Raw genomic sequence first — 106,015 nt, 5'->3', positions numbered from 1 at the left:
CAGTCGAGCGCCGCCAGCACCAGCAGCAGCCAGCCGAACACGGCGCCGGTGACGCCGACCACCCCCGGCGCCACCCAGCCGGCAGCGGCGCCGATCGCCAGCGCGGCAAGCTCGATGATCCAGTGCAACGGCGCGATGGTCGCGCCGCAGCTCCGGCACCGCCCGCGCAGCCACAAGGCGCTCAGCAGCGGGACCAGCTCGAGGCTGCTCAACGTCCGCCCGCAGCCGTCGCAGGCCGATCGCCCGCGCATCACCGATCGCCCGTCGGGCCAGCGGCTCACCAGCGCGGCGATGAAGCTGCCGAGGATCGCCCCCAGCCCGCCCAGCATCGCCGCCCACAGCGCCGCGCCGGCAAGCGACCCATCAGCCATCGGCATCGCGCACCAGATAGCGATAGACGCCGAGCAGATCGATCATCAGCAGCACCACATTCTGGGTGCCGAGCGCCCAATCCTTGGCGATCACCGCGCCGGTGATCCACGCCACCGCCGAGAGGCAGAACAGCACCATCGCCCAGCCCGTGTCGCGCCGCCCCCAGTCGAGCGACACGACGCCGGCAGCGATCATGCCGCTGATCGAGGCAAACCAGCGGATCGCGGTGATATAATCTTCCATGGCCTCGCCCTAGCCGATGATCGGCGCCGGCCAAACCATGGCGAGACGATGCACGACCTATTCAGCCAGCTTCCGCTTTGCCTTGGGCGTCTCTACATAGCCGCCAAAGCATAAACCCGGAGAGCCTGTCATGTCCGCCGCCGACCCTGTCGTCATCCTCAGCTATGCGCGCACCCCCATGGGGTCGTTCCAGGGCAGCCTCGCCGGCGCCAGCGCCACTCAATTGGGCGCAGCGGCGGTCAAGGCCGCGGTCGAGCGTGGCGGCGTCGACGCAGCGGCGGTGCAGAGCATCTACATGGGCTGCGTGCTCTCCGCCGGTCTCGGCCAGGCGCCGGCGCGCCAGGCGGCGATCCTCGCCGGGCTCGGCAGCCATGTCGAGGCGACCACCGTCAACAAGATGTGCGGCTCGGGGATGCAGGCCGCGATCCTCGCCGCCAACGCGCTTGGCGCGGGGGCGGTCGACCTGCTCGTCGCCGGCGGCATGGAGAGCATGACCAAAGCGCCCTATCTGTCGCGCAAGCACCGCGGCGGCGCGCGCATCGGCCACGACACATTCTACGATCACATGTACCTCGACGGGCTCGAGGATGCCTATGAGCCCGGCAAGCTGATGGGCAATTTCGCCGAGGAGACCGCCGAGGAGTATCAGTTCACGAGGCGGGCGATGGACGATTATGCGATCGAGTCGCTCCACCGTGCCCAGGCGGCGCAGGCGAGCGGCGCGTTCGACCGCGAGATCGTCGCGGTCGAGGTTGCCGGCCGCAAGGGCAGCACCACCGTCGCGGTCGACGAGCAGCCCGCGCGCGGTGACGTCGCCAAGATCCCGACGCTCAAACCCGCCTTCTCCACCGACGGCACCATCACCGCCGCCAATGCCTCGTCGATCTCCGACGGCGCCGCCGCCTTGGTGATGACCCGCGCCAGCGTCGCCGAGCGGCTCGGCCTCACCCCGATCGCGCGGGTCGTCTCCTACGCCGCCCACGCCCATGAGCCGGCGAAGTTCACCACCGCGCCGGTGTCGGCGATCCGCAAGACGCTCGCCAAGGCCGGCTGGGACGCGCGCGACGTCGATCTCTACGAGGTCAACGAAGCGTTCGCCGCGGTCTCGATGATCGCGATGCACGATCTCGGGCTCGATCATGCCCGGGTCAACATCCACGGCGGCGCCTGCGCGCTCGGCCACCCGATCGGCGCCAGCGGCGCGCGCATCCTCGCCACCCTGCTCTCGGCGCTGGAGACCACCGGCCAGCGCCGCGGCCTTGCCTCGCTGTGCATCGGCGGCGGCGAGGCCACCGCAATGGCGGTGGAACTGATCAACTAAGCAGCGCCGCCCTTGCCCCCCCTCCATCATGCTGAACTCGTTTCAGCATGATGGAGGAAAGGGCGGTGGTGCGCCCTCGGTCAGCTCACGGCAGCCGCTCGCCGGCATCGACGCCCCACAGACCACCGACCTCGACGAACCCGGCCTGCCCCTTGACATCGAGCCGGCACCAGCCGTCCGCGCAGGCGCTGAGCCGGCCGACCACGCCCGGCGCCGCACGCCACAGCAGCCGTGCGCCCACCGACGGTCGGTCGCGCATCTCGAGCGGCACCGCGCCGCGCACGATCGCGGTGCGACGCTCGCTCAGCAGCCCGGCCAGCATCCAGCCCTGGGTGCCGCCCGGATCCTCCACCTTGCGCCATTCCTTGAACACCGCGAGCACCCGCACCGGCAGGTCGGCGCGGCGGTACAGCCAGCTTGCCGGATAGTTCTTCGCCGGCCCGGTCCGCATCCGCGCCTGCCCCGCGGTGATCGACGCGAAATAGGGCGGCTGCTTCTTGGCGTCGGCGGCGAGCGCACTGCCGGCAGTGGCCAGCGTCGCGACGGCGGCAGCGGCGATCACCAGCGGGCGGAAAGGGGCGAAGCGGAGCAAGGGCTTGTGGTTCACCCTGCCTGTGTAGCGAGCGCATCGCCGGCATCAACCGCGTTGACGCCCGCGCCGCACTCCGCCACGTCATCAGCCATGCCGGATATGCGCCATGCTTCGTCCAGGATCAGCACGCCGCGGGTGATCGTGACGCGCGAACTGGCCAATCCGGTGATGGACCGGCTCGAGGCGCTGTTCGACACCGTCAACAACCGCGAAGACGGGCAGATGAGCCGCGACGCGCTCGCCGCCGCGATGGCGAGCTGCGACGTCCTCGTCCCCACCGTCACCGACGAGATCGATGCGGCGCTCATCGCCGGCGCCGGCGACCGGCTGAAGCTCATCGCCAATTATGGCGCGGGGGTGAACCATATCGCGCTGAAGGCAGCCCGCGCTCGCGGCATCATCGTCACCAACACGCCTGGGGTTCTCACCCAGGATACCGCCGACATGGCGATGGCGCTGATCGTGTCGGTGCCGCGGCGGCTGGCCGAGGGCGAGAAACTGGTGCGCTCGGGCGAATGGCACGGCTGGAGCCCGGGCGGCATGCTCGGCCACCGCATCGGCGGCAAGGCGCTCGGCATCGTCGGCATGGGCCGGATCGGCCAGGCGGTCGCGCAGCGCGCGCGCGTGTTCGGCCTGTCGATTCATTATCACAACCGCCGCCGGCTGCCCGCGGTGCTCGAAGCGGAGCTCGGCGCGACCTTCCACGCGGACTTGGACGATCTGCTCGCCGCCACCGACATCGTCACCGTCCACACCCCGCTCAACGACGACAGCCGCAATCTGATCGACCGCCGCCGCATCGCGCTGATGCGCCGCCACGTCTATCTGATCAACACCTCGCGCGGCGGCATCGTCGACGAGGCCGCGCTGGTCGACGCGCTGGAACTCGGCGCGCTCGCCGGCGCCGGGCTCGACGTGTGGCAGCACGAGCCGCGCATCGACCCGCGGCTGCTCGCGCTGCCCAACGTCGTCATGACCCCGCACATGGGCTCGGCCACCGTCGAGGGCCGGCTCGCGTCTGGCGACCGGGTGATCCAGAACATCCGGGCCTGGGCCGATGGCCACCGCCCGCCAGACCAGGTGCTCGAAGGATGGATGTAGCCGGCACGCTCGATCGGATCTTCACCCGCATTGCCAGCGGCATCGCCGCCTTCGCCGGCCAGCCCGGCGCGTTCGTGCTGGCGGTCGCCTCGATCGTCATCTGGGGCGTCACCGGCCCGATCTTCGGCTATTCCGACACGTGGCAATTGGTGGTCAACACCGCGACCACCATCATCACCTTCCTGATGGTGTTCCTGATCCAGAATTCGAGCAACCGCGATGGCGCGGCGATGCAGGCCAAGCTCGACGAGTTGATCCGCGCGGTCGAGGGCGCCCGCTCCGGCTTCATCGGCATCGAGCACATGACCGATCATCAGATCGAGGAGCTGCGCAGCGCGCTGGAGCGCGAATGCAGCGATCGCGACCAGAGCGCCGAACGCACCGTGGCGAGCCTTGCCGAACGGCTGTAGCCCGGATCAACGTCGCGCTTGGCAGCGCCGCCAACCAAGATCGTTACAGTAAGATTACGTTGCTGATCGGAACCCATGCTGCGTTGCAGCATTCACCCGGCCTCAGATTAACCGGGAGAATAACCATGACTATCAAGCTCGTCAGCACCGCCGCCCTTCTGCTCGCCGCCGGCACCAGCCTGTCTGCCTGCTCGACGCTCAAGGGTGCCGGCATCGGTGCAGCCGGCGGTGCGGGCATCGCCGCAGCGACCGGCGGCAGCGTCGAAAAGGGTGCAGCGGTCGGCGGTACCGGCGGCGCCGTGGTCGGCACCGTCGCCGACTGATCGATCAGTGGCGCCCGCGTCATCCGCGCGTGGCGCCCCCACTCCCATCGCCGTGCCGGATCACGTCCGGAACGGCGATGGGATGGAGACACCGCGCAGGATCAGTCCCCGGTCAGGATCCGATCGACCAATTGCTTTACGCTCGGCACGAAGCCGTTCGAATAGAACGGGTCCTGCTTGAAGTTGTACGCGGCATGACCGGCGAACATCAAATTCTGCTCGACATCGCCGCCATGGGCGATGTCCTGCAGCGTCTTCTGGATGCAGAAGCTGCGCGGGTCGGCGAGCCGCCCGGTCGAGTTGGTCTCGGTGTCCGCCCAGCTCGAGAAAGAGCATTGCGACAGGCAGCCCATGCAGTCCGCCTGGTCCTTGCGGATGATCCCCTTCTCGGTCGGCGAGACGAACACGAGCGTATTGTCGGGCGTCTTCAGCGCGTCGGTGAAGCCGGCGCCGAACCATTCGCGCGCGCGCAGCAGGTCGTTGCGCGTCACCCAGAAGTTCTTGCCCTTCACGCCGACGTCGAGCTGGAAGACATGGTCGCCCGCTTCCTGCGTCGAGAAGGCGATCTGCCGGTCGGAGCGCGCCTCGAGCGCGCGCAGGAACGGGTTGCGCACCGCCGACGAATAAAAGCCGGTCGGCGAGAAGCGGTGGAGCAGCACGTCGCCCTCGTCGAGCGTCGTCAGCCGGTCCTTCCAGTCCTGCGGAATCGGGCTTTCGCGGGTGAGCAGCGGCCGGGTGCCATATTGGAAGGCGATGGTGCCGAGCTCGGGATTGTCGATCCAGTCGTTCCAGTCGCGCAGGTACCAGACGCCGCCGGCCATCACGATCGGCGTGCTGTCGGGGATGCCGCCCTCGCGCATCGTCTCGCGCAGTTCCTTGACGCGTGGATAGGGATCCTGCGGCTTCAGCGGGTCCTCGGCGTTGGACAGGCCATTGTGCCCGCCGGCGAGCCAAGGATCCTCATAGACCACCGCTGCCAGCCATTCCGAGGCCTTGGAGTAAGCGCGCTTCCACAAGGCGCGGAAGGCGCGGCCCGAGCTCACGATCGGCAGGTAGCTGACGCCATAGGAGGCGGTGATCTCGGACAATTTGTACGGCATGCCCGCGCCGCAGGTCACGCCGGCAACCAGCCCGCGGGTGCGCTCGAGCACGCCGTGGAGGATGCGCTGCGCACCGCCCATTTCCCACAGCACGTTGATGTTGATCGCGCCCTTGCCGCCGGCGATGTCGAACGCGCGACGCACCTGCTGCACGGCGCCCTCGATCGCATACTCGATCAGCTCCTCGTGCCGCTCGCGGCGGGTGAGCGCGTGATAGATTTGCGGGATGATCTTGCCATCGGGGTCGTAGCTGTCGGCGTTGACCGCCGACACCGTGCCGATCCCGCCCGCCGCCGCCCAGGCACCGGCCGAGGCATGATTGGTCGCGGCAACGCCCTTGCCGCCCTCGACGAGCGGCCAGACCTCGCGGCCATTGTAGTTGATCGGCGACAGGCCTTTGAACACGGTCGGTTGCACCTCTGTTGCGGCTAAACGCGCCGCCCATAACAAATGATGCCAGCGATGCGAAGAAATTGCGACCGGCGCGGATCAACCGCCGAGCACGCCTGGTCGTTGCATCGCGCGCTCGTACAGCGCGCGATAGGCGGCGATCATCCGCGCCTCGTCGAACTCGGTTCGCGCCTTGGCCTGATTGGCCGCCCCCACCCGGCGGCGCAGGTCGGGATCGGCCACCAGCGCCTGCAGCGCATCGCGCAATTTCACCTCGCCGGGCTTGGCGGTGACGAACGGCGCATTCTCCGCCGCCACCATTCGCGCGACATCGCCCACCGGCGGGCTGACGATCGGCAGCCCCGCCGCCATCCCCTCGACCACCGAGATCGGGAATTGCTCGCTCTTCGACGACAGCGCGACCACGTCGAACAGCCCCATGAACCGGTGCGGCCGGTCGAGGAACCCGGGCATCACCAGCCGGTCGGCGATCCCCAGCGCCGCCGCCGCGGCCTTGATCCGGTCGCGCTCCGGCCCTTCGCCGACGATCACCAGCCTGAACTTGCCTGCCAGTCCGCCGCACGCGCGCACCAGCACCGGCAGGTCCTTGACCTCGCGCAGGCCGGCGAGCGCGCCGATCACCACCTCCTGGCGGTTGCGCACCAGCCCGGGAATCGCCTTCAGCTCGGGCTTGCCCGCATAGAGCGCGGTGGCGATGCCGTTGGGAATGCGGTGGACCCGCGCCCGCGGCTGCTTCCAGGTGTCGAGCGCGATGTCCTCGAGCACGTCGGAGGGCACCACCAGCGCGTCCGCCGCGCCGAGCGCCATCCGCCGGTAGATGTTGCGCTCGATCTTGAGGCCCGATGCCTCGTCGGCGTTGAAGCCGTCCTCGTGATGGATCAGCGGCGGCGCGCCCTTGGCGAACACCCGCCGCGCCATCACCCCGTCGATCGCGCCCCAATTATAGGTCAGCACCAGATCGAACCGGCGCATGTAGCGCGCCAGCGCCTCGTAGCGCGCCACCGACGGCCGCCCGGTCAGCGCCGGCGGGTCCTGCGCGATCTCATAGTTGATCCCCCGGGCGATCGCCGCCCGCGCGCCGAGCGCGTCCGGCACGCCGGAGACGATGGTGTGGCGCGCGCGCGACCCCCATGCGTTCATCAGCCGCACCGCGCGCGCCTCCTTGCCGCCCAGGCTGAAGCTCGAATGGAGGTGGAGGATGTGGACCGGCTGCGACATGGCGCCGGGCTACAGCATCGCCGCGCCTATCCGCTATCCCGAAATGCGCGCCAGCCAGCGCGCGATCGGCGCCTCGAGCTCGGGCTCGGTGAGCAATGGCGAATGACCGACGCCGGCCACCGTCACCAGCTCGGCATCGTCGAGCGCCGAGACCATCCGCGCCGCGGTGGCCTCGCTGAGCACGTCCGAGCGCGCCCCGCGCGCGATCAGCACCGGCACGGTGCGCAACGTGGCCAGCGCCCCCCACATGTCGGCGCCGGTTTCCTGTCCCGGCACGCGGAACGCCTCGCCGATCTTGAGGTCGTAATCGAGCACGATCCGCCCGGCGCTGTTGAGCCGGTACAATCGCTTGGCCATCGCCAGCCATTGCTCGATCCGCCAGCCGGGATGCGCATCGCCATTGGTCTCGGCAACCGCACGCGCCGCATGCATCCAGGTCGGGAACACGCTCGCCCGGCCGACATAGCCGCGGATCCGCGCGATCCCCACTGGGTCCAGCTCGGGCCCGACGTCGTTGAGCAGCAGGCCGCGGACCGGCGCCCCCGCCGCCGCGAGCAGCATCGCGACGATCCCGCCGAGCGAGGTGCCGATCGCGGCGAACGGCCCGATCTCGCGCTCGGCGAGCAGCGCCTGGATGTCGGCCACATAGGTCGCGGGCACATAGCTCGACGCCTCCTTGGCATGATCGCTCTTGCCGCGCCCGCGCAGATCGATCGCGAGCACGCGCCGTCCACCTGACTGATGCCCGGCGAGCCGCGCTGCCAGCGCCTCGAAGTCGCGCGCGTTGCGGGTCAGCCCGGGAAAGCACAGGATCGGCGCCAGCGTCTCGTCGCCGGAATACTCGCGGTAATGCAGCCTCAGGCCATCCGGCGACGTCCAGTAGCAGTGTTGCCACGCGTGATTTTGATGGCCGGCCATGGTTGCGTCTCCGGGTAAGCGACCTCCATATCCACAGATGCCCTTCAGCCCGCAAGCATACCGCCCCGCCACCGCGCTCCTCGACCTCGGTGGCGACTTCTATGATCCGGTGCAGGCGGCCGTTTTTCCCGAGACGCGGCTGCGCTTCCGCAACGATGCCGCCGCTGCCGAGATCGGCGTCGACACGCTCGACGACGATGAATGGATCGCGCATTTCGGCCGCTTCCATCCCCTGCCCGGCACCCTCCCCCAGCCGCTCGCGCTGCGCTACCACGGTCATCAGTTCCGCTCCTACAATCCCGAGATCGGCGACGGCCGCGGCTTCACCTTCGCACAGGCGCGCGACACCGCCGGCCGGCTGATGGACCTCGGCACCAAGGGATCGGGGCAGACCCCCTACAGCCGCTTCGGCGACGGCCGGCTGACGTTGAAGGGCGGGGTCCGCGAGATCCTCGCCACCGAGATGCTCGAGGCGCTCAACGTGCCCACCTCGCGCACCCTGTCGCTGATCGAGACCGGCGAGGAGCTGGTCCGCGGCGACGAACCCTCCCCCACCCGCGCCGCCGTGCTGGTCCGGCTCAGCCACAGCCATGTTCGCATCGGCAGCTTCCAGCGCCTCGCCTATGAGCAGGACGAGGCCGCGATGCGCCGGCTGGTCAGCTACACGCTGCGCAACCTCTACGGCGAGGAGTCCGACGATCCGGTCGCGCTGCTCGACCATGTCGTCAGCCGCACCGCCACCCTGGCTGCGCGCTACATGGCAGCAGGCTTCGTCCACGGCGTGCTCAACACCGACAACATCAATATCACCGGCGAAAGCTTCGACTATGGCCCGTGGCGCTTCGCGCCGACCTGGGACCCGCAGTTCACCGCCGCTTATTTCGACCATGCCGGCCTCTACGCGTTCGGCCGCCAGCCCGAGGCGATCCACTGGGACGTGATGCAGCTCGCCGCGTCGCTGCGCCTCGTTGCCGACAGCGACCCGCTGATCGCGCTGATCGAGCAGTTCGGCGCGCGCTACCAGCCCGCGATCACCGATGCATTGCTGTGGCGGCTCGGCCTCCTCCCCAACGACCCCGCCACCGATCGCGCGCTGGTCCAGGCGCTCGAACGCGCGCTCCGCACCACCGCGGTGCCGCTCGACCGCTTCTTCTTCGACGCGTTCGGCGGCACGCTGCCCGACGGCTATGGCGAGCCCTGGGCCGAGCTGCGCATCGCGCTCGCCGCCTATCACCCGCGCAAGCCACGCAATCACGCTTACTGGTCGGGCGAGCCCTGCTCGATGCTGATCGACGAGGTCGAATCGATCTGGAGCGCCATCGCCGATGGTGACGATTGGTCGCCGCTCCACGCCAAGGTCGCCGCGATCCGGGCGATGGGCGAGGCCCTCGCCTAGCGGGAACGCGCCACCTCCCACCGTCATCCTGAACTCGTTTCAGGATCCATGGCCCGTCGCTCACCGCGGGCACCCGGGCAGCGCAGGCCATGGAGGCTGAACCACGTTCAGCATGACAGCGGAAAGGGAAGCAGCGTCACCGCCCGTCGTGTTGTCCCACGTTGATCCCACCCCTCCCTTGCGGCCACCCGGCCGAGCGTGGATAGGAAAGCATGGCCGACGAGCTCCTGTCCTACGAACCTGCCACCGGTGCCCTGTTGTGGCGCGCGCCCATCGGCGATGTCGATCACGAGGTAGCCGCCGCCTGCGCAGGCTGGGCGGCCTGGGCGGCGCAGCCACTCACCGTCCGCATCGAGACCCTGCGCCGCTTCGCCAACGTCATCCGCCAGCGCCACGAGCCGTTTGCCGATCTGATCGCGCGCGAAACCGGCAAGCCCTTGTGGGAAGCGCGCACCGAGGTGGATACGGTGATCGCCAAGGTCGACATCTCGGTCAGCGCCTATGCCGATCGTACCGCGCAGCGCCGGCTCGAGTCGCCGATGGGCAGCCGCATGGCGCTGCGCCACAAGCCGCACGGCGTGCTCGCGGTGCTCGGCCCCTATAATTTTCCGGCGCACCTGCCCAACGGCCACATCGTCCCGGCGCTGCTCGCGGGCAATGCCGTCGTGTTCAAGCCGTCGGAAAAGACCCCCGCCACCGGCGCCTTCCTGGTCGATTGCTACCGCGCCGCCGGCGTCCCCGAACAATGTATCCGGGTGCTGATCGGCGGCCCGGCCGAAGGCAAGGCGCTCGCCGAGCATGCGGACATCGACGGGCTCTTGTTCACCGGCTCGGCACGCACCGGGCTCGCGCTCAACCGTGCCTTCGCCAACAAGCCCGAGAAGATCCTCGCGCTCGAAATGGGCGGCAATAACCCGATCATCGTCTGGGACACGCCCGATCTCCACTCGGCCGCGGTGCTGGTGATCCAGTCCGCCTTCACCAGCGCCGGCCAGCGCTGCACCGCCGCGCGCCGGCTGATCGTCGAGGCGCGGCTCTACGAACCGCTGATCGATACGATCAACACCATGGTCGGCCGGCTGATCGTCGGCGCGCCGCATGACGATCCGGCGCCCTTCATGGGCCCGGTGATCGACAATGACACCGCCGACCAGCTCACCGAAAGCTTCCTTGCCCTGCTGATGCGCGGCGGCCGCCCGATCCGCCACCTCGAGCGGATCGATCCGGCGCGGCCCTTCCTCACCCCCGCGCTGATGGACGTCACCGGCATCGCCGACCGGCCCGACATTGAGCTGTTCGGCCCGATCCTCCAGATCGTCCGCACCGACGATTTCGACGAGGCGATCGCCGAGGCCAACAACACCCGCTACGGCCTGTCGGCGTCGCTGATCAGCCAAACCCCCGCCCTGTACGATCGTTTCTGGGCGACGATCCGCGCCGGTATCGTCAACTGGAACCGCCCCACCAACGGCGCCTCCTCGGCCGCGCCTTTCGGCGGCATCGGCTGGTCCGGTAACCACCGCCCCAGCGCTTATTACGCCGCCGACTATTGCGCCTATCCCGTCGTCAGCAACGAAGCCGACACCGCCCGCGCCAACATCGGCATCGGCCTTCGCGACGCCTGAGCGGGCCGACGCTCTTCTTTGCTACCCAACCGCGAACGCCCCCCATCTGTCACCCCGCACTTCTCGTCACCCCCGCAAAAGCTTCCCTACCCACCCCCCAAGCAGGTTTCCGTTGCGACGCCGCGCGCTACGGCGCATCTGCGGATCATGGCCAGTCTCCTCGATCCCACCGCCCGCGGGCGGGTCATTCTCGTCGGTGCCGGCCCGGGCGATCCGGGGCTGCTCACCGTTCGCGCGGTCAAGGCGCTCGAAAGCGCCGACGTCGTCGTCCACGACGGTTTGATCGACCCGCGCGTGCTCGATATCGCGCCGGCCGCCGCGCAGCGAATCTCGGTCGCCAAGAAGCGCGCGCGCCACACCCTGCCGCAGGAAGCGATCAACGCGCTGATCGTCGCCCATGTGAAGACCGGCGCGATCGTGGTCCGGCTCAAGGGCGGCGACCCGTTCATCTTCGGCCGTGGCGGCGAGGAAGTCGAAGCGGTGCGGGCCGCCGGCTTGCCGGTCGAGGTCATCCCCGGCGTCTCCGCCGCACTTGGTTGCGCTGCCGAGGCGATGCTGCCGCTCACGCATCGCGATCATTCGAGCGCGGTCAGCTTTGTCGCCGGCCAGTGCAAAGGGCTCGCCGAGCAGGATTGGTCCGGCCTCGCCGGCCAAGGCCGCACCCTGGTGATCTATATGGGCGTCGCCACCGCCACCGATATAGCCGACAAGCTGATGGCCGATGGCGTCGCGCCGGACATGCCGGTCGCGGTGCTCGAGAAAGGCACGCTCGCCGGCCACCGCGCGCTCAAGACGCTGCTCGCCGATCTCGGCGCGATGGTGACCCGCGAGGGCGTCGAGAGCCCGGCGATCATCGTCGTCGGCGAGGTCGTCGAGCTGTCGGACGCCGAGGACAAGCTTGCGCGCTGGGCGCAGGCCGCGACCACGCTCCAGGATCTCGGCGCATGAAGCTGCTCACCGGCAATGATCTGCCCTCGGGCGACGTGGTGTGGTGGACCGGCGCGAGCTGGTCGCGCCATGTCGAGGAAGCGGTCGACGTCGGCCTCGCCGGCGAGGGCATCCTCCAGGCCGAGGAAGGCGCCCGCCGCGTCAACGTCCCCTATCTGATCGATGCCATCCCCACCCCCGACGGCCCCCGCCCCGCCCACATCAAGGACCGCATCCGCGCGCTCGGCCCGACGGTGCGACCGGACCTTACTCTGAAACCGACCGACCCCGCCGCGGGAAGCTGGGTGATATGAATGGTTCACGCGAAGGCGCGATGGCGCGACGAGGTGATTGTTCGCGCAGAGGCGCGGAGAACGCAGAGACGGCACGCCCGGCTGCTCCAGCAACCCGTCATGCCTCGGCTTCGCTGGTGGCCGACGCGCGGAAGCGCGGACCTTCTTCTCTGCGCCCTCTGCGTCTCCGCGCGACCACCCTCTTCGCGCCGTCGCGCCGTCGCGCGAACAATTTCTTTTCCGCGTCTCCGCGCCCCCGCGCGCACCAAAACATCCAGGCCACCCACTGATGTACAAGTACGACGAGTATGACCAGTCGATCGTCGACGCCCGGGTCGAGGAGTTCCGCGATCAGGTCGCCCGGCGCCTGTCCGGCCAGCTTACCGAGGACCAGTTCAAGCCGCTGCGGCTGATGAACGGCCTCTATCTCCAGCTTCACGCCTATATGCTGCGCGTCGCCATCCCCTATGGCACGCTCGACAGCCGCCAGATGCGCATGCTCGGTCATGTCGCGCGCACCTACGATCGTGGCTATGCGCATTTCACGACCCGGCAGAACCTCCAGTTCAACTGGATAAAGCTCGAGCAAACCCCTGATATCCTGGCCGAACTGGCGACGGTCGAGATGCATGCCATCCAGACCAGCGGCAATTGCATCCGCAACATCTCGTCCGACCAATATGCCGGCGCCGCGGCCGACGAGGTTGCCGATCCGCGTCCCTGGGCCGAGTTGATCCGCCAGTGGAGCACCTTCCACCCCGAATTCACCTACCTGCCGCGCAAGTTCAAGATCGCGGTGATCGCCGCCGCCGAGGATCGCTCGGCGATGCGGCTCCACGATATCGGCATCCAGCTGCTCAAGCAGGACGGCGTGCTCGGCGCACGGATCTACGTCGGTGGCGGCATGGGTCGCACCCCGATGATCAGCCACCTGATCCGCGATTTCGTCACCGCCGACGAGTTGATGAGCTATCTTGAGTCCTGCCTGCGCGTCTACAATCGCTACGGCCGGCGCGACAATATCTACAAGGCGCGGATCAAGATCCTGCTTCACGAGATCGGCCCTGACGAATACCGCCGCCAGGTCGAGGAGGAATTTGCCCTCGTCCGCGCGCTCGGCATCGATCCGCCGGTCGCCGAGCTTGAGCGGATCACCGCCATGTTCGGCAGCCCCGCGTTCGACGCCCCCGCCGCCGCGCCGCTCGACCGCAGCGACCCCGATTTCGCGGTCTGGCTCGATCACAATGTCGTCGCCCACAAGCAGCCCGGCTATGCGATCGTCAACATCAGCCTGAAGCCGATCGGCGGCATCCCCGGCGACGCCTCGGCCGACCAGATCGACGTCATGGCCGATCTAGCAGAACGCTTGTCTTTCAATGAGTTACGCGTCACCCACGCGCAGAACATCGTGCTCCCGCATGTTCATATGCGCGACCTTAGCGAAGTTTGGCACGCGCTGGTCGACGCCGGCCTCGCCGAGGCGAACCTCGATCTCATCACCGACATCATCGCCTGCCCCGGCCTTGATTACTGCAGCCTCGCCAACGCCCGCTCGATCCCGCTCGCCCAGAAGATTGCGACCCGCTTCGCCGATCCCGTTCGCCAGCGCGATCTCGGCGAGTTGAAGCTCAAGATTTCGGGCTGCATCAACGCCTGCGGCCATCACCACGCCGGTCACATCGGCATCCTCGGGGTCGATAAGAAGGGCACCGAGAACTACCAGCTCTCGCTCGGCGGCTCGGGCGCGGAGGACGTCAGCCTGGCCAAGATCACCGGCCCCGGCTTCGACGAGGACGGCGTGGTCGACGCGATCGAGCGCGTCACCGACAAGTATCTCGCGGTCCGCGATTCGGGCGAGCGCTTCCTCGACACCTATCGCCGGGTCGGCTTCGAGCCGTTCAAGGAGGCGATCTACGGCAAGTCCGTCGCCGCAGCCGGTGCGGGCGAGTGACCATGGCCGACAACTTCCTTCGCTTCCGCGACGACGAGCCGCATGACGAGCCCGCCGTCACCCTCGACGCCTTCCTCGGCCAGTCCAACGCCACCGCGGTGCGGCTGGAGGCGGGCGAGGACGCCCGCGCGCTGCTGCCGCAGATCGGCCAGCTCGCGCTCGTCGAGGTCAGCTTCCCCACCTTCCGCGACGGCCGCGGCTATTCCGCCGCCCGGGTGCTGCGTGAGGCTGGTTATACCGGCGAACTGCGTGCGGCCGGCGACGTGCTGGTCGATCAGCTGCCGCTGATGCGCCGCTGCGGCTTCGACAGCTTCGCCCCCGAGGCGCCGATCGACGAGGCCACGCTCGCGCGCAGCCTCGCGCGCTATCCCACGCCCTATCAGCCCGCCGCCGACGGCCTCACCCCGGTCTGGAAGCGGCGGCATGGCTGAGGCCGCCCGCCGCCTCGACACGATCGTTGTCGCCCCCGCCTTCACCCCCGCGGACGCGGCGGCGCTGCAAGCCCGGTTCAAGGGCGTGCCGGCTCAGGCGATGCTGCGCGAGCTGCTCACCGGCCTGCTCCACGGCCGCACCGCCGCGGTGTCCTCGTTCGGCGCCGAGTCGGCAGTGCTGCTGCACATGATCGCGGCCATCGATCCCGATCTCCCGGTGATCTTCACCAACACCCAGAAGATGTTCGGCGAGACCCTCGCCTATCGCGACGCCCTCGCCGAGCGGCTCGGCCTCACCGATCTGCGGGTGTACCGCCCCGATCCGGCAATGCTCAAGAGCCGCGATCGGCTCGGCGAGCGCCACGCCTACGATCCCGATGGTTGCTGCGCGATCCGCAAGGTCGAGCCGCTCGCCCGCGCGCTGAGGCCGTTCGATGCGTGGATCTCGGGCCGCAAGGGCTTCCAGTCCGGCACCCGCACCGCGCTGCCGCGGATCGAGGAGGATCACGGTCGCCTCAAGCTCAACCCGCTCGCCGACTGGACCAAGGCGGCGCTCGACGGCTATTTCGACGAGCATGATCTGCCGCGCCATCCGCTCGAGGCGCAAGGCTATCTGTCGATCGGCTGCGCGCCCTGCACCACCCAGGTGAAGCCCGGCGAGGACCCCCGCGCCGGTCGCTGGCGCAACTTCGCCAAGGTCGAATGCGGCATCCACGCGCCAACTAGCTATGATCCGGCGATCTGATCCGATCGACACCACCGCTTACCGTTCATGCTGAGCCTGTCGCATCACTGTGGGTCTCACATGCCCTTCGACAAGCTCAAAGCGAACGGAAGCGAGCAGGTCAGCTGACGGCTAGGCTTGCGGTCAGGCCGCCAGCTTGGCCAACCAGCCTTCCGCATGCGCAAAGGCCGGCGCGTCATCGACATCCAGCCACGACAGGTCGCTGCAATCCACCGTCCGCGCGCGTCCCTCGGCCGCGAGCACGCGCACGCCCTCGGTCAGCGACGGGCTCGCCAGTCCTGCGAGCGCATCGAAGAACCGCGGCCCTACGGCGAACACGCCGGTATCGTAGCAGTCGTGTGGCTCCAGCCCCTTGCCGATCGCGACGATCGCCTCGCCGCGCGTCGCGACGCAGGTGACGTCGAGCGGATCCACCCAGGGGTGGCCGAGCCGCCGGTCGATCCCCAGTCGCAGCCCGTCGCCGGCGCCGGCGCGCGCCAGCCGCCGGTAGTGGCGCGGCTGGACGAGGTGATCGCACATCGCCATCACCGCGCCTTCGGGGCAGATCAGCGCACGCGCCGCCAGCGCCGAGACGCCGTTGGGCTGACGATAGTCGGTCAGCACCGTCGCCACCTCGAGCGGCCAGGCGCGGGTGGCGAGATGGTCGGCGATCGCCTCGGCGCCATAGCCGAGCGAGACGATCGCGCGGGTCAGGCCGGCTGCCGCCATGCCCTCCAGCGCGCGATCGATCAGCGGCAGCCCCGCCACCGGGCAGAGCGGCTTGTACGGGGTGACGTCACGCAACCGGCTGCCCTCACCGGCAGCGAGGAGCAGGCCGGTGGTGATCATCAGGCCGCCTTGATGAACTCTTCGACCGCGATCTGCGCGAGGTCGTCGGTCATCTGGTGGCGCGGATGCTTGCAGAAATAGGCCGAGGCGGGGTCGATCACGCCCGAGATGCCGCGGTCGCGTGCGATCTTGGCGCAACGGATCATGTCGATCGCGACCCCGGCCGAATTGGGGCTGTCCTCCACCGACAGGCGCAGTTCCAGGTTCATCGGCACGCCGCCGAACAGCTGGCCTTCCATGCGCAGGAAGCAGACCTTGTTGTCATTCTGCCACGGCACATAGTCCGACGGGCCGATGTGGACGTTGTCGTCGTCCATCCGCTCCGCCGCGACCGACTGCACCGCTTCGGTCTTCGAGATCTTCTTCGATTCCAGCCGGCGATGGTTGGACATATTGAGGAAGTCGGTGTTGCCGCCGGTGTTGAGCTGGTAGGTGCGATCGAGCTTGACGCCGCGCTTGGCGAACAGGTCGGTCAGCACACGGTGGACGATGGTTGCGCCGAGCTGTGCTTTGATGTCGTCACCGATGATCGCGACGCCGGCATCCTCGAACTTCTTCGCCCACACCGGGTTGGAGGCGATGAACACCGGGATGTTGTTGACGAAGGCAACGCCCGCCTCGATCGCGCATTCGGCGTAGAATTCGGTGGCTTCCTGGCTGCCGACCGGCAGATAGTTCATCAGCACGTCGGCGCCGCTCTCGCGGAGCTGGCGGACGATGTCCTCCTTGCTCGGCTGCGCGTCATTGGCGACGACGAAGGTGCGCTCTTCCTTGTAGTCGGCCATATGCTCGGCGACGCCGTCCAGCACCGCGCCCATGCGCACGATCGTGCCGGTCGCGGCAACGTTCGGCGCGAACACCGCGGTGCAATTGGGCTTGGCGAAGATTGCCTCGGCGACGTCCTTACCCACCTTGCGCGTATCGACGTCCCAGGCGGCGACGACCTTGATGTCGCTGGGTTTATAGCCCGCGACTTCCCAATGCATCAGCCCGACCTGGTCGTTGCGACCTTCGCTGTAATATTCGAGACCCTGGACGAGCGAGCTCGCGCAATTACCGATGCCGACAATGGCGACATTGATGCTCTTCATGAATGACCCTGTTCGCTTGAAAAGAAGATGGAGGTGCGGGCGTCGGCGTGCACGAAGCTGCGTTCGACGGCGCGATGTCTGCTGATGCCGATCGCCGCGACGGCGGTCAGCGGGAGGATCTCGAACCACCAGAACAGGCGGGGATTGCCGATCAGGCATGACAGGCAGATCACCCACACCCGCATGTTGGCGGTGAGGAGATATTGGAAACGCATCACCGGCACCGCACGCTCGGCGTACAGACGGCCGGTCTCGACCGGATCGGCGCTGGCGGCAAGGCGGCGCTCGAACGGGATGGCGACGCGATCGAGGCTGCCGGCGACGCTGTCGTAGAGCCTCACCAGCCACGGGCCATTTGGCTGTGGCGGCACCACCAGCGCCTGGCCACGGACGCGACGGTGGAAGCGCGCACGCTCGCCCTCGTAGAGGCTCGACTGCACGGCATGGGCGATGCCGGCGAGGATCGTCAGCACCCAGGCCTCGAGCGTCCCGATCGAGGCGGCCAGCGAGATATAGATCAGCGCGAACACGCCATGGTCGCACAGCCCGTCGAGCGCGCGGCCGAGCGCGCTGGCGGTCTTGGTCGCGCGCGCGATCATCCCGTCCAGCCCGTCGGCGACCAGCCAAGCGACCGAACACACCAGCCCGACCAGCGCCAGCGCCGGGTGCGCCTGCCAGTTCGCATAAGCGATCGCCGCGGCGACGCCGCAGCAAAGCCCGATCACCGACACCGTATTGGCCGAGATGCCACGCGCCAATGCAAGCGGCAGCAGTGCGTGCGACGCGGGGTGGATCAGATACAGATTAGATGGGTCCTCGATCCGGCGATCGCGTGAGCCATCCCGGGGAGGCGGTGTCATCAGAGCTTCACAATGCGCTCCGCCGCGCGCCAGCGCAAGACGTTACGGTACGGTCCACCGCAACTCGTCGAGCCACGCCGCCGCGGTGCCATCCGACGGCGCCCGCCAGTCGCCGCGCGGGCTGAGCGCCCCGCCCGCCGAGACCTTGGGGCCATTGGGGATCGCCGAGCGCTTGAACTGGCTGAGCTGGAAGAAGCGGGTGAGGAACCGCTCCAGCCAGTGCTTGATCGTCGGCAGGTCGTAGGCGACGCGGGCATCGGCGGGAAAATCGGCCGGCCAGGCGCCCGCCGCCACGTCGCGCCAGGCGTGCCATGCCAGGAAGGCGATCGCCGACGGCGCCATGCCGTGGCGAATCACATAATGGGCAAAGAAGTCGTTGAGCGCATAGGGGCCGATCATCGATTCGGTGCTCTGCAGCGCGCCGCTGGCATCCGCCGGTACCAGCTCGGGCGAGATCTCCGTCGAGAGGATGCCATCCAGCACCCGGTTGGTCTCGTCGTCATACTGGCGCGTGCGGATGCACCAGCGGATCAGGAACTGGATCAGCGTCTTGGGCACGCCGGCGTTGACCGCATAATGGCTCATCTGGTCGCCCACGCCATAGGTGCACCAGCCCAGCGCCAGCTCGGAAAGATCGCCGGTGCCGAGCACGATGCCGCCGCGCTGATTGGCGAGGCGGAACAGATAATCGGTGCGCAGCCCCGCCTGCACATTTTCGAAGGTGACGTCATACACCGGCTCGCCGCGCCCGAACGGGTGATCCATGTCCTCGAGCATCCGCTGCGCCGCCGGGCGGATGTCGATCTCCTCGGCCGTGCAGCCGAGCGCGCGCATCAGCGCCCAGGCGTTGCCCTTGGTGGTGTCGCCGGTGGCGAACCCCGGCATGGTGAAGCCGAGGATGTCCCCGCGCGGCCGCCCCAGCCGGTCCATCGCCTTGGCGGCGATGATCAACGCATGGGTCGAATCGAGCCCGCCGGAGACGCCGATCACGATCGTCTGCGCCCGTGTTGCCGCCAATCGCTTGGCGAGCGCCTCCACCTGGATGTTGAACGCCTCGTAACAGTCCGCGTCGCGCTTGGCGGGATCGTTGGGCACGAACGGGAAGCGCCGGATCGCCCGCTCGAGCCCGATATCGCCGAAACCCGGCTGATGCGCGAAACCGATCCGGCGGAACCGCGTCTCCGGATCGCCGGCGGCCCGCGCGGCATCGTTGAAGGTGCCGGTGCGCAGCCGCTCCTGGACCAGCCGGCCGACATCGACGTCGGCGATCGCCAGCTCGGGCTCCTGCACGAACCGCCGCGACTCGACGAGCAGCTCGCCGAGTTCGTGGACGAAGCCCTGCCCGTCCCAGGCGAGATCGGTGGTGCTCTCTCCCGGCCCCGCCGCCGAATAGACATAGGCGCACATCGCCCGCGCCGATTGCGACGCCGCGAGCATCATCCGCTCGCGCGCCTTGCCGATCACGATGTTGGATGCCGACAGGTTGCAGCAGATCGTCGCCCCGGCGAGCGCACCGGCGGTCGACGGCGGTGTCGGCGCCCAATAATCCTCGCAAATCTCGGCGTGGAACACGAAGCCCGGCAGGTCGCTCGCGGCAAACACCAGGTCGGTGCCGAACGGCACGGTCTGCCCGGCGATCTCGATCTCGAGCCCGGTCAGCCCCACCCCGGCGGCGAACCAGCGCTTCTCGTAGAATTCGCGATAATTGGGCAGGAAACTCTTGGGGACGGCGCCGAGGATTCGCCCGCGTGCGATCGCGACGGCGCAATTGTACAGCCGCCCGTTGCGCACCAGCGCCGCGCCGACCAGCAACACCGTCGCCAGCGTCTCGCTCGCCGCCGCCACCGCCGCCAGCGCCGCCTCGGTCGCCGCCTGCTGCGCCGCCTGCAGGTGCAGGTCGTCGAGCGCATAGGAGGTGAGGTTGAGCTCGGGGAACACCATCAGGTCGACACCACGCTCGGCACCGCGCTGCGCCAGCGCGATTGTCGCCGCGGCATTGGCCGCGGTATCGCCGACGCTCGCGAGCGGCGTCGCCGCCGCGACGCGGACCAGGCCATGGGCGTGGATCGAATGGAAAGGATGGCTCGTCATGTGACGCTGGTAATCCCGTTCCCGGCGTCACGCCACCACCCGATCGCCGGCGCGGCTTGACTCAATTCGTCGTTTTGCTAATTATCGAATCATGAGCCAGGTGTTCAAGGCCTTGTCCGATCCGACCCGCCGCCGGGTGCTGCAGCTGCTGCGCCAGGGACCGTTGAGCGCGGGAGCGCTGAGCGATCAATTCGACGTTTCCAAGCCTACCATGTCGGCGCACTTCGCGCTGCTCAAGGAGGCCGATCTGGTGCACGCCGAGAAGGTCGGCAAATCGGTGCTCTATCATCTGAAGCTGTCGGTGCTCGAGGAAGCGCTGCTCGGCTTCATCGGGTCGTTCGGGTCCGGCGTCGAGACGTCGGCGCCCGCCAAGGAGGCGGTACGATGAACAGGGAAATCGTCGGAAGTTTGGCCTGGGCCGGTGGCATCGTCGCGACGGCGCTGGCCGCGAGTCTCGCGCGCCACCTCGGCTATGTCGATGGCGACACGGTGACGCGGCTGGTGATCGGCCTCAATGGCCTGATGATCGCCTGGATGGGCAATCGCATGCCCAAAAGGTTCGTCCCGAGCGCCTGCGCGCGGCAGTTGCGCCGGGTGACGGGCTGGTCACTGGTGTTGAGCGGGCTCGTCTATGCCGGGCTCTGGGCGTTCGCTCCCATTCCGGTCGCCGTGACCGGCGGCTGCGCCGCGGTTGGCGGCGGCCTGATCGTGACGCTAGGCTATTGCCTGTCGTTGCGCAGCCGGGCCCGCGCAGGCTGAGGCCACTGTTCCATCGATCAACGGGAGAGACGTGCCGATGACCATGACCATGTACGGCATCAGGAATTGCAACACGATCAAGAAGGCCCGCGGCTGGCTGGACGGCCGCGGCCTTGGCTATGACTTTCACGACTATAAGACTGCCGGGATCGATCCTGCGCGCCTCGCCGGCTGGGCAGACCGGCTCGGCTGGGAGGCGCTGCTCAACCGCGCCGGCACCACCTTCCGCAAGCTGCCCGACGCCGACAAGACCGCGATCGACCGCGACAAGGCGATCGCGCTGATGCTCGCCAACCCGTCGATGATCAAACGCCCGGTGCTCGAACACGGCGAGACGCTGCTCGTCGGCTTCAAGCCGGACGGCTATGAAGCCGCGCTGGGCTGATCGCTCCCTGCTCGTGCTCCTGCTCGTGCTCCCGCCACCGCAGGAGCACGGGCCCGCTCAATATTCCGCCAGATCCGAAAAGCGCGTGATCGTCGGATCGAACTTCATCCGCACCTTGCCCGTCGCGCCGTGGCGCTGCTTGGCGACGATCAGCTCGGCGAGGCCGTAGACCCGCTCCATCTCGGTCGCCCAAGCGGCATGATCCTCGAAGATCTTGGCGCTGTCGCCCTCGGTCGGCCGCTTGGGCTCCTTCGACGCGACGTAATAATCCTCGCGGTACACGAACCACACCATGTCGGCGTCCTGCTCGATCGACCCCGATTCGCGCAGATCGGAGAGCATCGGCGTCTTGTCCTCGCGCTGCTCGACCGCACGGCTGAGCTGCGACAGTGCCAGCACCGGCACGTTCATGTCCTTGGCCAGCGTCTTCAAACCGCGGCTGATCTCGGAGATCTCCTGCACGCGATTCTCGTTGCCGCCCTTGCCGCTGCCCGAGAGCAGCTGCAGGTAATCGACCACCACCAGCCCGATCTCGTTGTTGTGGCGCCGCTGCAGCCGGCGAACGCGGGTGTGTAGCGCACTGATCGAGAGGCCGCCGGTGTCGTCGATGAACAGCGGCAAATTCTCGAGCTCGGCCGCGGCGGCGGCAAGCTGGCCGAACTCGGCCTTGCTGATCTTGCCCATGCGCAGTGATTCGGAGCTGATCCGCGCCTGCTCGGCGAGGATACGCGTCGCCAGCTGGTCGGCGCTCATCTCGAGGCTGAAGAAAGCGACTTTGGCACCCACCGAGTCTTTGGGCGCGATGCCGTCGGCCATGTCACGCATCCAGCGCCGCGCGGCGTTGAACGCGATGTTGGTGGCGAGCGACGTCTTGCCCATGCCCGGGCGGCCGGCAAGGATCATCAGATCCGAATGGTGCATGCCGCCGATCTTGGCGTTGATGCTGTCGAGCCCGGTGGTGACGCCCGACAGATTGCCGCCCGAGTTGAGCGCCCGCTCGGCCATCTTCACCGCCGCGGTGGTCGCCTGGGCAAAGGTCTTGGTCTGGCTCTCGGTCGCGCCGTCGCCGGCGACCTTGTACAATTCCTCCTCGGCCTGCTCGATCTGGCTGCGCGGATTGACCTCCTCCGAGGTGTCCATCGCGCGCTCCACCAGCGTGCGCCCGACAGTGACGAGCGCGCGCAGCATGGCGAGATCGTAGATCTGCTGCGCGAACTGGCGCGCGCCGATCAGCCCGGCGCCAGAGCCCGTCAGGCTGGCGAGGTAGCCGGGCCCGCCCAGCTCCCTCATCGCCTCGTCGGCCTCGAACATCGGCCGCAGCGTCACCGGCGTCGCCAGCATGTCGTTGGCGCGCAGCGTCTTGATCGCGGCGAAGACGCGGCCGTGCAGCGGCTCGAAGAAATGCACCGGCTCCAGCCGGTCGACGAGATCGTCGGCAAGGCGGTTGTCGATCATCATGGCGCCGAGCATCGCGGCCTCCGCCTCGACGTTGCGGGGCAATTGAGGTGCTTCGGCGGGAGCCGCCGGCGTGGGGAATGCAAGTGTGGCCATGTCCCGGGTCTTACGCGCGGGCGGCCGGTTCGCTCAACCCGCGCTGCGGTGGAATGATGGGGATAAGTGACAGTCTCGTGGCGGCTCGCTATCGACCGGCGATGGCCGATCCGCGGATCATCGACGTCGAACTGGACGAACACAGCCTCGGCTGGCGCTCGGCCGACATCGAGCAGGAGCGCCGGATCGCGATCTTCGACTTGATCGAGGGCAATCACTTCGCGCCGCAGCGCCCCACCCCCGATGCCTATGCCGGTCCGTACCGGATCAAGCTTGAATCGGAGGAAGGCCGGCTCGGCATCCACATGTACCGCGAGGACCGCACGCACATCGAGACGCTGGTGCTCGCGCTCGGGCGTTTCCGCCGCCCGATCAAGGATTATTTCGCGATATGCGACAGCTACTATCAGGCGATCCGCGCCGCCTCCCCCCAACAGATCGAGACGATCGACATGGCCCGCCGCGCCGTCCACAACGAGGCGGCCGAATTGCTCCAGGCGCGGCTCGCCGGCAAGATCGAGGTCGATTTCGATACCGCGCGGCGCCTGTTTACGCTGCTGTGCGTGCTGCACCTGCGCGGCTGAGGGGCTGACCATGGCTTATGGCATCCTCAAGGCGGCGGGCATCCTCGGCGGCCTCGGCCTGCTCGGCATCGCCGGCTGGAGCGTCGCGATTGACTGGCACCCCGCCACCAAGCAATATCCGCTCCAGGGCATCGACCTTGGCGAGAATCCGGGCGAGATTGAGTGGGGCACGGTGCGCGCCCGCGGCGCCGACTTCGCCTATTTGGTCGCGACCTCGGGCGCCGACCGCCGCGATCCCGGCTTCGAGACCAACTGGGCGGCGCTGCCCGACGCCGGGCTGCGGCGCGGCGCGGTCCACATCTATTCGCTCTGCCAGGCGGCGAGCGACCAGGCCAACGCCTTCAACGCCTTCGTGCCGCGTAGCGCCGATGCGCTGCCCACCGCGGTCGACGTCAGCTTCCACGATGATTGCACCGCGCGCCCGGACCGCGCCGTGCTGGTCGGCGAGCTGCAGCGCTTCGTGCGGATGGTGGAAACCCACACCCGCAAGCCGGTGATGCTGCGCATCGCCAAGACCGTGGAGTCCGCCTACCAGCTCTCCGCCGCGATCGACCGCCCGACCTGGGCAATCGCCAATGTGTTCGCGCCGACCTATGCAGCGCGGCCGTGGCGGATGTGGCGCGCGAGCGACTTCCGCCACATCGACGGTATCGAGGGACCGGTGAATTGGGACGTAGTGGCACCATGAACAAGATCGACACGAACACCGATGCCGGCTTCGGCGCCGACGCGCGCCGCTTGGTCGACGCCGCCCGCGCCGCCGCGCTCCACGCCCATGCACCTTATTCGCGCTTCGCCGTCGGTGCCGCGCTGCTGATGGCTGACGGCACCCTGATCACCGGCGCCAATGTCGAGAATGCGAGCTACGGCCTGTCGCTCTGCGCCGAAACGGTAGCGATCGCCACCGCCAGTGCCGCCGGCCGTCTGCGCGAGATCGTCGCGATCGGCGTGATCGGCGGCGCGATGGACGCAGACGGCCGCGCCACCGGCACTGTCCCGGTCAGCCCCTGCGGCCGCTGCCGGCAGGTGATCAACGAGGCTGCTCAACTGGGCGGCCGCGATCTCCCCATCCACTGCGGCGCCGCCGAGGGCGACGTTATAACCAGCTACCGCTTGTCCGAATTGCTGCCCGCTGCGTTTGGCCCTGCCGACCTCGGGATCGGGTGAAGACCGCACTGAGAGCTCCCAGCGCCCCGTAATCGTCAACCCAACGAAAAGCTGAGATTCCGCGCGGCGGCGCACGACAGATGCGACGCGAGCCCCCCAGCTTCCGCTGGGGTGACGGTCTAGCCGACGTGACACCGCTCTACCGCTGATACTTGCCCTCTCTCCCGATCCGGGCAAAGACCCACGCCGAAAGGGAGCCCGCAATGTCCATCCTGTCCGATCGCTGGATTCGCGAACAGTCGCTCGCCACCGGCATGATCGAGCCGTTCGTCGACGGCCAGAAGCGCGACGGCGTGATCAGCTACGGCCTGTCATCCTATGGCTATGACGCGCGGGTATCCGACGAATTCAAGGTCTTCACCAACATCGACAGCGTGATCGTCGATCCGAAGGATTTCGCCGCCAACAGCTTCGTCGACCGCAAGACCGATTGCTGCATCATCCCGCCCAACAGCTTCGCGCTCGCTCGGACGGTGGAATATTTTCGGGTACCGCGCGACGTGCTGGTGATCTGCCTCGGCAAATCGACCTATGCGCGTTGCGGGATCATCGTCAACGTGACGCCGCTCGAGCCCGGCTGGGAAGGCCATGTCACGCTGGAATTCTCCAACACCACGCCGCTACCCGCCAAGATCTACGCCAACGAAGGCGCCTGCCAGTTCCTGTTCCTGCAGGGCAACGAGCCGTGCGAGATCAGCTATGCCGATCGTGCCGGCAAATATATGGGCCAGCAGGGCGTTACGCTTCCCCGCCTGTAAATGACTCCGGCAGCCGCTCGCTGCCTCTGGATCGTCAGGCCGGCAGAAGCGCCGGCGCCTGCCTTGGCGTTATTGTCTCTCCGGCACAGACGACAGCCGGCTAGCCGATGAGCTGACCCGGCCGAACCCAGCAGCCGGACTCACCCCTCGCGTCAGCGCGCTGCCTGCTCGATATCGTCCAGCCGCGCCAACCCGCGCGTCGCGACCGCGTGCGACGAGACGGTGTCGCCGGACATCACATCCATGTCGAGCGCCGGCTGGCGGAGCACGGCGCGATATAGGGCCCGCGCCTCGTCGGCCCGACCAGCCTGGGCATAGGCTGTCGCGAGGTTGAGCATCAGCTCGGGGCGGTCGGGGTAGATCCGCCGCTCGGCTTCGAGCTGCTTGGCGGCGTGCGAGTAATTGCCCGCGACGATGGCCTGATAGCCGTTGCGGTCCATCGACTGGGCTGCGGCCACCGTGCCGCCGAGGACGGCAAAACCGGCGGCGGCCAATACCGCTGCATGGGTCCCAATGCGCATTGCACCAACTCCTTGCTGCACCCGCCGTTACCGGAAGGTTTCGTTTTTGTGACACTGATGTGTCACTTTCGAGACATGGCAGCAAGCGGATTCCATCCTGCGCCGGTCACCCTTCGGCCGGTGCGGCGTCGGGACGGCAGGCACGAAAAAAAGGGCGGCCCCGAAGGACCGCCCATCATCGCTGATACTCAGTGTCGCGTGACTTAGAAGTCGTTGCGATACTGCTCGTTGCCGATGAAGCCGAGCTTGGTCACGTTGGACCGCTTGATCACCGCCAGCGTGCGATCGACCACCTCGTAGCGGGCGGTCGGGTCGGGCTGGAAATGAAGCTCCGGCTCGGGGTTCATCGCCGTCGACGTGTCAAGATACTGGCGCAACGTCACCTCGTCGACCGGTGCGCCGTTCCACGACACGGTGCCGGCGGCGTCGATCGTGACCTTGTTCTTCTGCGCATCCACCGGCGGCTTCACCTGACGCGGATCGTTGACCGGGAGGTCGACCTTCACCGCGTGCGTCTGGATCGGGATGGTGATGATGAACATGATGATGAGCACGAGCAAGACGTCGATCAACGGCGTCATGTTCATTTCCATCATGGGTTCGCCGTCGTCCGACCCTCCACTCATTGCCATATCAAATTACTCCTGATGTGCCGCAGCTGTTCTCGCCTGATCAGCTCAGCCGCCGCCCGGGGGCGGTTCGGAAATGAAGCCGACCTTGGCGAACCCGGCCATCTGCATCGTGTAGATGGTCCCGCCGATGCACTTGTACGGCGTATTGACGTCGCCGCGGATGTGCGCCTCGGGCAGTTCGAGATCGGGGTTGCCGACGCCGCCCTGACGATCGATCTCCGCCTTTAGCTTGGCGACCGCCCGATCGAGCAGTTCCTTGCTGTTGACGGGTGCGGTGCCCCAATAGACGGCACAACCGCCGGCGCCGTTCTGCGTCACCGACAGCGACACATTCTCGGGCTTGGTCGTGGTTGGGTCGAAGCGCACGTCGGGAAGCTTGAGCTTCACCGCCTGCACCACCACCGGCACCGCGATCAGGAAGATGATGAGGAGCACCAGCATGACGTCGACCAGCGGCGTCGCGTTGATGTCCGACATCGGTTTATCGGGGTTATCCCCAGCAGCGCTCATCGCCATGTGCGAGCTATCCTATCCATTCATCGTCGCCGCCCCTCAGAGGGCAGCTGATGGGGCCACCGTCGCCGGCGGCCCCATGAGTCGTCTTATGCGCGGGTCGACGTCACGCCACCGGTCTGACCGGCAGTGGTGGTCGACGTAGCCTTCACCGGCGCCTTGGTCGGCGCGCCGATCGACGGACGGACAGCGCCGCCCGAGGCCAGGTAGCCGAGCACGTCGTTCGAGAAGGCCGACAGGTCCTCTGCGATCGACTTGTTGCGGCGCTGCAGCCAGTTGAACGCGAGCACGGCCGGAACCGCGACGACCAGACCGAGCGCGGTCATGATCAGTGCCTCACCGACCGGGCCGGCGACCGTGTCGATCGACGCCTGGCCAGCCGCACCGATCTTGATCAGCGCGCGGTAGATGCCGATCACGGTACCGAACAGACCGATGAACGGTGCCACCGAACCCACCGTCGCGAGGAAGGCGAGACCGCCACCCAGCTTCGAGTTGATCGCGGCTTCCGAACGCGCCAGCGAGCCGTGCAGCCAGTCATGCGCCTCGACCGGATCGGTCAGCTTGGCATGCTGGTCCTGGGCTGCGAGACCGTCGTCAACGATCTGCTTGTAGGCCGAGTTCTTCTCGAGCTTGGCCGAACCCTCGCGCAGGTTGGCCGAGTTCCAGAAGCCCTGACGCACGCGCTTGGCCTGGTTCATGATCTTCTGCTGCTCGAACAGCTTCGAGAACAGGATGTAGAAGGAGGTGATCGAGAAGATCACCAGGATCGTGAACACGGTCTGCGAGATGAGGCCGCCTTCTTTGAGCGCGGAGCCAAGGCCATATGGGTTGTTGGCCTTGCCTGCCGCCGCGCCGGCCGCGGCGAGAATGGTGGTGAGCATCTTAGGTTAATCCCTCTCGTTCGTTCGGAAGCGGCGCCCCGGCCCACGGCCGGAGCACCTTTCAAGATCAGTTTTCAAGCTGCCAGCGGATACCCGGCAAGGTGGTCGTGGAGGCGATCGCCGTTCCGTTGGTGTCCTTGGCCGGGTTGAACCGACCACGACGCTTGGCGAGGCTGCACGTTGCCGTATCCAGATCCGCATTGCCGCTGCCCGACGTCACCCGGCAGTCCGCGACGCGGCCGCTGGGATCGATGTTGAGCACCACCGTGACGCGACCCTCTGCCTGGGCGCGACGCGCGGCAGGCGGATAATCGTCGTTGGTGAACCACGAGCCCGGATTGCCCTTCGGCGACACACCCACCGCTGCCCGGGGAGGAGCAGGAGGAGCAGCCGGCGGCGCCGGCGGCGCGGGAGGCGCAGCGATCGGCGTCATGTTGATCGCGGGCGGCGGCGTTGCCACCGTCTGGATCACCACGGGGGGCGGGTTCGGATTCTGCACGATCGGCGGCGGCGACACCACGGGTGGCGGCGTCATCGGCGTGTCGGGCGGAGGCGGGGGCGGTGGTTCGTCCGGCGGCGGGGGAGGCGGCTCCTCCACGTCGAACGTATTAAGCTTTTCTTGGGCCTTCTTCACGTATTGGTACGCGAGGCCCGAGATGAAGGCATAGCCCAGCACAGCGTGGATAAGCGCGACGATGACGATCGCGACCACCTTGCCACCGGACATCTTCTGGTCAGCATAGGCCATTCAGCAACGACACTCCCTAAATTCGTGGTCTCTTGGCGCGCCCCGGGGTTGGACGCGCACAGACCGCTGCCTCGGCAACGCCGGGGTGGCAGGCCCTTCAGTCCTACCGCCCGGCTCGGTTACACGCAAACGCTTTGTCGGACGCAACAAACGTACAATCGTCTGAAGACAGATTTATTTCTGTATCGTTCAGCCTGTCCGCGGTAGCGCAATCAGCATGATGCCGCGATTTTGCCCCATTGTTGCCGCTGCGCTGGCAGCACTATCCGTTCCCGCTCTGGCACAGCTACCCGCGCCGCCGCGCACAAATAGTGCCGTCGTCGCGGGCCCCGGCTATGCCGATCTCGCCGACCTGATTCTCGCCGCGCCGGTGATCGCCGACGCAACCGTCCGCTCGACGGTGACGCTCAAGGGCGCCGATGCCGCCGGCGTCGCCCCCGGCCACACCCGCTATTATGTCGAAGCCGACGTCGCGGCGTTGGTGCGCGGCGCCGGCGGCCTGCCGCCGCGGATCGGCTATCTGCTCGATGCCGCGCCCGACGCGACCGGACGCATGCCCAAATATAAGAAGGCCCGGGTGCTGATCTTCGCGCGTCCGGTCGCCGCCACGCCCGGCCAGGTCCAGCTGGTCGCCCCCGACGCACAGCTCGCCTGGAGCCCCGAGGCCGACCAGCGCGTCCGCCGCATCGCCCGCGAGCTGGTCGCCGCCGATGCGCCGCCAACCATCACCGGGATCAACAACGCCTTCCACGTGCCCGGCGCGCTGCCCGGCGAGGGCGAGACACAATTGTTCCTCTCCACCGGCAATGGCGCGCCGGTATCGCTCAGCGTGCTGCGCCGCCCCGGCGAGCAGACCCGCTGGGCGGTGGCGCTGTCGGAGATCGTCGACGAGGCCGCAGCGCCGCCGGCGCCCGATACGCTGCTCTGGTATCGCCTCGCCTGCTCGCTGCCCGCGCGCCTCCCCGAGCATGCCATCGCCTCGCTCAGCGCCGACGACGCCGCGGTCGCGGCGGAGGATTATGCCTTCGTGCTCGCCTCGCTCGGCCGCTGCGGGCGGACTCGCTCAGTCGGCTGAGGCGACGCCGACCGCGAGCAATTGCCCGGTCGTCGATCCGGCGGCCTCCAGAAACGCCGCGGCGGCATCGACATCGGCGACCGCCGCGCCGGCGCCGGCGATCACCGCGTTGATCCGCCGGCCCGGCGCCTGCTCGATCGCCAGCGGCGCGATCGCCGCCTTGGCCTGGGCGAGCCACAGCGACGAGTCGCCGGCAGCGATGACGATCACCAGCGACTCAGGGCCATCGGCCCGCACCAGCGCCGCAACGTCATCGCCGGGGCAAACATCGATCCGCATCAGCGGCGGTGACGCACCAGCGTGATCCCGATCGATTCGCCGGCCTCGGCGATCGCGAGCTTGATGATCTTCACCTTCACCCGCAGCACGCGCGCATCAGCGAGGAACAGCGTCTCGCAGATATGGTCGGCGACGCCCTCGATCAGGGTAAAATGCACGCCCTCGGGCAGCGCCGTAGTTGCTGCATGCTTGAGATCGAGATAGTTTTTTGACGCTCCGAGCGGCGTATCGGGCAGGAACTGGCGCGGGCACACCAGGTCAACCGTCAACGAGATCCGCAGCGGCTGCGGCAAATGGGTCTCTTCCGAGTAGATACCGGTGAGAACCTGAACCTCCAGGTCATGCACCTCGAGCTGAAGGCTGTCGTCCATGCCCCGCGCCTTTAGCGATTTCCCCACGAAGGGAAACAGCGGCGTGCGGCACGGCCAATGCCCCCGTCCTCACCTCCCGGCCGTCATCCCGGCCAACGCCGGATCTTCCGCGGCAAGCGCACCATGGCAGCGGCAAGAAACCCCAGCCTGCGCTGGGGTGACGATGTCGAGGATAAGCCGCATACGCCTCCCCTCCCATTCCCCTTGCCATCCCCGGTCCGCACGCTAAGGGGCGCGGCCCGGGCCCAGAGGAATACGTGACCGTGATCGACTTCGTGCCCCTGAGCACCGTGCCGCCCGACGCAGTGGAAGCGCTGCTCGATCATGCCTTCGGCACCGACCGCCGCGGCCGCACTGCTTATAAGGTCCGCGGCGACGGCGCCGCCCTCCCCGCCCTCAGCCTCGGCGCGATCGATTCGGGCAAGTTGATAGGCACGGTGCAATGCTGGCCGATCACCTTCCATGGCGACGATGGCCACGATTATCCGCTGGTGATGATCGGTCCGGTCGCGGTTGCGCCCGATCGCCAGCGCGATGGGCTGGGCCGGCGGCTGATGGCCGCGGCGCTCGACGCGGCTACGGCGGGCGGCGAGGACGGCGCGATGATGCTGATCGGCGATCCCGAATATTACGGTCGCTTCTTCGGCTTCACCGCGGCGCGCACCGCCGGCTGGCGGCTGCCCGGCCCGGTCGAGCGTCGTCGCCTGCTCGCCCGCGGCGACCAGGTACCGGCCGCCACCGGCCTGCTCGGCCCGCGAGTCGCGGCGGTGGTGGGCTGAGCCTTCGAGAGCCGTTCGGCCGAGCCTGGCTGAACGACCTGGTGCCGAACCGGCGGCGAGACGGGACAACGCCCAACACGAGCGGATGAGCGCCAGCGGCGGCACCGCTCGCGGGCGACAAGGGTTTACGCGCCCGCCGCCGCCGCCTAGTCGCCGCGGATGCCCATGGACGAGCTGCCCGATCTCGCCACCCTCAGCCTCGCGCAGATCGCCACGCTGGTTGCCGAGCGGCGGCTGCCGCCGGTCGATCAGTGGAACCCGACGCGCTGCGGCGACAGCGAGATGCGCATCGCGCGCGACGGCACCTGGTATCATCAGGGTGCGCCGATCGGTCGCGAGGCGATGGTCCGGCTGTTCGCCACCGTGCTCCGCCGCGAGTCCGATGGCAGCCATGTGCTGGTCACCCCGGTCGAGAAGCTCGACATCCTTGTCGAGGATGCCGCCTTTGTCGCGGTCGAGCTCAAGGTCGATGGCGCGGGCAAGGCCGCCTCGCTCACCTTCCGCCTCAACACCGGCGACCTCGTCAACGCCGGGCCTGACCATGCGCTGCGCGTCGAGCAGGGCGACGATGGCCCCCGTCCCTATCTCCACGTCCGCGGCGGACTCGAAGCACTGGTCACGCGGGCCGTTTATTACGAGCTGGTCGACCAGGCGCTCGAGGCTGACGGCGACGCGACCCCGGGGGTCTGGAGCGGCGGCCTGTTCTTTCCGCTGGCGGCCGCATGACGCTTGCCGAACGCCTTGCCCTCGCGCTGGAGCGGGGGCGGCAGACCGATCCCGTCCTGCTCGCCGGTGACCTGCGCGACGGCGACGATCGCCCGCATGACGCCATGACCCCGGCCGCCGTACTCGTTGCCATCACCGATTCGGAACGGCCCGGCGTCATCCTCACCCAGCGCACCGAAACGTTGCGGCGCCACGCCGGCCAGGTCGCCTTCCCCGGTGGTCGGATCGATCCCGGCGAGTCGGTGATCCAGGCGGCGCTGCGCGAGGCGGACGAGGAAATCGCCCTGCCACCGAGCGCGGTCGAGGTGATCGGCGCTGTCGATCCCTACCGGACGGTGACCGGCTACACCGTGACGCCTGTGATCGGCGTCGTGCCCGCCGATCTGGTGCTGCGCCCAAGCGAGGCGGAAGTCGCCAGCGTCTTCGAGGTGCCGTTCGACTTCCTGCTCGATCCCGCCAATCACCGCGCCGCCTCCGCCACCTGGCAGGGTCTGGAACGCCATTATGTCGAGATTCTATGGGAAAATCGGCGGATCTGGGGGGCGACCGCGGCAATGATCGTCAATCTGTCGCGGCGGCTGCCATGGGCCTGAGCACCCCGGCCACGCTGCCGTTAGCCGGCCTCGCCGGCCATGAGGGCCTGGCCGCGCTCGTCGCCGCGCTGGATGGCGGTGCGGGTGGCGCGCGCTATGTCGGCGGCATCGTCCGCGACACCCTGCTCGGCATCGACGCCGCCGATGTCGATCTTGCCACCAGCTTTGCGCCGGTGGAGAGCATGCGCCGCATCCAGGCCGCCGGCATCAAGGTGGTGCCGACCGGGCTTGCCCATGGCACCGTCACCGCCGTGCTGCCCTCGGGCCCGGTCGAGGTGACGACGCTGCGCCGCGACGTGTCGACCGATGGTCGCCACGCCGTCGTCGCCTTTACCGAGGAGTGGCGCGAGGACGCCGCCCGGCGCGATTTCACCATGAACGCGCTTTATGCCGATCCGGTGTCGGGCCAGCTGTTCGACTATTTCGGCGGGATCGACGATCTCGCCGCGCGCCGCGTCCGCTTCATCGGCGATCCCTATCAGCGGATCGCCGAGGATCATCTGCGCATCCTGCGCTTCTTCCGCTTCCACGCCCGCTTCGGCGACGCGATCGACGATGCCGGGCTCGCCGCCTGTGCCGCGCGCAGCAACGATCTGATGGCGCTGTCGCGCGAGCGGATCGCCGCCGAACTGCTCAAGCTGCTGGTCGCTGCACGCGCGGTGCCGGTAATCGTGCTGATGATCGAGCGCGGCATCTTCCGCGCGGTGCTCCCCGAAATCACCGATGCCACGCCGCTCGCCGCGCTTGCCGCGCGCGAGGCTGCGGCGGGGATCGCGCCCGATGCCATCCGCCGGCTTGCCGCGCTGCTTCCCGCCGCCGCCGCCGAAACGGTCGGCGCCCGGCTCAAGCTTTCCAATCACGATCGCAAGCGGCTGGTTGCCGCAAGCCAGGGCCTGGGCAGCGAAGGCGCCCGCGCGCTCGCCTATCGGGTTGGCACGGCCTCGGCGGTCGATCGGCTGTTGCTGGCTGGCGCGAATGTCGCCGATATCGCCGACTGGCAACCGCCGTCGCTGCCGATCGGTGGCGGTGCCCTGGTCGGGCGAGGGCTGCGGAAGGGGCCGGACGTCGCCGCCGTGCTACGCCAAATCGAGACGGCGTGGATTGCCGAGGGATTTCCCGATGCGCCGCGCGTCGAGCAGCTCGCCGACGACGCGGTGGCTCAGGCTCTTGCCGCGGCGACCATCGCCAGCGCGTCGCCGGCCTCGAGCGGCTGAGCGTAGAGATAGCCCTGGCCGAAGGTGCAGCCCATCGCCGCCAGCGTCTGGGCGAGCTCGATGTTCTCGATCCCCTCGGCGGTGGTCTTCATCCCCAGTGCCTGGGCGAGGCTGAGAATCGCGCGGACGATCGCCACCTTGTCGCGGTCGGCCAGCATCCCTGAAATGAAGCTGCGGTCGATCTTGAGAATGTCGATCGGCAGCTTCTGGAGATAGGCAAGGTTCGAATAACCGGTGCCGAAATCGTCCATCGCCAGCGTCGTGCCGAGCGATTTGAGCGCATGCATGATCCCGGCGATGCGGTCGGGATCGGTGACGATCGCGCTTTCGGTCAGCTCCAGCGTGAAGCGGTCGCCGGCGAGGCCATGGCCGGTCAGCGCTGCCGCCACCACAGGCGCGATGTCGTCGCGCTGCAGCTGGATCGCCGACAGGTTAACCGCAAGCTTGACCCCGCAATGCCCGCCGAGCGCCGCGTCCCAGCTCGCCAGCACGCGCGCGGCCTCGTCGAGCGCCCAGCGGCCGAGCGGCACGATCAGCCCCGATTCTTCGGCAACCGGGATGAAGTCGCTCGGCTGCAGCTCCTGGCCATCGGGATCGCGCCACCGCGCCAGCGCCTCGAACGAGATCAGCGCACCGCTGGCGAGATCGCGGATCGGCTGGAACGTCAGCCGCAGCTGGCGCTGCTCGATCGCGCGGCGCAGCGCCGTCTCCATCGCGAACTGCTCGCGGGCGATGGTGAAGGCGCGGGTCTGGTAGGATTCGACATGGCCGCTGGTCTTGGCGCGCTTCACCGCAAACTGGGCGTGGCGGATCAGTTCCTCGGCGTCGCCGATCCGCTCGCCGCCAAAGGCGATGCCGATCGAGCATTCCACGCCGATCTCGTAATCGCTGAGCCGGAACGGCGCGGCGAGCGCGCGGTGGATGCGCGCCGCGAGCTGCTCGGCCTCCTCCGCCTCGGCATCGATCGCCATCAGGATGCCGAATTCGTCGCCGCCGATCCGCGCCAGCGTGTCGCTCGCGCGCACCGCGCCCTTGATCCGCCGCGCCACCGTGATCAGCAGCTCGTCGCCCGCGAGACCTCCGAGGCAGGCGTTGAGCCGGCCGAACCGGTCGAGATCGATCACCAGCACCGCGTGGCGGCTGGGGCCGCCCTGCGTCGCCTCGATCAGGTCGCCGAACCCCTCGCGGTTGGGCAGCCCGGTGAGGCTGTCGGTGGTCATCTCGCGGCGCAGCGAGCGCTCGGTATGGACCTGCAGCGTATGATCGACGAAGGTGATCTGGCAGCGGTGGCGCTGCGCCAGCGCGGTGCGTGCCAGCGTCACCCGGTAATAACGGCAGTCGATCGTCTCGCCGAGCGACCAGTCGAAGTCGAGCCGGAGGTCGTCCGAGCGCAGGAACTCGGTGATTCGCGGGCCCAGCATCGCCAGCATCGGCGATCGATCGGCGACGATGCCGAGCCCGGCGAGCCGATAGGCGCGGTTGATCGCGACGAAATCCAGGGTGCCGCCGTTCTGCAACAGATGCGCAGCCGGGATCGGCACCAGCTCCAGGCTCCGTTGCAGGAGCTCGGGATCGATGTCCGGCGGCAGAAACGCGTCGGTCGAGGCGGAGGCCATGAGCCCCGGCCTAGGGCCGGAATGTTAATGCCGGCTAAAGCTTGCCGCAGAGTCCGACAAACTTGTTCGCCATGGTTTAGCCGAACTTGTTGTCGCGCGGGAAACCGGTCGGCGGCGTCCGCCCCGCCGCGCCGCGCGCCGCGCGCCACAGCGACAGGTCGCTCTCGGTACGCGTCCGCCCGCTGTCGCCGCCCATCGCCCAGCTCATCCCCTCGGCAAACACGAAGGCGGTGGTGTCGGACAGGCTGCCCTCGCGGAAGCGCTGGAGCTGGACGCCCTGGCCGCGGCTCATCACCGGTACCTCGGCGATCGGGAACACCAGGAACTTGCGGTTGTCGCCCACCGCCGCGATGTAATCGGCATCGGCGCGGACCGGCCGCACCACGATCAGCTTGGCGCCGGGCCGCGGCGTCATCACCGTCTTGCCCTTGCGCGTCTCGGCGATCACCTCGGCGACCGGCACCAGAAAGCCGCGCCCGTCGCTCGCCGCGATCAGCAGTTTCTCCTGCGCGCGCGCGTTAAGGAAGGCGACCACCGGCACGCTGCCGTCGAGATCGATCATCGCCCGCACCGGCTCGCCGAACCCGCGCCCGCCCGGCAATTTGTCCGCCGCCAGCGTGTAGAACCGCCCGTTCTCGGCGGCGAGCAGCAATTTGTCGGTGGTCTGGGCGTGGAACGCGAACGCCGGCCCGTCGCCCTCCTTGAACTTCAGCGTCTCGGCGCCGGCGAGGTCGACATGGCCCTTCATCGCCCGGATCCAGCCGCGCTGCGACAGCATCACCGTGATCGGCTCGCGCTCGATCATCGCTTCCAGCGGGATATCGCGGGTCGGCGCCGCTTCCTCGATCGTCGTCCGCCGCGCGCCGAGCACCGTCTCCAGCCCGTAGCGGTCGCGGATCTTGGCCATGTCGCGCTTCAGCCGCGCGCGCTGCTTCTTGGGGTCGGCAAGCAAGGCGGCGAGCGTCGCCTGCTCCTTGTCGAGCTTGTCGCGCTCGCCCTTGATCTCGAATTCCTCGAGCCGCCTGAGCGAACGCAGCCGCATGTTGAGGATCGCCTCGGCCTGGCGATCGGTGAGGCTGAACTCGTCCATCATCACCGCCTTCGGCTCATCCTCGGTGCGGATGATCTCGATTACCCGATCGAGGTTGAGATAGGCGACCAGATAGCCGTCGAGCAGCTCGATCCGGTCAGCGATCTTGGCGAGGCGATGCTCGGTGCGCCGGCGCAGCACCACGAACTGATGCTCCACCCAGGCGGCGAGCGCCTCGCGCAGGCTCATCACCCGCGGCGTGCGGTCCTTGTCGAGCACGTTCAAGTTGAGGCTGAACCGCGTCTCGAGATCGGTCAGCCGGAACAAGCCGTCCATCAGCACCTGCGGGTCGACGGTGCGGCTGCGCGGCTCGAGCACCACGCGAATCTCGGCATCGGATTCGTCGCGGACGTCGGCGAGGATCGGCAGCTTCTTGTCGTTGATCAGCGCCGCGATCTGCTCGATCAGCTTGCCCTTCTGCACGCCGTACGGGATTTCGCTGACGATCAGCTGCCAGCCGCCGCCCTTCTCGCGCTCGATTGCCCAGCGCGCGCGCACCCGGAACGAGCCGCGCCCGGTCGCATAGCTCTCGGCGATCACCGCCGGCGGATCCACCACCAGGCCGCCGGTGGGGAAGTCCGGGCCCTTCACGTGGCTGAGGATCGCCGCATCGTCCGCATCGGGCCGGTCGACCAGCAGGATCGCGGCATCGAGCAGCTCGGCGGCATTGTGCGGCGGCACGCTGGTCGCCATGCCCACCGCGATGCCGCTCGCGCCATTGGCGAGCAGATTGGGGAACATCCCCGGGAACAGCTCGGGCTCCTGATCCTCGCCATTGTAGGTCGGCCGGTAGCTGACCGCATCCTCGTCGAGCCCGTCCATCAGGTCGATCGCAACCTGCGTCAGCCGTGCCTCGGTATAGCGATAGGCCGCGGCGTTATCGCCGTCGATGTTGCCGAAATTGCCCTGGCCGTCGACCAGCGGGTAACGCAGCGAAAATGTCTGCGCGAGCCGCACCATCGCGTCATAAACCGACTGGTCGCCATGCGGATGGTATTTGCCGATCACGTCGCCGACCACGCGCGCGCATTTCTTGTACCCCTGCGACGGGTCGAGCCGCAGCAGCCGCATCGCCCACAGCAGCCGCCGGTGCACCGGCTTCAGCCCGTCGCGGACGTCCGGCAGCGAGCGCGCGGTGATCGTCGACAGGGCATAGACGAGGTAACGCTCGGACAGCGCACTGTCGAACGGCTCGTCGAGGATGCCGATCGGGGGGTCCTTGAAGTCGGTGGCCATATCGGGAACACTAGCAGCGTCGGCCCAGCAATCAAACAGCGCCGGCGACGGGCAGCCGGACCTCGTCCCACCACCGGGAGATATCAGCCTTCGCTCGGGTGACGGCTCGCCAGCGAACGCCGCGATCTAAACCGGCCGATAGCCGCCGCCCCCACCAACCCCATTCACCCCACCCCTCGGCCGCGCTACGCAGGTCACCATGCGCCTCAATCCCCTCCTGATAACGATCGCCGCCATGACCGCCACCACCGCCCCCGCCCAGCAGCTCACCCCGCCGGTCACCCAGCGCGTTACCCCGCCCCTCACCTGGACCGATCTCACCAGCCGCCCCCGCCCGGCCGGTGCCATCGCGTTCAGCTACGGCCCCGACTCGCTGCAGCAGGCGGACCTGTGGCTGCCCGCCGGCCGCGGCCCGTTTCCGGTGGTGCTGATGGTCCACGGCGGCTGCTGGCAGACCCATATCGCCGACCGCAAGCTGATGGACTGGGCCGCTGACGACCTGCGCCAGCACGGCATCGCGGTGTGGAACATCGACTATCGCGGCGTCGATCGTGCCGGCGGCGGCTATCCCGGCACCTTCGCGGACGCCGCCGCCGCGGCCGACCAGCTCCGCGACATCGCGCCGCGCTACCGCCTCGACCTGCGCCGCCTGGTCGCGGTCGGTCACAGCGCCGGCGGCCATCTTGCTTTGTGGCTCGCCGCGCGGCCGCGGCTGCCGGCGACCAGCCCGCTGCACAGCGCCCATCCGCTGACGATTCCCCAGGTGATCAGCCTCGGCGGGCTACCCGATCTCGAGGCCACTGCCACCAGCCCCGACAATGGCTGCGGCACCGATGTCGTCGCCGATCTGGTCGGCAAGGATCGCGCCGATCCCTACGCCGACACCTCGGTGCCCCGGCTGCTGCCGCTTGGAGTCCCCCAGCAGCTGGTCAATGGCGCCGAAGACCGGATCATCCCGCTGCGCTTCGCCACCGACTATGTTGCCCGGGCGCGCGCAGCCGGCGACAAGGTCTCGCTCCACACCATCGCCGACACCGGCCATGTCGAGCTGATCGCGCCCGGCAGCCCTGCCTGGACGCAGACCCGGCGGTTGATCGAGGCGGCGCTGCACCTGCCGGCGGAGACGACACGATGACCCACGACGATGCCCGCGCGCTCGATCGCGTCGATCCGCTCGCCCGCTACCGCGACCTGTTCGACCTTCCCGATGGCGTCATCTACCTCGATGGCAATTCGCTCGGCGCCTTGCCCAGGGCCGTCCCCGCCGCGCTCGACGAGGCTGCCCGCCGCCAATGGGGCGATCGGCTGATCCGCAGCTGGAATGAGGGCTGGATCGACGCACCGCAGCGGCTCGGCGCCACCATCGCCCCCCTGATCGGCGCCGCGGCGGACGAGGTGATCGTCGGCGACGCCACCTCCACCCATCTGTTCAAGGCGCTGGTCGCCGCGCTGCGCGTCGACCCGGCGCGCACCACCATCGTCAGCGAATCCGGTAACTTCCCGACTGATCTTCACATCGCGGAAGGCGCCGTCGCCTGCGTGCCCGGCGCCACCCTGCGCGTCGTACCACGCGACCAGCTCGCCGATGCGCTCGGCGGCGACACCGCAGTGCTCCTCCTCACCCAGGTCCATTACAAGACCGCCGAACGCTTCGATCTCGCCGCCTGGACGGCGCGCGCCCATGCCGCCGGCGCGCTGATGCTCTGGGATCTCAGCCACAGCGTCGGCGCCATTCCCGTCGATCTCGCCGCGGCGAACGCCGATCTCGCGGTCGGCTGCTGCTACAAATATCTCAACGGCGGCCCCGGCGCGCCGGCCTTCCTCTATGTCGCGCGGGGCTGGCAGGATCGGCTCGCCAGTCCGCTGTCCGGCTGGATGGGGCATGCCGCCCCCTTCGCCTTCGAAGACCGCTACCGCCCCGCCGAGGGCATGACGCGCTGGCTGATCAGCACCCCGCCGGTGCTCGGCATGGTCGCGCTCGAAGCCGCGCTCGCGCTCTGGACGGACATTGATCAGGCAGCAATCGCCCGCAAGAGCGCCGCCCTCTTCACGATCCTCGCCGCCGCCGGCGACGCGCTCGGCCTGCCCTGCGTCACCCCCCGCGATCCCGCCGCACGCGGCAGCCACATCAGCTTCCGTGCGCCCCACGCCTATCAGCTCAGCCAGGCGCTGATCGCCCGCGGCGTCATCGGCGACTTCCGCGACCCCGACATCCTCCGCTTCGGCCTCACCCCCTTGTACCTCAGCCACGACGACGTCTGGCGCGCCGGCGACATCCTGCGCGAGGTGATCGAGACCGACGCCTGGCGCGCCCCCGAATACACCATTCGCCAGGCGGTGACCTGAGACGTGACCGTCTCCAATCCTCCCCCGGAGGGGGAGGGGGACCATTGCGCAGCAATGGTGGAGGGGTAGGTTGCCGCATGCTCCACGGCCCGACATCGACCCAGGCACGCGCCAAGCAGCTCCGTCGATCCATGACGCTGCCAAAGAGCAATATCCGCTAACCACCCCCCGCCACTAACAACCGCATCCTGCGATCATCCCCCACCCGCAATTGCGCCCCCCGCCCCCTTCCTCTATAGGCGCGCCCATCCCGCCCCGGCCGGCAACCCACGCCGCCGGGGCTGCTCATTTCCAGGGGACACGCGCATGGCTCGCCGCCGCCAGATCTACGAAGGCAAGGCCAAGATCCTGTACGAGGGTCCTGAGCCCGGTACCCTGATCCAATACTTCAAGGACGATGCCACCGCGTTCAACGCCCAGAAGAAGGGCACGATCAACGGCAAGGGCGTGCTCAACAACCGGATCAGCGAGCACATCTTCACGCTGCTCGACCATATCGGCGTGCCAACCCACTTCATCCGCCGCCTCAACATGCGCGAGCAGCTGATCCGCCAGGTCGAGATCGTCCCGATCGAGGTCGTCGTCCGCAACGTCGCCGCGGGTTCGCTGTCCAAGCGGCTCGGCATTGAGGAGGGCGTCAAGCTCCCGCGCACGATCATCGAATATTATTACAAGGACGATGCGCTCGGCGATCCGATGATCTCCGACGAGCATATCGCCGCGTTCGGCTGGGCGAGCCAGGAGGAGATGCACGACATCGCCGACCTTGCGATCCGCGTGAACGATTTCCTCTCCGGCCTGTTCGCCGGCGTCGGCATCCGCCTCGTCGATTTCAAGCTCGAGTTCGGCCGGATCTTCGACAATGATTTCGGCCGGATCATCCTGGCCGACGAGATCAGCCCCGACGGCTGCCGGCTGTGGGACATGGAATCCAACGAGAAGCTCGACAAGGATCGCTTCCGTCGCGATCTCGGCGGCGAAGTCGAGGCCTATCAGGAAGTGGCGCGCCGGCTCGGCCTGCTCCCCGAGGGCGGCGACAACGCCGTTCTCGATCTCGACAGCCATCGCAAGCGTCGCGGCAAGTAAGCGGGATAACCACATGAAACTGCGTGTTTATGTCACCCTCAAGCCCGGCGTGCTTGATCCCCAGGGCCGCGCCATCCACCACGCATTGGGCGGCCTCGGCTTCGAGGGTGTGCAGGATGTCCGCGCCGGCAAGCTGATCGAGCTCGAGGTCGCGGACGCGACCGACGACGCGGCGATCGACCAGATGTGCCGCAAGCTGCTCGCCAATACCGTCATCGAAAACTATCGCGTCGAGAAGGTGTCGGCATGAAGACCGCGGTCATCGTCTTTCCCGGCTCGAACTGCGATCGCGACCTCGCCGTCGCCCTGGAGACGGTGACCGGCACCAAGCCGATCATGGCCTGGCACGGCGATTCGGCGCTGCCCAATGGCATCGGCCTCGTCGCCGTCCCCGGCGGCTTCTCCTACGGCGATTACCTGCGCTCCGGCGCGATCGCCGCGCGATCGCCGATCATGCGCGCGGTGGTCGAGCAGGCCGGGCGCGGCCTGCCCGTGCTCGGCGTCTGCAATGGCTTCCAGGTGCTTACCGAGGCAGGTCTGCTGCCCGGTGCGTTGATGCGCAACCAGGGCCTCAACTTCGTCTGCCGCGACGTCGCGCTCACCGTCGACAACGCGCAGACCGCCTTCACCAGCCGCTATGAGGCCGGCGAGACGATCCGTGTCCCGGTCGCGCATCACGACGGCAATTACTTCGCCGATGCCGAGACGCTCGATCGCCTCGAAGGCGAAGGCCGCGTCGCCTTCCGCTATGGCGAGCCCGTCAACGGCTCCGCCCGCGCCATCGCCGGTCTGGTCAATGAGGCCGGGAACGTGCTCGGCATGATGCCGCACCCTGAGCGCAAGATCGAAGCCGCCCACGGCGGTAGCGACGGCCGCCGCCTGTTCGAAGGCCTGCTCGAGACGGTCGGCGCCTGAACCGAGAGGGGCAACCGCGCTCCTCCGTCCCGCTCTGAGGGAAGTCGTACAAGTTATTGAAATGGTTAGCTTGCTATAGGATCGCACCATAAGCGATATGCGCGAACATAGCGAAGTTACACTCGCGCTCGGAACGGCGTGAAGTCGGTCCCCTCGTCGAACACGTCGACGCCCTCGGCCCGCTTCAGCCACCCGACCACCGCATAGGTGAGCGGGGTCAGGATCACCTCCCAGCCCACCTTCAGCGCCCATTGGGTGAACAGCACCACCACCACCAGATGCCCCGTCCACCCCGCCGCGCCGAGGAAGGCCAGCGGGTAGAAGATCAGGCTGTCGACGCCCTCGCCGACGATCGTCGACCCGATCGTCCGCATCCACAGGTGCCGCCCCCCGCTCCACACCTTCATCCGGGCGAGCACATAGGAGTTGACGAACTCGCCCGCCCAGAAGGCGCACATGCTCGCGAGCACGATGCGCGGTACCTGGCCGAAGATGGTCTGGTAGGCGGCCTGGTTGCCCCAGCTCGGCGCCGGCGGCAGCGCGACCACCACCCAGCTCATGAACGCCATGAACGCCACCGCGGCAAAGCCCGCCCAGATCACCCGCCGCGCCCGCGCATAGCCATAGACCTCGGTCAGCACGTCGCCGATCACGTAGCTCACCGGGAAGAACAGGATCCCCGCCCCGAACGGCCAGTCGCCGAGCACGGGCAGATGCACCACCGCCACCTTGCCCGCGCCGATCACGTTGGACAGCAGCAGGATGGCGACAAAGGCAGCCATCACGAAGTCGTAGTAGCGGAACGTCGTTCCCGCCGTGGCGGCTCCCTTGTGCATGCGAGGGTTATGATCCCGGTTCCGTCGCGGCGCAATCCGCGCTAATCCCAGCCTGTCGCGCGCCCGTAGCTCAGTTGGATAGAGCACGAGCCTTCTAAGCTTGTGGTCGGTGGTTCGAATCCACCCGGGCGCGCCAACTGCCTCGCAAGCCTAGAACAACGCCTTACCGATCAGCACCCACAGCGCGACGCTGATCGGCAGGGCGAGCAGCACGCCATGCTCGCCAAAGCGATGCAGCCTGGCCGGCCGCGCCGGTCCCGCGTTGGGGGACGATAGATGGGCTGGTCGCGACGCCATTTCATGATCCTCTCAGCCTTTGTGCACAGGCCTTCAGCCGAGAAAATGCTCATTTGACGGGCGAGGATCAAGCGCGCGGCGGGTTTAATCCCGGCTTTTTTGCATGCCGAAACGACACCTTCCCGCACCTGGCGCAGCGCGACACGATGGTGGTTGGCCGGAGGGTAGCCGGCTTCCTGACCCAATCGTGCAGGCCCCATTTACACAGCATCGCTCTCTCCCTCGACTCGACAGTTGCTGCCGTAGTCTGGGGAGACCTATCACACTGCGCCGCCACCCGAATGCAGTGACGCGTACCGAAATGGCACGTGCTGCTTCTGTCGCGCCGTGGTGCTCGCAACCTGACGGCCATGGACTGCGGATCGAAATGAGCCTCAATTCTACCGCCGTGGCTTAAGCTAGCTAGCATGCTGCAATTTGGGCGCTTATCGTGACGTCAGAGAGGATGTCGAAATGACGCCATATGACAAGCAGAAGCGGCTGCATTGGGAGCTCACCAACGTCGGGCTGCGTGCCCAGGCGACAGCAGCGGGCCTGGTCCAGCTTTGTGTCGAGCTCCGCTGCGCCAATGTGATCGACGATTCGGCGATCGAGCGGATCAAGGAGGCGATCGCGGATGAGGTACTGGTCGCCGCACCCCGGGTGACGGCCTCACCAGGGTTCCGTCGCGAGGTGAAGGACCGCTTGGACAAGCTGTTTGCCGGCGAGCAGGAAGTTGGCTCGGCAGATGCCCTGGCGTTCGGCGCGCAGCAGGAGTAAGCGATCCCGGTTACCGATTGTCAGCCTTTTGCGGTGATCGGTACCGATGCGCGATCCAGGCGACGCGGCACGGCAGGCGCGGGCTGCGCTGCCATCTCCCCGGCCAGCCGGGTGGCGTGAAGGCGCCGCAGGATCAGCGCCAAATCCCGCTCGGTGAGCCCCGACGATTGATCAATTACCGCGCCTTCAGGCAAGGGCTCGACCCACGCCGCCAGTCGGTTGCACGCCGCGCCAAGATCAGGATCGAAGCTATCGTCGAAGTCAGCCATTCGCTCAACGTATGGCTTTCGCGAGCGCCTGCAAGGTCATAGGTCGCTGCGATGCAGGAACTCACCCTGGCCGTGGTCGGCATCGCCTTTGCCAACGCTGATGGCAGCAACCGGCTATCCGAGGCGCTGATGACCATGCCGGGCGAGCCGATCGAGCTGGTGCCCGAGCCCAAGAACAAGCACGACAGCCACGCGATCGCGGTGATCAGCCCGCGCGGCGTGCAGCTCGGCTATGTCAACGCCGAGCGGGCACCATATGTCGGCGGCAGGATGAGCCGCGGTGAGGAGGTGAACGCGATCTTTCAGGGTGTCGAAGGAGCGTCTGCCTTCGTGCGGGTGCGGTTCGGCGGCGGCATCCCCATGCTGCCGGTCGCGTCGGCGAAGCCAGCCGTGCCGCGGCCGCCACGGTCGCCGCGCCGAACCGAGCCATATGATCCGCACGCCTTCTACCCCGATGAAGACGGACCTGAGTGGGGCACGTGATGGTGACCAGGGCGGCCTAGCGGATGCCGAAGCCGGCCGAGCTGTTCTCGCCGTCGTCGGTCGGTGTGCGACCGGCCAGCACGTTCTCGAGCTGGTCGAGGGTATAGGGCACATCCAGATGCTGCGCGCCGAGGAACAGCCGCGAGCCGTCGCCTTCCGGCACGGCATGGGTGAGCTTGTCGATGTCCACCAACGCCCTGCCCGCCGGCCGTATCTCGATCTGAACAAACCGCATGATCGTCTCCATGGTGCAGCAGCCGCCGCCTTATGCCCGCCAACGATCGGCGCGCCGGAAAGACGCTAGTACCAGCAGCAACCCGCGCTAAGCCTCATGCGGTTTTCGCCCGGGGAAGACGACCTCACACCGCCACTCACTCTGCCGCCTCATACGCGAGATCTGACACTGCCTCGCAGCTCGCCCGACGAATATCGGCCGCAAGCTGATCAACCCGTGCCGGCACGGCATCCCAGGCGAACATGAACCGGGCGCCCCCGCCGATGAAGGTATAGAAGCGCCAGCCAAGCTCGCGCAGCCGCGCGAGCACTGGCTCGGGCGCGGCCATGAACACTGCATTGGCCTCGACGGGAAACATCAGCTCGATGCCCAATAGCCCGCGCACCTGCGCCGCCAGCCGCGCCGCGCAGGCATTGCCATGCTCCGCGTTGCTCAACCACGCGCCGCTCTCCAGCAAACCAACCCAAGGCGCCGACAGGAAGCGCATCTTGGACGCGAGCTGCCCCGCCTGCTTGCATCGGTAATCGAAGTCGAGCGCCAGCGCTGGATCGAAGAACAGCACCGCCTCTCCAACTGCCATGCCGTTCTTGGTGCCGCCGAAGCACAATACGTCCACACCGGCCTTCCAGGTGATGTCGGCCGGCGCACAGCCAAGCGTCGCACAGGCATGGGCGAAACGCGCGCCGTCCATGTGCAGCTTCAGCCCGAGCTCGCGGCACGTCGCCGCGATCGCGGTCACCTCCGCAATCGAATAGACCTGCCCCGTCTCGGTCGGCTGGGTGATGGTGACTACCCGCGGCTTTGGAAAATGGATGTCGGCCCGGCTTCTTGCCAGCGAGCGGATCGCATCGGGCGTCAGCTTGCCGTCCGGGGTCTGCGCGACGAGCAGCTTGGAGCCGTTGGAAAAGAACTCGGGGGCGCCGCATTCGTCGGTCTCGACATGGGCCTGCGAGGAACAGATCACGCTGTGATAGGATTGGCAGAGCGACGCCAGCGCCAGCGAGTTCGCCGCGGTGCCGTTGAACGCGAAGAACACCTCGCATGCGTCGGTCGCGAACAGGGTCCGGAAGGCGTCGGACGCGCGCTGCGTCCAGGCATCATCGCCATAGGCCGTCGCCGAGCCGCCGTTCGCCTCGGCCATCGCCGACCATGCCTCGGGGCATATCCCGGCATAATTGTCGCTGGCGAATTGCTGGTCGTCGATCATCGCGTCTATCCTTGTTCCGGTGCGCACCAGAAGCAGATCGACGCATATGGCTTCATCCCGATTGTTGCCGGTCAGGCCACATCCCTCCATCGATGATGGAGGCACCACCTTGCTCGGGAGCAGGTTGGTGTCGGGCGTCGTCCCGACTCTTGATGCTGGGCGCCTGTTAGCGGGTCAGACGATGCAGATCAACCGGCGAACAGCGGCAAGCCGGCTGAGCCCTGCTCGTGTCGCAGCAGCCACTGCTTGGCGGCCAGGCCGCCGGCAAAGCCGGTCAGCTTGCCGGTGGCGCCCACCACCCGGTGGCATGGGGCGATGATCGAGATCGGATTGCGGCCGTTGGCGGCGCCGACAGCGCGGCTGGCGCCGGCGCAGCCAAGCTGGCGGGCGATCTCACCATAGCTACGAGTCTCGCCATAAGGGATGGCGAGCAGTTGCGCCCACACCTGGCGCTGGAAGCTGGTGCCGCGAAAGTCGAGCGGGACCGAGAAGCTGGTTCTCTCGCCGGTGAAGTAGGCGGTGAGTTCGGCGTGCGCCTGATCGATCACGCGATGCCCGGCATGGGCGCCAACCATGCCGAGCGGCACGCGCTGCGGCGGATCGTTCTCCCACAAGATCGCGACCAGCCCCCGGTCGCCGGCCACCAGCGTCAGCTCGCCAACCGGCGATCGCATGGTGCCGGCGACCAGAGGGCTGGAGGCGATCACTCCCACTCGATCGTGCCGGGTGGCTTGGAGGTATAATCGTAGACGACGCGGTTGACGCCCTTCACCTCGTTGACGATCCGGGTCGCGACCCGCGGCAGGAAGTCGCTCGGGAAGTCGAATACCTCGGCGGTCATGCCGTCGGTGGAGGTGACGGCGCGCAAGGCGAGGACGTGGTCATAGGTGCGACCATCGCCCATCACGCCGACGGTGCGGACGGGGAGCAGCACCGCAAAGGCCTGCCAGATCGCATCGTACAGCCCGGCGTTGCGGATCTCCTCGAGATAGACGGCATCGGCCTTGCGCAGGATGTCGCAGCGCTCCTTGGTGACCTCGCCGGGGATGCGGATCGCCAGGCCGGGCCCGGGGAAGGGATGACGGCCAACGAACACGTCCGGCAGGCCGAGCTCGCGGCCAAGCGCGCGGACCTCGTCCTTGAACAACTCACGCAGCGGCTCGACCAGCTTCATGTTCATCCGCTCGGGCAGCCCACCGACATTGTGGTGGCTCTTGATCGTCACCGAGGGCCCGCCGGTAAAGCTGACGCTCTCGATCACGTCAGGGTACAGCGTACCTTGTGCCAGGAACTCGGCACCACCGATCTTCTTGGCCTCGGCCTCGAACACATCGATGAAGGTCTTGCCGATGAACTTGCGCTTGGCCTCGGGATCGGTGACCCCGGCGAGACCATTCATGAACAGGTCCTGCGCTTGGACGTGGACGAGCGGGATGTGATAGTGGCCGCGGAACAGGCCGACGACCTGCTCGGCCTCGCCCGCCCGCAGGATGCCGCCGTCGACGAACACGCAGGTCAGCTGATCGCCAATCGCTTCGTGGATCAGCAGCGCAGCGACCGACGAATCGACCCCGCCGGACAAGCCGCAGATAACCTTGCCGCTGCCGACTTGGGCGCGGATCTCGGCGATCTTGGCGTCGCGGAACTCGGCCATCGTCCAGTCGCCGGCAAGGCCGCAGACATGACGGGCGAAGTTGGCGATCAGCTTGCCGCCATCGGGGGTGTGGACCACCTCGGGGTGGAACTGGAGGCCGTAGAAGCGCCGCGCCTCGTCGGCGACGATCGCATAGGGCGCGCCTTCCGAGGTGGCGACGGGGGTGAAGCCCGGCGGGATCGCGTTGACCTTGTCGCCGTGGCTCATCCACACCTGATGGCGCTCGCCCTCTGCCCACAGGCCGTCGAACAGCGCGCAGCTGGTCTTGACGTCGACGAAGGCCTTGCCGAACTCGCCGCCGTCATCGGAGATGACGACGTTGCCGCCGAGCTGCGCGCTCATTAGCTGCTGGCCGTAGCAGATGCCGAGGATGGGAATGCCTGCCTCGAAGAAGCGCTGCGGCGCGCGGGGGCTGCCGAGCGCGGTGACCGAGGCGGGGCCGCCAGAGAGGATGATGCCAGCAGGCTTGATCCGGTCGAACGCCTCGTCTGCGGACTGGAAGGGGGCGATCTCGCTATAGACGCCGGCTTCGCGGACGCGGCGGGCGATGAGCTGGGTGACCTGGCTGCCGAAGTCGACGATCAGGATGCTCTCAGAGGCATGATGGGTCATGCCCGAGCCTCCTAGCAGATGTTGCGCGGGTGGAAAGGCCCTGCCCCACAAACGACAACGGCCGCGTCCCGGAAGGACGCGGCCGTTGCGGTAGACGATGCGAGGACGCTCAGGCGGCGTCGTCGAAATCCTCGTCGTTCATGACCGGGCCCGAGTCCTGACCCTTGGCCGTGACGTCGCGGTCGACGAACTCGATGATCGCCATCGGCGAGGCGTCCGAGGCGCGGATGCCGGCCTTGATGACGCGGGTGTAGCCGCCGTTGCGGCCGGCATAACGCTCGGCCAGCACGTCGAACAGCTTCACCAGCTGGGCATCGTCGAGCAGGCGCGAATGGGCCAGGCGACGGTTGGACAGGCCACCCTTCTTGGCGAGGGTAACCAGCTTCTCGACGTAGGGACGCAGCTCCTTCGCCTTGGCGACGGTGGTGGTGATCTGCTCATGCTTGATCAGCGCTGCAGACATGTTGCGGAACAGGGCAAGACGATGGGCAGAGGTACGCTGCAGCTTACGGCCGCCAACACGATGACGCATGGTATCTTCCTTCAGTTCGTTAAGAGGCCGTTTGACGGAACCTCAGACCAGGCGGTGCGACACGGGCCACCGCCCACAACCCTCGTAACTTCGCTAACGTCACGCATATCGCACGCGGGCGTCAGTCTTAGGTCAGCATGTCTGGCCCATCCCGTCATCACCCCGAGACCCCAGCTTTCGCTGGGGTGACGGGTTGGACGGAAACAGCTCAGCCCATGATCTCCTGCTCGAGCTTCTTGGCCATTTCCTCAATGTTCTCAGGCGGCCAGCCGGGGATTTCCATACCCAGTCGCAGCCCCATCGAGGACAGCACTTCCTTGATCTCGTTGAGCGACTTGCGGCCGAAGTTCGGCGTCCGCAGCATCTCGGCCTCGGTCTTGCCGACCAGATCGCCGATGTAGATGATGTTGTCGTTCTTGAGGCAGTTGGCCGAACGCACCGACAGCTCGAGCTCGTCGACCTTCTTGAGCAGGTAACGGTTGATCTGCTGGGTATCGCCAGCAGCCTCGCCGCCTGCCGCCGGCGCCGCTGCCTGGCCAATCGGGGCCGAGCTGCGGGTGACCGACGAATCGTCGAAGTGAACGAACAGCGCCAGCTGGTCCTGGAGGATGCGGCCGGCATAGCCGACGGCGTCTTCCGGGGTGACGGTGCCGTCGGTCTCGATCGTCAGCGTCAGCTTGTCGTAATCAAGGTCCTGGCCGACGCGGGTCGGATCGACCTTGTACGACACCTGGCGCACCGGCGAATAGAGCGCGTCGACCGGGATCAGGCCGATCGGCGCATCGGCCGGGCGGTTGGCGGTCGCAGGCACATAGCCCTTACCGATGTCGGCGGTCAGCTCCATGTTGAGCGTCGCGCCTTCGTCGAGATGGCAGATGATCAGCTCGGGGTTCATCACCTCGATGTCACCCGACACGGCGATGTCGCCGGCCTTCACCTCGGCAGGGCCGGTCGCGGAGAGCTGGAGGCGCTTGGGCCCCTCACCCTGCATGCGGATGGCGATCTGCTTGACGTTGAGGACGATGTCGGTGACGTCCTCGCGGACGCCGGTCAGGCTCGAGAACTCGTGAAGCACGTTCTCGATCTTGATCGAGGTCACGGCCGCGCCCTGGAGCGAGGAGAGCAAAACGCGACGCAGCGCGTTGCCGAGCGTCAGGCCGAAGCCACGCTCCAGCGGCTCGGCGACGAACGTCGCCTTGCGCTTGCCATCGCCGCCCTTTTTCTCAAGGCCGTTGGGCTTCTTCAGTTCCTGCCAGTTCTTTGCATTGACAGACACAGGTGTCCCCTAATTTGGGCCGGAACGGGGGCAGTTCCAGCCGGAAGGAAAGCGCGCCGACTCGTCAGCCGGCGCGTGAGAAATCAGACGCGACGACGCTTGGACGGACGAACGCCGTTGTGCGGGATCGAGGTCACGTCACGGATCGACGTGATCTGGAAACCAACCGCCTGCAGCGCGCGCAGCGCCGACTCGCGGCCCGAACCGGGGCCCTTGACCTCGACTTCGAGGGTGCGGACGCCGTGCTCGGCGGCCTTCTTGCCGGCGTCTTCCGCTGCAACCTGGGCCGCATATGGGGTGGACTTACGGCTGCCCTTGAAGCCCATCATGCCGGCGGACGACCACGAAATGGCATTGCCCTGCGCGTCGGTGATGGTGATCATGGTGTTGTTGAAGCTGGCGTTCACATGAGCGACGCCGGCAGTGATGTTCTTGCGTTCGCGCCGCTTAATGCGCTGCGGTTCACGTGCCATGGATAATGTCCTGACCTATAGTAGCTGGAACGCCGAGGGAACGACGACGAACGTCGAGAGCCTCCGGCGGAGTAATTCGTCCCCCGGACGAATTACTTCTTCTTGCCGGCGATCGGCTTGGCCTTGCCCTTGCGGGTGCGCGCATTGGTGTGCGTGCGCTGGCCGCGGACCGGCAGGCCACGACGATGGCGCAGGCCACGGTAGCAGGCGAGGTCCATCAGACGCTTGATGTTCATCGCGGTCTGGCGACGCAGATCGCCTTCCACGGTGTGATCGGCGTCAATCGCTTCGCGGATCTGCAGCACTTCCTGATCGGTCAGGTCCTGGACACGACGCTCCGGAGCGATCTCCAGCTTGGTCGTGATTTCCTTGGCCTTGGTCGGGCCAATGCCGTGGATGTAGGTCAGCGCGATCACCACGCGCTTGTTGGTCGGGATGTTGACACCCGCGATACGTGCCATGAAATGTTTCTCCTAGCTCCACGGGGAACGGCATGGCCGCACATCCCCCATCTCGTCGCATCACTCCCAACCCGCCGGAACGTTAACGCAGTAGCGCGGCGAGCGCAGGAGAGCGCCGCCGGGAACCGGTGGATCGGAGTAACGCTCAGTTAAGCGCGCGCAAACGCGGTGTCAAGCGATGGGTTCCCCCACCCTGGCGGGCTTGCCGGAGGGCATCTTCCACCAGCGGCGCAGCGCGACGACGAACCAGATCAGCTCGACCGCACCGAACGGCCAGGCCCCCTGCAGGAAGCCGTAAGCCGACCCGAGCAGGCAGCCAAAGGCGAACAGCAGCGTCCAGATCCGCGCCCGCTCCTCGAGCACATAGCAGATCAGCATGAAGGTAACGGCGAACAGGCCGAACAGGGTAAGCGCGTCCATCGGATTTGGTCCGGTAAAGAGGGTGTTACGGCGCGATTAACCGAATCTTAGCCGGGCGACGGCAGGTAATGGCCCATGCAGGAGATCGGACACCTCGCCGCGAAGGACCAGGCTTATAGCCGGATCGGCAAGAAAGTGCAGATGCCGATCATGGGCAGCACGCCCTGGACGCCGCCATCGCTTCTCGAACTGGTGGCGCGGATTGATGCAGCGCTGGACGCGCGACGGGCCGCCTGAGCGTCAGCTGCCGACGGCAGGGATCCTGCTCGCCGAAACGCCAGGTCAACCGCGGCCTCGCGCTCGGCCCAAGCTTGTCGACGGGGATGAGTCTCACTGTGCTTCGACAGGCTCAGCACGAACGGATTTGCGTAATTCCTCGCCTCGGCCTTGTCTAACGACATGAGCTTCACCGTGCGTCGACAGACTCAGCACGAACGGCTTAGTTCACCTTCATTCACGCGGGCAGCACGATGCGCGCGATCAGACCGGGATGGTTGTCGTTGAGCTCGAAACGTCCGCCGTGCAACCGGGCGACCGCCTCGATCAGCGCCATGCCGAGCCCGGCGCCGGGGGTGCTACGGGCCGCATCGAGGCGGCCGAAGCGCTTGATCGCCTGGGCACGATCCTCCTCGGCGATGCCCTGCCCGCGGTCCTCGACCTGAATGACGATCCCACCGTCTTCATGCGCAAGTCGCAGCGTGACGCTGCCGCCACTGGCGCCGTGCTTGAGGGCATTGTCGATGAGATTGGTGATCGCCTGGCTGAGCAGCTCGCGGTGCAGCGGCATCGCCGGGGGCCGATCGTCGATCGCGACAATGAAGGCGAGGCCGGCATCCTCGGCAACGGGCTCGTAGAGCTCGGCAATTTCCTCCACCAGGCGGGCCGGGCTGACCGCGCTGAAGCGATCGCGCGAGATCGCCTCGGAGCGGCTGATCTCGATCACCATCGTGAGCATGCGCATCACCAGATCGGTCTCCACCAGCAAACCGCCAAGCGCCGTCTCGCGCGCGGCAGGATCGGCGATCAGCACCGCCTGCTCGGTCTTGGTGCGCAACCGCGCGAGCGGCGAGCGCAGATCATGGGCGAGGCTGTCGGTGACCACGCGCAGCTCGACCATCAGCCGCTCGAGTTTTTCGAGCATGGCGTTGAGCCGCGCCGCGAGCCGGTCGAACGCGTCGCCCGCCGCCACCCCGAGCGGCACCCGGCGCGACAGATCGCCCTCCCCTGCCGCCTCCACCACCGCGGCGATGCGATCGAGCCGCAGCGCCACGTAGCGCGCGAGCACCAGTCCGGCACCGATACCGAGGATCAGCGAGAACATAACAGCGAGCGCCAGCGCGCGTTCGATCGCCTGCTGCTCGGCGCTGACCAGATCGAGGCTGCGCCCGGCCAGTAGCCAGTACCGACCGATCGGATGTAGCGCATAACCGACGTCACTGGTTGCCGAGCTGTTGTCGAGGTCGTCGACCCGAAAGGTGGTAGGAACCAGCCGCACGCCAAGGCGCGTCGGGCCGTAGCCGAGAATCCGGCGGCCGCTGCCGTCGACCACCGCAAGCAGCAGCGAGGTGTCGCCCGGCGCACGCGCCCCGCCGATCGCGTCCGCCACCGCGCGCAGGCCGCCGTTGCGGAACACCGCGCGCATCGCATCGGAGGTTTCGATCGTCTCGCGCCGGACGGTACCGAGCGCGGCGACATGGGTCTGCTGCCAGACAAAGCCGACGAGGACGAGGTTGGAGAGCAGCGCCAGCGCGATCGAGAGCAGCGCGATGCGGGCGGTGACGGACAAGCGCATGCGCCGCTGTAGCGCAGCTGCCGCCCTTCCCGCCAACCCGACGTCGTGACCGGTCACGGTCTAGAGCGCGTCGGCAGCCAGGCGGTAACCGGCGCCGCGCACCGTGTGGAGAATGGGCGAGGCGAAGCCGTCCTCGAGCTTGCGCCGGAGCCGGCCGATGTGGACGTCGACGACGTTTGAGCCCGGATCGAAGTGATAGTTCCAGATCTTCTCCAGCATCATCGTGCGGGTGACGACCTGGCCGGCGTGGCGGGCGAGGAATTCGAGCAGGTTGAACTCGCGCGCGCCGAGCGGGATGGTGCGGCCGGCCCGCGTCACCTGGCGCGCGAGCAGATCGATCTCGAGATCGCCGACCGCGAGCCTGGTCTTCTGCGGCTCGCTGGCGGCGCGATCCGAGCGGCGGACCAGCGCGTCGATCCGCGCGGAGAGTTCGGCAAAGGAGAAGGGTTTGCACAGATAATCGTCGGCGCCGGCGCGCAGGCCATCGACGCGATCGTCGACCGCGGCGAGCGCGGAGAGGATCAGCACCGGCGTGTCGATCCCCGCGGCGCGGATCGCGCTCACCATCGACAGGCCGTCGAGCCCCGGGAGCATGCGATCGGCGATGATCAGATCGAAGATGCCTTCGCTCGCCAGGAACAGGCCGTCGCGCCCGTCCTTCGCGGCCTCAACGGCATAGCCCGCCTCGCCCAGTCCCTTGGCCAGATAGGCGGAGGTGGAGGCATCATCCTCGACGATCAGGATCTTCCGGCTCACGCATCCCTCCTAACGGAAAGGCCGGCGAAAAGCACGCTTTCCGCCGGCCCCCAACGATACCCCCGGGAGTGTCGGGTACCGATCTCGTTGAACTGCTGACCGATGTGATCGGCCGTGTCACCGAGATAGGGGGACGCGGGGAACGAGACGGTGACCCAAAGATGACAGATTCGTCATGTTGGGCGCTAGCGCGGTGCAGGCTGCCGCCTCGCACAGACACTTCCGTCATCCCGATCTTGTTTCAGGATGACGGATGGGGACCCAAGTGGATCGTCACTACCGATCCACCTGACGATCCGCTCAGCCGCGCCCGTCCAGAATCGCCGCGATCGCCTCGGCGACATGCTCCATCGAGCGCATGCCGTCGACCCGGCTGACCAAGCCACGCACCTCGTAGATCGGCAGGATGGGTGCGGTCTTGGCGCGATATTCGGTCATGCGGGTGCGTACCGTCTCGGCATTGTCATCGGGCCGGCGCTTGAACTCGGTCGAGCCGCAGACGTCGCAGACGCCCGGCACCTTGGGCAGCTTGAAGCGATCGTGATAGCCCTCGCCGCAGTTCGCGCAGGTGAAGCGACCCTCGATGCGCTCGATCAGCGCAGCCTCGTCAACCTCGAGCTCGATGACGTGATCGAGCTGGTTGCCGCGGTCCGACAGCAAGGTGTCGAGCGCGTCGGCCTGTGCGGCGGTGCGGGGATAGCCGTCGAAGATCACGCCCTTGCCGGTGTCACCGGCATCGAGCCGCTCGCCGATCAGCGCCGAGACGATCGCGTCGGACACGAGCTCGCCCGCTTCCATCACCGCCTTCGCCTGGAGGCCGACCGGCGACCCCGACGCGACGGCGGCACGCAGCATGTCGCCGGTCGAGAGCTGAACGAGCCCGCGCTCGGCCGTCAGTCGCTGGGCCTGAGTGCCCTTGCCCGCACCCGGCGGCCCTAGAAGGATGATGTTCACAGCTACTCCCGAATTCCCTGCCGTCCCGATCCCCGCTTAGCGCAGGCGACCGCCCTTCAGCTTCGCCTTCTTGATCAGATCGCCATATTGGTGGGCCAACAGGTGCGACTGGATCTGCGTCACCGTGTCCATCGTCACGTTGACCACGATCAGCAGGCTGGTGCCGCCCAGATAGAAGGGGATCGACAGGGCCGAGACCAGATACTCGGGCAGCAGGCAGATGATCGTCAGATACGCCGCGCCGATCACGGTGATGCGGGTGAGGACGTAGTCGAAATAGGTCTCGGTGTTCTTGCCGGGGCGGATGCCGGGGATGAACCCGCCATAGCGCTTCAGATTGTCGGCGGTCTCTTCCGGGTTGAACACCACGGCGGTGTAGAAGAACGAGAAGAAGATGATGCCGGCGGCGTAGAGCGCCATGTACACCGGCGAGCCGTGCTGAAGATACTGGTTGAGGGTGATGATGAAATCACCCCAACGCGATTCGCCCGCGACGCGCTGGCCGGCGAACTGCGAGATGGTCAGCGGCATCAGCAGCAGCGACGAGGCGAAGATCGGCGGGATCACGCCCGCGGTGTTGATCTTGAGCGGCAGGTGGCTGCGATCGGCCTGCATCCCGCGCTGGGTCTGGCGCTTGGGATATTGGATCAGGATGCGGCGCTGGGCGCGCTCCATGAAGCAGATGAACAAGATCAGCGCGACCACCGCAATGATGATGCCGATCAGCCGGACCGCATCGATCGAGCCGGTGCGGCCGCCTTCCATCAGGTTGACCAGCGTGGTCGGCAGGTTGGCGACGATGCCGGCCATGATGATCAGCGACACGCCGTTGCCGATCCCGCGCGCGGTGATCTGCTCGCCGATCCACATCAGGAACATGGTGCCGCCAATCAGCGAGATCACCGCGCCGACGATGAAGATCATCCCCGGCTCGACCACCACGCCCTGGCTCTGGAAGCCGATGGCGATGAAATAGCCCTGGATCGCGGTCAGCGCGACGGTGCCGTAGCGGGTGTATTGGTTGAGCTTCTTGCGGCCCGACTCACCTTCCTTCTTGATCGACGCAAGCTGCGGCGACAGCGAGGTGGCGAGCTGCACGACGATCGAGGCGGTGATGTAGGGCATCACGCCCAAGGCGATCAGGCTGGCGCGCTTGAGCGAGCCGCCCGAAAAGGCGTTGAAGAAATCGAGCACGCCGCCGTTGGTGCGCTGCGCGAGATCGGTCAGCGCGGTGGGATCGATGCCGGGCAGCGGCACGTAGCTGAGCAGGCGGAAGACGATCAGCGCACCGATCGTGAACCACAGCCGCTTCTTGAGGTCGGTCGCCTGCGCGAATTTCGACAGGCTGATGCTTTGCGCCATCTGGTCGGCTGCGGATGCCATGCGTGTGCGTGTCCTGGAAACAAAAACGGCGGGATGCGTTTTTACCCGCCCCGCCGCTCATATAGTCATGCTCGAAGGCTTGTCTAACCTCAACGAGCTATTGTTCCCCGGCCAGGCCGGGGAACCGACGTTACGCCTTGAACGAGGCCTTCTTTTCCTGGCGTGCCTTGTACTGCACGCCCTTCTTGGCGGCGGCCTTCTCGGCGGCCGGCACGACGACCGGAATGTCGAGCGACCCGCCGGTCTTCTCGACCATCGCCTTGGCGCCAGCCGAGGCACCCGCGACGTGGAACGAGAGCTTGGTGGTCAGCTCGCCCTTGGCGAGGAGACGGACGCCGTCCTTGCCGCCACGCACCAGGCCAGCGGCCTTGAGCGCGGCCTGGTCGATCGTGCCCTCGGCCGAGAGCTTGCCCGAATCGAGCGCCTTCTGGATCGCGCCGGTGTTCACCTCGGCATAATCCTTGGCGAAGATGTTGTTGAAGCCGCGCTTCGGCAGCCGCATGTGGAGCGGCATCTGGCCACCCTCGAAGCCGGCGATGGACACGCCCTCGCGGCTCTTCTGGCCCTTCTGGCCGCGTCCGCCGGTCTTGCCCTTGCCGGAACCGATACCGCGGCCGACGCGGATCTTGGACTTGCGGGCACCCTGGTTGTCGCGGAGTTCGTTGAGCTTCATGATATGCACTCGCTTTCGCTTTTGTCGCGCTGATGGAAAAAGGAAGGGGGCCGCTTAGCCCCCTTCCCCATATTTGTCACTAGGTGGAGGTAGGGGCTCAGCCCTGGACCTCGACCATGTGCTGCACCTTGCGGATCATCCCGCGGACCTCGGGGCTGTCCTCCAGCTCCGAGACCTTGTGCATCTTGTTGAGGCCGAGCCCGATCAGCGTTGCGCGCTGATCCTTGGTGCGGCGGATCGGCGAACCGGTCTGCTTGATCTTGATCGTTGCCATGTCCGGTTACTCCGCGATCGCTTCGGCCTGCGCCTCGGCAACGTCCTTGTCGGCGCCACCGCGGCCGAGCAGGTCGGCGATCTTCTTGCCGCGACGCTGCGCGACGGCCTTGGGCGAGGTCTGCTCGCCAAGGGCCTCGAACGTGGCGCGGATCATGTTGTACGGGTTGGACGTGCCGACCGACTTGGTCACCACATCGGCAACGCCGAGCGATTCAAAGATGGCGCGCATCGGGCCACCCGCGATGATGCCGGTGCCCTGCGGCGCCGCGCGAAGCGTCACGCGGCCGGCACCGAAGTGGCCGTTACCATCATGATGCAGCGTGCGACCCTCGCGGAGCGGGATGCGGATCATCGCCTTCTTGGCAGCTGCCGTCGCCTTGGAGATGGCTTCCGGCACTTCGCGTGCCTTGCCATGACCAAAGCCGACCCGGCCCTTGCCGTCGCCCACGACGACCAGCGCCGCGAAGCCGAAGCGCTTGCCGCCCTTCACCGTCTTCGAGACGCGGTTGATGTGAACCAGCTTCTCGATCAGCTCCTCGCCGCCATCGTCGCTGCCGGGACGGCCGCCACGATTGTCACGACCGCGGTTGCCGTCGCGGCCACCGCCACGGTTGCCACCGGGACCGCCGCCCGGGCCGCCACGGCCACGACCACCGCGGGGACCGCGGTTGCCGCCACCAGGACCGCCGCCGAAGCCGCCCTGCTGCTGACCCTGTGCCGGAGCGTCCGCCTGCGGCGCGCCCTCGGCCTGGGCCGGCTGAATGTTGTTCTCGTCAGCCATTCTTAGAACTCCAATCCGGCTTCACGGGCGGCCTCGGCCAGCGCCTTGACACGGCCGTGGAACAGGAAGCCACCGCGGTCGAACACGACCTGGGTGACGCCGGCTGCCTTGGCAGCCTCGGCGACGCGCTTGCCGACATCGGTCGCTGCCGAGATGTTGGCGCCCGACTGGCCACGCACGTCCTTCTCCAGGGTGGAGGCCGACGCGACAGTGGTACCCGCCACGTCGTCGATCACCTGGGCGTAAATGTGCTTGCCCGAGCGGTGCACCGACAACCGCGGACGGGTGCCGGCACGAGCCTTCAGCGCGGTACGATTGCGGCGGCGCCGCTTTGCGAAAAGAGAGAGACCCTTGGTCATTACTTCTTCTTCCCTTCCTTACGGAAGATGAACTCGCCGTCGTACTTGATGCCCTTGCCCTTGTACGGCTCGGGCTTGCGCCACTGGCGAATCTCGGCAGCGAGCTGACCGACCTTCTGCTTGTCCGCGCCGCTGATCTCGACGGTGGTGTTGTCGGGCGTCTTCACCTCGAGGCCTTCCGGCACGTCGATGTTGACGTCGTGGCTGTAGCCGAGCTGCAGCTTCAGGGTCTTGCCCTGGGCCGCGGCGCGATAGCCGACGCCGGTGATGAGCAGCTTCTTGGAGAAGCCGTCGGTGACGCCGGTCACCAGGTTGGCGACCATCGTGCGCTGCATGCCCCAGAACGCGCGAGCGCGCTTGGTGTCATTGGCCGGCTGCACCGAAATGCCGCCGTCCTCGAGCGTGTAGCTGATCTCTTCGCGCAGCGGCATCGTCAGGGTGCCCTTGGGGCCCTTCACGCTGATCTGCTTGTCCTGGATCGTCGGGGTCACGCCGGCCGGAACCGGGATGACCTTCTTGCCAATGCGGCTCATCAGAACACCTCTGCGAGAACTTCGCCGCCAACATTCTGCTCACGCGCTTCCGCGTCGGACAGAACGCCACGTGGCGTCGAGACGATGGTGATGCCGAGGCCGTTGCGGACGCGGGGAAGTTCCTGCGAACCGGAATAGACGCGGCGGCCGGGCTTCGAGACGCGGGCGACGTGCTTGATCGCCGGCTGGCCCTCAAAATACTTCAGCTCGATGCGGACGCCGGCGGCCGGGCCCATCTGTTCGTCGCTGTAGCCACGGATATAGCCTTCGCGCTGCAGAACGTCGAGCACGCGGATGCGCAGCTTCGACGCCGGCGAGAGGACGGAGTCCTTCTTCGCGCGCTGGCCATTGCGGATGCGGGTGAGCAAATCACCCAGGGGATCGGTCACTGCCATGATCTAATCCTTACCAGCTCGACTTGGTGACGCCGGGGATCAGGCCCTTGTTGGCCAGATCACGCAGCATGACGCGAGCAAGACGGAACTTGCGGTAGTAAGCGCGCGGGCGGCCCGTCAGCTCGCACCGGTTACGGATGCGGGTGGGGTTCGCGTTGCGCGGCAGCTCTGCCATCTTGAGGCGCGCGATCAGACGCTCGCCTTCGTCCAGGCTCTCGTCGTTAGCCTGGGCCTTGAGCTTCGCAAACTTGCCGGCATATTGCTTCACCAGCTTCTTGCGCTTCTCGTTCTTGTTGATCGAACTCAGTTTCGCCATGGACTTAAGCTCTCTTCCTTATGTCCCGTCGCCCCGGCTTGCACCGGGGCGACGATGAGGGGCACGCTGTTAGGCGGCCTGCTTCTGCTCTTCAGCCTCGGGCTGAGGGAACGGGAAACCGAACAGACGGAGCAGCTCGCGCGCCTCGTCGTCGGTCTTTGCGGTGGTGGTCACGATCACATCCATGCCGCGCACCTTGTCGATGCGGTCATAGTTGATTTCCGGGAACACGATCTGCTCCTTGATGCCGCAGGCATAGTTGCCGCGACCATCAAATGACTTCGGGTTCAGACCACGGAAATCGCGCACGCGCGGAAGCGCGATGGTGATGAAGCGGTCGAGGAACTCGTACATGCGCTCGCGGCGAAGGGTGACCTTCACGCCGATCGGCATGCCCTCACGCAGCTTGAACTGCGCGATCGACTTCTTGGCCTTGGTGATCACCGGCTTCTGGCCTGCGATCAGCTCCATCTCGGACGCGGCCTGGTCGACGCGCTTCTTGTCCTGGGTGGCTTCGCCGACGCCCATGTTCAGCACGATCTTGTCGAGCCGGGGAATCTCGTTGACGTTCTTGTAGCCGAACTTCTCGGTCATCGCCTTGATGATCGAGTCCTCGTACATCGTCTTCATGCGGGGCTTGTAATCAGCCATCGATCTTGTCCCCCGTCTTCACGGCCACGCGGACCTTCTTGCCGTCCTGCGTCTCGAAACGAACGCGGGTAGGCTTGCCGTCGGCGGTCACGTGAGCGACCTTCGAGATGTGCAGCGGGGCTTCGATCTTCTCAAGACCGCCCTGCGGGTTCGCCTGGGTCGGCTTCTTGTGGCGAGTGGCGATGTTGACGCCCTCGACCACAACCTTGCCGTCCTTGGGCATGGCGAGCGAAACCGTGCCGGTCTTGCCCTTGTCCTTGCCCGACAGGACGACGACGCGGTCGCCCTTCTTGATCCGTGCGGCAGCCATTACAGCACCTCAGGCGCGAGAGAGATGATCTTCATGTGCTTCTTGCCACGCAGCTCGCGCACCACCGGGCCGAAGATACGGGTGCCGATCGGCTCCTCGTTCTTGTTGACCAGGACGGCAGCGTTGCTGTCGAAGCGAATGGTCGAGCCATCGGCACGGTGAATGTCCTTGGCGGTGCGGACGATGACGGCGCGGTGAACGTCGCCCTTCTTCACGCGGCCGCGCGGCTGCGCTTCCTTGATGGAGACGACAATGATGTCGCCAACACCTGCAACACGACGCTTGGAACCGCCAAGCACCTTGATGCACTGCACCCGCTTCGCGCCGCTGTTGTCAGCGACGTCGAGATTGGACTGCATCTGGATCATGGATCCTGCTTCCTTCTCTACATGGGGTGGATACCGACCCAACCCCGCCTAAAAATAACGACCCCCGGCGCAGGCGAACCTGCACCAGGGGGAGCGGCCCCATAGCCACTCCACGGAAAGGACGCAAGGCCCCTTCCCTTGCACACCCGTCATCCCAGCCTCAGCCGGGGTGGCGATTATGCGTCGACGTCGACCCGCTCGGGCGTCGCATGGGTGTTAACCCGGTCGAGCACCTTCCACGTCTTCAGCTTGGACACTGGTGCGATCTCTTCGATCCGCACGGTCTCGCCCTGCTTGAACTCATTCGCCTCGTCATGGGCGTGATACTTCTTCGAACGGCGGATGATCTTGCCGTAGAGCGGGTGCTTCACCTTACGCTCGACGTTGACCACTACCGTCTTGTCGCCCTTGTCGGAGACGATCAGCCCGGTCAGCACGCGCTTTGGCATGTGCTACTTCCTTACTTGGCAGCCGCAGCGCGGGTGCGCTGAGCCTGCAGGGTCTTGATGCGGGCGATGTCGCGACGGACTTCGCGGACGCGGCTCGGCTTTTCGAGCTGGTTCGTCGCCGCCTGGAAGCGGAGGTTGAACTGCTCACGCTTGAGCTGGCCGAGGTTCTCGCTCAGCTGATCGTCGCTCTGGCCGGTGAAATCGGTGGTGGCCATGTTACTCGCCTCCGAGGTGCGAGGTGTCGCCCAGGCGGGCAACGACCTTGGTCTTGATCGGGAGCTTCATCGCAGCGCGCTCAAAGGCTTCGGCGGCCGTCTTGCCGTCGACACCGTCGAGTTCGAACAGGATGCGGCCCGGCTTGACGCGAGCTGCCCAGAACTCCGGCGAACCCTTGCCCGAGCCCATGCGGACTTCGGCGGGCTTGGACGAGACCGGCACGTCCGGGAAGATGCGGATCCACAAGCGGCCCTGACGGCGCATGTGGCGGGTGATCGCGCGGCGAGCCGCCTCGATCTGGCGGGCGGTAAGCCGATCCGGCTCCATGGCCTTGAGGCCATAAGAACCGAAGTTCAGCGTCGTGCCACCCTTGGCATCGCCATGGATCCGGCCCTTGAACGCCTTGCGGAACTTGGTGCGTTTTGGTTGCAGCATGTTCTAGTCCTTATCGGCGATCGTCGCGCGCTGGGCGCACGCCGGAGGTCTGGGCCTCCATCATCAGCCGGTCCTGCGCCATCGGGTCGTGGCCAAGGATCTCGCCCTTGAACACCCAGACCTTGACGCCGCACACGCCATAGGACGTGTGCGCGGTGGCTTCGGCATAGTCGATGTTCGCGCGGAGCGTGTGCAGCGGCACCCGACCCTCACGATAGCTCTCGGCGCGCGCGATTTCGGCGCCGCCGAGGCGGCCGCCGCAGGCGACGCGGATGCCGTCGGCACCCAGACGCATTGCCGACTGCACCGCACGCTTCATGGCGCGGCGGAAGGCGATACGACGCTCGAGCTGATCGGCAATGCCCTGCGCGACGAGCTTGGCGTCGATCTCGGGCTTGCGGATCTCGACGATGTTCAGCGACACGTCGGACTTGGTCATCGCGCCGATCGTCTTGCGCAGCTTCTCGATGTCCGAGCCCTTCTTACCGATGATCACACCGGGACGGGCAGCGAAGATCGAGATGCGGCACAGCTTGGCCGGACGCTCGATGACGACCTTGGAGATCGCCGCCTGGGGCAGCGTCTTCATGATGAACTGGCGGATCTTGAGATCCTCCAGCAGCAGCTGGCCGTATTCGGCGCCTTCGGCGAACCAGCGGCTGTCCCAGGTCCGATTGATCTGGAGCCGCATGCCGATGGGGTTGCTCTTGTGACCCATTATGCTTCTTCCTGCTCGCGCACGACGATGCGCAGACGGCTGAACGGCTTCAGGATGCGGGTGGACTTGCCACGGCCGCGGGTCGCGAAGCGCTTCATGGTGATCGACTTGCCGACCGAGGCCTCGGCGACGACGAGGGCGTCGACGTCGAGGTTGTGGTTGTTCTCGGCATTGGCGATCGCCGAGGCGAGCACCTTGCGGGCGTCAACCGCCATCGCCTTCGTCGAGAAGGAGAGGATGTTGAGCGCGTCGCCGACCTTCTTGCCGCGGATCAGCGCGGCGACGAGGCCGAGCTTCTGCGCGGAGCCGCGGATCTGCGTGCCGACCGACAGCGCTTCCTTGTCACCGACCTTGCGGGGGGATGCTGGCTTGCTCATCAGCGCTTGCCCTTCTTATCGGCGGCGTGACCCGGGAAGTAGCGCGTCGGCGCAAACTCACCCAGCTTCATGCCGACCATGTCTTCGTTGACCGACACCGGCACGAACTTGCGGCCGTTGTAGACGTTGAAGGTGAGGCCCACGAACGACGGCAGGATCGTCGAGCGCCGCGACCAGGTCTTGATCGGCGAGCGCGTGTTGGTGTCCTGAGCCGTCTCGGCCTTCTTCAGAAGGCTCAGTTCGACGAACGGGCCCTTCCAGACTGAACGAGCCATGTTAGCCCTTCCTCTTGGTCGAATGACGCGACCGGATGATCATCTTGTCGGTCGACTTATTGTGACGGGTGCGCGCACCCTTGGTCGGCTTGCCCCATGGCGTGACCGGATGACGGCCGCCCGAGGTCCGGCCTTCACCACCGCCGTGCGGATGGTCGACCGGGTTCTTGGCGACGCCGCGGGTCAGCGGACGGATGCCCATCCAGCGCGAGCGGCCAGCCTTGCCGAGGTTCTGGTTCTGGTTGTCGGGGTTCGAGACCGCGCCCACCGTCGCCATGCACTCGCCGTGGATGTAGCGCTGCTCGCCCGAGTTGAGGCGAACGATCACCATGCCGCGATCGCGACCGACGACCTGCACATAGGTGCCGGCCGAACGGGCGATCTGGCCACCCTTCATCGGCTTCATCTCCACGTTGTGGACGATGGTGCCGACCGGCATCTGGCCGAGCTCCATGGCGTTGCCCGGCTTCACGTCGGTGCGCTTGGCCGCGATCACCTTGTCACCGACGCCGAGGCGCTGGGGAGCGATGATATAGGCCTGCTCGCCGTCGGCGTAGCTGATCAGCGCGATGAACGCGGTACGATTGGGATCGTACTCGAGCCGCTCGACCGTGCCTTCGGCATCCCACTTGCGACGCTTGAAGTCGATGTAGCGATACTTCTGCTTGTGGCCGCCCGCGATGCCGCGGCTGGTCACATGGCCCTTGTTGTTGCGGCCACCGGTCTTGTGCTTGCCCTCGGTCAGCGCCTTGACGGGCTTGCCCTTCCAGAGCGACGACTTGTCGACGAGGACCAAGCCGCGGCGGGCCGGGCTCGTCGGGTTATATTGCTTGAGTGCCATTAGCCCTGGACTCCCGTCGTCACGTCGATGGACTCGCCGTCCTTCAGGGTGACAATCGCCTTCTTCACGTCAGACTTGGTGTAGGGCACGCCCTTCCACTTCTTCGTCTTGCCCTTCTGGACGATCGTGTTGACGCCCGTCACCGAGACGTTGAACAAAGCCTCGACCGCCGCCTTGATCTGCGGCTTGGTGGCGTCGTTGGCGACGCGGAACACGACGGCGTTCTGCTCGGAGAGCAGGGTCGCCTTCTCGGTGATGTGCGGCGCGAGCACCACGTCATAATGACGGATGTCGATCGCCTTCTGCTGCTTAGCCATTGAAGCGAGCCTCCAGCTTTTCGACCGCCGCGCGGGTCAGCACCAGCGTGTCATGCTTCAGGATGTCGTAGACATTGGCACCGGCGGCCGGGAGGATGTTGACCTCGCGGAGGTTGCCGGCGGCCAGGGCGAACGAGTTCTCGACGGCGTCGCCATCGATCACCAGCGCGGTCTTGCCGAAGCCGAGCTTGGCGAGATCGCCCTTGAGCGTCTGGGTCTTGCCACCCTCGACGGTCAGGCTGTCCATGATGATCAGCGAGCCGGCCTTGGCATGGCTCGACAGAGCCATCTTGAGACCGAGTGCGCGGATCTTCTTGTTCAGGCCCGGGTTGAAATCGCGGACGCGGGCGCCGTGAGCCTTACCACCGCCGATGAAGACGGGAGCGCGGCGATCGCCGTGACGAGCGGTACCGCCGCCCTTCTGGCGACCGAACTTCTTGCCGGTGCGGGCGACATCGGCGCGCTCACGCGTGCCGCGGGCCGTCTCGCGACGCTTCTCGAGCTGCCAGGTCACCACGCGGTGCAGGATGTCGGCGCGCGGATCGAGGCCGAAGACCTCGTCGTTGAGCTCGACTTCCGCGCCGGCGGTGCCGGAGAAGGACTTGGGAACGATCTTCATGTCTTAGCCCTCCTGGCCGGAAGCGGGGCCGTCGGCCGCGGGCGGAACGCTGCCCGGATCGACTTCACCAGCGCCAGCGGCGTTGGCGGCTTCGACGCCGGCCTGAACCTCTTCGGCGCTCGGCAGCGGCGGAATGTCGTGCACTGCGCCCTCTTCGACCGCAGCGATGTGGATTTCCTCGTCGTGCGCGGCAGCGCGCAGACCGGCAGGATAAGGCGCATCGGCGTGCGGGCCGACCTTGACGGCGTCCTTGACGAACAGCCAGCCGCCCTTCGAGCCGGGCACCGACCCCTTGACGAAGATCAGGCCGCGAGCCGCGTCGGTGGAGACCACCTCGAGGTTCTGCTGCGTGCGATACTTGTCACCCATGTGACCGGCCATCTTCTTGTTCTTGAAGACGCGGCCCGGATCCTGACGCTGACCGGTCGAACCGAGCGAGCGGTGCGAGACGGAGACGCCGTGGGTGGCGCGCAGACCGCCGAAGTTCCAGCGCTTCATGCCGCCGGCAAAGCCCTTACCCTGGGTACGACCCTGGATATCGACCAGCTGGCCGGCAACATAGTGATCGGCCGAGAGCTCGGCGCCGACGTCGAGGAGATTGTCCTCGGTCACGCGGAACTCATGGACAACCGCCTTGGGCTCGACTTCGGCCTTGCCGAAGTGGCCGCGCTGCGGCTTGGCGACGTTCTTCGCCTTGGCAACGCCAGCACCGAGCTGAACGGCCGTGTAACCATCGATATTCTGTTCGCGGCGGGAAACGACCTGCAACGCCTCGAGCTGCAGAACGGTGACCGGCACGTGCCGACCGTCGTCCTGGAACAGGCGGGTCATCCCCATCTTCTTCGCGATCACGCCGGTACGCATGACCTACACTCCTCACAGAGGCACCGCAGGACCATTCCTACGGTGCGTGTCAGCCCGGAAATGCGAAGCGTGCCCCCGTCCCGGGCTGGTGTCCTTACTGGTATAAGAACAGACGGGAGACGCTGCCCTGGCCGCAAGCGACCAGCGGTATCTCTTGCCGTAGCGCGCCGCGGGATCGTGCGATCGACCGCGGCGAGCCGGCGCCTTAGGCGAGTTTGATCTCGACGTCAACGCCAGCAGCGAGGTCGAGCTTCATCAGCGCGTCCACCGTCTGCGGGGTCGGCTGAACGATGTCGAGCAGGCGCTTGTAGGTACGGGTCTCGAACTGCTCGCGCGACTTCTTATCGATGTGCGGACCGCGGTTGACGGTGAACTTGTCGATGTGGGTCGGGAGCGGGATCGGGCCACGGATGAGGGCACCGGTACGACGGGCGGTATCGGCGATGTCGCCGGCAGCCTGATCGAGAACGCGATGATCGAACGCCTTCAGGCGAATACGGATGTTGTTGTCCATGGTCCCTACCGATGCGAAAGAGCGGGCCCCTTCCCTCTGCCGGCGCGAAGCTGGCATCCCCGTTGCCGGGACACCCCAGGCGATGTGCCGGGGCCAGGGCCGAAGCCGAGAAAACTCTGATTACTGTGCGACAGCGCCGCGAACGACGCTGCCTTCATTAAAAGCGAATGGCCGACCCTGGTTTCCCAGGGCCGGCCACTCAGGACCTGAACCGAAGTGAGACTCCGGTCAGGCCCTTTGCAGGCTCGCGCCTATATTACTTGTCGATGCCGCTGACAACCCCTGCGCCGACGGTCCGGCCACCCTCACGGATGGTGAAGCGCTGGCCAACGTCCATCGCGATCGGTGCGATCAGCTTGATGCCGAGGGCGATGTTGTCGCCCGGCATCACCATCTCGGTGCCCTCGGGCAGCTCGACGGTGCCGGTCACGTCCGTGGTGCGGAAGTAGAACTGGGGACGATAGTTGGCGAAGAACGGCGTGTGACGGCCACCCTCGTCCTTCGACAGCACGTAAACTTCCGACTGGAAGTCGGTGTGCGGCTTGATCGAGCCCGGCTTGCAGAGCACCTGGCCACGCTCGACTTCGTCGCGAGCGACGCCGCGGATCAGCGCGCCGACGTTGTCGCCAGCCTGGCCCTGGTCGAGCAGCTTGCGGAACATCTCGACGCCGGTGACGGTGGTCTTGCGCACGGTCGGGTGGATGCCGACGATCTCGACTTCCTCACCAACCTTGACGATGCCGGTCTCGACGCGGCCAGTGACGACGGTGCCGCGACCCGAGATCGAGAACACGTCCTCGATCGGCATCATGAACGGCTTGTCGAGCGGACGCTCGGGCTGCGGGATGTACTCGTCGACCTGCTTCATCAGCTCGAGCACGGCTTCCTTGCCGAACGTGTCGTTCGAGCCCGAGAGCGCGCAGGTGGCCGAACCCTTGATGATCGGGATATCGTCGCCCGGGAACTCGTACGAGCTGAGCAGCTCGCGGATTTCCAGCTCGACGAGCTCGAGGATTTCCTCGTCGTCGACGAGATCGACCTTGTTCATGAACACCACCATGGCCGGCACGCCGACCTGGCGGGCGAGCAGGATGTGCTCGCGGGTCTGCGGCATCGGACCGTCGGTGGCCGACACGACCAGGATCGCGCCGTCCATCTGGGCTGCGCCGGTGATCATGTTCTTCACATAGTCGGCGTGGCCGGGGCAATCGACGTGCGCATAGTGGCGGTTGGTCGTCTCATACTCGACGTGGGCGGTCGAGATGGTGATGCCGCGCTCGCGCTCCTCGGGAGCCTTGTCGATGTTCGCGAAGTCAACGGCGGTGCCGCCGGTGGTCTCTGCGAGAACCTTCGTGATCGCGGCGGTCAGCGACGTCTTGCCGTGGTCGACATGACCGATGGTGCCGATGTTGAGGTGCGGCTTGTTCCGCTCGAATTTTGCCTTAGCCATTTTCCTACCTTCTGATTCGATTTCGGTGCCGCCGGGGCCACGCGAACGCGGCCCAATAGCGACTGTTGAAAGGTAATGCCAGCCCCTCCCCGCGCGTTACCCCGGACATGGTCCGGGGTGGTTGCGGGGAAGACCGCCTGCGGCGTCACCGGGCCAGGCGAACCTGGCCCCGTGCACCTCAGGCGAGCTTTGCCTTCACCTCGTCGGCAACGTTTGCAGGCACTTCGTCGTAATGCGAGAACTGCATGCTGTACTGTGCACGGCCCTGGGTGAACGAGCGGAGCGCGTTCACATAGCCGAACATGTTGGCCAGCGGCACCATCGCATCGACCGTCTGGGCGTTGCCACGGCTGTCGGTGCCCTGGATCTGACCGCGACGGCTGTTCATGTCGCCGATGACGTCGCCGAGATAGTCCTCGGGGGTGACGACCTCGACCTTCATGATCGGCTCGAGCAGCTTGATGCCCGACTTCTGGGCCGCTTCGCGCATCGCGCCACGGGCACAGATTTCGAACGCCAGCGCCGACGAGTCGACGTCATGGTAGGCACCGTCATACAGCAGGATCTCGAAGTCGATGATCGGGAAGCCGACCAGCGAGCCCGTGGCCGCCGTCTCGCGGAAGCCCTTCTCGATCGCGGGGATAAATTCCTTCGGAATATTACCGCCCTTGATCTCGTCCTTGAAGATGATGCCCGAGCCGCGCTCGCCCGGGGTCAGCTTGACCTTCACGCGACCGAACTGACCGGTACCACCCGACTGCTTCTTGTGGGTGTAGTCGATGTCGACCGGCTTGCCGAGATACTCGCGATAAGCGACCTGCGGCGCGCCGACGTTTGCCTCGACCTTGAACTCGCGCTTCATACGATCGACCAGGATCTCGAGATGGAGCTCGCCCATGCCCTTGATGATGGTCTGGCCGCTCTCCGGATCCGAGTTCACGCGGAACGAAGGATCCTCGCGCGCCAGGCGATTGAGCGCGACGCCCATCTTCTCCTGGTCGGCCTTGGTCTTCGGCTCCACCGACAGCTCGATCACGGGCTCAGGGAATTCCATCCGCTCGAGGATGATCGGTGCGTTCATCGCACACAGCGTGTCGCCGGTCGTGGTGTCCTTGAGGCCGGCGAGAGCGACGATGTCGCCTGCGTACGCCACCTGGATGTCCTCGCGCTCGTTCGCATGCATCAGCAGCATGCGGCCGACCTTTTCCTTCTTGTCCTTGACCGAGTTGGTGACCTGCGACGCGGTCTCGAGCTTGCCCGAATAGATGCGGGCGAAGGTCAGGGTGCCCACGAACGGATCGTTCATGATCTTGAACGCCAGCGCCGAGAAGGGAACCTCGTCCGACGACGAACGCTCGTCCGGCGTGACGCCGTCGAGCTTGAGGCCCTGGATGGCGGGAACGTCGAGCGGGCTCGGCAGATAGTCGACCACGGCGTCGAGCAGGGGCTGGACGCCCTTGTTCTTGAACGCCGAGCCGCACACCACCGGCACGAATGCCATGCTGAGCGTACCCTTGCGGATCAGCTTCTTGAGGTCGGCGGTCGAGGGCTCGTTGCCTTCGAGATACGCCTCCATCAGGTCGTCGTCCTGCTCGACGGCCATCTCGATCAGCTCGCTGCGATACTTGGCGGCCTTCTCGACCAGGTCGGCCGGGATGTCCTGGTACTCGAACTTCGCGCCCAGCGACTCTTCGAGCCAGATGATCGCGCGGTTCTCGACCAAGTCGACGAGGCCCTTGAAGCCACCTTCGATGCCGATCGGGAGATACAGCACCGCCGGACGCGCGCCAAGGCGCTCGATGATCGAATCGACGCAGAAGTAGAAGTCGGCGCCGGTGCGATCGAGCTTGTTGACGAAGCACATGCGCGGCACGCCGTACTTGTCGGCCTGACGCCACACGGTCTCGGACTGCGGCTCCACGCCGGCAACGCCGTCGAAGCAGGCGACCGCGCCATCGAGCACGCGCAGCGACCGCTCGACCTCGATGGTGAAGTCGACGTGCCCGGGGGTGTCGATGATGTTGATCAGATGCTCGGGGCCCTTGCCCTCTTCGGCGCGCCACTTGCAGGTCGTCGCGGCCGACGTGATCGTGATGCCGCGCTCCTGCTCCTGCTCCATCCAGTCCATGGTCGCGGTGCCCTCATGGACCTCGCCGATCTTGTAGGACTTGCCGGTGTAATAAAGAATGCGCTCGGTGGTGGTCGTCTTGCCGGCATCGATGTGCGCCATGATGCCGATGTTGCGATACTTCTCGAGCGGATGGCTGCGGGCCATGATCGATCTTCCTCAAGCAATGTGGGGAGCCGGTTTGGCCCGGCTCCCCATCATATAGGTCGTAAAGGTTTCCAGCGGAAGACCGCCGGCGCCGCTGTTACCAGCGGTAGTGCGAGAAGGCGCGGTTGGCTTCGGCCATGCGATGCGTGTCTTCGCGCTTCTTGACCGCGTTGCCGCGGTTGTTCGAAGCGTCCAGCAGCTCGCCCGACAGACGCGCTGCCATGGTGTTCTCGCTGCGGGCGCGGGCTGCGGTGATCAGCCAGCGGATCGCGAGCGCCTGGGCGCGCTCGGGACGCACCTCGACGGGGACCTGGTAGGTCGCACCGCCGACGCGGCGCGAGCGGACCTCGATGCCCGGCTTGATGTTGTTCAGCGCGTCATGGAACACGCCGATCGGCTCGCGCTTGGCGCGGGTCTCGACGGTCTCGAGCGCACCATAGACGATGAGCTCCGCGACGGACTTCTTGCCGTCGAGCATCACCGAATTCATGAACTTCGAAAGAACCTCATCACCGTACTTCGGATCGGGGAGGATGATACGCTTTTCTGGGCGGCGGCGACGTGCCATTTCAAATTCCTTCTAAACTTCAGCCATGCGAGGGTCGGCCATGATGGCCGACCGGCTTACTTCGGACGCTTGGCGCCGTACTTGGAACGCGACTGACGCCGGTCCTTCACACCCTGCGTATCGAGCACGCCGCGCAGGACGTGGTAGCGAACGCCGGGAAGATCGCGCACACGACCACCGCGGATCAGGACCACCGAGTGCTCCTGGAGGTTGTGACCCTCGCCCGGGATGTAGCTGATGACTTCGCGCTGGTTGGTCAGGCGGACCTTGGCCACCTTGCGCAGCGCCGAGTTCGGCTTCTTCGGGGTCGTAGTGTAGACGCGGGTGCAGACGCCGCGCTTCTGCGGGTTCTGTTCCATCGCAGGGACCTTAGACTTGGCCTTCTGCGGATCGCGGCCCTTGCGGACCAGCTGGTTAATCGTGGGCATGAAGCCTTCACCTCTCAAAGGGTTACTTTGCTGGAGCCATCACAGCACTATGGAATACAAAAAGGGACGTGGAGGCGATTCTGCCACCCCGGCCCGTCAATGCATCCAGCAATGTTCAAGCGTGTCCGCCGCACCAATTAGTCCGACGAACGGGCGGGCCTATACGGCGGGAGTCGGTTCGGGTCAACGGCCCCGCACCACGCTCGCGACAGCGCCAAGCTGACATTCGCCCCGCGCTACCCGCTTGCCCTTCCGGAATCATGGCGGTAGAGGGCGCGGCACTGCAGGGGCGTAGCTCAGTTGGTTAGAGCGTCGGTCTCCAAAACCGAAGGCCCTCGGTTCGAATCCGAGCGCCCCTGCCAGCCTCCCAGCATCGTCGACCCACTGTTCAGCGAGCCGCAGCACTGCGGCGCAGCATGCCTGATCATGGCCGCGCGCCTGGCTTGCAACATAGTTGCTGTAACATTTAGCAATTTCCGTAAAATTCGGGTGACGGCACAAGCTGCGTTGTTTTAGAGCTGTGGGCATGGACGAGTTCACCCGATATTCCATCGTTTACGCCATTATCGGCGTTGTTGTGGTGGTAGGCCTGCCGATGTCATTGATCTTCCTGCGCAAGCGCGAGAAGCTGCGCCGGCGCGGCATCAAGACTTACGGCCACTGATTGCGCGGCGCTGCAGCCGAACGCGGCAACATGGCCCCTGCTGCGACGCACCATCATCGAGCCATGGCGTAGTTTCTGCCCTGCCGCCGGCGTGACGGCGCCGCGCCACCCCGCCCTTCCGCCCCGCCCTTGCCTTTCCCCTCGGCGGAGGCTATTTGCGCGGACCATCCGATAGCGAGGATTGGCGCACCGGTTTCCTCGAACGGGGAAAGCGGTGGGCGGATCATGCCTCGCTGACGGGAATTTCAGTCATTATAGCGGGTTTAAACGACACGTGGCGAAGACGACCCCCATCGAGTTCATCCGGCAGGTTCAGACCGAGACCAAGAAGGTCATCTGGCCGACCCGCCGCGAGACGATCATGACGGGCGTCATGGTGGTGATCATGACCACCATCCTCGCGTTGTTCTTCCTGGGCGTCGATTCGTTCTTCCACGCGATCGTCCAGCAACTCCTCAAGCTCGCAGTATAAGAAGGGCCATCATGGCGCGCTGGTACATCATTCACGCCTATTCGGGCTTCGAGGGCAAGGTTCGCGACCAGATCATGGCCGACGCCACCCGGCTCGGCCTTGACCAGCTGGTCGAGCAGATCGAGGTTCCGACCGAGACCGTCACCGAGGCCCGCCGCGGCAAGAAGATCGCGGTCGAGCGCAAGTTCATGCCGGGCTATGTGCTCGCCAAGCTCAACATGAACGACGACGTCTACCACCTCGTCAAGAACACCCCCAAGGTGACCGGCTTCCTCGGCTCGATGGGCAAGCCCCAGGCGATCAGCGAGGCCGAGGCCGCGCGGATGCTCAATTCGAAGGAAGAGGCCGCCGCGGCGCCCAAGCAGAAGATCAAGGTCGATTACGAGATCGGCGATGCGGTCAAGGTGCTCGAGGGGCCGTTCGCGAGCTTCAACGGCATCGTCGAGGAGCTCGACTTCGACAAGTCCAAGGTCAAGGTGTCGGTGTCGATCTTCGGTCGCGCCACGCCAGTCGAACTCGAGTTCGAGCAGGTCGAGCGCAGCAAGTAAGCGCGCGTCGTCTGTCGGCACGAAAAAGGCCGGGACTGAGAGGTCCCGGCCTTTTCGTGTCACGCGCTGATCGCGATGATCAGGCGGCGATTGCCGAAAGCGCCTCATCCCCGCCGTGACGGGTGGCGGACGAACGATCCTCGATCGTCTGGTTGAGCACGCCGATCGCGGCGGCTAGGTGGAGCGCGACCAGAGGGTCCGACGCATCCGCTTCGATCATCGCCTCCGTTAAGGTAAGTCGCAGGTCATTCATTCGCGTCGTCGTATTTTTCTGCATCAAATCATCAACATGCCGCAGATGCGCAGGTTCCGCCGATGCTTAACGTTAACCCTTTTTGCTCGGCGAAAGGTTGGCGGGGTGCGGTGGATGCCGATCCCGCGCGAGCCAATCGTTCAAGCCGGTTCGTTGCCGGTCACGTGCAGCTTCAGAGAATAAACTGCCGGCGTGCTGCCCGGCAACGATCGGCGCCAGCGGCGCTTGCGATCATGGAGCGGGTGAAGGGAATCGAACCCTCGTCGTAAGCTTGGGAAGCTTCTGCTCTACCATTGAGCTACACCCGCAAGGCCCCGGTTGCTTGGGGCTTATCGCGCCAGCTGCCGTGTCGTTCCGCCGGTATACCGACACGTCCGGTGCAGCTGATGCGAGGTCGCCTCTAGCGTGGCTCTGGAGCCCGCGCAAGACGTGGCCCGGCCGCTCAAGGCCGGGCGATGATCGTCGCCTGCCGCGCGGTAAGTTTCCATCGGCCGCCGACGGGTGTCCACAAGTCGGTGAACCGGCAATGCACCTCAAGGGCGGCGGCCCCGTCCGCTTGCCTGGGCAGGACGATCTCCTCGCCCATCAGCAACACCATATCGCCCCGCATTCCCGCATAGTCGACCACGCGATCGTAGCGCGCATAGCTGATCTTGCCGGCGGCGCTGCGTTGCCCGGTGGCGCCCTTCACCGACACGCCATTTTGTGGATTGTTGACCGCGAGATCGTCGGCCAGCAGCGCGGCGAAACCGGCATGATCGTTGCTGACGGCGGCCCGATCGATCGCATCGACCGCCGCCAACGCCCCGGCGATGCGACTGTCGCGCGGCCGCGGCGACGTCGGGGGCGCCGGGCTTCCAGGCGGCACAGAGCGGCGCGGGCAGAATTGTTCCGCTGAGCAGCAGGCATCCCATCAGCAGCCGAACATCCATGGCAACGACTCCAAGGTATTCGGCGCAAGCTGCCACGCGCACAGGCTCGCAGATAGGGATGTCGGGCAGCGACCTGGCCGGGCCAGTCGGAGAGGCGCCACGGCTATCCGCGATAGCGCAGCGCCTCCAGCAGCAGGCTGAACGCCGGCGACGGCTGGCGGCGGCTGGGGTAATAGAGGTGATGGCCGTCGAACGGCTCGCACCAGTCGTCCAGCACCCGCACGAGCGTGCCCGCTGCGATCTGAGGCATGGCGTGATCCTCGATCATGAAGGCGATGCCATGGCCGGCGATCGCCGCCTCGATGGTGAGATCGACGTCGTTGAGTACCAATTGCCCTTCCACCTTCACGTTCAGCGCGCGGCCGTCCTTCTCGAACTCCCACACATAGAGCGAACCGGCGCTGACCAAGCGCAGGTTGATGCAGCGGTGACGGGCGAGATCCCCCGGCGTCAACGGCACGCCATGCGCGGCAAAATAGGCTGGGGAGCCGACCGCCGCTATCCGCAGGTTCGGGCCGATCCGCACCGCGATCATGTCCTTTTCCAACCGCTCGCCGAGCCGCACCCCGGCGTCAAACCGCTCGGCGACGATGTCGGTGAGGCCGCTGTCGATATTCAGCTCTACCTCGATGTCGGGATTGGCGGCGGTGAGCCGATCGATCACCGGCCACAGGATCGTCCGTGCGGCGTGCTTGGACGTGGTGATGCGGATGGTCCCCGCAGGCCGCTCGCGCAATTCGGTCAGCGACGAGAGCTTGGCGTCGATCTCTTCGAGCGCCGGGCGCAGCGTTTCCAGCAATCGCTCGCCTGCCATGGTAGGGGCGACGCTGCGGGTGGTGCGGGTCAACAGGCGCAGGCCGAGCTTCGCTTCGAGCCGGCGCATGGCGTGGCTGAGTGCCGATTGCGACACCCCGAGCCGCGCCGCGGCGCGCGTGAAATTGCGCTCGTCCGCCACGGCGAGGAACATGGCGAGGCTGCCGAGATCCTCACGTCGCATGGCATGCGTCTGATTGCTGTGGTTTCATGACGCAGGATCATAGGCTCGATCCACATGGCCCGTCTAATCGGATCAATGCCAAACGCCTATCTGGGCCGTGAAGCGCGATGCCGACGGTGTTGCGCGCCACAGCACAGAGGAACGGACTGATGGACAAGCGGACGTTGGGGCAGAGCGGACTTGAGGTATCGGCAATGGGCCTCGGCTGCATGGGATTGAGCTTCGGCTATGGTCCTGCCACCGATCGGGGCGAGGCGATCGCGCTGATCCGCGCGGCGCATGAGCGGGGCGTGACCTTCTTCGATACCGCGGAAGCCTATGGCCCCGGCATCAACGAGGAGGTCGTCGGCGAGGCGCTGGCGCCGGTCCGCGACCAGGTGGTGATCGCGACCAAGTTCGGCTTCAAAAACGGCGTACCGACCGACGGCCTCGACAGCCGGCCCGGGCGCATCCGCCAGGTCGCCGACGAAGCGCTGATGCGGCTCGGCACCGATCGCATCGATCTGTTTTACCAGCATCGCGTCGATCCGGCGGTGCCGATGGAGGAGGTCGCCGGCACCGTGAAGGAGCTGATCCAGGCCGGCAAGGTAAAGCATTTCGGCCTATCAGAGGCAGGCCCGGCGTCGATCCGCAGCGCCCATGCCGTGCAGCCCGTGGCGGCGTTGCAGAGCGAGTATTCGATGTTCTGGCGCGAACCCGAGGCCGAGATCCTGCCGCTGCTGGAGGAACTCGGGATTGGGTTCGTGCCCTTCTCGCCGCTCGGCAAGGGTTTCCTGACGGGGCGGTTCGACCAGAACACCGTCTTTGCCGCCGACGACTTCCGCAGCAAGGTGCCGCGGTTCCAGGCCGATGCGCTCAAGGCCAACCAGGCGTTGGTCACGCTCGTCGGATCGATCGCCGCGGAAAAGCAGGCGACGCCGGCCCAAGTCGCGCTCGCCTGGCTGCTCGCGCAGAAGCCGTGGATCGTGCCCATCCCCGGCACGACCAAGCTCACCCGGCTAGAGGAGAATCTGAACAGCGTCGCCGTGACGCTGACGCCCGAGGATCTCACCCGCATCGCCGCGGCGCTTGACGGCATCGAATTGCAGGGCGAGCGCTACGCTGCCTCGCACCAGCGCATGATCAACCGCTGACCGGCGAGATCGCCGGCGGTGTCATATGCCGCCGGCGATTACCTCGCGGCCGGTATCCTCGAGCGCGCGGGTGAGATCGGCCAGGCAGGTGTCGACCTGCTCCTCGCTGGGGCTGCGAACGACGAAATTGGCGCCGACGCGCCCATCGCGGAAGAACGGATAGCTGCCGATCGACACCCCCGGGTGGCTCCGCTCCGCGTCGCGGAGCAAATCGGCCACTTCGCTCTCGGCGATCCAGCCGCCGATCGACTTGGACACCACCGGCCGGCCACCCTCCAGCGTGCCGGTCAGCGACTCGAGCATGCCGGCGGTGATGTGCGGCACCCCGGCCATGATGAAGACGTTGGCCAGGCGGATGCCCGGCGCGCCCGATACCCGGTTCTCGATCAGCCCGGCGCCCTCGGGCACCCGCGCCATGCGCGCGCGCGCCTCGGTTAGCCCGCCGCGGGTGGCGTAATAACGCCCGAGCCCGGCCATCGCTTCCGGGTGATGGACGACGCCGACCCCGAACGCCGCGGCGATCGCGTCCACGGTAATGTCATCATGGGTGGGGCCGATGCCGCCGGTGGTGAACAGATAGTCGTTGCGCGCGCGCAGCGTGTTGACCGCCTCGACGATCGCCGCGGTGCGATCCGCCACCACCCGGACCTCGGCAAGGCGGATGCCCTGGACGTTGAGCCAACTCGCGAGCTGCGCGACGTTCTTGTCCTGGGTGCGACCGGACAAGATCTCGTCGCCGATCACCACCAGCGCCGCCGTCCAGATCCGCTCCTCGCTGATGCCCGTTGCCATGACCATGCGCATAGCCTCGCAAATTCCGATCCGTCACGCTATATCGCGTGGATCATGACCGAATATGTGACCGTCACTTCCGATGCGCTCGATGGCCGCACAGGCGCCATCAAGCTCCATGGCCCCGCCGCCTTCGCCGGCATGCACAAGGCCGGCAAGCTCGCCGCCGAGACGCTCGACATGCTGGTGCCGCACATGGTGCCCGGCGTCACCACCGCGGAGATCGACCGGCTGATCTACGCGTTCATCGTCGCCGGCGGCGGCGTGCCCGCGACGCTCGGCTATCGCGGCTACAGCCATTCCACCTGCATCTCGATCAACCATGTCGTCTGCCACGGCATCCCCAGCGAGAAGACGCTGAAGTCGGGCGACATCGTCAACGTCGACGTGACGCCGATCGTCGATGGCTGGCATGGCGACACCAGCCGGATGTATTTGATCGGCGACGTGCCGCTCAAGGCCAAGCGGCTGGTAGAGGTGACGTATGAGTGCCTGATGATCGGCATCGAGCAGGCCAAGCCCGGCAACCACATGGGTGATGTCGCCAACGCCATCCAGCGCCATGCCGAAAAGCACCGCTATGGCGTGGTCCGCGATTTCTGCGGCCATGGAGTCGGCCGGCTGTTCCATGACGCGCCCGAGGTGGTTCATGTCGGGCGGCCGGGCACCGGGCCGGAATTGAAGCCCGGGATGATCTTCACCATCGAACCGATGATCAATATCGGCCGGCCCGACGTCAAGCTGCTCGACGATGGCTGGACCGCGGTGACGCGCGACCGCTCGCTCTCCGCGCAGTTCGAGCATTCGATCGGGATCACCGACACCGGCTGCGAGATCTTCACCGCCAGCCCGAAGGGTTTTCACCAGCCGCCCTACGCCTGAACGCCACCGCTTGGCGCGTGCCGCCAAGGGTTGGCGGGCCAGGACAGCAGGCTAAAAACGTCAATTGTGCTGGTTCAGCGACTTAGTACACTGGCACACCTCCTGCAAAGGAACGTCTGCAGGCCATGAGCCTGCGGACGATTTCCCAGGAGACTGCCATGACGATGATTGCCACCCTGCTCGCCGCCGCTGCCCTTGCTGCCGGCGCCCCTGCTCCCGAGGCGGCAGTGCCGGTCGCCAAGTCGCAGGCGCAGCCCTCGCGCTACGCCGTCCGCTATGACGCCAAGACCGATCTTTACTGCCTGCGCGACCGCCAGGCGCAGCCGGTAACGGGCACTCGCCTGGTGCCGCAGGAATGCAAGACCAGCAGCCAGTGGGCCGCACAGGGACTGACCATCGGCCGCAAGAACTGATCGACGCACGCCGCACCTCGGCGTGCAGACGCCGGGGTGCGGTCGCGCGGCGCTACTGGCCTCCGACGCAATGCGCCGCTAAAGGCGCGGCATGACCGAGATCACCCCCCAGATCGTCGCCGAGCACGGCCTTTCTCCCGAGGAATATGACCGCGTCCTCCACGCGCTGGGCCGCGAGCCCAATCTGGTCGAGCTCGGCATCTTTTCGGTGATGTGGTCCGAGCATTGCTCGTACAAATCGTCGCGCCGCCATCTCAAGAAGCTGCCCACCACCGGCCCCCAGGTGATCTGCGGCCCCGGCGAGAATGCCGGCGTGGTCGACATCGGGGACGGCCAGGCGGCGATCTTCAAGATGGAGAGCCATAACCACCCCTCGTACATCGAGCCCTATCAGGGCGCGGCGACGGGCGTCGGCGGCATCCTGCGCGACGTCTTCACCATGGGCGCGCGACCGGTGGCCAATCTCAACGCGCTGCGCTTCGGCCGGCCCGATCATCCCAAGATGCGCCACCTGATCGCCGGCGTCGTCCACGGCATCGGCGGCTACGGCAATTGCGTCGGCGTGCCCACGGTGGGTGGCGAGGTCAATTTCCACGCCGCCTATGACGGCAACATCTTGGTCAACGCGATGACCGTCGGCATCGCCGATACCGACAAGATCTTCTATTCGGCCGCGAGCGGCATCGGCAACCCGATCGTCTATGTCGGCTCCAAGACCGGGCGCGACGGCATTCATGGCGCGACCATGGCCTCGGCCGACTTCGGCGAGGATTCGGACGAGAAGCGCCCCACCGTCCAGGTCGGCGATCCCTTTACCGAAAAGCTGCTGATCGAGGCCTGCCTCGAGCTGATGGCGACCGACGTGATCGTCGCCATCCAAGACATGGGCGCGGCCGGCCTCACCTCGTCGAGCGTCGAGATGGCGTCCAAGGGCGGGGTCGGCATCGAGCTGGTGATGGACGACGTGCCCCAGCGCGAAACCGGGATGACGCCCTATGAGATGATGCTGTCGGAGAGCCAGGAGCGGATGCTCATGGTCCTGAAGCCCGGCCGCGAGGCCGAGGCCGAGGCGATCTTCCGCAAGTGGGAGCTCGATTTCGCGGTGATCGGCCATGTCACCGATACGGGCCGCATGGTGCTCAAGTTCAAGGGCGAGACGGTGTGCGACATCCCGCTCGATCCCCTCGCCGACGAGGCACCGAACTACGATCGGCCCTGGGTGCGCACCGAGGCTCCTGCCCCGCTCGAGAACCTGCCCGAAAGCAGCGACATCGCGGCCGATCTCGTCACGCTGATGGGCTCGCCCGATCTCGCCAGCCGGCGCTGGATCTGGGAGCAATATGATTCGATGGTCGGCGGCGACACGGTGCAGCGCTCGGGCGGCGACGCCGCGGTGGTCCGCGTCCACGGGACGACCAAGGGCCTCGCGATCAGCACCGATTGCACCCCGCGCTATTGCTATGTCGACCCCTATGAGGGCGGCAAGCAGGCGATCGCGGAATGCTGGCGCAACCTTACCGCGGTCGGTGCGACGCCGCTCGCCACTACCGACTGCATGAACTTCGGCAACCCGCAGCGGCCCGAGATCATGGGCCAGTTCGTCGGCTGCATCGAGGGCATGGCCGAGGCGTGCACCGCGCTCGACTTCCCGATCGTGTCGGGCAACGTCAGCCTCTACAACGAAAGCCGCGCCGACGACGGCACCGGCACCGCGATCCTGCCGACCCCGGCGATCGGCGGCATCGGCCTGCTCGCCGATTGGAGCCGCAGCGCAACCATCGCCTTCAAGGACACCGGCGACATCATCCTCGCGGTCGGCGCGCGTGGCGGCCATCTCGGCCAGTCGCTGTGGCTGCGCGAGGTCCATGGGCTCGACGGCCGCGACGCCGGCCCGCCGCCGCCGGTCGACCTTGCCGCCGAGAAGACGACGGGCGAATTGATCCGCAACGGCATCGTCACCGGGCAGCTGACCGCGGTGCATGATGTCTCCGACGGCGGCCTGGCGGTGGCGATCGCCGAGATGGCGCTGGCCGGCAACATCGGCGCGATGATCGATCGCAAGCAGCCCTATGGCTGTGCCCGCTCGTTCTTCGCCGAGGACCAGGGCGTCTATGTCGTCACGATCAACGATCATGCCATGCTCGATTTCCTCGGCCAGGCGCATGCCGCCGGCGTCGAGGTCGAGCCGCTCGGCCGCACCGGCGGCAAGCGGCTGATCTTCGAGCGCCCCGATCGCGACGACGTCGTCGCGCTGGACACGCTGCGGACGGCCCACGAGGGCTTCTTCCCCGCGCTGATGGGCGAGGACGCCGCGCTGGCCTGACCGGGCCTGACGCTTCGTTTCAGGCTTCCCGTCATCCCGCGCTCGTTGCGGCGTGACTGGAGGCAGGACGCGGATGGCCGCATCTTCCCCTCCGTCATCCCAGCGCAAGCTGGGGTCTCCCGCCGCGCCGTCCCGCGCCGTCGCCAGAGATCCCAGCTTGCGCTGGGATGACGGCTTGGGGCTTGCAGCTTGTGGTCTGCGGATTGAACCTTGCGGCTTGCGGCTTGCGTCCTGCGTCCTGCGTCCTGCGTCTTGCAGGTGCCACGCACCCGCCCGGTTCACCTCGCGCGACAAATCTGCCACACGATTGCCAGGCAAGGCGGGGTACAGGCGACATCATGGCAACAGCAGCACCGGCACGGATCACGACGCTGGACGTGATCCGCGGCGCCGCGGTGATGGGTATCCTCGTCGCCAATCTGCCGGCGTTCGCGTTGCCCGAAGCCGCCTATTTTTCGCCCGCGGCCTGGGGCGGATCGACCGGGGCGAACCAGTGGGTGTGGCTCGCCACCTTCGTGCTGGTCGAAGGCAAGATGCGCGGGCTGTTCACCCTGCTGTTCGGCGCCTCGATGCTGCTGGTGATCGACCGCGCCGAGGCCAAGGGCGAGAACGCCGCCGCGGTCCATTACCGGCGCATGGCGGTGCTGCTGCTAATCGGCTGCCTGCACCTCTATCTGTTCTGGTGGGGCGATATCCTCAGCCATTATGCGCTGGTCGGAGGAATCGCCTTCCTGTTTCATCGCCTGCCGGCGCGCTCGCTGGTGATCGCGGGATTACTGCTGCTCGCGCTCGACTGGATCATCGGGATCATGGGCACGCTGGCAATCTTCGCCAGCGGCGCGCGCAACACACCGACGGCGATCGCCACCTGGAACGCGTTCGCCACCAGCTTCGGCGTACCGCCTGCGGCCGATCTCGCCAGCCAGATCGCAGCGATCCGCGGCGGGTTCGCCGAGGGCGTCGCCTGGCGGTGGAGCAACGCCGCCGGCCCGTTCTCGACGCTGTCGCTGGTCGGCCCCGAGACGCTGAGCGCGATGCTGATCGGCATGGCCACCTTCCGCTCGGGGTTCATCACCGGCGCCTGGCCGCGTGCGCGATATCGGCGCTGGGCGATCGTCTGCCTCGGCCTGTCGCTGGTCGGATATGCGTTGCTCGGCCGCGCCACCATCGCGCACGGCTTCGACCAGCGCTGGGTGTTTCTCGGCTCGGTCGGCGCCTCGGCGCCCATCCGGCTGCTCGGCGCAATCGGCTATGCGGCGCTGTCTATGCTGCTGATCCGGCCCGGCGGCTGGCTGTCCGCGCGGCTCGCCGCCACCGGACGCGCCGCCTTCACCAACTATCTCGGCACGACCTTGCTGATGACGTTCATCTTCTCGGGCTGGGGGCTTGGCCAGTTTGCACGGTGGGATCGCGCGACGCTTTACTGGCTGGTGCCGATCGCCTGGACGATCATGCTCGGCTGGTCCCGGCCGTGGCTCGCCCGCTACCGGTTCGGCCCAATGGAATGGGCGTGGCGCAGCCTCGCGCGATTTGCGCCGCAGCCGATGCGTGGTGGCGCGACTGCGACGGACTGAGTCGCTTTACTGCGAATCATGCGCAAATGCGCTTGCGAGTGGTTCTCATTATCGCTAGTTCCGACGCTATTGCGAAGGAGCCTCCATGGTCGTCTGCGTGTGCAATGCCATCCGTGAAAACCAGGTACGCGAAATGGCGCGCGGCGGCTGCATGACCGCCTGCCAGGCCTACCGGGCGCTCGGCTGCGAGCCGAAATGCGGCCAATGCACGGTGGTAGCGCGAGCCATTATCGACACAGAGCGCGCTGCTGCCTGACAGTCGCAGCCGGAAAATCCGCAGAAATCAGCCGTTTTTGGGACTTGCCGTAGCCTGAGCCTGCGCCGTACAAGCACGGTTGGAGGTATACGGAGCATGGCAATGAAGGGCGACCCGCGGGTCATCGAGTTCTTGAACGAGGCGCTCAGGAACGAGCTCACCGCGATCAACCAATATTGGCTGCACTATCGGATGCTCGATCACTGGGGCGTCTACAAGCTGGCCCAATATGAGCGGATGGAATCGATCGACGAGATGAAGCACGCCGACTGGCTGTCGGAGCGCATCCTGTTTCTCGACGGCCTGCCCAATTTCCAGCTGCTCGGTCGGCTGCGCATCGGCGAGACGGTGGAGGAAGTGCTCCGCTCCGATCTCGCGATGGAAGTGGAAGCGGTCGGCCAGCTCAAGGGCGCGATCGCCTATTGCGAAGAAGTCCGCGACTATATCAGCCGCGACCTGTTCGCGCGGATCCTTGCCTCGGAAGAAGAGCATGTCGACACGCTCGAGCGCCAATTCGAGATGATCGAGCGAATGGGCATCCACAATTACATCCAGCTGAACTCGGTCAGCGAGCATGACTCGCCGAAGACTGGCGCGGCGCCCTATTTGAAGGGGTGAAGGAACGGGAGAGGCGACGCCTCTTCCCCTCGCCATCACACTAAAGTTGGTTCAGCATCCATGGCCTGCACCGTCCGCACGCTCGCGGCCCCGTTGGGTCATGGATCCTGAAACGAGTTCAGGATGACCGACGGTGCGAGCGCAGGCGCCGGCTTGGACCAGCGGCGCTCCCTACCACTTAGACCGTCTTACGCCCGAAGCCGCCGACCTGCGGCCGGCGCGACACCAGCGGGTTGGCCTCGCGCTCGAGCAGCGACAGCGTCTCGAAGAACAGCGGGCGCAGCTTGACGACATGCTCCAGCGCTTCCTCGCAGCTATCCTGCCGCTCGACGCAGTCGCGCGCGATTTCCTCGATGGTTTCGGCAAGCGCGCCCAGCGGCTCGGCGCCGAACTGGCGCGATTCGCCTTTCAGCGTATGGGCGGGGATGACCATGGCGGCGGCATTGTTGCCGCGCATCGCCTGCTCGATCGCCGAGACCGACTTCACCCCATCCTCGCGGAAATAACCGAGAATGCGCACGAACCCGGCGCCCAGCTCGCTGCGCGCCTGCGCAAAAGCCGTCCAATCCACCAACGTGCTGCCTTCGAACGACACTGCCTTCTCCCTTGGCCGCGGCGAAATTTCCCGCGAAGGTCTGGCCGCCTTGCTAGACACAATCGGTAAACATGACGTTGCCGATAGGGCCGATGCGTCAGGGATCGAACGAAAAATTTACCGGTCCGTATCGAACGGATTCTTCGGCGCGCGGAAGGTGATCCGCACCGGCACTGCGCCGAAGCCCAATTGCGCACGCATCGAGTTGACCAGATAGCGCTCGTAACTTGCCGGCAATTGATCAACGCGGGTGCCGAAGATCACGAAGCTTGGTGGCCGCGTCTTGATCTGGGTGACATAACGCATCTTGATCCGCTTGCCGCCGGGCGCTGGCGGCGGATTGGCCTCGATTGCTTTTTCGAACCAGCGGTTGAGCTCGCCGGTGCCGACCCGCTTGGACCAGGCATCGCGCACCTCGAAGGCAGCGCCCATCAACTGGTCGATACCCTTGCCGGTGGCGGCGGAGACGGTGAGCACCGACACGCCCTTGACCTGGCTGAGCCCATCCTCGAGCGCGCGCTTGACGCCGTTGAACAGCGACGAGGCGTTTTCGGCGACGTCCCATTTGTTGAGCGCGATCACCAGTGCACGGCCTTCCTCGAGAACGCGATCGGCGATGCGCAGGTCCTGCGCCTCGAGCCCCAGCGTCGCGTCGAGCAGCAACACCACCACCTCGGCGAAATCGACCGCGTGGAGCGCGTCGGCGACCGACATCTTTTCGAGCTTGTCCTGCACCTTGGCGCGCTTGCGCATGCCGGCGGTGTCGATCAGCCGGACCGGATAGACCCCGCCGCCCGGCGCATGCCATTCCCAGTCGATCGCGATCGAATCGCGAGTGATGCCGGCCTCGGGCCCGGTGATCATCCGGTCTTCGCCGAGGATGCGGTTGATCAGCGTCGACTTGCCCGCGTTCGGGCGGCCGACGATGGCAAGTTTGAGCGGCGCGTCGGGGCGGTCGTCATCCTCCTCCACCTCGTCCTCGTCCGCCTTGTCGATGTGCGGCAACAGGCCTTCGAACAGGTCGGCGAGGCCTTCGCCATGCTCGGCCGATACCTGCACGGGATCGCCGAAGCCGAGGCTGAGCGATTCGAGCACGCCCTGCTCGCCGGCGCGGCCTTCCGCCTTGTTGGCGACCAGCACGACAGGGGTGGTGGAGGCGCGCAGCCAGCGTGCGATCTCTTCGTCGAGCGGGACGATGCCGGCGCGTGAATCGAACAGGAACAAGGCGACATCGGCCTGGGCGACCGCCGCCTCGGTCTGCTGGCGCATCCGGCCGGGCAGCGATTCGGCGTCCTGGTCTTCATAGCCGGCGGTATCGATCACGCGGAAATCGAGGCCGAGCATGTTGGCATCGCCCTCGCGGCGATCACGGGTCACGCCGGGCCGATCGTCGACCAACGCGAGCTTCTTGCCGACGAGGCGGTTGAACAGCGTCGACTTGCCGACATTGGGACGGCCGACGATAGCGACGGTGGGGAGACGAGGCATAGCGGCCGCCCCTAGCCGGTTAGGCCGGGCCAGTCACCTTATTGTGGTCAGGGGCGATTGGGCCCGGCGTTCTCAGGAGGAGAAAGGCGCCCCGCCCTCATCCGTCACCCCAGCGAAAGCTGGCGTGTCCTCATGGAGGGATTGCCGATCCGCCAAGCGCAGGCGCGGACCCGCGCTACCGCGAGACCTCAGCTTGCGCTGGGGTGACGGGATTGGGCGGGGTTTCGCGTCCGCGGGTCAGCTTCACCGATAGGCTGTCACCCGCCCCTTGTAGTTGAGCGTGTAGATCGTCGAGTTCGCCACCACCGGCGGCAGGGTGAAGGAGTCCTTGGTCTCCACCTTGCTCACGATGCTGCCGTCGCTCGGCGAGGCGAACACCAGCTGCCCGAGCGAGTTGGTCAGCACCAGGCGATTGCCGGCGAGGATCGGGCCGAACCAGGTGACCTGCGGCCCCTTGCTCTTCTTGTCGTTCTTGAAGCGCTGCAGCTGGGCGATCCAGCGCGCCTTGCCGTTGGAGCGGGCGAGGCAGACCAGGCGGGCGTCGTCGGTTACCACGAACAGCCATTCGCCCGCGATCCACGGCGTCGAGATGCCGGCGAAGTTCTGCTCCCACAGCCGCTGGCCGGTGGCGAGATCGAGGCTGACCATGCGGCCGCCCTGACCAACCGCGAACACCCGTCCGTTGTCGATTACCGGTGCAGCGTCGATATCCGACAGGCTCGACACCGAGGTGGTGACCGAGGTGCGCGACAGCGCGTCGCCCCACAGCACGCGGCCGTTCTCATACCGATAGGCGTTGAGCTCGCCGCTCGAGAAGCCGGCGACCACCGTGCCCTGGCTCACTGCCGGGGCGGCGACGCCGAACACGCCCTGCGATTCGAGCGTGCCTGCCTGAACCCACTGGACCTTGCCGTCGGCCTGATCGAGCGCGAACAACTGATTATCCTGGGTGAGGACGTAGAGCGAGCCGTTGGCGATGGTCGGCGAGCCGCGCAGCGGGCCACCGGGCTTGACCCGCCATTGCTCCTTGCCGGTCGCGGCATCGAGCGCGACCACGTCGCCGAGGCCGTCGGTGGCATAGACCTTGCCGCCGTCATAGCTGACGCCGCCGCCGAACCGCGCTTCGCGGGTCTTCTTGACGTCGGTAAGCGAAGTTGACCACAGCGTCGCACCGGTGTCCGCGGCGAAGGCGTGGACGGTGGCATCGACATCGGTGACGAACAATTTGTTGTCGGCGATCACCGGCGAGCCGCCAAGCCGCTGGCGATCCGAACCACCGGCGATGGTCGACTGCCAGGCGCGCGCCGGTGTCGCAGCAATGGCTAGCTGGCCCATCGACTTGGCAGGGTTGCCGCCGGGCTGGGCCCATGAGTCATTGGGCTCGGGTGCCGGCAGCGTCACCTGGATGTCGGCGATCGTCTTGTCGGCTTCCACCGCATTCTCGGAGGCGAGGATCGGCACACGCTCGCCCACCGTCGGGGTCTTCTTGGGCCCGCCGCCCTTGAAGATGCCGCAGGCGCTCAGCGCCATCAACGCGGCCACGGCCACCGAGGCCCGATATCTGGTCGTCATTTCGCGGAAGCTTTCTCGTGGGGGGCGCTAGGTGTGGTGGCGGGCACGTCGGCCGCCATCGTCCCGGCCATCTGAACCGCGCGTTGACGGATCGAATCGGGAACGTCGTTGTCACGCGCGACCTGGCTGAACATCGTCGCCGCCAGATCGCGGCGGCCGGTGCGCAGATAGGCGATCGCCACCATCTCGCCGGCGCTGCCGAACCAGGGATTGCCGGTGACGGCGAGCGGCCGCAGCCGCTCGATCACCACCTGGGGCTTGAGCGTGTCGAACTCGGCCGCGGTCTGGCGGATCAGCGCGAGGTTGCGGAACGGATCGGCGAGCGAAGTGTCCGCGGCGACGGCGGCGAACTTGGCGGCGGCACCCTTGAAGTCGTTCTTCTGAAGCAGGATATCGGCCTGGGTGAACTCGGCCGCGGCGCGATAGCCGGGGCGGCCCGAGCCGGCGAGCTCGGCAAGTGGCTTGGCCGCCTGCGCCGGCTGGTTGGCGCCGAGCGAATCATACACCGCCTGCAGCTTCTCGCCATCGGCGCCCGCGGCCTGGTTCTGGTGATGTTGCCAATAGAGGTAGCCGCCGAACAGCGCGAGCGCGGCGACGATGCCGACGATCAGCCACACCCCCCAGCGTTCCCAGAAGGTGGTGAGCTGGTCGCGGCGGAGCTCGTCGTCCACCTCGCGCAGAAAAGCTTCATTGGTGTTCGGGGTAAGCGCCAAGGGTGGCTCCGGAGGAAGGGGAAATGCCGGCCCTCTTAGCCGCGCCGGGAACGAAACGGAAGGCGCGTCACTGAGGCCCCGACTCCGGTGCCGCATAGACCTGTTCGTCCCCCGGGAATGCCCGCGATCGCACCTCGGCGGCATAGTGTTGCGCCGCCGCCGCGATCCGCGTGGCGAGATCGTCATAGCGCTTCACGAACTTGGCGGTGCGCTCGAACATGCCGAGCATGTCGTCCACCACCAGCACCTGGCCGTCGCAGCGCGCCGAGGCGCCGATGCCGATGGTGGGGCAATCGACGGCATCGGTGATCCGGATCGCGATCGGCTCCATCACCCCTTCGATCACGATCGCAAAGGCGCCGGCATCTGCGATCGCTTGGGCGTCGGCGAGGATCTTGTCCGCCTCCGCCGCGGTGCGCCCGCGCGCACCATAGCCGCCGAGCACGTTGACCGCCTGGGGGGTGAGGCCGACATGGCCCATCACCGGAATGCCGCGCTCGGCAAGAAAGCGCACCGTCTCGGCCATCGCCTGGCCGCCCTCAAGCTTGACCGCGGCGGCGCCGGTTTCCTTGAGCAGATAGGCGGCGCTCGCAAAGGCTTGCTGCGGCGAGGCCTCGTAGCTGCCGAACGGCATGTCGATTGCTACCACGGCATGATAGCTGCCGCGGACCACCGCAGCGCCGTGCGCCGCCATCATCTCGAGCGTCACCGGCACCGTCGACGGCAGACCGTAGATCACCTGCGCGAGGCTGTCGCCGACCAGCAGCAGGTCGCAATGCGGATCGAGCAGCTGCGCGGTGCGCGCGGTATAGGCGGTCAGCATCACCAGCGGCTCGCCGCCGCCCTCGCGGCTGGACTTGCGCCGCCGCACCGCCGGCACGGTGAGCCGCTTCAGCGGCACCGGGGTGGGCGTGGCACGGCTGGTCGCGGTGTCGAGCGTGTAGGTCGTGGACATGCCGCCGCTGTATCGCCGCTGCCGTGGCCAATCCAGCACCAATGATCGTGCACCACTCGTCGTGCTCCGATAACATCTTGTCCTGCCTTATCAATCTTTCGAGCAATGGAACAGCCACCGGCCACAACAGTTGAGCTACCAGATAATAACAGGGTTATGTACATGAAATCGACAAGCATTATTGCTTTGGCGCTGTTGGGCACGTCCGGCGCCGCGCTCGCCCAATCGAGCAACTCGGTCAATGCACCCCCGCCCCCGCCGCCCGCCGCAATGGCTGCCCAGCCCGCCGCCGCCGCACCGGACATGCAGGCAGTGCTCGACCAGCTGCCCAGGCTCGGCGCCAAGCCGATCGAGACGCTGACGCCGGTCAAGGCCCGCATCCAGCCGTCGGCGGCGGACGCCGCCCGCGCGGTGATCCACCTACAGGGCAAGTCCACTGCCCCCGATCAGACCGTGACGACGCAGGACCTGCCGTATGGCAGCGATCCGATGCAATATGCCCGTATCTACAAGCCCGCCGCCGCGACCGGCGCGCCGATGCCGGTGATCGTCTATTATCATGGCGGCGGCTGGGTGATCGCCGACGTCAACACCTATGACGCGGCGCCACGCCTGCTGTCGAAGCAGCTTAACGCGATCGTGGTCTCGGTGGAATATCGCCACGCCCCCGAGTTCAAGTTCCCGGCGCAGCATGACGATGCCTTCGCCGCCTATCGCTGGGTGCTGCAGAATGCCGTCTCCTGGGGCGGCGACACGACCAAGCTGGCGCTCGCCGGCGAGAGCGCCGGCGGCAACCTCGCCGTCGCCACGGCGATCTACGCCCGCGACAACAACCTTGCCGCGCCGGTGCACATCCTGTCGGTCTATCCGATCGCCAACAGCAGCATGACCCTGCCGTCGCGGATGGACTCGGCGAACGCCAAGCCGCTCAACACGGCGATGCTCAAGTGGTTCGGCTATTATTACACTAACAGCCCGGCCGACATGCAGGATCCTCGGCTCAACCTCGTCGGCGCCAATCTACGCGGCCTGCCGCCCACCACCATCGTCAACGCCCAGATCGATCCGCTGCGCTCGGACGGCGAGACGCTGGCAGCGGCGATGAAGTCGGCCGGCGACAACGTCGAGCAGCGCACCTTTCCCGGTGTGACCCACGAGATGTTCGGCATGGGTAAGGTCGTCCGCGGCGCCTATGACGCCAACATGTATGCGATCGGCCGGCTCAAGGGCGCCTTCGGCATTCGCAACTGATCCGATCTACGAAGGAACGATCCCATGAAGACCTTGCTCTCGACGGCCGCCTTCGCTGCGGCAACGCTGGCCACCCCGGCGCTCGCGCAGGTTATGACGCCGACCGACTATATCGCCACCGCCGGCGCCGGCGATCTCTACGAGATCACCTCCAGCCGCGTCGTGCTGGAGACCACCCAGAATCCTAAGCTGCGCGATTTTGCGCAGATGATGATCGATCATCACACCAAGAGCACGGCGATGGTCAAGGCTGCGGCCGTCCGTTCAAAGGTGCGCGCGGCGCCGCCCAAGCTCAACCCGCTCCAGCAGGAGCTGGTCACCGAGCTTCGCGGCGAATCGGGCATGGCGCGTGATGCGGCCTATGTCGCACAGCAGAAGGCCGCCCACGGCCAGGCGCTCGACGTGCAGAAGGCCTATGCCATGGAAGGCACCGCACCGGCGCTGAAGAGCGCCGCAGCGGAAATCGTCCCGGTGGTCGAGCAGCATATCGCGATGCTCAAGACGATGTGAAGGTTAAGGCCGCCGGCGTGACGCCGTCTGCCTTGTCCCTTCGGCGAGAAGCCCCGTCGGTGATCCGGCGGGGCTTTTCTTTTCGGCATGAGCGTGTGCGATCATCGGCCTCACGCGGTGGTGGAACTCACCCCAGTCGGTACAGGCCTGCCCCGTGCGACGCGATCCGTTGCTCGAACCGACCCGATGCCGCCGCCAGAGCGGTACCCGACCACAGATCGCGCACCGGTTGCCTTCCCTCAAGACCGAGCTCCCGTAGCGGCAGGCCGACCGTCATCGCCGCCGCCGTGGTATTGAACAGCGCCACATAGCGCCCCCCTGCCCCGTCCGGCCGCGCCGACCAGATCCTCGCGCCATCCTCGACGAAATGCGGCCGATTGTCGGCACTGCGCTGGTTGACCGCGATCACTTCGCGGTTGGTGAGCAGCGCCAGTGTCGGCGCATCGAGGTGGCGCAGGTCGCCGCCCATGATCAGCGGCGAGCGCGCGATCGACCAGAGGGTCATCAGCGTGCGCTGCTCGTCCGGCGTGAACTTGGTGTCGCGCTGGCCGAGCGCGAGGCGGCCGAGCGGCAGCATGTCGGCATCGGGCCAGCCGCCCGGCCCGCGCCACGCGGTCCAATTCTCGAGCCGGGTGAACTGCGCCTCCAGCAGCAGCCATTCGTCCCAGAAATCGTCGCTGATCCGCCACATCTGCGCAAAGCGACGGACATGATCGCCGCGGATCACCGGCGTCTCGCCGGGCGAGAGGCTGAGGATGATTGGTCGGCCCGTCGCGCCGATCGCCTTGTGCGCCGCCTCGATCTCGGGCGCATGGGCGTCATAGGGCCGGCTCATGTCGTCCATCTTGACGAAATCGACGCCCCAATCGGCATAGAGCCGGAAGACACTGTCGTAATAGGCCTGGGCGCCGGGGCGATCCATTGCGACGCCGTACATGTCCGGGTTCCACGGGCAGATGCTGGCAGTGTCGGCGATGTCCGCAGCGCGAAAGCGGGTGCCGAGCACCGGCAGGTTGCGCTCCACCGCCAGCCGCGGGATGCCGCGCATCAGGTGGATGCCGAACTTCAGCCCCATGCCTTGGACGGCAGCGGCAAGCGGGGCGAAACCCTTGCCGCCGGCACTCGAGGGAAAACGGTTAGGCGCGGGAATCAGCCGGCCATAGCCGTCCATCGCCGGCGTTGGATGGGCATTGTAGGTATAGCTCGACGCCGCGGGTTCGTACCATTGGATGTCGACGGTGAAGACGTCATAGCCGGCGGGCAGCAGCTTGGCGGCCATGATCCGCGCCGTCTCGCGGGCTTGCGCCTCGTTGATCGTGGTCGCGAAGCTGTTCCAGCTGTTCCACCCCATCGGCGGGGTCGGCGCCAGGGTCGCGGCGCCGGCGGGCACCGCCGGCAGCAGCGCGGCGGCAGTGCCGGCTGCGCTTCCGGCGAGCATGCCGCGTCGTGTGATAATGGTCATCTGCCTCGCCCCTGCCTGTTATGGGCTCGTCATGACGAGAGCCGGCAGGCGAGACAATCGGCAGCTTCAAGATTGTCGGCAACAATTATCCAACGCCTGCCGTGAAGCGCCGGCCTTGTCAGGCACCCTCACGGCTCGGCGGCATATCGTCCGGCCAGCTACCGTCAGGCGCGGCGGGATCGGCATCATCGCCGGTCACGCCCGCCGCGGCGCCGGTACCACCACCGCGCACAGCCGCGGAGCGCGTGCCGGAAGTCTGCTCAGCGGCCGGATCGCAATCAGGACGCTCGGTCGGCCCGGGCATGATCGGCTCCTTCAGTGCTTGATCCCCGGGGGCCCGAGATCGTGCGGCGCGGATGTGCCGCCGCCCTCGCCGCCGGTGATCGGATAGCCGTCACCCGCCGCGGCATCGCGGTCGAAATCCTCGCCCGGGTTGCCGCCGCCGGCACCCGCGCCGCTGCCGCGCACTTCACCTGTCTTGGGATCGAACGAGGCGCGACGCCCGGCGTCGGGCTGGTCGTCATTGTCGGCGATCTGCCGCGAACGCGCCGTCGCCTGCTGGTTGACCGAGCCGCTGGGCAGCTTCTCGCCCTCCTCGCGCTCGCTCTCCTGGCTGTAGCCGGTACCCGAGATGCCGACTTCGTTGTCGAAGGCATTAGCGGGCTTGGTCCGCTCGGGATCAACCCAAGCAAAGTTCTCGCCGCCCGGACGCTTGTCATCGGTCATCGCCATCTCCTCACCGCGTCAACCGCCACGCGGCGATCGCGTTCCCGTTGGCGGGCCCGGGCACGCGGCCCGGACCCGCAGCGGTTCACATGCCGCCTGCCATGCCGGCACCCTTATTCAGCTTCGCCAGCATAGCGATATGCTGCTTGACGATCGGCACCGCCGCGCGCGCGCTGGCGCGCAGCGGGGTCTTGTCGCCACCCTTGGCATAGCTCTGGTGGAGATCGAGCGCAGCCTGATGCGCCGGGCCCTGCTGGCCGAGGTAGAGCCGGTCGAAATCGGCGGCCGAGGCAGTCTGCAATTCGGTGATCGAGGCGGTCGCGGCGGCATCGAGCGCCGGCGGCATCGGCGTCAGCCCCGCTGCCTTTGCGGCCCTCATGGTCGCCGCGGTGGTCTTCTGGTGATGATCGATCATCATCTGCGCGAACTTGCGCACCCCGGCGTTCTGCGACTTCTGCAGCGCGACCTGGCTCGCGTTGATCTCGTACAGATCGCTCATGCCCGCGGCCATGACATAGGGCATCGCCTGCATCTTGGCTTCGGCTGGCGGCGGCGGCGGCGGGGTCTGGGCGATGGCGGGCACGGCGGTCAACGCCAGGGCGATCGTCAGTCCGATCAGTTTCAGCATGGTCTTCTCTCCTTTTTTCTTCTCGCGCAACCGGCAGGCAGTGCCGAAGTTCCTGCCGCAGGACGCCAGATTCACGCAGATCAACCAACCTCCTGGCGGGCGCTGCCGGCGGCCCTGCGCCCTGATCCGCTTGACCCCCCTCGTGCTTTCCCCGACATCGCCCGCGTGATCGACCTCCCCCCGCCACCGCCCGACCTGCTGCGCAACGCCGCGCTGTTCCTCGATTTCGACGGGACGCTCGTCGAGCTCGCCGCCAGCCCGGATGCCGTGGTGGTCGACGCCCGGCTACGCGCGCTGATCGCACGGCTTGGCGAGGCGCTCGACGGCCACCTCGCGATCATCAGCGGCCGGCCGGTAAAATCGATCGAGGCGTTGCTCGGCGCGGAGCGGCTGGCGGTGTCCGGCAGCCATGGCCTCGAAGTGCGCTGGGCCGATGGCCGCCACGACCGCGTGGAACGTCCTGCCGCCCTCGACCGTATAGTTGCGAGCATGAACGCCTTCGCAACTGCACAACCAGGGGTGCTGGTCGAGGAAAAGCCGCTCGGCGCAGCGCTGCATTATCGCAGTGCCCCGCACGCCGAAGCCGCCGCCCACGACCTTGCTCGCCGCCTCGCCGATGATGCGGGTCTCCACCTGCAGACCGGCAAGATGATGATCGAAATCCGTGCAGCGGGGGCCGACAAGGGTACCGCGCTGGCGACGCTGATGGAGGCTCCGACAATGGCCAGCCGCACCCCCATATTCCTGGGCGACGACGATACCGACGAGCCCGCGATGATCGCTGCGTCGGCGCGGGGCGGTGCCGGCGTCCTCATCGGCGGTGCCCGGCGGAGCGCCGCCGCCTACCGCCTGCCAAGCGTCGCGGCGACGCTCGACTGGCTCGACATCGCGGCGGAGCAGGCTGCATGAGTTCGGTGGATCTGTGGCCGATCGGCAATTGCCAGGTATCCGCGCTGGTCGATCGCGCCGGCCGCTTCGTCTGGGGCTGCGTGCCGCGGGTGGATGGCGACCCGATCTTCTCCTCGCTGGTCGGCGGCGAGGAGCCGCAGGCAGGTTACTGGGGCATCGAACTCGACGACGTGGTGAGTGTCGAGCAGCATTACGTCCGCAACACCCCGATCCTGGTCAGCGTTCATACCGACAGCGCCGGCAACGCGATCGAGGTCACCGACTTCTGCCCGCGCATCCGCCGCCAGGGCCGTACCTATCGCCCGGTCGCGTTCGCGCGCATCGTCCGCCCGATCGCGGGATCGCCGCGGATCCGCGTCAAGCTGCGCCCGACCTGCGACTGGGGCGGGATCTGCAGCGAGCAGGTCGGCGGCTCCAACCACATCAGGCTATTGCTCGACGCGATGGCGATGCGCCTGACCACGACGGCGCCGATCGGCATGGTCCAGGGCGAGCAGCCGTTCCGTGTCGAGGCGCCGCTGCACTTCTTCCTCGGGCCGGACGAGAGCTTCGCGGGCGATCTCGCCGACACGCTCAACTCCATGCTCGCGCAAACCACCGCCGAGTGGCAGGAATGGGTGCGCAGCCTCGCCATCCCGCTGGAATGGCAGGAGGTGGTGATCCGCTCGGCGATCACGCTCAAGCTCTGCCAGCATGAGGAAACCGGCGCGATCGTCGCTGCGCTGACCACCTCGTTGCCCGAGCATGCGGGCTCCGAGCGCAACTGGGACTATCGCTACTGCTGGGTGCGCGACGCCTATTACACCGTCCAGGCGCTCAACCGCCTCGGCGCGCTCGACGTGCTGGAGGGCTATCTCGGCTATCTGCGCAATATCGTCGACGGCGCACGCGGCGGCCATATCCAGCCGCTGTACGGCGTGCTCGGCGAGGCGACGCTGGAGGAGCGGTTCGCGCCGAAGCTCGCCGGCTATCGCGGCATGGGTCCGGTGCGGGTCGGCAACCAGGCCTATGAGCAGATCCAGCACGACGCCTATGGCCAGATCGTGCTGTGCAGCGTCCATGCCTTTTTTGACCAGCGGTTGTTCCGCCTGTCCGGGACGGAGGATTTCGAAAGTCTCGAGCATGTCGGCGAGCGTGCCTGGCAGTTCCACGACCAGCCTGATGCGGGCCTGTGGGAGCTGCGCACCCGCCAGAGCGTTCACACCTATTCCTCGGCAATGTGCTGGGCGGCATGCGATCGCCTCGCCAATGCCGCGCACGTCCTCGGCCTTGAGGACCGCCGCGGCTTCTGGCAGGATCGCGCCGACAAGGTGCGCGCCGAGATCGAGGAGAAGGCCTGGCGCCCGGACACCAACCGGATGTCGGCGACCTTCTCGGGCGACGATCTCGACGCCAGCCTGATCCAGCTGCTGGACCTGCGCTTCTTCGAGCCCGACGATCCCCGCTTCGTCGGCACGCTCGACGCCGTCGAGAAAGGCCTGCGCCGCGGCAGCCACATGCTGCGCTACGACACCGAAGACGACTTCGGCCTGCCCGAGACCGCGTTCAATGTCTGCACCTTCTGGCTGATCGAGGCACTCAAAGTCACCGGGCGCAGCGACGATGCCCGCGAGTTGTTTGAGGAAATGCTCACCCGCCGCACCGCGGCTGGGCTGCTGTCCGAGGACATCGACCCAACCACCGGCGAACTTTGGGGCAATTATCCCCAGACCTATTCGTTGGTCGGCATGATCAACTGTGCCGCCCTGTTGTCGAAACCATGGAGTTCGATCCGCTGAGTCGCCTTATCATCATCTCGAACCGCGTTTCCGCGCCGACGGGCTCCACCTCGGGTGCGCAGGGCGGCCTCGCCGTCGCCCTCGCCTCGGCGCTGCAGGAAAATCGCGGCATCTGGTTCGGCTGGTCGGGCGAGCAGACCGACGAGTTCACCGGCCAGATCACCTTCACCCGCGCCGAGGGCGTCACCACCGCGACGGTCGACCTCGAAGAGCAGGACATTGACGAATATTACAACGGCTATGCCAATCGCACGCTGTGGCCGCTGTTCCACTATCGCGTCGACCTGGCCGAGTATGAGCGCGAGTTCGCTGGCGGCTACCAGCGCGTCAACGAGCGCTTCGCCGACACCGTCCAGCCGCTGATCGAAGACGACGACGCGGTCTGGATCCAGGATTACCATCTGTTCCCGCTCGGCGAGGAACTGCGCAAGCGTGGCTGCCCCAACCGGATAGGCTTCTTCCTCCACATTCCCTGGCCACCGCGGCGATTGCTGTCGATCCTGCCCGAAGCGGCGGCGCTGGTGCGGACGATGTTCGCCTATGACGTGGTCGGCTTTCACACCGACGAATGGCTGCAGTCGTTCGTCGACTATGCCACCCACGAGCTCGGCGCGACGCTGGACGGCGACCACCTGCTGCTCGACGATCGCCGGGTGCGGGTGCTGGCGGTGCCGATCGGGATCGACGCCGACGAGTTCGCCGCGCTGGCGAACAGCACCCGCGGCCGGCTCGCCTTCCGTCAAATGCGCGACGCGGCGGTGGGCCGCGACATGATCGTCGGCGTCGACCGGCTCGATTATTCCAAGGGCCTGGAGGAGCGGTTCCTCGGCTACGAACGCTTCCTCAACGAGCATCCCGAAGAGCGCAAGGAAGTCACCCTGCTCCAGATCGCGCCGCCGAGCCGCGGCGCCGTCGGCAGCTACCAGAAGATCCGCAGCAACCTCGAAGGCCTCGCGGGCCGGATCAACGGTGCCTATGCCGATATCGACTGGGTACCGATCCGCTACGTCAACCAGGGCTATCCGCGCGACGTGCTCGCCGGCATCTACCGTGCCGCCAAGATCGGGCTGGTGACCCCGTTGCGCGACGGCATGAACCTAGTCGCCAAGGAATATGTCGCGGCGCAGAACCCGGAGGATCCGGGCGTGCTGATCCTGTCGCGCTTCGCCGGTGCCGCCTGCCAGCTCACCGACGCGCTGCTGATCAATCCTTATTCGGCCGAGGAGATGGCCGACGCGATTTTGCGCGCGCTTCGGATGCCCAAGGACGAGCGGATCGAGCGCTGGACCAAGATGATAGACATCCTCAAGCGCGAGGACATCGACTGGTGGCGCAAGCGCTTCACGGATGCGCTGACGGAAGAACCGCTGGACGCTGATCGCCAGGCGGCGACGGAGCCCGTGTGAGCCGCTCCCGGGGCAGCGCCTCGGGCATCTCGTCGCGGATGAACGCGTAGATCGCCTCGCGGATGTCGCAGCGCAGATCAAAGGCGGTCGACGCATCCTTGGCGGTCATCAGCCCGCGCAGCTCCATCGTGCCGTCGGGCTTGGAATCGGTCACCTGGAGATTGAAGAAACGCCCGTCCCACCGCGGATTGACGCGGATCACCTCTTCCAGCCGGGCGCGGATCCGCGGCACGTCGGCAGTGGGGTCGAGGTACCAGAACACCGATCCCATCAGCGCGCTGGTCTCGCGCGTCCAGTTCTGGAAGCTGTTCTCGAGGAACTTGGCGACCGGCACCACCAGCCGGCGATCATCCCAGATCCGCACCACCACATAGGTCAGGCGGATATCCTCGATCCGCCCCCACTCATTCTCGATGATGACGACGTCGTCGAGCCGGATCGGCTCGGTGAAGGCCATCTGGATGCCGGCGATGAGGTTCTTGAGCGCCGGCTGCGCCGCGGCGCCGAGCGCGAGGCCGGCGAGGCCCGCCGAGGCGATCAGCGTCACGCCGATCGAGCGCACCGCCGGGATGCTCATCAGCATGAGGCAGAAGGTGAGCATGACCAGCAGGAACACCGCGATCCGGTAGAGAATGCCGATCCGGGTGCGTCGCCGCCGCGCGCGCAGATTGTCGGCCACCGAGATGTCGAACCGGGCCTCGCTGGTGTCGCGATAAGCCGCGAGCAGCGCATGGATCACCCAGCCGACCACCGCCGGCGACAGCAAGCCGAACACGCGCTGCCAGATATTGTCCCAGTAGCGCGGCAGATCGAGCCCCGGCCCGGCTGCGGCCAGGGCAACGCCCATCACCAGCCAGAAAGTCGGCTTGCGCAGCCGCGCCGCGACGATGTCGTCGGTCTTGGTAGCGGTGCGCGCGGCGAGCCGGTGGATCACCGCAAAGGCGATGCGGTGGATGACCGCGACGGCGAGCAGCACCACCAGCACACCGCCGATCTTGGCGGCCCATTCAGGGAGATCGGGGAGGTCGAGGCTGAGCAAGCGAAGGTGCACGAACGCTAACACGCATCAGCCCGCGATTGGCTCCCACGGGCGACGTTATTAGTGCTGCTTCGCCGCTGAACTCCCACGGCTGCCGCTCGTTCGATCCGCATGTCCCCAGCACCAGCCATCGATCGCGCCGACCGCAGCAGCTGGCGCCCGCGCCGCGTGATCGCCACCCGCTCGGCGCTGGCGTGGCCCCATGGCCGCGCCATTCTCGACCGCGCCGCGGCGCAGGGGATCGACATCGTCGAGCTGGCGGGCGACCGGCTGTCGCTTGATCTCGGCGACGATCCGCGTCGGGCCTATGCCGAGGCCAAGGCGACGCTGGCGGTGGTGGTCGCCCCGCCCTCCAAGCGCCGGCTGCAGCCGATCGCGCCCAGTGCCGACTGGCGAGTCGATCTCGCCGAGGGCTGCCCGGCCCATTGCAGCTATTGCTATCTTGCCGGCTCGCTCAAGGGCCCGCCGATCACCCGCGTCTACGCCAATCTCGACGAGATACTCGATGCCCTGCCCGCCTATCTCGGCCAGGGCACGATCACCTCGCGCAGCGCAGCCCGCGCGCATGAGGGCACCACCTTCGAGGCGTCCTGCTACACCGATCCGCTCGTGCTCGAGCCGCTCACCCAGTCGCTGTCGGCCGCGGTTCGCTGGTTCGGCCGCTGGCAGGCCGATGCCCAGCTGCGCTTCACCAGCAAGTTCGCCAATGTCGAGCCACTGCTGGCGCTCGACCATGGCGGCCGCACCCGGATGCGCGCCTCGATCAATCCGCGCGGCTATGCCCGGTTCGAGGGCGGCACCGCGCCGGTGGCGCAGCGGCTCGCGGCGCTGCGGCGGATGGCGCTTGCCGGCTACCCGATCGGGCTGACGATCGCACCGATCATCGCCGCTACCGGGTGGGAACAGGCGTATGCGACACTCATCGCCGATGCTGCCGCCAGTCTCGGTGATATCGCCGGGCTGGACCTGACGATCGAACTGATCACCCATCGCTTCACCGCCGGCTCGCGCGCGACGCTCGACAATTGGTATCCGGGATCGTCGCTCGACATGAGCGACGCCCAGCGCGTTACAAAGCGCACCAAGTTCGGCACCGAGAAGCAGGTCTATGACGCGGAGACGATGCGCGCGCTGCGCGGCTTCTTCGAGCGCGAACTAGGCGCGGCGCTGCCGACGGCGCGAACCCTCTACTGGACGTGATCGGATCGCCCGGGGAACGCAACGCGCGGCTCGTTCGTCCGGTCACGCGAACCCCATCCAAGGAGCTGAGGCAATGGCGATCTTCAACAAGGACATGATCGAACTCGCGGGCAAGAACGAGCTCTGGCAGAAGGAGGTCTATCGCGACGCCAAGGTGCAGATCGTGCTGATGAGCATCCCCGCCGGCGAGGAGATCGGCCTCGAGACCCATCCGGCCGACCAGACCACCTTCTTCGTCGAAGGCGAGGCACAGGTGGTGATCGACGGCCATTCGACCAAGGCGACGCCGAACCATCTCGTCGTCGTCCCTAAGGGGTCTGAGCATAACATCGTCAACAAGGGCACCGGCGCACTCAAGCTGTTCTCGGTCTATGCGCCGCCCGCCGAGCCGGAGGGCGCTGCGTTCAAGACCAAGGCAGAGGCCGAGGAAGCCGAGAAGGGCCTGCTCGCCAAGGCCGCCGACAAGCTGAAGGACGCGATCGGGCGCTCCTGACCTGCGCCCACACCGTCACCCCAGCGCAAGCTGGGGTCTTCGGCGGCTTTCCCACGATCGCACGACGCCCCAGCTTCCACTGGGACGGCGAATTACCAGTTTGATCAGGTAAGTGGCGGAGAGGGTGGGATTCGAACCCACGGTACCCGTGAGGGCACGCCGCATTTCGAGTGCGGTACATTCGACCACTCTGCCACCTCTCCGCGAGGTCATCCAAACCGCTGCAAAACAGCGCTTCCGATCGGTCGAGGGCGGGCCTCTAACGCAGTGATCTGCCATGCGCAAGCGCCTCGGCTTGTGCGATGCGCAAAGAACATTAGATTAACGTCATGCCTCGTCATGATCCCATCGGCACCATCCCCACCGTCGACATCACCGCGCCGCCGATCGCGCATGCCCGCTTCTCGATCGGCGAGGTGGTGCGTCACCGCATGTTCGATTTCCGCGGCGTGATCTTCGACGTCGACCCAGTGTTCGCCAATACCGACGAATGGTATGATTCGATTCCCGAAGGGATCCGCCCCGACAAGGACCAGCCCTTCTACCATCTGCTCGCCGAGAACATGGAATCGAGCTACATCGCCTATGTCAGCCAGCAGAATCTGGTCACCGACGACAGCGACGAGCCGGTCGATCATCCCGCGATCGCCGGGTTGTTCACCGATTTTGCCGACGGCCGTTATGCGTTGAAGCGCGAGCATCGCCACTAGGCACGATTGGCGCGGGCAGGCGGTTGACTTTGCCCCGCCGCTCCCTTAGCTGCCGCGCTTCAACTCGCCAGGCATGCCCTGTGCGGGCACATGTTTTTTGGGAAGTGACTAGAGCCATGTTCGCAGTCGTGCGCACGGGCGGCAAGCAGTATCGCGTCGCCGCCGGAGACAAGATCGTCGTTGAGAAGCTCGACGGCGAAGCCGGTTCGTCGGTGACGCTGGGCGACGTCCTGCTCGCCGGCGAAGGGTCGGAGCTGAAGTCGGTCGAAGGCCTGACGGTCGCCGCCGAGATCATCGCACAGGCGAAGGGCGAGAAGGTCATCGTCTTCAAGAAGCGTCGCCGCCACAATTATCGCCGCAAGAACGGCCATCGCCAGAACCATACGATCCTCAAGATCGTTTCGGTTGGCTGAGCCACAAGCGCGTAAGGAGAATTCGACATGGCACATAAGAAAGCAGGCGGTTCGTCGCGCAACGGTCGTGATTCGGCCGGCCGTCGTCTCGGCGTGAAGAAGTTCGGTGGTCAGGAAGCGATCGCCGGCAACATCCTCGTGCGTCAGCGCGGCACGAAATTCTATCCGGGTGCGAACGTGGGCATGGGCACCGACCATACCCTGTTTGCGCTCGTCGATGGTCGCGTGGCGTTCCACGAGGGCAAGCTCGGCCGTAAATTCTGCTCGGTGCAGATTATGGCTGAAGCGGCCGAATAACGGGCAACCGGACGGGTTGCCCACCAGGGTGACCCGGGTTCCGCGACGGAACCTACCAACAAGGGAGGCGGGTCACCCCGGCTCCCTTTTTTATTGCTCCCTCACCATTGTCGCTGCCGCGTCACAGGCGCGTGGCAACGGCGCCGCTTGAGGAGAGCGACCATGTTCGCGCGGACCAAGAGACTGACGTTGCGGCCGTTCTGGCCGGAGGATGCGGCGGCACTGGCACCGCGCATCGCCCACCCCGAGGTCATCGGCATGCTCGCGCAGGTGCCCTGGCCCTACACGCTGGCCGATGCCGAGGATTTCACCACCCGTCCGCGCGATGCCGCCGACCCCTGCTTTGCGATCTTGGCGCATGAGTCGCTGCCGCAAGACGCCGCATCGCCGACGCTGGTCGGCGGGATCGCCGTCATCGACCATGGCGAGGGCCATGAGCTTGGCTATTGGCTCACCCCCTCGGCCTGGGGCCGCGGCTATGCTACCGAAGCGGGTCGCGCCGTGATCGACATGGTCCGCCACGCGCTGCCGATCGATCGGCTGACCGGCTGGCATTTCGCCGACAACCCCACGTCGGGTCGGGTGCTGCGCAAGCTCGGCTTTCGCGACACCGGACGGCGCGAACCGCGCGCATCGCGCGGGCGCGGCGGCAAGGCCGAGGCGGTCGTCATGGAGCTCGAGCTTGGCGACCGAGCGACGATGCCGATGGCGGCGTGAGGGCAGCAGCCACGCCCCTCCTTCCACTTTTGACATGGACCCGGCGGCGGGCAATCGCGCTCGCCGCCGTAGCAGGGTGACCGCCACGCGGTAATTGGCTAAGGCGCGGCATGCATTTTCTCGATCAAGCCAAGATTTTCGTCCGTTCGGGCGCCGGTGGCCCCGGCGCGGTCAGCTTCCGCCGCGAAAAGTTCATCGAATATGGCGGCCCCGACGGTGGCAATGGCGGCAAGGGCGGCGACGTGATCTTCGAGGCGGTCGCCGGCCTCAACACGCTGATCGACTTTCGCTACACCCAGCATTTCCGCGCGCCGCGCGGCCATGGCGGCTCGGGCTCCAATCGCACCGGTGGCGGGGGCGACGATCTGCTGATCAAGGTGCCGCTCGGCACCCAGGTGCTGAGCGAGGACCGCGAAGAGGTGCTGCTCGACTTCACCGAGGTCGGCCAGCGCGAGGTGTTCCTGCGCGGCGGCGACGGCGGCCGCGGCAATGCGAGCTACAAGACCTCCACCAACCGCACCCCGCGTCAGCATGGCACCGGCTGGCCCTATCAGGAGGCCTGGGTGTGGCTGCGGCTGAAACTGCTCGCCGACGCCGGCCTCGTCGGCCTGCCCAATGCGGGCAAGTCCACCTTCATCAACCAGGTGACCAACGCGCAGGCGAAGGTCGGCGAATATGCCTTCACCACCACCCGCCCGCAGCTCGGCGTCGTTCGCCACAAGGGCCAGGAATTCGTCGTCGCCGATATTCCCGGGCTGATCGAGGGGGCCGCCGAAGGCGCGGGAATCGGCGATCGCTTCCTCGGCCATATCGAGCGCTGCCGCGTGCTGCTCCACCTGGTCGACGCCAATGACGACAATGTCGCCGAAAGCTACCGCATCGTCCGCGACGAGCTGGAGAATTACGGCGCCGGGCTCACCGACAAGAAGGTGATCGTCGCGCTCAACAAGATCGACACGCTCGACGACGAGCTGATCGAGGCACTGTCGGCCGAGCTCGCCGACGCGAGCGGCGCCGACGTCATCCCGATCTCGGGTGCGAGCGGCGTCGGTGTCGATTGGGTGCTCGACCAGCTGATCGAGGCGATCGGGCCGACCACCGGCGCGGTCCCCGGCGATGACGAGGGTGAAGACCCGATCGAATGGTCGCCGCTGTAGAGGAGCTTGTGTAAAGCCGTCAGCCTGTATGGGTTGCGGCAGCTTACCGCTCGGGCATCAGCCGGTTGAGCGTCACGATTGCGCCGATCGCCACCGCCAGCCCGAGCAGGATGTCCGCCAGATAGTGCGTCCCCTCGACCGGGGTCGCGAGCAGCATCGCCCCGGCCACGCCGAGTACCGGCCAGCGCAATTCGCGCAGCCGCCACGCCGCCTGGATGTAGATCGCCGCCGCCGCCGCATGGAAGCTCGGCGCCGAGACGATGCCGCGCAGGTGCGCCAGGTCCACGACGCGGACGCTGTGATCGCGCAGCGCCGGGATCAAGCCCGGCTGCCACAGCTCGCTCTCGGGCATATAGGCGATCGGCGCGTGCCACAGATAGGCGAAGGGACCGACAGCGGGCATGAAGCCATAGAGCAACAGCGTCACCAGCGCGGTCAGCCAGAAGGTCGCGAGGAATCGATGCGCGGCGACCCGGTCGCCCTTCCAGGCAAAATAGCCGAGCAGCACCGCCGGCGTCGCATAGATGCTGCGATAGGCGATCAGCCCGGCATGCTGGAGCAGCGGGTGATCGGCGACGGTGCGGTACCAGGCGAGCCAGTCGAAGCCGAGGCTTTCGTCGATTCGCTGCAGCGTCGCGTCATGGAAACCGCTGGTCAGCGCCGCGATCGGATAGCTCGCCACGGCACCGATCAGCGCGATCAGCGTGAACAGCGCATAATATTCCGCGCCATTCGCCAGCGCGACACCATGCCGCCACGGCAGCCGGCCAGCCCACAGGCGGAGTGCCAGCGCCAGCGTGCCACACACCACATAAGGCAGGTTGCCGGCGCTGAGCGGGTCGATCGTCAGCCCCGCGTGGCGCATCAGCAGCGCCAAGGCGACGCCGCTGCCGATCATGCCGATGCCGATCGCCCGCCGCTGATCGCGCACCGCCGGCGCCGGCCGGCTCGTGGCGAGCCGCCCTGCGGGATAAATAGTCGACGGCGAGGCTAGAAGATATTGATGCGGCACGATGATCGCTCTGTCACAGAAATGTAGCGCCTCGCGCAAGCTGCCTTTCGCATGGCTGAATGAGATGGCTCGAGCGCATTTGGCACGACCGCCTCATGGAAAGGATACTTGACGTAAAGCGAGCTTTCCATGTAAACCTGCCTTTACAAGCTCAGCCCCCAGGAGGTCACATGGTTTTTTCGCCTGCTCAACGCCGATATAATCGGCGGGTCCTGCTGCTCGGCATCGCCTATGCCGTGCTGCTGATGATTGCGGTGTACTTGCTGTCGCGCCAATTGGTTGCCGGGCCGCTGGCCTATGTCGTCGGTATCCTCCCCGCGCTCGCCGTGTCGGGCTTCTTCTGGTTGATGGGTCGATATCTGGTCGAGGAGCAAGACGAGTATCTGCGCATGCTGATGGTGCGCCAGTTGCTCATCGCCACTGGCATCGCGCTTACCTGCAGCACAATCTGGGGGTTCCTTGAAGGCTTCGCGCTGCTGCCGCACATGGTCGGTTATGTTTGGACGGTCGTCTGGCTTGCCGCGCTCGGCGCCGGTGCCTGCATCAACACCGTGATCGAGCGGGGCAAGCCATGATCAACCGCCTCAAGGAACTGCGCGCGAGCGCCGGCTGGAGCCAGCAGGATCTTGCCGAGCGGCTCGCCGTCTCCCGCCAGAGCGTCAATGCGATCGAGACCGGGCGTTACGACCCCTCGCTCCCGCTCGCCTTCAAGATCGCCGAACTGTTCGAGTTGGCGATCGAGGATGTCTTCACCAGCCCGACGCGGGTCGGCTGAGCGCGGCGCTCCGGGAAGTCAGCGTTCCGCGACATCCCAGGCTTCGCCCGCCTCGGTCGTCCGGAACCGCACAGGGTCGATATGCTCGGCGGCGAGTGCCACCGCCAGCCGCTCGCGCGGTTCGTCGATCGTCTCCGAGGTCAGCTCGAACGTGCCCCAATGCACGCCGAGCGCATAGGCGGCGCCCAGTTGCTCGAACGCGCTCACCGCGTCCTCGGGGCCGATGTGGTTGCCGGTCGGCTCGCCATCGAACTGGTAGGCGCCGATCGGCAGGATCGCCAGTCGCACCGGCCCGAGCGCCGCCGCCTCGAGGGCCCAGCGCATGTCGCCGCGCCCGGTATCGCCGGCATAATAAAGGTTGCCGCCGGGCAGCGTCACCGTGAAGCCTGTCCACAGCGAGCGGTTATGATCGCCCAGCCCGTGTGCGCTCCAGTGATGCGCACGGTTGAGGATCACATCGATCCCCGGCCGCAGCGTCAGCCTGCCGCCCCAGTCGAGCGCCCGCGCCTTGACCCCGTAGCGCGCGAGCAGCCGATCGTTTTCGAGTCCCGTGACGATCGTCGGCCGATCGCGCCGCCACAGCCGCGCCAAGGTCGCGGTGTCGAGATGATCGTAATGGTCGTGGCTGAGCAGGATGAGATCGATCGGCGGCAGGTCGGCGAGCCGGACGCCCGGCGCCCGCACCCGGCGCACGCCGGCAAAGCCCACCGGCGACGGCCGTTCCGCCCAGACCGGATCGAGCAGGACGTTGAGGCCCTGGGTCTGGATCAGCACGGTGGAATGGCCGATCCACGTCACTTTCATGGCATCGCCTTCCACCCGCCGGGGTGGCTTGGACGGCGTCACCGGCACCGATCGCGGCCAGCTGCG

The 106,015-nt window shown here is 66.8% G+C and carries 132 protein-coding genes, 4 tRNA genes and 1 riboswitch (2 of these 137 running past the window's edge); of the genes, 57 read left to right on the top strand and 79 right to left on the bottom strand.

All coding sequences use genetic code 11. From position 1 onward, the window contains the following. Both AC07M8_RS02685 and AC07M8_RS02680 read right to left on the bottom strand, forming a co-directional pair. A protein-coding gene (locus tag AC07M8_RS02685) for a prepilin peptidase (RefSeq protein ID WP_495172869.1) crosses the window boundary here: on the bottom strand, window positions 1-377 show its 5' end (the start). Its footprint begins 400 nt before the window's first position; 377 of the gene's 777 nt are visible here — the first part of the coding sequence; it begins with the start codon at window positions 375-377; its stop codon lies beyond the left edge, outside the window. Continuing rightward, the gene (locus tag AC07M8_RS02680) at window positions 364-615 is read right to left on the bottom strand and encodes a hypothetical protein (RefSeq protein ID WP_495172868.1); all 252 of its coding nucleotides are present in this window, start codon (window positions 613-615) and stop codon (window positions 364-366) included. Before AC07M8_RS02680 ends, AC07M8_RS02685 begins: the two co-directional genes overlap by 14 nt. A gap of 130 nt (window positions 616-745) precedes the next feature. Between AC07M8_RS02680 and AC07M8_RS02675 the strand changes: the two genes are divergently transcribed. Then, window positions 746-1,936, top strand: a complete 1,191-nt coding sequence (locus tag AC07M8_RS02675) for an acetyl-CoA C-acyltransferase (RefSeq protein ID WP_495172867.1) — start codon at window positions 746-748, stop codon at window positions 1,934-1,936. 85 nt (window positions 1,937-2,021) lie between these two features. Here the strand turns inward: AC07M8_RS02675 and AC07M8_RS02670 are convergent, their stop codons facing one another. Continuing rightward, on the bottom strand, window positions 2,022-2,543 hold the full coding sequence (locus AC07M8_RS02670) for an SH3 domain-containing protein (RefSeq protein ID WP_267396866.1): 522 nt from the start codon (window positions 2,541-2,543) through the stop codon (window positions 2,022-2,024). Window positions 2,544-2,618: 75 nt separating this feature from the next. Here AC07M8_RS02670 and AC07M8_RS02665 point away from each other — a divergent pair, with 75 nt between their 5' ends. The 3 genes from AC07M8_RS02665 (at window position 2,619) to AC07M8_RS02655 (ending at window position 4,362) form a co-directional block, all read left to right on the top strand. Further along, window positions 2,619-3,629 (top strand): 2-hydroxyacid dehydrogenase, encoded by a 1,011-nt coding sequence (locus AC07M8_RS02665; protein ID WP_495172866.1) that lies wholly within the window; start codon window positions 2,619-2,621, stop codon window positions 3,627-3,629. Then, the gene (locus AC07M8_RS02660; RefSeq protein WP_495172865.1) at window positions 3,620-4,039 is read left to right on the top strand and encodes a low affinity iron permease family protein; all 420 of its coding nucleotides are present in this window, start codon (window positions 3,620-3,622) and stop codon (window positions 4,037-4,039) included. Before AC07M8_RS02665 ends, AC07M8_RS02660 begins: the two co-directional genes overlap by 10 nt. A gap of 125 nt (window positions 4,040-4,164) precedes the next feature. After that, window positions 4,165-4,362, top strand: coding sequence for a YMGG-like glycine zipper-containing protein (locus AC07M8_RS02655; RefSeq protein ID WP_267396863.1), 198 nt, complete (start codon window positions 4,165-4,167; stop codon window positions 4,360-4,362). A 101-nt stretch (window positions 4,363-4,463) separates the two neighbouring features. Here the strand turns inward: AC07M8_RS02655 and AC07M8_RS02650 are convergent, their stop codons facing one another. From AC07M8_RS02650 to AC07M8_RS02640, 3 genes are all read right to left on the bottom strand, one after another. Continuing rightward, on the bottom strand, window positions 4,464-5,867 hold the full coding sequence (locus AC07M8_RS02650; protein ID WP_495172864.1) for an NAD(P)H-dependent flavin oxidoreductase: 1,404 nt from the start codon (window positions 5,865-5,867) through the stop codon (window positions 4,464-4,466). A gap of 84 nt (window positions 5,868-5,951) precedes the next feature. Further along, on the bottom strand, window positions 5,952-7,091 hold the full coding sequence (locus tag AC07M8_RS02645; RefSeq protein ID WP_495172863.1) for a glycosyltransferase family 4 protein: 1,140 nt from the start codon (window positions 7,089-7,091) through the stop codon (window positions 5,952-5,954). 33 nt (window positions 7,092-7,124) lie between these two features. Continuing rightward, window positions 7,125-8,009 (bottom strand): alpha/beta fold hydrolase, encoded by an 885-nt coding sequence (locus AC07M8_RS02640; RefSeq protein ID WP_495172862.1) that lies wholly within the window; start codon window positions 8,007-8,009, stop codon window positions 7,125-7,127. A gap of 37 nt (window positions 8,010-8,046) precedes the next feature. On the opposite strand from AC07M8_RS02640, the gene AC07M8_RS02635 reads away from it, so the two are divergent. The 7 genes from AC07M8_RS02635 to AC07M8_RS02605 all read left to right on the top strand — a co-directional run bounded on the left by AC07M8_RS02635 (window position 8,047) and on the right by AC07M8_RS02605 (window position 15,377). After that, complete coding sequence (locus AC07M8_RS02635; RefSeq protein WP_495172861.1) at window positions 8,047-9,405, top strand: protein adenylyltransferase SelO family protein; 1,359 nt, start codon at window positions 8,047-8,049, stop codon at window positions 9,403-9,405. A 212-nt stretch (window positions 9,406-9,617) separates the two neighbouring features. Beyond that, window positions 9,618-11,030, top strand: a complete 1,413-nt coding sequence (gene astD / locus AC07M8_RS02630; protein WP_495172860.1) for a succinylglutamate-semialdehyde dehydrogenase — start codon at window positions 9,618-9,620, stop codon at window positions 11,028-11,030. A 147-nt stretch (window positions 11,031-11,177) separates the two neighbouring features. Next, entirely contained in the window at window positions 11,178-11,978 is an 801-nt protein-coding gene (gene cobA / locus AC07M8_RS02625) for a uroporphyrinogen-III C-methyltransferase (protein WP_495172859.1), read from the top strand. Next, window positions 11,975-12,271: a DUF2849 domain-containing protein gene (locus AC07M8_RS02620; RefSeq protein WP_495172858.1), complete on the top strand. Its 297-nt coding sequence runs from the start codon at window positions 11,975-11,977 to the stop codon at window positions 12,269-12,271. Before cobA ends, AC07M8_RS02620 begins: the two co-directional genes overlap by 4 nt. A 268-nt stretch (window positions 12,272-12,539) precedes the next feature. Next, on the top strand, window positions 12,540-14,201 hold the full coding sequence (locus tag AC07M8_RS02615; RefSeq protein ID WP_495172857.1) for a nitrite/sulfite reductase: 1,662 nt from the start codon (window positions 12,540-12,542) through the stop codon (window positions 14,199-14,201). A gap of 2 nt (window positions 14,202-14,203) precedes the next feature. Further along, window positions 14,204-14,632, top strand: a complete 429-nt coding sequence (locus AC07M8_RS02610; RefSeq protein ID WP_495172856.1) for a DUF934 domain-containing protein — start codon at window positions 14,204-14,206, stop codon at window positions 14,630-14,632. Further along, window positions 14,625-15,377 (top strand): phosphoadenylyl-sulfate reductase, encoded by a 753-nt coding sequence (locus tag AC07M8_RS02605; RefSeq protein ID WP_495172855.1) that lies wholly within the window; start codon window positions 14,625-14,627, stop codon window positions 15,375-15,377. The genes AC07M8_RS02610 and AC07M8_RS02605 overlap by 8 nt, the downstream gene beginning before the upstream one ends. A 123-nt stretch (window positions 15,378-15,500) precedes the next feature. On the opposite strand, the gene AC07M8_RS02600 is transcribed toward AC07M8_RS02605, so the two are convergent. Genes AC07M8_RS02600 through AC07M8_RS02585 form a run of 4 tightly spaced genes read right to left on the bottom strand, consistent with a single transcriptional unit; the run spans window position 15,501 to window position 20,247 of the window. Next, entirely contained in the window at window positions 15,501-16,205 is a 705-nt protein-coding gene (locus AC07M8_RS02600; protein ID WP_495172854.1) for an NTP transferase domain-containing protein, read from the bottom strand. Then, on the bottom strand, window positions 16,205-17,296 hold the full coding sequence (locus AC07M8_RS02595; RefSeq protein ID WP_267397535.1) for an inositol-3-phosphate synthase: 1,092 nt from the start codon (window positions 17,294-17,296) through the stop codon (window positions 16,205-16,207). Before AC07M8_RS02595 ends, AC07M8_RS02600 begins: the two co-directional genes overlap by 1 nt. Beyond that, on the bottom strand, window positions 17,293-18,156 hold the full coding sequence (locus AC07M8_RS02590; RefSeq protein ID WP_495172853.1) for a CDP-alcohol phosphatidyltransferase family protein: 864 nt from the start codon (window positions 18,154-18,156) through the stop codon (window positions 17,293-17,295). Before AC07M8_RS02590 ends, AC07M8_RS02595 begins: the two co-directional genes overlap by 4 nt. A gap of 42 nt (window positions 18,157-18,198) precedes the next feature. Then, on the bottom strand, window positions 18,199-20,247 hold the full coding sequence (locus AC07M8_RS02585; protein WP_495172852.1) for an NAD(+) synthase: 2,049 nt from the start codon (window positions 20,245-20,247) through the stop codon (window positions 18,199-18,201). A 91-nt stretch (window positions 20,248-20,338) separates the two neighbouring features. Here AC07M8_RS02585 and AC07M8_RS02580 point away from each other — a divergent pair, with 91 nt between their 5' ends. From AC07M8_RS02580 to AC07M8_RS02570, 3 genes are read left to right on the top strand one after another with little or no spacing between them, the layout of a single operon-like run. Then, window positions 20,339-20,635, top strand: coding sequence for an autorepressor SdpR family transcription factor (locus AC07M8_RS02580; RefSeq protein WP_267397531.1), 297 nt, complete (start codon window positions 20,339-20,341; stop codon window positions 20,633-20,635). After that, window positions 20,632-21,006: an ammonium transporter gene (locus AC07M8_RS02575; RefSeq protein ID WP_495172851.1), complete on the top strand. Its 375-nt coding sequence runs from the start codon at window positions 20,632-20,634 to the stop codon at window positions 21,004-21,006. Before AC07M8_RS02580 ends, AC07M8_RS02575 begins: the two co-directional genes overlap by 4 nt. 37 nt (window positions 21,007-21,043) lie before the next feature. After that, a complete protein-coding gene (locus tag AC07M8_RS02570; protein WP_495172850.1) occupies window positions 21,044-21,391 on the top strand; it encodes an ArsC family reductase in 348 nt (115 codons plus the stop codon). Between the two features lie 57 nt (window positions 21,392-21,448). Here the strand turns inward: AC07M8_RS02570 and AC07M8_RS02565 are convergent, their stop codons facing one another. After that, entirely contained in the window at window positions 21,449-22,942 is a 1,494-nt protein-coding gene (locus AC07M8_RS02565; protein WP_267397527.1) for a replicative DNA helicase, read from the bottom strand. Window positions 22,943-23,043: 101 nt separating this feature from the next. Here AC07M8_RS02565 and AC07M8_RS02560 point away from each other — a divergent pair, with 101 nt between their 5' ends. The 4 genes from AC07M8_RS02560 to dcd all read left to right on the top strand — a co-directional run bounded on the left by AC07M8_RS02560 (window position 23,044) and on the right by dcd (window position 25,451). Then, the gene (locus AC07M8_RS02560) at window positions 23,044-23,526 is read left to right on the top strand and encodes a UPF0262 family protein (RefSeq protein ID WP_495172849.1); all 483 of its coding nucleotides are present in this window, start codon (window positions 23,044-23,046) and stop codon (window positions 23,524-23,526) included. A 10-nt stretch (window positions 23,527-23,536) separates the two neighbouring features. Beyond that, window positions 23,537-24,214, top strand: a complete 678-nt coding sequence (locus tag AC07M8_RS02555) for a GH25 family lysozyme (protein ID WP_495172848.1) — start codon at window positions 23,537-23,539, stop codon at window positions 24,212-24,214. Continuing rightward, complete coding sequence (locus AC07M8_RS02550) at window positions 24,211-24,693, top strand: cytidine deaminase (protein ID WP_495172847.1); 483 nt, start codon at window positions 24,211-24,213, stop codon at window positions 24,691-24,693. Before AC07M8_RS02555 ends, AC07M8_RS02550 begins: the two co-directional genes overlap by 4 nt. A 203-nt stretch (window positions 24,694-24,896) precedes the next feature. Next, complete coding sequence (gene dcd, locus AC07M8_RS02545) at window positions 24,897-25,451, top strand: dCTP deaminase (protein ID WP_495172846.1); 555 nt, start codon at window positions 24,897-24,899, stop codon at window positions 25,449-25,451. Between the two features lie 152 nt (window positions 25,452-25,603). On the opposite strand, the gene AC07M8_RS02540 is transcribed toward dcd, so the two are convergent. From AC07M8_RS02540 to AC07M8_RS02520, 5 genes are all read right to left on the bottom strand, one after another. Beyond that, the gene (locus AC07M8_RS02540; RefSeq protein ID WP_495172845.1) at window positions 25,604-25,972 is read right to left on the bottom strand and encodes a tetratricopeptide repeat protein; all 369 of its coding nucleotides are present in this window, start codon (window positions 25,970-25,972) and stop codon (window positions 25,604-25,606) included. Between the two features lie 203 nt (window positions 25,973-26,175). Next, window positions 26,176-26,604: an ExbD/TolR family protein gene (locus AC07M8_RS02535; protein ID WP_267397519.1), complete on the bottom strand. Its 429-nt coding sequence runs from the start codon at window positions 26,602-26,604 to the stop codon at window positions 26,176-26,178. 45 nt (window positions 26,605-26,649) lie between these two features. After that, on the bottom strand, window positions 26,650-27,120 hold the full coding sequence (locus AC07M8_RS02530; protein WP_267397517.1) for an ExbD/TolR family protein: 471 nt from the start codon (window positions 27,118-27,120) through the stop codon (window positions 26,650-26,652). 86 nt (window positions 27,121-27,206) lie between these two features. Next, on the bottom strand, window positions 27,207-28,001 hold the full coding sequence (locus AC07M8_RS02525) for a MotA/TolQ/ExbB proton channel family protein (protein ID WP_495172844.1): 795 nt from the start codon (window positions 27,999-28,001) through the stop codon (window positions 27,207-27,209). Window positions 28,002-28,068: 67 nt separating this feature from the next. Then, window positions 28,069-28,749 (bottom strand): energy transducer TonB, encoded by a 681-nt coding sequence (locus tag AC07M8_RS02520; RefSeq protein WP_495172843.1) that lies wholly within the window; start codon window positions 28,747-28,749, stop codon window positions 28,069-28,071. 220 nt (window positions 28,750-28,969) lie between these two features. On the opposite strand from AC07M8_RS02520, the gene AC07M8_RS02515 reads away from it, so the two are divergent. Then, entirely contained in the window at window positions 28,970-29,824 is an 855-nt protein-coding gene (locus AC07M8_RS02515) for a hypothetical protein (RefSeq protein WP_495173133.1), read from the top strand. On the opposite strand, the gene AC07M8_RS02510 is transcribed toward AC07M8_RS02515, so the two are convergent. Together AC07M8_RS02510 and AC07M8_RS02505 are read right to left on the bottom strand one after the other, a co-directional pair. After that, window positions 29,813-30,103 (bottom strand): Rossmann fold domain-containing protein, encoded by a 291-nt coding sequence (locus AC07M8_RS02510; protein WP_495172842.1) that lies wholly within the window; start codon window positions 30,101-30,103, stop codon window positions 29,813-29,815. The genes AC07M8_RS02515 and AC07M8_RS02510 overlap by 12 nt on opposite strands. Next, window positions 30,103-30,474 (bottom strand): dihydroneopterin aldolase, encoded by a 372-nt coding sequence (locus AC07M8_RS02505; protein WP_267397718.1) that lies wholly within the window; start codon window positions 30,472-30,474, stop codon window positions 30,103-30,105. The genes AC07M8_RS02510 and AC07M8_RS02505 overlap by 1 nt, the downstream gene beginning before the upstream one ends. A 263-nt stretch (window positions 30,475-30,737) precedes the next feature. On the opposite strand from AC07M8_RS02505, the gene AC07M8_RS02500 reads away from it, so the two are divergent. The 4 genes from AC07M8_RS02500 to AC07M8_RS02485 all read left to right on the top strand — a co-directional run bounded on the left by AC07M8_RS02500 (window position 30,738) and on the right by AC07M8_RS02485 (window position 33,786). Continuing rightward, window positions 30,738-31,253, top strand: a complete 516-nt coding sequence (locus AC07M8_RS02500) for a GNAT family N-acetyltransferase (protein WP_495173132.1) — start codon at window positions 30,738-30,740, stop codon at window positions 31,251-31,253. 159 nt (window positions 31,254-31,412) lie between these two features. Further along, window positions 31,413-31,979: a DUF1285 domain-containing protein gene (locus AC07M8_RS02495; RefSeq protein ID WP_495172841.1), complete on the top strand. Its 567-nt coding sequence runs from the start codon at window positions 31,413-31,415 to the stop codon at window positions 31,977-31,979. After that, complete coding sequence (locus tag AC07M8_RS02490) at window positions 31,976-32,572, top strand: CoA pyrophosphatase (protein WP_495172840.1); 597 nt, start codon at window positions 31,976-31,978, stop codon at window positions 32,570-32,572. Before AC07M8_RS02495 ends, AC07M8_RS02490 begins: the two co-directional genes overlap by 4 nt. Beyond that, window positions 32,563-33,786 carry a CCA tRNA nucleotidyltransferase gene (locus AC07M8_RS02485; RefSeq protein WP_495172839.1) on the top strand — a complete coding sequence of 408 codons (1,224 nt, stop codon included), beginning with the start codon at window positions 32,563-32,565 and terminating at the stop codon, window positions 33,784-33,786. Before AC07M8_RS02490 ends, AC07M8_RS02485 begins: the two co-directional genes overlap by 10 nt. Here the strand turns inward: AC07M8_RS02485 and AC07M8_RS02480 are convergent. After that, complete coding sequence (locus AC07M8_RS02480) at window positions 33,732-35,402, bottom strand: putative bifunctional diguanylate cyclase/phosphodiesterase (protein ID WP_495172838.1); 1,671 nt, start codon at window positions 35,400-35,402, stop codon at window positions 33,732-33,734. The genes AC07M8_RS02485 and AC07M8_RS02480 overlap by 55 nt on opposite strands. Before the next feature lie 76 nt (window positions 35,403-35,478). Further along, a complete protein-coding gene (parC, locus tag AC07M8_RS02475; protein WP_495172837.1) occupies window positions 35,479-37,728 on the bottom strand; it encodes a DNA topoisomerase IV subunit A in 2,250 nt (749 codons plus the stop codon). 235 nt (window positions 37,729-37,963) lie between these two features. Between parC and AC07M8_RS02470 the strand changes: the two genes are divergently transcribed. The 5 genes from AC07M8_RS02470 (at window position 37,964) to purQ (ending at window position 42,075) form a co-directional block, all read left to right on the top strand. After that, the gene (locus AC07M8_RS02470; protein WP_495172836.1) at window positions 37,964-38,863 is read left to right on the top strand and encodes an alpha/beta hydrolase; all 900 of its coding nucleotides are present in this window, start codon (window positions 37,964-37,966) and stop codon (window positions 38,861-38,863) included. After that, entirely contained in the window at window positions 38,860-40,074 is a 1,215-nt protein-coding gene (gene kynU / locus AC07M8_RS02465) for a kynureninase (RefSeq protein WP_495172835.1), read from the top strand. The genes AC07M8_RS02470 and kynU overlap by 4 nt, the downstream gene beginning before the upstream one ends. A 306-nt stretch (window positions 40,075-40,380) precedes the next feature. Continuing rightward, on the top strand, window positions 40,381-41,160 hold the full coding sequence (gene purC / locus AC07M8_RS02460) for a phosphoribosylaminoimidazolesuccinocarboxamide synthase (RefSeq protein WP_267395935.1): 780 nt from the start codon (window positions 40,381-40,383) through the stop codon (window positions 41,158-41,160). Window positions 41,161-41,173: 13 nt separating this feature from the next. Beyond that, window positions 41,174-41,410: a phosphoribosylformylglycinamidine synthase subunit PurS gene (gene purS, locus AC07M8_RS02455; RefSeq protein WP_495172834.1), complete on the top strand. Its 237-nt coding sequence runs from the start codon at window positions 41,174-41,176 to the stop codon at window positions 41,408-41,410. After that, entirely contained in the window at window positions 41,407-42,075 is a 669-nt protein-coding gene (gene purQ, locus AC07M8_RS02450) for a phosphoribosylformylglycinamidine synthase subunit PurQ (protein WP_495172833.1), read from the top strand. The genes purS and purQ overlap by 4 nt, the downstream gene beginning before the upstream one ends. A 116-nt stretch (window positions 42,076-42,191) precedes the next feature. On the opposite strand, the gene AC07M8_RS02445 is transcribed toward purQ, so the two are convergent. Further along, complete coding sequence (locus AC07M8_RS02445; RefSeq protein ID WP_495172832.1) at window positions 42,192-42,911, bottom strand: queuosine precursor transporter; 720 nt, start codon at window positions 42,909-42,911, stop codon at window positions 42,192-42,194. A gap of 59 nt (window positions 42,912-42,970) precedes the next feature. Between AC07M8_RS02445 and AC07M8_RS02440 the strand changes: the two genes are divergently transcribed. Then, window positions 42,971-43,047, top strand: a tRNA-Arg gene (locus tag AC07M8_RS02440). Between the two features lie 14 nt (window positions 43,048-43,061). Here AC07M8_RS02440 and AC07M8_RS02435 read toward each other — a convergent pair. Next, entirely contained in the window at window positions 43,062-43,208 is a 147-nt protein-coding gene (locus AC07M8_RS02435) for a hypothetical protein (protein WP_495172831.1), read from the bottom strand. A gap of 453 nt (window positions 43,209-43,661) precedes the next feature. Between AC07M8_RS02435 and AC07M8_RS02430 the strand changes: the two genes are divergently transcribed. Then, window positions 43,662-43,967, top strand: a complete 306-nt coding sequence (locus AC07M8_RS02430) for a hypothetical protein (protein WP_495172830.1) — start codon at window positions 43,662-43,664, stop codon at window positions 43,965-43,967. 20 nt (window positions 43,968-43,987) lie between these two features. On the opposite strand, the gene AC07M8_RS02425 is transcribed toward AC07M8_RS02430, so the two are convergent. Beyond that, window positions 43,988-44,236, bottom strand: a complete 249-nt coding sequence (locus AC07M8_RS02425) for a hypothetical protein (protein ID WP_495172829.1) — start codon at window positions 44,234-44,236, stop codon at window positions 43,988-43,990. A gap of 51 nt (window positions 44,237-44,287) precedes the next feature. Between AC07M8_RS02425 and AC07M8_RS02420 the strand changes: the two genes are divergently transcribed. Next, window positions 44,288-44,719: an HIRAN domain-containing protein gene (locus AC07M8_RS02420; RefSeq protein WP_495172828.1), complete on the top strand. Its 432-nt coding sequence runs from the start codon at window positions 44,288-44,290 to the stop codon at window positions 44,717-44,719. Between the two features lie 16 nt (window positions 44,720-44,735). Here AC07M8_RS02420 and AC07M8_RS02415 read toward each other — a convergent pair whose 3' ends face one another. From AC07M8_RS02415 to AC07M8_RS02375, 9 genes are all read right to left on the bottom strand, one after another. Further along, window positions 44,736-44,954, bottom strand: a complete 219-nt coding sequence (locus AC07M8_RS02415) for a hypothetical protein (protein WP_495172827.1) — start codon at window positions 44,952-44,954, stop codon at window positions 44,736-44,738. A gap of 136 nt (window positions 44,955-45,090) precedes the next feature. After that, entirely contained in the window at window positions 45,091-46,161 is a 1,071-nt protein-coding gene (locus tag AC07M8_RS02410; RefSeq protein ID WP_495172826.1) for a threonine aldolase family protein, read from the bottom strand. 50 nt (window positions 46,162-46,211) lie between these two features. After that, a riboswitch (SAM-I-IV-variant riboswitch) is annotated at window positions 46,212-46,322 on the bottom strand. Between the two features lie 27 nt (window positions 46,323-46,349). Continuing rightward, window positions 46,350-46,835, bottom strand: coding sequence for a methylated-DNA--[protein]-cysteine S-methyltransferase (locus AC07M8_RS02405; RefSeq protein ID WP_495172825.1), 486 nt, complete (start codon window positions 46,833-46,835; stop codon window positions 46,350-46,352). A gap of 29 nt (window positions 46,836-46,864) precedes the next feature. After that, window positions 46,865-48,427: a glutamine-hydrolyzing GMP synthase gene (gene guaA, locus AC07M8_RS02400; protein WP_495172824.1), complete on the bottom strand. Its 1,563-nt coding sequence runs from the start codon at window positions 48,425-48,427 to the stop codon at window positions 46,865-46,867. A 109-nt stretch (window positions 48,428-48,536) separates the two neighbouring features. Further along, window positions 48,537-48,959, bottom strand: a complete 423-nt coding sequence (gene rplQ, locus AC07M8_RS02395) for a 50S ribosomal protein L17 (RefSeq protein WP_495172823.1) — start codon at window positions 48,957-48,959, stop codon at window positions 48,537-48,539. A gap of 208 nt (window positions 48,960-49,167) precedes the next feature. Then, window positions 49,168-50,235 carry a DNA-directed RNA polymerase subunit alpha gene (locus AC07M8_RS02390; RefSeq protein WP_267395918.1) on the bottom strand — a complete coding sequence of 356 codons (1,068 nt, stop codon included), beginning with the start codon at window positions 50,233-50,235 and terminating at the stop codon, window positions 49,168-49,170. Between the two features lie 83 nt (window positions 50,236-50,318). Continuing rightward, window positions 50,319-50,708, bottom strand: a complete 390-nt coding sequence (gene rpsK, locus AC07M8_RS02385) for a 30S ribosomal protein S11 (RefSeq protein ID WP_146570143.1) — start codon at window positions 50,706-50,708, stop codon at window positions 50,319-50,321. A gap of 92 nt (window positions 50,709-50,800) precedes the next feature. Further along, window positions 50,801-51,169 carry a 30S ribosomal protein S13 gene (gene rpsM, locus AC07M8_RS02380; protein ID WP_267395917.1) on the bottom strand — a complete coding sequence of 123 codons (369 nt, stop codon included), beginning with the start codon at window positions 51,167-51,169 and terminating at the stop codon, window positions 50,801-50,803. Window positions 51,170-51,340: 171 nt separating this feature from the next. Continuing rightward, window positions 51,341-51,589, bottom strand: a complete 249-nt coding sequence (locus tag AC07M8_RS02375) for a hypothetical protein (protein ID WP_495172822.1) — start codon at window positions 51,587-51,589, stop codon at window positions 51,341-51,343. A gap of 75 nt (window positions 51,590-51,664) precedes the next feature. Here AC07M8_RS02375 and AC07M8_RS02370 point away from each other — a divergent pair, with 75 nt between their 5' ends. Further along, the gene (locus AC07M8_RS02370) at window positions 51,665-51,826 is read left to right on the top strand and encodes a hypothetical protein (protein ID WP_495172821.1); all 162 of its coding nucleotides are present in this window, start codon (window positions 51,665-51,667) and stop codon (window positions 51,824-51,826) included. Between the two features lie 217 nt (window positions 51,827-52,043). On the opposite strand, the gene AC07M8_RS02365 is transcribed toward AC07M8_RS02370, so the two are convergent. The 29 genes from AC07M8_RS02365 to rpsL form a co-directional block, all read right to left on the bottom strand. Then, entirely contained in the window at window positions 52,044-53,381 is a 1,338-nt protein-coding gene (locus tag AC07M8_RS02365; RefSeq protein WP_495172820.1) for a sensor histidine kinase, read from the bottom strand. Between the two features lie 60 nt (window positions 53,382-53,441). Then, on the bottom strand, window positions 53,442-54,137 hold the full coding sequence (locus AC07M8_RS02360; protein WP_267395913.1) for a response regulator transcription factor: 696 nt from the start codon (window positions 54,135-54,137) through the stop codon (window positions 53,442-53,444). 300 nt (window positions 54,138-54,437) lie between these two features. After that, window positions 54,438-55,091, bottom strand: a complete 654-nt coding sequence (locus AC07M8_RS02355; RefSeq protein ID WP_495172819.1) for an adenylate kinase — start codon at window positions 55,089-55,091, stop codon at window positions 54,438-54,440. 36 nt (window positions 55,092-55,127) lie between these two features. Further along, window positions 55,128-56,474 carry a preprotein translocase subunit SecY gene (gene secY, locus AC07M8_RS02350; protein WP_495172818.1) on the bottom strand — a complete coding sequence of 449 codons (1,347 nt, stop codon included), beginning with the start codon at window positions 56,472-56,474 and terminating at the stop codon, window positions 55,128-55,130. Window positions 56,475-56,604: 130 nt separating this feature from the next. After that, entirely contained in the window at window positions 56,605-57,147 is a 543-nt protein-coding gene (gene rplO / locus AC07M8_RS02345) for a 50S ribosomal protein L15 (RefSeq protein ID WP_495172817.1), read from the bottom strand. Window positions 57,148-57,244: 97 nt separating this feature from the next. Then, window positions 57,245-57,421, bottom strand: a complete 177-nt coding sequence (gene rpmD, locus AC07M8_RS02340; RefSeq protein WP_017979476.1) for a 50S ribosomal protein L30 — start codon at window positions 57,419-57,421, stop codon at window positions 57,245-57,247. A gap of 6 nt (window positions 57,422-57,427) precedes the next feature. Continuing rightward, window positions 57,428-58,204 (bottom strand): 30S ribosomal protein S5, encoded by a 777-nt coding sequence (rpsE, locus tag AC07M8_RS02335; protein WP_267395909.1) that lies wholly within the window; start codon window positions 58,202-58,204, stop codon window positions 57,428-57,430. 2 nt (window positions 58,205-58,206) lie between these two features. After that, window positions 58,207-58,563, bottom strand: coding sequence for a 50S ribosomal protein L18 (gene rplR, locus AC07M8_RS02330; RefSeq protein WP_267395908.1), 357 nt, complete (start codon window positions 58,561-58,563; stop codon window positions 58,207-58,209). After that, window positions 58,563-59,096: a 50S ribosomal protein L6 gene (rplF, locus tag AC07M8_RS02325; protein ID WP_267395907.1), complete on the bottom strand. Its 534-nt coding sequence runs from the start codon at window positions 59,094-59,096 to the stop codon at window positions 58,563-58,565. Before rplF ends, rplR begins: the two co-directional genes overlap by 1 nt. Further along, window positions 59,096-59,491 (bottom strand): 30S ribosomal protein S8, encoded by a 396-nt coding sequence (gene rpsH, locus AC07M8_RS02320; protein ID WP_037534152.1) that lies wholly within the window; start codon window positions 59,489-59,491, stop codon window positions 59,096-59,098. Before rpsH ends, rplF begins: the two co-directional genes overlap by 1 nt. A gap of 10 nt (window positions 59,492-59,501) precedes the next feature. Continuing rightward, window positions 59,502-59,807: a 30S ribosomal protein S14 gene (gene rpsN / locus AC07M8_RS02315; RefSeq protein ID WP_267395906.1), complete on the bottom strand. Its 306-nt coding sequence runs from the start codon at window positions 59,805-59,807 to the stop codon at window positions 59,502-59,504. 69 nt (window positions 59,808-59,876) lie between these two features. Further along, window positions 59,877-60,458, bottom strand: a complete 582-nt coding sequence (gene rplE / locus AC07M8_RS02310) for a 50S ribosomal protein L5 (RefSeq protein WP_495172816.1) — start codon at window positions 60,456-60,458, stop codon at window positions 59,877-59,879. After that, on the bottom strand, window positions 60,451-60,768 hold the full coding sequence (gene rplX / locus AC07M8_RS02305) for a 50S ribosomal protein L24 (protein ID WP_495172815.1): 318 nt from the start codon (window positions 60,766-60,768) through the stop codon (window positions 60,451-60,453). The genes rplE and rplX overlap by 8 nt, the downstream gene beginning before the upstream one ends. Then, entirely contained in the window at window positions 60,768-61,136 is a 369-nt protein-coding gene (gene rplN / locus AC07M8_RS02300) for a 50S ribosomal protein L14 (RefSeq protein WP_174291909.1), read from the bottom strand. Before rplN ends, rplX begins: the two co-directional genes overlap by 1 nt. 176 nt (window positions 61,137-61,312) lie before the next feature. Beyond that, the gene (gene rpsQ / locus AC07M8_RS02295; RefSeq protein WP_495172814.1) at window positions 61,313-61,585 is read right to left on the bottom strand and encodes a 30S ribosomal protein S17; all 273 of its coding nucleotides are present in this window, start codon (window positions 61,583-61,585) and stop codon (window positions 61,313-61,315) included. An 11-nt stretch (window positions 61,586-61,596) separates the two neighbouring features. After that, window positions 61,597-61,800, bottom strand: coding sequence for a 50S ribosomal protein L29 (gene rpmC, locus AC07M8_RS02290; protein WP_267395902.1), 204 nt, complete (start codon window positions 61,798-61,800; stop codon window positions 61,597-61,599). 1 nt (window position 61,801) lies between these two features. Next, window positions 61,802-62,236: a 50S ribosomal protein L16 gene (gene rplP, locus AC07M8_RS02285; RefSeq protein WP_267395901.1), complete on the bottom strand. Its 435-nt coding sequence runs from the start codon at window positions 62,234-62,236 to the stop codon at window positions 61,802-61,804. A 10-nt stretch (window positions 62,237-62,246) separates the two neighbouring features. Further along, window positions 62,247-62,954 carry a 30S ribosomal protein S3 gene (rpsC, locus tag AC07M8_RS02280; protein ID WP_495172813.1) on the bottom strand — a complete coding sequence of 236 codons (708 nt, stop codon included), beginning with the start codon at window positions 62,952-62,954 and terminating at the stop codon, window positions 62,247-62,249. After that, on the bottom strand, window positions 62,954-63,331 hold the full coding sequence (gene rplV / locus AC07M8_RS02275; RefSeq protein ID WP_267395899.1) for a 50S ribosomal protein L22: 378 nt from the start codon (window positions 63,329-63,331) through the stop codon (window positions 62,954-62,956). Before rplV ends, rpsC begins: the two co-directional genes overlap by 1 nt. Next, window positions 63,331-63,606: a 30S ribosomal protein S19 gene (gene rpsS / locus AC07M8_RS02270; protein ID WP_495172812.1), complete on the bottom strand. Its 276-nt coding sequence runs from the start codon at window positions 63,604-63,606 to the stop codon at window positions 63,331-63,333. The genes rplV and rpsS overlap by 1 nt, the downstream gene beginning before the upstream one ends. Window position 63,607: 1 nt before the next feature. Beyond that, window positions 63,608-64,447 (bottom strand): 50S ribosomal protein L2, encoded by an 840-nt coding sequence (rplB, locus tag AC07M8_RS02265; protein ID WP_267395898.1) that lies wholly within the window; start codon window positions 64,445-64,447, stop codon window positions 63,608-63,610. Continuing rightward, window positions 64,447-64,764, bottom strand: a complete 318-nt coding sequence (locus tag AC07M8_RS02260; protein ID WP_267395897.1) for a 50S ribosomal protein L23 — start codon at window positions 64,762-64,764, stop codon at window positions 64,447-64,449. The genes rplB and AC07M8_RS02260 overlap by 1 nt, the downstream gene beginning before the upstream one ends. Continuing rightward, a complete protein-coding gene (gene rplD, locus AC07M8_RS02255; RefSeq protein ID WP_267395896.1) occupies window positions 64,757-65,383 on the bottom strand; it encodes a 50S ribosomal protein L4 in 627 nt (208 codons plus the stop codon). The genes AC07M8_RS02260 and rplD overlap by 8 nt, the downstream gene beginning before the upstream one ends. 3 nt (window positions 65,384-65,386) lie before the next feature. Continuing rightward, window positions 65,387-66,247: a 50S ribosomal protein L3 gene (gene rplC / locus AC07M8_RS02250; RefSeq protein ID WP_267395895.1), complete on the bottom strand. Its 861-nt coding sequence runs from the start codon at window positions 66,245-66,247 to the stop codon at window positions 65,387-65,389. 205 nt (window positions 66,248-66,452) lie between these two features. Further along, on the bottom strand, window positions 66,453-66,761 hold the full coding sequence (gene rpsJ / locus AC07M8_RS02245; RefSeq protein WP_033921125.1) for a 30S ribosomal protein S10: 309 nt from the start codon (window positions 66,759-66,761) through the stop codon (window positions 66,453-66,455). A gap of 256 nt (window positions 66,762-67,017) precedes the next feature. Further along, window positions 67,018-68,211, bottom strand: a complete 1,194-nt coding sequence (tuf, locus tag AC07M8_RS02240) for an elongation factor Tu (RefSeq protein ID WP_267395894.1) — start codon at window positions 68,209-68,211, stop codon at window positions 67,018-67,020. Between the two features lie 178 nt (window positions 68,212-68,389). Continuing rightward, a complete protein-coding gene (fusA, locus tag AC07M8_RS02235; protein ID WP_495172811.1) occupies window positions 68,390-70,486 on the bottom strand; it encodes an elongation factor G in 2,097 nt (698 codons plus the stop codon). 97 nt (window positions 70,487-70,583) lie between these two features. Further along, window positions 70,584-71,054 carry a 30S ribosomal protein S7 gene (gene rpsG, locus AC07M8_RS02230; RefSeq protein WP_267395892.1) on the bottom strand — a complete coding sequence of 157 codons (471 nt, stop codon included), beginning with the start codon at window positions 71,052-71,054 and terminating at the stop codon, window positions 70,584-70,586. Window positions 71,055-71,110: 56 nt separating this feature from the next. Next, window positions 71,111-71,482 carry a 30S ribosomal protein S12 gene (gene rpsL, locus AC07M8_RS02225; protein ID WP_019516007.1) on the bottom strand — a complete coding sequence of 124 codons (372 nt, stop codon included), beginning with the start codon at window positions 71,480-71,482 and terminating at the stop codon, window positions 71,111-71,113. Between the two features lie 285 nt (window positions 71,483-71,767). Here rpsL and AC07M8_RS02220 point away from each other — a divergent pair. The 4 genes from AC07M8_RS02220 to nusG all read left to right on the top strand — a co-directional run bounded on the left by AC07M8_RS02220 (window position 71,768) and on the right by nusG (window position 73,166). Then, a tRNA-Trp gene (locus AC07M8_RS02220) sits at window positions 71,768-71,844 on the top strand. A 164-nt stretch (window positions 71,845-72,008) separates the two neighbouring features. After that, window positions 72,009-72,146, top strand: coding sequence for a hypothetical protein (locus AC07M8_RS02215; protein ID WP_495172810.1), 138 nt, complete (start codon window positions 72,009-72,011; stop codon window positions 72,144-72,146). 274 nt (window positions 72,147-72,420) lie between these two features. Continuing rightward, entirely contained in the window at window positions 72,421-72,618 is a 198-nt protein-coding gene (secE, locus tag AC07M8_RS02210) for a preprotein translocase subunit SecE (protein WP_267395890.1), read from the top strand. 11 nt (window positions 72,619-72,629) lie between these two features. Then, entirely contained in the window at window positions 72,630-73,166 is a 537-nt protein-coding gene (gene nusG, locus AC07M8_RS02205; RefSeq protein WP_267395889.1) for a transcription termination/antitermination protein NusG, read from the top strand. A gap of 79 nt (window positions 73,167-73,245) precedes the next feature. On the opposite strand, the gene AC07M8_RS02200 is transcribed toward nusG, so the two are convergent. From AC07M8_RS02200 to AC07M8_RS02185, 4 genes are all read right to left on the bottom strand, one after another. Beyond that, window positions 73,246-73,386: a hypothetical protein gene (locus tag AC07M8_RS02200; RefSeq protein ID WP_495172809.1), complete on the bottom strand. Its 141-nt coding sequence runs from the start codon at window positions 73,384-73,386 to the stop codon at window positions 73,246-73,248. 267 nt (window positions 73,387-73,653) lie between these two features. Beyond that, a tRNA-Gly gene (locus tag AC07M8_RS02195) sits at window positions 73,654-73,727 on the bottom strand. Between the two features lie 134 nt (window positions 73,728-73,861). After that, on the bottom strand, window positions 73,862-74,221 hold the full coding sequence (locus AC07M8_RS02190; protein ID WP_495172808.1) for a nuclear transport factor 2 family protein: 360 nt from the start codon (window positions 74,219-74,221) through the stop codon (window positions 73,862-73,864). A gap of 233 nt (window positions 74,222-74,454) precedes the next feature. Beyond that, window positions 74,455-75,348, bottom strand: coding sequence for a LysR family transcriptional regulator (locus tag AC07M8_RS02185; RefSeq protein ID WP_495172807.1), 894 nt, complete (start codon window positions 75,346-75,348; stop codon window positions 74,455-74,457). Window positions 75,349-75,497: 149 nt separating this feature from the next. Here AC07M8_RS02185 and AC07M8_RS02180 point away from each other — a divergent pair, with 149 nt between their 5' ends. Then, the gene (locus tag AC07M8_RS02180; RefSeq protein ID WP_495172806.1) at window positions 75,498-76,481 is read left to right on the top strand and encodes an aldo/keto reductase; all 984 of its coding nucleotides are present in this window, start codon (window positions 75,498-75,500) and stop codon (window positions 76,479-76,481) included. 21 nt (window positions 76,482-76,502) lie between these two features. Here AC07M8_RS02180 and AC07M8_RS02175 read toward each other — a convergent pair whose 3' ends face one another. Then, on the bottom strand, window positions 76,503-77,273 hold the full coding sequence (locus tag AC07M8_RS02175; protein WP_495172805.1) for a competence/damage-inducible protein A: 771 nt from the start codon (window positions 77,271-77,273) through the stop codon (window positions 76,503-76,505). Window positions 77,274-77,327: 54 nt separating this feature from the next. Here AC07M8_RS02175 and map point away from each other — a divergent pair, with 54 nt between their 5' ends. The 6 genes from map to bfr all read left to right on the top strand — a co-directional run bounded on the left by map (window position 77,328) and on the right by bfr (window position 83,339). Continuing rightward, window positions 77,328-78,155: a type I methionyl aminopeptidase gene (gene map, locus AC07M8_RS02170; RefSeq protein WP_495172804.1), complete on the top strand. Its 828-nt coding sequence runs from the start codon at window positions 77,328-77,330 to the stop codon at window positions 78,153-78,155. A 158-nt stretch (window positions 78,156-78,313) separates the two neighbouring features. Then, window positions 78,314-78,568 carry a hypothetical protein gene (locus AC07M8_RS02165; RefSeq protein ID WP_495172803.1) on the top strand — a complete coding sequence of 85 codons (255 nt, stop codon included), beginning with the start codon at window positions 78,314-78,316 and terminating at the stop codon, window positions 78,566-78,568. A gap of 91 nt (window positions 78,569-78,659) precedes the next feature. Further along, entirely contained in the window at window positions 78,660-80,891 is a 2,232-nt protein-coding gene (gene purL / locus AC07M8_RS02160; protein ID WP_495172802.1) for a phosphoribosylformylglycinamidine synthase subunit PurL, read from the top strand. Window positions 80,892-81,229: 338 nt separating this feature from the next. Then, window positions 81,230-82,465 carry a DUF418 domain-containing protein gene (locus AC07M8_RS02155; protein ID WP_495172801.1) on the top strand — a complete coding sequence of 412 codons (1,236 nt, stop codon included), beginning with the start codon at window positions 81,230-81,232 and terminating at the stop codon, window positions 82,463-82,465. 85 nt (window positions 82,466-82,550) lie between these two features. Further along, window positions 82,551-82,721, top strand: coding sequence for a (2Fe-2S)-binding protein (locus AC07M8_RS02150; RefSeq protein WP_495172800.1), 171 nt, complete (start codon window positions 82,551-82,553; stop codon window positions 82,719-82,721). Between the two features lie 102 nt (window positions 82,722-82,823). Beyond that, window positions 82,824-83,339, top strand: coding sequence for a bacterioferritin (bfr, locus tag AC07M8_RS02145; RefSeq protein WP_495172799.1), 516 nt, complete (start codon window positions 82,824-82,826; stop codon window positions 83,337-83,339). A 178-nt stretch (window positions 83,340-83,517) separates the two neighbouring features. Here bfr and AC07M8_RS02140 read toward each other — a convergent pair whose 3' ends face one another. The 5 genes from AC07M8_RS02140 to panB form a co-directional block, all read right to left on the bottom strand. Then, window positions 83,518-83,934, bottom strand: coding sequence for an Hpt domain-containing protein (locus tag AC07M8_RS02140; protein WP_495172798.1), 417 nt, complete (start codon window positions 83,932-83,934; stop codon window positions 83,518-83,520). A gap of 117 nt (window positions 83,935-84,051) precedes the next feature. Continuing rightward, window positions 84,052-85,422 carry a ribosome biogenesis GTPase Der gene (der, locus tag AC07M8_RS02135; protein WP_495172797.1) on the bottom strand — a complete coding sequence of 457 codons (1,371 nt, stop codon included), beginning with the start codon at window positions 85,420-85,422 and terminating at the stop codon, window positions 84,052-84,054. 243 nt (window positions 85,423-85,665) lie between these two features. Next, on the bottom strand, window positions 85,666-86,994 hold the full coding sequence (locus AC07M8_RS02130; RefSeq protein ID WP_495172796.1) for an outer membrane protein assembly factor BamB family protein: 1,329 nt from the start codon (window positions 86,992-86,994) through the stop codon (window positions 85,666-85,668). Beyond that, complete coding sequence (locus tag AC07M8_RS02125; RefSeq protein WP_495172795.1) at window positions 86,991-87,707, bottom strand: tetratricopeptide repeat protein; 717 nt, start codon at window positions 87,705-87,707, stop codon at window positions 86,991-86,993. The genes AC07M8_RS02130 and AC07M8_RS02125 overlap by 4 nt, the downstream gene beginning before the upstream one ends. A gap of 67 nt (window positions 87,708-87,774) precedes the next feature. Next, window positions 87,775-88,662, bottom strand: a complete 888-nt coding sequence (panB, locus tag AC07M8_RS02120) for a 3-methyl-2-oxobutanoate hydroxymethyltransferase (RefSeq protein ID WP_495172794.1) — start codon at window positions 88,660-88,662, stop codon at window positions 87,775-87,777. 162 nt (window positions 88,663-88,824) lie between these two features. Between panB and AC07M8_RS02115 the strand changes: the two genes are divergently transcribed. Beyond that, complete coding sequence (locus tag AC07M8_RS02115) at window positions 88,825-89,913, top strand: alpha/beta hydrolase (protein ID WP_495172793.1); 1,089 nt, start codon at window positions 88,825-88,827, stop codon at window positions 89,911-89,913. A gap of 24 nt (window positions 89,914-89,937) precedes the next feature. After that, window positions 89,938-90,423 carry a DUF4142 domain-containing protein gene (locus AC07M8_RS02110; RefSeq protein WP_495172792.1) on the top strand — a complete coding sequence of 162 codons (486 nt, stop codon included), beginning with the start codon at window positions 89,938-89,940 and terminating at the stop codon, window positions 90,421-90,423. A gap of 127 nt (window positions 90,424-90,550) precedes the next feature. Here the strand turns inward: AC07M8_RS02110 and AC07M8_RS02105 are convergent, their stop codons facing one another. The 4 genes from AC07M8_RS02105 to AC07M8_RS02090 form a co-directional block, all read right to left on the bottom strand. Next, window positions 90,551-91,885: a glycoside hydrolase family 27 protein gene (locus tag AC07M8_RS02105; protein ID WP_495172791.1), complete on the bottom strand. Its 1,335-nt coding sequence runs from the start codon at window positions 91,883-91,885 to the stop codon at window positions 90,551-90,553. A 118-nt stretch (window positions 91,886-92,003) separates the two neighbouring features. Further along, entirely contained in the window at window positions 92,004-92,189 is a 186-nt protein-coding gene (locus tag AC07M8_RS02100; protein WP_495172790.1) for a hypothetical protein, read from the bottom strand. Between the two features lie 11 nt (window positions 92,190-92,200). Then, a complete protein-coding gene (locus AC07M8_RS02095) occupies window positions 92,201-92,611 on the bottom strand; it encodes a hypothetical protein (RefSeq protein WP_267395868.1) in 411 nt (136 codons plus the stop codon). An 85-nt stretch (window positions 92,612-92,696) separates the two neighbouring features. Then, window positions 92,697-93,239 (bottom strand): DUF4142 domain-containing protein, encoded by a 543-nt coding sequence (locus AC07M8_RS02090; protein WP_495172789.1) that lies wholly within the window; start codon window positions 93,237-93,239, stop codon window positions 92,697-92,699. Between the two features lie 165 nt (window positions 93,240-93,404). On the opposite strand from AC07M8_RS02090, the gene otsB reads away from it, so the two are divergent. Genes otsB through otsA form a run of 3 tightly spaced genes read left to right on the top strand, consistent with a single transcriptional unit; the run spans window position 93,405 to window position 97,332 of the window. Further along, window positions 93,405-94,148, top strand: a complete 744-nt coding sequence (gene otsB, locus AC07M8_RS02085; protein ID WP_495172788.1) for a trehalose-phosphatase — start codon at window positions 93,405-93,407, stop codon at window positions 94,146-94,148. Next, window positions 94,145-95,926 (top strand): glycoside hydrolase family 15 protein, encoded by a 1,782-nt coding sequence (locus AC07M8_RS02080; protein WP_495172787.1) that lies wholly within the window; start codon window positions 94,145-94,147, stop codon window positions 95,924-95,926. Before otsB ends, AC07M8_RS02080 begins: the two co-directional genes overlap by 4 nt. Beyond that, on the top strand, window positions 95,908-97,332 hold the full coding sequence (gene otsA, locus AC07M8_RS02075) for an alpha,alpha-trehalose-phosphate synthase (UDP-forming) (RefSeq protein ID WP_495172786.1): 1,425 nt from the start codon (window positions 95,908-95,910) through the stop codon (window positions 97,330-97,332). Before AC07M8_RS02080 ends, otsA begins: the two co-directional genes overlap by 19 nt. On the opposite strand, the gene AC07M8_RS02070 is transcribed toward otsA, so the two are convergent. Further along, window positions 97,268-98,383, bottom strand: a complete 1,116-nt coding sequence (locus AC07M8_RS02070) for a mechanosensitive ion channel family protein (RefSeq protein ID WP_495172785.1) — start codon at window positions 98,381-98,383, stop codon at window positions 97,268-97,270. The two genes, otsA and AC07M8_RS02070, sit on opposite strands and share 65 nt — an antisense overlap. A gap of 99 nt (window positions 98,384-98,482) precedes the next feature. On the opposite strand from AC07M8_RS02070, the gene AC07M8_RS02065 reads away from it, so the two are divergent. Then, window positions 98,483-99,571 carry an SPL family radical SAM protein gene (locus AC07M8_RS02065; RefSeq protein ID WP_495172784.1) on the top strand — a complete coding sequence of 363 codons (1,089 nt, stop codon included), beginning with the start codon at window positions 98,483-98,485 and terminating at the stop codon, window positions 99,569-99,571. A gap of 73 nt (window positions 99,572-99,644) precedes the next feature. Then, window positions 99,645-100,064 carry a cupin domain-containing protein gene (locus AC07M8_RS02060; protein ID WP_495172783.1) on the top strand — a complete coding sequence of 140 codons (420 nt, stop codon included), beginning with the start codon at window positions 99,645-99,647 and terminating at the stop codon, window positions 100,062-100,064. Window positions 100,065-100,177: 113 nt separating this feature from the next. Here AC07M8_RS02060 and AC07M8_RS02055 read toward each other — a convergent pair. After that, a tRNA-Ser gene (locus AC07M8_RS02055) sits at window positions 100,178-100,267 on the bottom strand. Window positions 100,268-100,393: 126 nt separating this feature from the next. Here AC07M8_RS02055 and hspQ point away from each other — a divergent pair. From hspQ to obgE, 5 genes are all read left to right on the top strand, one after another. Then, window positions 100,394-100,774 carry a heat shock protein HspQ gene (gene hspQ / locus AC07M8_RS02050; protein WP_495172782.1) on the top strand — a complete coding sequence of 127 codons (381 nt, stop codon included), beginning with the start codon at window positions 100,394-100,396 and terminating at the stop codon, window positions 100,772-100,774. Window positions 100,775-100,890: 116 nt separating this feature from the next. Continuing rightward, window positions 100,891-101,187 carry a 50S ribosomal protein L21 gene (gene rplU / locus AC07M8_RS02045; RefSeq protein ID WP_267395859.1) on the top strand — a complete coding sequence of 99 codons (297 nt, stop codon included), beginning with the start codon at window positions 100,891-100,893 and terminating at the stop codon, window positions 101,185-101,187. A gap of 27 nt (window positions 101,188-101,214) precedes the next feature. Further along, the gene (rpmA, locus tag AC07M8_RS02040; RefSeq protein WP_267395858.1) at window positions 101,215-101,484 is read left to right on the top strand and encodes a 50S ribosomal protein L27; all 270 of its coding nucleotides are present in this window, start codon (window positions 101,215-101,217) and stop codon (window positions 101,482-101,484) included. A 162-nt stretch (window positions 101,485-101,646) separates the two neighbouring features. After that, the gene (locus tag AC07M8_RS02035; RefSeq protein ID WP_495172781.1) at window positions 101,647-102,201 is read left to right on the top strand and encodes a GNAT family N-acetyltransferase; all 555 of its coding nucleotides are present in this window, start codon (window positions 101,647-101,649) and stop codon (window positions 102,199-102,201) included. Between the two features lie 110 nt (window positions 102,202-102,311). Further along, complete coding sequence (gene obgE / locus AC07M8_RS02030) at window positions 102,312-103,358, top strand: GTPase ObgE (protein WP_495172780.1); 1,047 nt, start codon at window positions 102,312-102,314, stop codon at window positions 103,356-103,358. Between the two features lie 43 nt (window positions 103,359-103,401). Here obgE and AC07M8_RS02025 read toward each other — a convergent pair whose 3' ends face one another. Beyond that, the gene (locus tag AC07M8_RS02025) at window positions 103,402-104,370 is read right to left on the bottom strand and encodes a phosphatase PAP2 family protein (RefSeq protein WP_495172779.1); all 969 of its coding nucleotides are present in this window, start codon (window positions 104,368-104,370) and stop codon (window positions 103,402-103,404) included. A gap of 170 nt (window positions 104,371-104,540) precedes the next feature. Here AC07M8_RS02025 and AC07M8_RS02020 point away from each other — a divergent pair, with 170 nt between their 5' ends. Together AC07M8_RS02020 and AC07M8_RS02015 are read left to right on the top strand one after the other, a co-directional pair. Beyond that, the gene (locus tag AC07M8_RS02020; protein WP_495172778.1) at window positions 104,541-104,945 is read left to right on the top strand and encodes a hypothetical protein; all 405 of its coding nucleotides are present in this window, start codon (window positions 104,541-104,543) and stop codon (window positions 104,943-104,945) included. Continuing rightward, window positions 104,942-105,145, top strand: coding sequence for a helix-turn-helix transcriptional regulator (locus AC07M8_RS02015; RefSeq protein WP_495172777.1), 204 nt, complete (start codon window positions 104,942-104,944; stop codon window positions 105,143-105,145). Before AC07M8_RS02020 ends, AC07M8_RS02015 begins: the two co-directional genes overlap by 4 nt. Before the next feature lie 18 nt (window positions 105,146-105,163). On the opposite strand, the gene AC07M8_RS02010 is transcribed toward AC07M8_RS02015, so the two are convergent. After that, window positions 105,164-106,015, bottom strand: the 3' portion of a protein-coding gene (locus AC07M8_RS02010) for an MBL fold metallo-hydrolase (protein WP_495172776.1). Its footprint extends 231 nt past the window's final position; 852 of the gene's 1,083 nt are visible here — the last part of the coding sequence; its start codon lies beyond the right edge, outside the window; it ends in the stop codon at window positions 105,164-105,166.

The sequence above is a fragment of the Sphingomonas sp. GW821-FHT09E03 genome, assembly GCF_059416225.1.
Note: the sequence above shows the minus strand (reverse complement) of the source record. Positions and strands in the feature narration are given on the sequence as shown.

Bases quoted from the DNA above. Each gene is read 5' to 3' on its own strand.
- AC07M8_RS02100 (WP_495172790.1), bottom strand. From the start codon at position 92,189: ATGCCCGGGCCGACCGAGCGTCCTGATTGCGATCCGGCCGCTGAGCAG.
- cobA (WP_495172859.1), top strand. From the start codon at position 11,178: ATGGCCAGTCTCCTCGATCCCACCGCCCGCGGGCGGGTCATTCTCGTC.
- AC07M8_RS02425 (WP_495172829.1), bottom strand. From the start codon at position 44,236: ATGGCTGACTTCGACGATAGCTTCGATCCTGATCTTGGCGCGGCGTGC.
- rpmA (WP_267395858.1), top strand. From the start codon at position 101,215: ATGGCACATAAGAAAGCAGGCGGTTCGTCGCGCAACGGTCGTGATTCG.
- AC07M8_RS02665 (WP_495172866.1), top strand. From the start codon at position 2,619: ATGCCGGATATGCGCCATGCTTCGTCCAGGATCAGCACGCCGCGGGTG.
- AC07M8_RS02555 (WP_495172848.1), top strand. From the start codon at position 23,537: ATGGCTTATGGCATCCTCAAGGCGGCGGGCATCCTCGGCGGCCTCGGC.
- rplQ (WP_495172823.1), bottom strand. From the start codon at position 48,959: ATGCGTCATCGTGTTGGCGGCCGTAAGCTGCAGCGTACCTCTGCCCAT.
- AC07M8_RS02550 (WP_495172847.1), top strand. From the start codon at position 24,211: ATGAACAAGATCGACACGAACACCGATGCCGGCTTCGGCGCCGACGCG.
- AC07M8_RS02565 (WP_267397527.1), bottom strand. From the start codon at position 22,942: ATGGCCACACTTGCATTCCCCACGCCGGCGGCTCCCGCCGAAGCACCT.
- dcd (WP_495172846.1), top strand. From the start codon at position 24,897: ATGTCCATCCTGTCCGATCGCTGGATTCGCGAACAGTCGCTCGCCACC.
- rplC (WP_267395895.1), bottom strand. From the start codon at position 66,247: ATGCGTACCGGCGTGATCGCGAAGAAGATGGGGATGACCCGCCTGTTC.
- AC07M8_RS02515 (WP_495173133.1), top strand. From the start codon at position 28,970: ATGCCGCGATTTTGCCCCATTGTTGCCGCTGCGCTGGCAGCACTATCC.
- rplB (WP_267395898.1), bottom strand. From the start codon at position 64,447: ATGGCACTCAAGCAATATAACCCGACGAGCCCGGCCCGCCGCGGCTTG.
- rpsL (WP_019516007.1), bottom strand. From the start codon at position 71,482: ATGCCCACGATTAACCAGCTGGTCCGCAAGGGCCGCGATCCGCAGAAG.
- AC07M8_RS02510 (WP_495172842.1), bottom strand. From the start codon at position 30,103: ATGCGGATCGATGTTTGCCCCGGCGATGACGTTGCGGCGCTGGTGCGG.
- AC07M8_RS02065 (WP_495172784.1), top strand. From the start codon at position 98,483: ATGTCCCCAGCACCAGCCATCGATCGCGCCGACCGCAGCAGCTGGCGC.
- AC07M8_RS02260 (WP_267395897.1), bottom strand. From the start codon at position 64,764: ATGGCTAAGCAGCAGAAGGCGATCGACATCCGTCATTATGACGTGGTG.
- panB (WP_495172794.1), bottom strand. From the start codon at position 88,662: ATGTCCACGACCTACACGCTCGACACCGCGACCAGCCGTGCCACGCCC.
- guaA (WP_495172824.1), bottom strand. From the start codon at position 48,427: ATGACCCATCATGCCTCTGAGAGCATCCTGATCGTCGACTTCGGCAGC.
- AC07M8_RS02575 (WP_495172851.1), top strand. From the start codon at position 20,632: ATGAACAGGGAAATCGTCGGAAGTTTGGCCTGGGCCGGTGGCATCGTC.
- AC07M8_RS02435 (WP_495172831.1), bottom strand. From the start codon at position 43,208: ATGGCGTCGCGACCAGCCCATCTATCGTCCCCCAACGCGGGACCGGCG.
- rpmD (WP_017979476.1), bottom strand. From the start codon at position 57,421: ATGGCAACGATCAAGATCAAGCAGACCGGTTCGCCGATCCGCCGCACC.
- AC07M8_RS02675 (WP_495172867.1), top strand. From the start codon at position 746: ATGTCCGCCGCCGACCCTGTCGTCATCCTCAGCTATGCGCGCACCCCC.
- parC (WP_495172837.1), bottom strand. From the start codon at position 37,728: ATGGCCACCGACTTCAAGGACCCCCCGATCGGCATCCTCGACGAGCCG.
- astD (WP_495172860.1), top strand. From the start codon at position 9,618: ATGGCCGACGAGCTCCTGTCCTACGAACCTGCCACCGGTGCCCTGTTG.
- der (WP_495172797.1), bottom strand. From the start codon at position 85,422: ATGCCTCGTCTCCCCACCGTCGCTATCGTCGGCCGTCCCAATGTCGGC.
- AC07M8_RS02370 (WP_495172821.1), top strand. From the start codon at position 51,665: ATGCAGGAGATCGGACACCTCGCCGCGAAGGACCAGGCTTATAGCCGG.
- AC07M8_RS02080 (WP_495172787.1), top strand. From the start codon at position 94,145: ATGAGTTCGGTGGATCTGTGGCCGATCGGCAATTGCCAGGTATCCGCG.
- obgE (WP_495172780.1), top strand. From the start codon at position 102,312: ATGCATTTTCTCGATCAAGCCAAGATTTTCGTCCGTTCGGGCGCCGGT.
- AC07M8_RS02600 (WP_495172854.1), bottom strand. From the start codon at position 16,205: ATGATCACCACCGGCCTGCTCCTCGCTGCCGGTGAGGGCAGCCGGTTG.
- hspQ (WP_495172782.1), top strand. From the start codon at position 100,394: ATGCCTCGTCATGATCCCATCGGCACCATCCCCACCGTCGACATCACC.
- purL (WP_495172802.1), top strand. From the start codon at position 78,660: ATGACCGAGATCACCCCCCAGATCGTCGCCGAGCACGGCCTTTCTCCC.
- rpsK (WP_146570143.1), bottom strand. From the start codon at position 50,708: ATGGCACGTGAACCGCAGCGCATTAAGCGGCGCGAACGCAAGAACATC.
- rplV (WP_267395899.1), bottom strand. From the start codon at position 63,331: ATGAGCAAGCCAGCATCCCCCCGCAAGGTCGGTGACAAGGAAGCGCTG.
- purC (WP_267395935.1), top strand. From the start codon at position 40,381: ATGGCTCGCCGCCGCCAGATCTACGAAGGCAAGGCCAAGATCCTGTAC.
- AC07M8_RS02490 (WP_495172840.1), top strand. From the start codon at position 31,976: ATGACGCTTGCCGAACGCCTTGCCCTCGCGCTGGAGCGGGGGCGGCAG.
- AC07M8_RS02375 (WP_495172822.1), bottom strand. From the start codon at position 51,589: ATGGACGCGCTTACCCTGTTCGGCCTGTTCGCCGTTACCTTCATGCTG.
- AC07M8_RS02095 (WP_267395868.1), bottom strand. From the start codon at position 92,611: ATGACCGATGACAAGCGTCCGGGCGGCGAGAACTTTGCTTGGGTTGAT.
- AC07M8_RS02035 (WP_495172781.1), top strand. From the start codon at position 101,647: ATGTTCGCGCGGACCAAGAGACTGACGTTGCGGCCGTTCTGGCCGGAG.
- rplR (WP_267395908.1), bottom strand. From the start codon at position 58,563: ATGACCAAGGGTCTCTCTCTTTTCGCAAAGCGGCGCCGCCGCAATCGT.
- rpsG (WP_267395892.1), bottom strand. From the start codon at position 71,054: ATGGCACGTCGCCGCCGCCCAGAAAAGCGTATCATCCTCCCCGATCCG.
- AC07M8_RS02410 (WP_495172826.1), bottom strand. From the start codon at position 46,161: ATGATCGACGACCAGCAATTCGCCAGCGACAATTATGCCGGGATATGC.
- tuf (WP_267395894.1), bottom strand. From the start codon at position 68,211: ATGGCTAAGGCAAAATTCGAGCGGAACAAGCCGCACCTCAACATCGGC.
- AC07M8_RS02640 (WP_495172862.1), bottom strand. From the start codon at position 8,009: ATGGCCGGCCATCAAAATCACGCGTGGCAACACTGCTACTGGACGTCG.
- AC07M8_RS02365 (WP_495172820.1), bottom strand. From the start codon at position 53,381: ATGCGCTTGTCCGTCACCGCCCGCATCGCGCTGCTCTCGATCGCGCTG.
- AC07M8_RS02090 (WP_495172789.1), bottom strand. From the start codon at position 93,239: ATGCTGAAACTGATCGGACTGACGATCGCCCTGGCGTTGACCGCCGTG.
- AC07M8_RS02495 (WP_495172841.1), top strand. From the start codon at position 31,413: ATGCCCATGGACGAGCTGCCCGATCTCGCCACCCTCAGCCTCGCGCAG.
- AC07M8_RS02605 (WP_495172855.1), top strand. From the start codon at position 14,625: ATGGCTGAGGCCGCCCGCCGCCTCGACACGATCGTTGTCGCCCCCGCC.
- AC07M8_RS02150 (WP_495172800.1), top strand. From the start codon at position 82,551: ATGGTCGTCTGCGTGTGCAATGCCATCCGTGAAAACCAGGTACGCGAA.
- map (WP_495172804.1), top strand. From the start codon at position 77,328: ATGACCGAATATGTGACCGTCACTTCCGATGCGCTCGATGGCCGCACA.
- rpsM (WP_267395917.1), bottom strand. From the start codon at position 51,169: ATGGCACGTATCGCGGGTGTCAACATCCCGACCAACAAGCGCGTGGTG.
- AC07M8_RS02110 (WP_495172792.1), top strand. From the start codon at position 89,938: ATGAAGACCTTGCTCTCGACGGCCGCCTTCGCTGCGGCAACGCTGGCC.
- AC07M8_RS02175 (WP_495172805.1), bottom strand. From the start codon at position 77,273: ATGGCAACGGGCATCAGCGAGGAGCGGATCTGGACGGCGGCGCTGGTG.
- AC07M8_RS02430 (WP_495172830.1), top strand. From the start codon at position 43,662: ATGACGCCATATGACAAGCAGAAGCGGCTGCATTGGGAGCTCACCAAC.
- rpsS (WP_495172812.1), bottom strand. From the start codon at position 63,606: ATGGCTCGTTCAGTCTGGAAGGGCCCGTTCGTCGAACTGAGCCTTCTG.
- AC07M8_RS02660 (WP_495172865.1), top strand. From the start codon at position 3,620: ATGGATGTAGCCGGCACGCTCGATCGGATCTTCACCCGCATTGCCAGC.
- rplD (WP_267395896.1), bottom strand. From the start codon at position 65,383: ATGAAGATCGTTCCCAAGTCCTTCTCCGGCACCGCCGGCGCGGAAGTC.
- AC07M8_RS02115 (WP_495172793.1), top strand. From the start codon at position 88,825: ATGAAATCGACAAGCATTATTGCTTTGGCGCTGTTGGGCACGTCCGGC.
- AC07M8_RS02655 (WP_267396863.1), top strand. From the start codon at position 4,165: ATGACTATCAAGCTCGTCAGCACCGCCGCCCTTCTGCTCGCCGCCGGC.
- nusG (WP_267395889.1), top strand. From the start codon at position 72,630: ATGGCGCGCTGGTACATCATTCACGCCTATTCGGGCTTCGAGGGCAAG.
- AC07M8_RS02570 (WP_495172850.1), top strand. From the start codon at position 21,044: ATGACCATGACCATGTACGGCATCAGGAATTGCAACACGATCAAGAAG.
- rplO (WP_495172817.1), bottom strand. From the start codon at position 57,147: ATGAAGCTCAACGAACTCCGCGACAACCAGGGTGCCCGCAAGTCCAAG.
- rpsJ (WP_033921125.1), bottom strand. From the start codon at position 66,761: ATGGACAACAACATCCGTATTCGCCTGAAGGCGTTCGATCATCGCGTT.
- purQ (WP_495172833.1), top strand. From the start codon at position 41,407: ATGAAGACCGCGGTCATCGTCTTTCCCGGCTCGAACTGCGATCGCGAC.
- rpsC (WP_495172813.1), bottom strand. From the start codon at position 62,954: ATGGGTCACAAGAGCAACCCCATCGGCATGCGGCTCCAGATCAATCGG.
- fusA (WP_495172811.1), bottom strand. From the start codon at position 70,486: ATGGCCCGCAGCCATCCGCTCGAGAAGTATCGCAACATCGGCATCATG.
- AC07M8_RS02535 (WP_267397519.1), bottom strand. From the start codon at position 26,604: ATGGCAATGAGTGGAGGGTCGGACGACGGCGAACCCATGATGGAAATG.
- rpsH (WP_037534152.1), bottom strand. From the start codon at position 59,491: ATGGCAGTGACCGATCCCCTGGGTGATTTGCTCACCCGCATCCGCAAT.
- rplE (WP_495172816.1), bottom strand. From the start codon at position 60,458: ATGGCTGATTACAAGCCCCGCATGAAGACGATGTACGAGGACTCGATC.
- AC07M8_RS02130 (WP_495172796.1), bottom strand. From the start codon at position 86,994: ATGACGACCAGATATCGGGCCTCGGTGGCCGTGGCCGCGTTGATGGCG.
- AC07M8_RS02610 (WP_495172856.1), top strand. From the start codon at position 14,204: ATGGCCGACAACTTCCTTCGCTTCCGCGACGACGAGCCGCATGACGAG.
- secY (WP_495172818.1), bottom strand. From the start codon at position 56,474: ATGGCATCCGCAGCCGACCAGATGGCGCAAAGCATCAGCCTGTCGAAA.
- rpsE (WP_267395909.1), bottom strand. From the start codon at position 58,204: ATGGCTGACGAGAACAACATTCAGCCGGCCCAGGCCGAGGGCGCGCCG.
- kynU (WP_495172835.1), top strand. From the start codon at position 38,860: ATGACCCACGACGATGCCCGCGCGCTCGATCGCGTCGATCCGCTCGCC.
- AC07M8_RS02015 (WP_495172777.1), top strand. From the start codon at position 104,942: ATGATCAACCGCCTCAAGGAACTGCGCGCGAGCGCCGGCTGGAGCCAG.
- rplN (WP_174291909.1), bottom strand. From the start codon at position 61,136: ATGATCCAGATGCAGTCCAATCTCGACGTCGCTGACAACAGCGGCGCG.
- AC07M8_RS02105 (WP_495172791.1), bottom strand. From the start codon at position 91,885: ATGACCATTATCACACGACGCGGCATGCTCGCCGGAAGCGCAGCCGGC.
- AC07M8_RS02615 (WP_495172857.1), top strand. From the start codon at position 12,540: ATGTACAAGTACGACGAGTATGACCAGTCGATCGTCGACGCCCGGGTC.
- AC07M8_RS02415 (WP_495172827.1), bottom strand. From the start codon at position 44,954: ATGCGGTTTGTTCAGATCGAGATACGGCCGGCGGGCAGGGCGTTGGTG.
- AC07M8_RS02560 (WP_495172849.1), top strand. From the start codon at position 23,044: ATGGCCGATCCGCGGATCATCGACGTCGAACTGGACGAACACAGCCTC.
- AC07M8_RS02585 (WP_495172852.1), bottom strand. From the start codon at position 20,247: ATGACGAGCCATCCTTTCCATTCGATCCACGCCCATGGCCTGGTCCGC.
- AC07M8_RS02485 (WP_495172839.1), top strand. From the start codon at position 32,563: ATGGGCCTGAGCACCCCGGCCACGCTGCCGTTAGCCGGCCTCGCCGGC.
- AC07M8_RS02590 (WP_495172853.1), bottom strand. From the start codon at position 18,156: ATGACACCGCCTCCCCGGGATGGCTCACGCGATCGCCGGATCGAGGAC.
- AC07M8_RS02680 (WP_495172868.1), bottom strand. From the start codon at position 615: ATGGAAGATTATATCACCGCGATCCGCTGGTTTGCCTCGATCAGCGGC.
- purS (WP_495172834.1), top strand. From the start codon at position 41,174: ATGAAACTGCGTGTTTATGTCACCCTCAAGCCCGGCGTGCTTGATCCC.
- rplF (WP_267395907.1), bottom strand. From the start codon at position 59,096: ATGAGCCGCATTGGCAAGAAGGTCATCCCGGTTCCGGCCGGCGTGACC.
- AC07M8_RS02505 (WP_267397718.1), bottom strand. From the start codon at position 30,474: ATGGACGACAGCCTTCAGCTCGAGGTGCATGACCTGGAGGTTCAGGTT.
- rplP (WP_267395901.1), bottom strand. From the start codon at position 62,236: ATGCTGCAACCAAAACGCACCAAGTTCCGCAAGGCGTTCAAGGGCCGG.
- AC07M8_RS02185 (WP_495172807.1), bottom strand. From the start codon at position 75,348: ATGCGACGTGAGGATCTCGGCAGCCTCGCCATGTTCCTCGCCGTGGCG.
- AC07M8_RS02645 (WP_495172863.1), bottom strand. From the start codon at position 7,091: ATGTCGCAGCCGGTCCACATCCTCCACCTCCATTCGAGCTTCAGCCTG.
- AC07M8_RS02020 (WP_495172778.1), top strand. From the start codon at position 104,541: ATGGTTTTTTCGCCTGCTCAACGCCGATATAATCGGCGGGTCCTGCTG.
- rplX (WP_495172815.1), bottom strand. From the start codon at position 60,768: ATGGCTGCCGCACGGATCAAGAAGGGCGACCGCGTCGTCGTCCTGTCG.
- AC07M8_RS02480 (WP_495172838.1), bottom strand. From the start codon at position 35,402: ATGGCCTCCGCCTCGACCGACGCGTTTCTGCCGCCGGACATCGATCCC.
- AC07M8_RS02200 (WP_495172809.1), bottom strand. From the start codon at position 73,386: ATGATCGAAGCGGATGCGTCGGACCCTCTGGTCGCGCTCCACCTAGCC.
- AC07M8_RS02595 (WP_267397535.1), bottom strand. From the start codon at position 17,296: ATGAAGAGCATCAATGTCGCCATTGTCGGCATCGGTAATTGCGCGAGC.
- AC07M8_RS02155 (WP_495172801.1), top strand. From the start codon at position 81,230: ATGGCAACAGCAGCACCGGCACGGATCACGACGCTGGACGTGATCCGC.
- bfr (WP_495172799.1), top strand. From the start codon at position 82,824: ATGAAGGGCGACCCGCGGGTCATCGAGTTCTTGAACGAGGCGCTCAGG.
- AC07M8_RS02580 (WP_267397531.1), top strand. From the start codon at position 20,339: ATGAGCCAGGTGTTCAAGGCCTTGTCCGATCCGACCCGCCGCCGGGTG.
- AC07M8_RS02470 (WP_495172836.1), top strand. From the start codon at position 37,964: ATGACCGCCACCACCGCCCCCGCCCAGCAGCTCACCCCGCCGGTCACC.
- rpsQ (WP_495172814.1), bottom strand. From the start codon at position 61,585: ATGCCAAAGCGCGTGCTGACCGGGCTGATCGTCTCCGACAAGGGCGAC.
- AC07M8_RS02420 (WP_495172828.1), top strand. From the start codon at position 44,288: ATGCAGGAACTCACCCTGGCCGTGGTCGGCATCGCCTTTGCCAACGCT.
- AC07M8_RS02530 (WP_267397517.1), bottom strand. From the start codon at position 27,120: ATGGCGATGAGCGCTGCTGGGGATAACCCCGATAAACCGATGTCGGAC.
- AC07M8_RS02540 (WP_495172845.1), bottom strand. From the start codon at position 25,972: ATGCGCATTGGGACCCATGCAGCGGTATTGGCCGCCGCCGGTTTTGCC.
- AC07M8_RS02060 (WP_495172783.1), top strand. From the start codon at position 99,645: ATGGCGATCTTCAACAAGGACATGATCGAACTCGCGGGCAAGAACGAG.
- AC07M8_RS02165 (WP_495172803.1), top strand. From the start codon at position 78,314: ATGACGATGATTGCCACCCTGCTCGCCGCCGCTGCCCTTGCTGCCGGC.
- AC07M8_RS02445 (WP_495172832.1), bottom strand. From the start codon at position 42,911: ATGCACAAGGGAGCCGCCACGGCGGGAACGACGTTCCGCTACTACGAC.
- AC07M8_RS02635 (WP_495172861.1), top strand. From the start codon at position 8,047: ATGCCCTTCAGCCCGCAAGCATACCGCCCCGCCACCGCGCTCCTCGAC.
- AC07M8_RS02525 (WP_495172844.1), bottom strand. From the start codon at position 28,001: ATGCTCACCACCATTCTCGCCGCGGCCGGCGCGGCGGCAGGCAAGGCC.
- AC07M8_RS02620 (WP_495172858.1), top strand. From the start codon at position 11,975: ATGAAGCTGCTCACCGGCAATGATCTGCCCTCGGGCGACGTGGTGTGG.
- rpsN (WP_267395906.1), bottom strand. From the start codon at position 59,807: ATGGCGAAACTGAGTTCGATCAACAAGAACGAGAAGCGCAAGAAGCTG.
- rplU (WP_267395859.1), top strand. From the start codon at position 100,891: ATGTTCGCAGTCGTGCGCACGGGCGGCAAGCAGTATCGCGTCGCCGCC.
- AC07M8_RS02180 (WP_495172806.1), top strand. From the start codon at position 75,498: ATGGACAAGCGGACGTTGGGGCAGAGCGGACTTGAGGTATCGGCAATG.
- AC07M8_RS02215 (WP_495172810.1), top strand. From the start codon at position 72,009: ATGGACGAGTTCACCCGATATTCCATCGTTTACGCCATTATCGGCGTT.
- rpmC (WP_267395902.1), bottom strand. From the start codon at position 61,800: ATGGCCACCACCGATTTCACCGGCCAGAGCGACGATCAGCTGAGCGAG.
- AC07M8_RS02520 (WP_495172843.1), bottom strand. From the start codon at position 28,749: ATGGCCTATGCTGACCAGAAGATGTCCGGTGGCAAGGTGGTCGCGATC.
- otsA (WP_495172786.1), top strand. From the start codon at position 95,908: ATGGAGTTCGATCCGCTGAGTCGCCTTATCATCATCTCGAACCGCGTT.
- AC07M8_RS02405 (WP_495172825.1), bottom strand. From the start codon at position 46,835: ATGCGATCGCCGGTTGGCGAGCTGACGCTGGTGGCCGGCGACCGGGGG.